We start from the raw sequence: 115,343 nt of genomic DNA on the forward strand, positions 1-115,343 counted from the left end.
CCAGGTCCATCGCGCCGCCCATCCCCTTGATCATCTTGCCGGGGATGGTCCAGTTGGCGATGTCGCCGGCCACGGAGACCTGCATCGCGCCCAGGATCGCCGCGTCGACCTTGCCGCCCCGGATCATCCCGAAGCTCGTGGCGGAGTCGAAGAACGAGGCGCCGGGGCGGACCGTGACGGTCTCCTTGCCGGCGTTGATCAGGTCGGCCTCCTCGGTGCCCTCGACCGGGTAGGCGCCGACGCCCAGGATGCCGTTCTCGGACTGCAGGACCAGCTCCACGTCGTCCGGGACGTAGTTGGGCACCAGGGTCGGCAGGCCGATGCCGAGGTTCACGTAGTCGCCGTCGGACAGTTCCTCGGCGGCGCGGGCCGCCATCTCCTCGCGGGACAGAGCCATCTCAGGCCTCCTCGGTGGTCGGGGCGGGACGCGTGGTCCGCCGTTCGATGCGCTTGGCGCTGACCTGCTCGGGGGTCAACGGCAGCACCCGCTGGACGTAGATGCCGGGCAGGTGGACGCGGTCGGGGTCGATCTCGCCGGGCTCCACCAGCTCCTCCACCTCGGCGACCGTGATCCGGCCGGACATGGCGCACAGCGGGTTGAAGTTGCGGGCGGACTTGTTGAAGACCAGGTTGCCGTGGCGGTCGCCGACCGCGGCCCGGACCAGCCCGAAGTCGGAGACGATCGAGTGCTCCAGCACGTACTCGCGGGTCTGCCCGTTGAACTCGAACTCCTGGGTGTGCTTCGGCGGGGAGGCGATGTCCACGCCGCCCTCGGCGTTGTACCTCCAGGGCATCCCGCCCTCGCTGATCTGGCTGCCGACGCCGGTGGCGGTGTAGAACGCCGGGATCCCCGACCCCCCGGCCCGCAGCTTCTCGGCGAGGGTGCCCTGCGGGGTGAGTTCGACCTCGAGCTCACCGGCGAGGTACTGCCGGGCGAACTCCTTGTTCTCCCCGACGTAGGAGGCGATGATCCGGCGCAGCCGACCGGCATTCAGCAGGATGCCCAGGCCCCAGTCGTCGACACCGCAGTTGTTGCTGACGACCTCCAGGTCCTTGGTGCCGCGGGCGAGTACCTCGGCGATGAGCACCGACGGGACCCCGGAGAGCCCGAAGCCGCCCACGGCCAGCGTCATCCCGTCGCTGATGCCCTCCACTGCCTCGGAGGCTGATGCAACCACTTTGTCCATGCCCGCACACTAGCGGGGGCCGATCACCCGTCGGCAGTCAGGTCCACGCCCTCGCTGCGCATCCGGTCGTCCCCCGCATTGGGCTCCGAGCCACGGACCACGACGACGGACCCACCGGCCGCGAACGCGTGCAGCACGTGGTGCAGGAATGCCTGGGGCGAGGCGGCGGTCACCAGCACCCGGCAGCCGGGGGCCCAGGTGGTTGCCGGCACCACGGACTCGTATGCCGTCCGCTGGCCGTCGTGGATGAGCGCGGCCTCGTCGGGCTCGGGCTCGTCCCACGCGGTGAAGCTGTCGCCGTAGCTGGGCAGCTCCTTGGCCTCGTCCATCACCCCGGAGCGCAGGTCGCCGGCGAACTCGCGGGCCAGCGCTGGCAGGGACACCGCGATGACCTCGTCGGCGTCCTCCGCGGTCGGGGAGTCGGGCTCGGCCGTCACGAGCACGTCGGCCCCCTCGTGCCGGTCCAGCGTCAGCGTGGCACCGACCGACCAGACCGCCAGCGACCAGTAGATCCAGCGCCAGTGCGGCACCGGCAGGTCGAGCAGGACGACCGACCCCGGCTCGACGTCCAGGCCCTCCTGCAGCGCGTTGGCGGCCTTGGCGACCCAGGTGTCCAGCACCTTGCGGGACAGTTCGATGCGTTCCCCCTGGGTGGGTCCGGGGGTGTCGTCGTAGAAGGTGATGGCAGGCCGGGTCGGGTCCTCCGACAGGAGGTCCGCGAGGACCTGGGCGGGCGTGTGCACGACCATGACGCTAACGCAGGTCGGTCACCGGGGCGTGTCAGGCTGTGGACATGTCGTCCGATCAGCCCACCGTGATGCGACGGTCCCGGTGGGTTCCCGGACGTCCGGTGGACCTGACCGCCACCTGGGGCACGCTGCGCCGCGGGGGCGGTGACCCGACCTGGCAACAGCACGGCGACACCGTGTGGCGCGGGGTGCGGACCGCCCTCGGCCCGGTCACCCTGCAGGTCCGCACCGACCGTTCGGCCGGTGCCGTCGAGGGACGGGCGTGGGGGACGCCGGAGGCGACCGGACACGTCCTCGGGGCGCTGCCCGAGATGCTGGGGTCCACGGACGACCCCACGGGGTTCCGGCCGCACCACCCGGTGGTCGCGCAGGCCTGGGCGCAGCGGCAGGGGTGGCGCGTGCCGCGCACCGGGATGGTGCTGGAGGCGCTGGTCCCGGCCGTGATCGAGCAGAAGGTCACCGGGCAGGAGGCGTTCGCCGGGCAGCGTCACCTCGTGCGCCGGTTCGGCGAGCCGGCGCCGGGGCCGGGCCGGGCGATGGGGTTGTGGGTGGCGCCGACCGTGGCGACCCTGCGCAGGATCCCCTCCTGGGAGTGGGCCCGCCTGGGGGTCACGCCGCAGCGGGCGGACACGCTGATGCGGGTGCTCGCGGTCGCGGACCGGCTCGAGGAGGCGGTGCACCTGCCCCCGGCGGCCGCGCAGGAACGCCTCACCGGGGTGACCGGGGTCGGGGTGTGGACGGCGGCCGAGACGGCGCAGCGGGCGCTGGGCGATGCCGACGCGGTCAGCTTCGGGGACTACCACGTGGCGGCCAACATCGGCTGGGCGCTGACCGGCAGCCCGGTCGACGACGAGGAGCTCGCCGAACTGCTGGCGCCCTATGCCGGCCACCGCTACCGGGTGCAGCGGCTGCTCGAGCTGGCCGGGCACCGGCGTCCCCGACGGGGGCCGCGGATGCCGCCGCGGGCACACCTGCCGGTGCGCTAGCCGCCCCGCACCTCCACCCGAACCTGCGGCGGCGCCAGCCGTTCGGCGCGCAGCGCCACCTCGAGCCGGGCGGCGAGCCGCCCCACGGGCACGGGGTCCGGGCCGGAGACCCGCAGCGTCAGGTGGCCGGTGTCGTCCGGGGACTCCTCGACGGTGCTGCCCTCCGGCTCGCCGAACCGGGCCAGGCGCACCGCCCGGTCCAGCCGGGTGCGGGCGTCCTCGGGGAGCACGGAGGGCAGCCCGATCTGCGCGGCCGCCGCCGTCCCGGGCTCGACGCCCAGTGCCGCGCGGACCGCCTCCTGCACGCCGTGGGCGAACCAGTCGTCCGGTCCCGTGCGGACCAGGTACGAGGCGCCCGGGGCACCCGGGTCGGTGACCGTGCCGTCGGGGAGCCCCCGGACCAGCGCCACCGGGATGCCGCCGACCTTGCCCTTGACCAGGTCGGCCGCCGCGGCGACCTCGTCGGCCACCGCGCGGGAGGTGACGGTCAGGTCCCGGCCGTCGGCGTCCTGTCCTCCGCGGAGGTCGTCCAGGACCGCGACCCCGCAGGACCCCAGCGCGAAATCGGTCTGTCCGAGCCGCCAGGGCCGGCCGGCGGTGTCGCTCAGCACAATCCCGATCATGGGGACGGGGGAGGGTGCGTAGGCGGCCAGCAACTCGGCATACAACGACCGCGCGGCGAGGTCGGGGTCGTGCGGCAGCGTCAGGTAGCCACCCTCGTCCCCGACGTTGGAGGCGTCGATCCCGGCGGCGACCATGACGGGTCCGGCCTTGGCGTGGACCACCCGCGTCACGCCGTTCGGGGTCTCGCGCTCGGTCACGATCCGGTGGCTGTGCCGGAGCACCAGGGCCTGCTTGTCGTCGGTCGACTCCCGCATCCCCAGGGCCTTGGAGACGATCTTGCTGGAGACCACCAGCACGTCACCGTCGGCCAGGCGCAGGTCGAGCGCCCGGAGGGCGTCCCGGATCACCGTGCCGAGGTCGGTGCCCCTGCGGATCTCGCCGATCCCGGTGACCGGGACCAGTTCCACCGCCCCCGCCCGGCCGCTCACGCCGCACCGCCGGCGCGCAGGCCGAGGGCCAGGTCGAGGGCCGCCGCGGCGATCTCGGCGGCCGTCTCGACGTCCCGCATCCGCAGGTCCCGGTGGTGCACCACGGCCCGCGCCGGGTAGCGGGCACCGGCCTGGTCCCGGTCGACGGTGTCGACGAGCCACCCGTCGAGGAAGTCCGCGTAGAGACCGGCGACGCCCGCCGCGCTCACCGGGACCCCGAGGGGCGCCAGGCAGGCGTCCGCGTGGCCGCGCACGGGGGCCCCGCCGATGATGGGGCTGACCCCCACCACGGGCGCCCGGGAGCCGCGGAGGGCGTCCCGGAGCCCCGGGATGCCCAGCACGATGCCGATGGAGACGACCGGGTTGCTCGGCGGCAGCAGGATCACGTCGGCCGAGCGCAGCGCCTCCAGGACGCCCGGTGCCGGCGTCGCCGCGGAGAGGCCGGCCACGGTGAACCGCTTGGCGGGAACGGCGGCCTGCTGCTGCACCCACCACTGCTGGAAGTGCACCGCGCGCTCGCCGGGGGAGCCGTCGTCGGCCGGGTGGTCCGGGTCCTCGAGGACCACGTGGGTCTCGATCGGGGTGTCGGTGGCGGGCAGCAGGCGGACCCCCTGGTCGGGGAGCCCCCAGCGGGCGGCCAGCCGCGCGGTGACCTCGCTCAGCGACCGGCCCTGTCCCAACCACTGGCTCCGGGCGATGTGGGTGGCGAAGTCCCGGTCGCCGAGCCCGAACCACCCGGGTTGGGCGCCGAGCGCGGTGAGTTCGGTCATCACCTCGTGGGTGTCGCCGTCGCGCCCCCAGCCCTGGTCATCGTCCACCCCGCCGCCGAGGGTGTAGAGCACCGAGTCGAGGTCCGGGCAGACCCGCAGGCCGAACAGCGTGATGTCGTCGCCGGTGTTGCCGATGACGGTGAGGCGCGGCTCGGCGTCCGTGGCCGGTCCCTCGCGACGGTCCAGGTGGTGCACGAGGCCGCGCAGGAAGCGGGCGCCGCCGACGCCACCGGAGATTGCGGTGATCTGCATGGCCCCATTGTGGGAGGTCAGGGCGCTTTACCAGAGCCGGGGTTGACGTAATGGCATGACACGCGTGTAATTCTCTCAATGTTGTTTGTGCCGGAGGGTCGAGGAGGAGCCGTGCACGAGCTGGACCTGCTGACATTCCTGAACACGACCGAAGAGGACGAGGAGGCCTCGTGGCAGGAGCGCGCACTGTGCGCGCAGACTGACCCGGAGGCGTTCTTCCCCGAGAAGGGTGGATCCACCCGCGAGGCCAAGAAGGTCTGCGTCGGGTGCGAGGTGCGCGCCGAGTGCCTGGAGTATGCCCTCGCCCACGATGAGCGGTTCGGCATCTGGGGCGGGCTCTCCGAGCGAGAGCGGCGCAAGCTGAAGAAGCGCGCCGTCTAGGCGCCCCGACACCCAGTGTCTGCCACGCCCGGGTCACCACGAGGTCTGGCGCGTGATCGTCGTCGCGCGCCGGTGCACGACGTCACCGTCGTGCTGCTGACCCATCCGGGGGGTCCGGTCGTCTCCCACGTGCTCGACGCGCTCGCGTCCCAGACCCGGCGCCCGGAGCGCGTCGTCATCACCGGTCTGGAACGCGACGACCCCGAGGTCGCCCAGGCCCGCGACCACCCCCTCGTCCGCGACGGAGCGCGCCTCCTGGTCCGCGACCCCCTCGACGGTCCGGACGAACCTCCGTTGCAGGCGGTCCTGGCCGATGCCACCGCCGACCTGGATGCCGGGGAGGGCCGGTGGTGGTGGCTGTTGCACGACGACTCGCTCCCGGACCCCGAGGCGCTCGCCGAGTTGATCGATGCGACCACCCGGTCGACCGGTGTCGGCATCGTCGGCCCCAAACTGGTCCAGGCCCAGAACCCCCGCCACCTCGTCGCGGTCGGCCAGGCGGTCACCCGCAACGGCCGCCCCGGTGACTCGGTCGCCGGACAGCTCGACCAGGGACAGTTCGACCAGCGCAGCGACGTGCTGGGCGTCCCGGTGGCCGGCATGCTCGTCCGCGCCGACCTGTTCGGCGAACTCGGGGGACTGGACCCGGCCTTCGGCGACGGGGTGGAGGGGCTCGACCTGTCCTGGCGCAGCCACCTGGCGGGTCACCGGGTGCTCGTGGCGCCCGGCGCCGTGGTCCGCCAGGGCGGCGCGGGCCTGGGGGTGGTCAACCCGACCCGGACGCGCACCCGCACCCGACAGATGGCGCTCGCGCGCGGCTCTTGGTGGAGCATGCCCTTCCGGGCGGTCGGCGTCGTGCTCTCCTCCCTGCTGGCCGCGCTGGGGCTGTTGCTGGTCAAGCGCCCGTCCGCCTCGGCCGGAGAGCTGGCCGACGTCCGGGGCGCCCTGACCCCCTGGCGCGGACTGGGTGCCCGCTGGCGCTTCCGGGGTCGCACGTCGGTGCGCCGCCGGGACCTGGCCACGCTGTTCCCCACCTCGGCCAGCGCCTGGCGCGGCACCTCCGACCTGGTGCAGGACGCCCTCACCCCCCGCGCCGCCGGTGCCCGCCGGGCCGGGGGCGACGGGGAGAGCGGACCGGTCGACGAGGACGCCCAGTCGCTGGCGGCGGCCCGGTTCGGGTACCGGGTCTGGAGCTGGCCGCTGGTGCTGGTGACCCTGCTGGGGGTCGTCCTGGGCCTCACCTGGTGGCGGGGTGTGCTCTCCGGCCTGAGCCTCTCCCGGTCCGGGGTCGCGGCCGGCGACCTGTGGCCGGTGGCCAGCGACGGCGGCGACCTGTGGGAGTCCTGGTGGTTCACCTGGCGCGGCCCGGGCCTGGGCTCCGCGGTCCCGCACGAGCCGTGGCTGCTCCCCATGGCGGGGATGACCCGGCTCGTGGAGTGGCTGCCCTGGGTCGACGGCGACGGCTCCCCGGCCGCGGTGACCGCGACCTGGCTGCTCTTCGCCGCGCTCCCGCTGTCCGTGGTGACGGCCTACCTGGCCACCCGCTCGGTGTTGCGCAGCCGCTGGCAGCGCGCGGTGGCGGGCCTGCTGTGGGCGGGACTGCCGCCGCTGGCCGCCGGGGTGGAGGAGGGCCGGGTCGGCCCGGTCCTGGCGCACGTCCTGCTGCCGCTCGTCGTCGCCGGCTTCCTGGCAGCGGCACGGCGCGGCGAGGGCACCAGGCGCACCGCCGCCACCTTCGGCACCGCCCTGCTGCTCGGCCTCCTCGGCATGTTCGTGCCGGGCCTGCTCGTCCTCGCCACGGTCGCCGGACTGTTCCTGTTCGTGCTGGGTCCGGGGTGGAGCCGGGCGCGCGGGCTGGTGCTCGCCGCCCTGCCGTGGCTGCTGCTCGGCCCCTGGCTGCAGACGGTGTGGAGCGACCCACGGCTGGTCCTGGGCGGCGCCGGGGCCACCACGACCCACCCCGCCAGCGAGCCCTGGCAGACCCTCCTGCTGCATCCCGGGGGAGCCCAGTCGCCGACCCTCTGGTGGACCATCCCGCTGCTCGTGCTGGCCGCGGTGGGGATCTTCCGTCGGGGGGAGCGCGGTCGGCGCGCGGGGGTGCTGCTGGTCGGCGGGGTCCTCTCCCTGGCGGCCGCCCTGGCCGTGCCGCTGCTGGAGCTGGGGACGCTGCCCGAGGGGCACGGCGCAGCCGGGGCCGCCGTCACCGCCTGGCCGGGCACCTACCTCAGCGCGGTCGGTGCCTGCGCCCTGCTCGCCGCGGGCCTCTCGGTGGACCGGGTCAGCCGGATGTCCCGGGCGGGGCGCCCGACCGTGGCGGTCCTCGCCGGCGTCGCCGTGGTCGCCGGGCTGGGCCTGCTCGGCTCGACCGTATGGAGCGGGACCGGCCCCTCGTTGACGGTTGCCTCGCCGCCGCACCCCGCGGTCGTGGCGGAACAGGCCAGCGGCCGCGACGCGCTGCGCATCTTGGAACTCACCCCCGAGGGCCCTTCCGTCACCTACCGGCTCGAGGGGCGCGAGCCCGGGCTGTGGCTCCGCGACCGGGCCCGTGAGGTCAGCGGGCTCACCGTGCCTGCGGCCGGCCCCGGCGAGGAGCACTTGGCCGCCACGGTCAACGCCCTCGTCGGCCAGCCGTCGACCGCATCCACGGACGGCGCGGACGGGGAGGGTGCCGGCACGCTGGCGGACCTGCACGACCTCGGCGTCGGGTTCGTGGGGCTGCGGGCCGACGCCGACCACGCCCTGGTGGAGGTCCTGGACGGCACGCCCGGACTGACCCGGCTGGGTGGCTCCGAGGACCTCGTGCTGTGGCGGGTCGCCGCCATCGGCGAGGGTGAGGACCTCGTCTCCCCGGCCCGTATCTGGGTCCGCGACACGGACGGCGACGCCCTCACCACGGTGCCGGTGAGCGGCGGCCACGCCCGCACCGACGGCGCGGAGCCGGGCACCGCCGTGCCGGCCGGGACCTCCCTGGTGGTGTCCGAGGGTGCCGACTGGCCCGACCACGTCACCGTGACGGCGGACGGTGCCGAACTGGTGGCCGACCCCACGGCCTGGCCCCCCGCCTACGCGCTGCCGCAGGGCGCCGGGGAGATCACGGTGGCGCCGGTCGCCGAGGACTCCACCTGGCACCTGGTCACCCTGGCGATCGCCGTGCTCGCCGCCTTCCTGGCGCTACCGCTGGGTTCCCGTAGCAGGAGCATCCGATGATCCGACGCCGCCGGCACGAACCGGACGAGGACCCGATCCGCACCGAGGAACTGGTGCGTCCCGAACCCGAACCCTGGGAGGGGAACGACGACGGGGACGACGGGATCCAGGATGACCTGCCCGACCCCGACGGCGACGCGGCCCCCGGGGCGGCGTCCGGCGAAGGGCGCCCCACGGCGGACGGGGAGGCACCGGCCGTCCGGCGCCGCGGCCGGGGTGCGGCGGTGAAGGTGCTGGCCTTCCTCGGGTTCGGCGCGGTGGTGACCGGCCTGGTGCTGGGTGCCGGCCGGATCCCCGGTGGGCTGGACCTGTCCGACTACCTGGGACCGGACGTCCCGGAGCCGGTGTCGGTGACCGTCACGGATCCCCGCGTCACCGAGACGGTGCTCAGCTGCCCCGGGCCCGAGCAGGTCGGTCTGGACGACCCCACGGTGCAGGAGCAGCGGATGGTCGTGCGGGTGCTGGCCGGGGTGGCGCCACCGGCAGCGCTGCCCGAGGAACTCGACGCCGGCACCGACGGGCAGCTCACCCTCGACCTGATCCCCGACGGGCCGTCGCAGCGGGAGACCGCGCGGGATGCCGTGCTGCTCCAGGACATCGAGGGCGCCGAGGCCGCCCGGATCACGGCGACCGGGGACCTCGCGGTGGGTGCGACGGGGGCGCAGTGGCACCTGAGCCAGGCCGCCGAACGGCGCGGCCTCACCGCCGCCCCGTGCCTGCCGGCCACGACCGAGTCCTGGCTGCTGGCCGGGGGCGACGAACCGGGCCGGGTGGAACGGATCGTGCTGACCAACCCCGGCGCCAACCCGGTGACCGTGCGGGTCCAGGTGTTCGGTGCGGAGGGAGAGCTGCCCGCCCCCGGCGGACAGGGCGTCGTGGTCCCGCCCGACGGTCGCAGGGTGCTGCTGCTCGACGCGCTGGCCTCCGGGGAGTCCACGCCCGCCATCCGGGTGACGTCCACCGGCGGACCGGTGGCCGCGGTGCTGGGCGACCGCTGGCTGGAGGGGACGCTCGACCGGGGGCTGGAGCTCACCGTGCCGGCCGCGGCCCCGGCGGAGGAACTGCTGGTCCCGGCCGTCCCGATGCCCCATGACCTCGCCGCCGGTTCCGCGCAGCTGCGGGTCGTCGTGCCCGGGGAGAACGACGCCATCGTGCAGGTCCGGGCGCTGACGGGGGACGGGCCGACCCGGGTGGAGCACGACGTGACCGTGGTCGACGCTGGCTCGGTGGCCGACATCGACATCTCCGACCTCCCGGAGGGCACCCAGGCCCTGCAGGTGACCAGCGACGAGCCGGTGACCGCCGCGGCCCGGATGGAGCGCCGGTCCGGGGAGGACCTCCCGTCGGAGATGGCCTGGGTCCCGGCGACGGAGCCGGTCACCGAGCTCGCCGGTGCCCCGGTCTTCCACCACGACACGGTCCCGGTGCGCACCCAACTGGTGCTCGCGGCCATCGAACCCGCACGGGTCGAGGTGGTCACCGTCGACGCCGAGGGCGGGACCACGACCGAGGAGGTCTCCGTCCCCGAGGCGAGCAACGTGACCGTGCGGGTGCCGGAGGAGGCGATGAGTGTCTGGGTGCGCCCGGTCTCCGGTGCGCCGCACGCCGCGCTCGTGGCCTTCGACGTGGAGGCCGAGGGCGGCACGATGCTCGCCGGTCTCCCGCTGCAGGACCTGCCGTTGACCCGTGACCTGCTCGACGTGAGGCCCTGGCTGCCCTGACCCCGTCCGACCACCCCTGGGCGCCGGCCCTCCGGAACCTCTGGGTGCCGGTCCCTCAGGACCTCAGAACAGGTCCTCGGGATCCATCCCGAGCATCGAGGCGACCTGCTCGGCGAGCACCTCGTAGATCATCGCGGCCAGTTCTGCAGGGTCCTGCGCCCTGGTCTCCAGCGGGCGGCGGTACAGCACCACCCGGGTCGGCAGCGAGCCCTGCGCCGGGAACAACCGGCCCAGCGCCACCCGCGTCTCCCAGGGTGAGGGGTCCGAGGGCGGCACGTCCTCGACGGCGACCTCGAGGCCGTCGAGCTGCCGCTCCAGCCGACGCTCGAGGGAGGCCACGGCGTCCAGCACCATCTCGTCGAACACCCGGGCGCGCGAGGTCATCAACGGCACCCGCGGCCAGGCCAACGGCCCCCGCATCCCGTGTCCGTGCCGGTCCCGGCGACGTATCCCGCTCACGGGCACGACCCTACGCCGGGTGACCGGGCGGTCCGGCCCGCTGGGTCCCCCGGCGGCGTGGTTGACCGCCCGCGGCGGCCGGACGACATACAGTGCTCGGGTGACCGTTTCCCGCCACTGCTCGAAGACCGCGTGCGGCAACCGCGCCGTGGCCACGCTCACCTACGTCTACGCCGAGCAGACGGCAGTGCTGGGTCCGTTGGCCACCTACGCGGAGCCGCACTCCTACGACCTGTGCGACCAGCACGCCGCCCGGCTCACCGCCCCCCGCGGGTGGGACGTCGTGCGCCTGGAGCACGGCCAGGACGTGCCCACCGACGACCTGGTGGCCCTGGCCGAGGCGGTCCGCGAGTACCGGTCCGGCGTGGTCGCGGGCAGTGTCCGCCCCGCTGAGGACCAGGACGGGGACGTTGCCACCGGGACGGGGCGGCGCGGTCACCTGCGCGTCCTGCGCGACACCTAGGACCCGCGGGTGAGCACCGTCCGGTTGACCGATTTCATCAAGGCCTATGACGTGCGGGGCCTGGTCCCCGAGCAACTCGACGCGTCCGTCTGCCGGGCGCTGGGTTCCTCCTTCGCCCAGGTCGTCGCCCTCCCCGAGGGGGCGAGCGGGATCGTCGTGGGCTACGACATGCGCCCGTCCTCCCCGGAGCTGTCCCGTGCCTTCGCGGCCGGGGCCGCCGCGGCGGGGGTCGACGTCACCGTCATCGGGCTGTGCTCGACCGACGGTCTCTACTTCGCCAGCGGGCACCTCGGGCTCCCGGGGGCGATGTTCACGGCGAGCCACAACCCGGCGGAGTACAACGGGATCAAGCTGTGCCGGGCCGGGGCGCGGCCGGTGGGACTGGACAGCGGGCTCGCCGAGGTGCGCGACCTGGCGCAGTGGCAGCTGGACCGGGGTCACCTGCACGGCGGCACGGCCGCCGCGACCCCGGGGACGGTCACCGAGACCGACCTCACCACGGCATACGGGGACTTCCTGCACGGGCTGGTCGACCTGCGCGGGGGACGGCCGCTCAAGGTCGTCATCGATGCCGGCAACGGGATGGCCGGCCTCACCGCCCCGGCCGTGCTGCAGCGCGAGGGGCTGCCGCTGGAGGTGGTCCCGCTGTACTTCGAGCTGGACGGCACCTTCCCCAACCACGAGGCCAACCCGCTGGAGCCGGAGAACCTGCGCGACCTGCAGGCGGCCGTGCCGGCGCACGGGGCCGACCTGGGACTTGCCTTCGACGGCGACGCGGACCGGTGCTTCGTCGTGGACGAACGCGGGGAACCGGTGACCCCGAGTGCGATCACCGCGCTGATCGCGTCCCGGGAGGTCGCCCGAGAGGTCGCTGCCGGCCGGTCGCCCGAGGACGTCGCGATCGTCTACAACGTGATCTGCTCGCGGGCCGTCGCCGAGACCGTGGCCGAGCTGGGGGCCACCGGGGTGCGGACCAGGGTGGGGCACTCCTACATCAAGGCGGTCATGGCCGAGCACGAGGCGGTGTTCGGCGGGGAGCACTCGGCGCACTACTACTTCCGCGACTTCTTCTTCGCCGACACCGGGATGCTGGCGGCGCTGCACGTGCTGGCCGCGCTCGGCGGGCAGGACCGGTCGTTGAGCGAGCTGGTCGCCGGCTACGACCCGTACGTCGCGTCCGGGGAGATCAACTCCACCGTCGCCGACGTGGCGGCCGCCACCGAGCGGGTGCTGGCCTGGGGGCGGGAGCAGGGCGCGCGGGTGGACACCCTCGACGGCCTCATCCTGACCGGACCGGGCGAGCCGATGTGGTGGTTGAGCCTGCGCCCGAGCAACACCGAGCCGTTGTTGCGGCTGAATGTCGAGGCGGTGGACACTGAGACCATGACGCGGGTGCGGGACACGGTGCTGGGTATGGTGCGGGCGTGAGCAACGAACTGGAGCCCTGGGTCCGTCAGATCCTGCGCTGCCCCGTGGGCCGGCACGAACTCCTGGACGTCGTCGACGACACCGGTGCCCCGGTGCTGGAGTGCGCGGAGGACTGTGGTGGGCCCGGGCAGCGGAGGCAGTATGCCGTCCGGTCCGGGATTCCCGTCCTGCTGGCCGACGAGGCCGTCCTGGTGACCCGCTGACCGGACCCGTCCCACCGTCCACCTGACCACCACCGCTGGAGATCGAGGCCGCTCGTGGCGCCATACATCGACGAAGCACTGCTGGACGACCCGGACGAACTGCTGCGCAAGGACAGCCGGCAGACCCTGCGGGCGCTGGCCACCGCCGGTGCCCAGGTGCGCGAGAGCGTGACGCTCACCGAGGAGGCGGGGCTCACCCGGCTCGCCGAGCAGGACCGGCCCAGGTCCGTGCTGGTCGCCGCGCTCGGCGGGTCGGCGCTGGTGGCCGACGTGCTGGAGCTGCTGGCCGAGCCGGGGTCCCCGGTGCCGGTGCAGGCGCGCCGCAACCTGCCGCTGCCCGGCTGGGTGGGGCCCCTGGACCTGGTCGTGGCGGTCTCGTTGTCCGGCAGGGCGCCCGGGCCCCTGGCGGTCGCCGCGGAGGCGGCCCGGCGAGGGGCCTCGCTGCTCACCGTCGGTGCCGACGACTCGCCGCTGGCAGAGGTGTGCCACCGGGCGCGAGGAGTCCACGTGGGGATCGGCCGGGGCCGGGAGAACTCGCGCACCTCGTTATGGACACTGCTCACGCCCGCGCTGCTGGGGGCGGACGCCATCGGCCTGATCGACTGCACGCCGGAGACCATGACCGAGGTCGCGCGGCGGCTGGACGAGCGGGCCGAGGCCTACCGACCGACGTCCGAGAGCTTCGTGAACCCGGCCAAGCTCCTGGCGGTCCAGCTCGCCGAGACGGTGCCAATGGTGCTGGGCGACGGGCCGATGGGTGGGGTGGCGGCAGCCCGCGCCTCCTCGATGCTGGCCCGCACCGCGCGCATCCCGGCGGCGTTCGGTGAGCTGCCGGACGCGGCGAGCCAGATCGTGGCCTGCTTCGACGGGCCGTACACCCGGATCGGCGGCCGCCGACCCGGCACCTATGACAACGCGCGGATCCGGCTGGGGGACATCGACACCAGCACCTGGGAACCCCGGCACTTCGACACCCCCGACGGCCCCCTGCTGGAGGAGCCCCGCGGCCCGCAGGGGCACCCCGGCGACGACATCTTCGCCGACCCCTACCTGGACGGGCCCTCCCCGCCGCAGCTGGGGCTGCTCGTGCTGCGGGACGCCCCCGCGACCCCGCCGACCCGCGAGTCGGAGGAGGGACGGGCGCTGACCGACGCCGTGTTCAGCACCGCCCGGGAGGCCGGGGTGCGGGTGATGGAGGCCCAGGCCGAGGCGGGCCAGCCGATCACCCGGCTCGCCGACCACGTCGCCACGGTCGACTTCACCGCCACCTACCTGGCCCTGGGCCTCGGCCTCGACCCCTCGGTCTCCCCGCACGTCGCGGACCTGCGCGACCGCACCCGTTAGGGGGCTCGGAGCGGCTGCAGGATTATCGGGTCACCCGGTAATCCTGCGCTTCGTAGGAGAAACTTCCCGGTCGATAGCGCCAGGTTTCGGGGTAACCCGATAATCCTGCAGGGCCGGCCGAGCGTCAGTCGGCGGTGCGGACGGTCGAGCCGGTGACGCGGGTCAGCAGCGGGGCGGTGGCCAGGAGGGACAGCCAGACGATGCCGATGCCGGCGGCGAGCGCGGCGGCGATGACCAGCCCGGAGAGCGGGTCGGTGAGGAGCGCGATGCCCGACAGGGGCGCGATCAGCAGGGCGGCCACCAGGGCCGAGCCCAGCGAGACGACCCGCAGCGGGGAGAGTACGGCGCGACGACGGGCGGTGTCGACCCGGCTGCGGGGCATCCCCATCCGGTCCAGGCTCACGTAGAGGTCGCGCCGGTCCAGGATGTCCGCGGACTGGTTCACCGCGACCGAGGCGGCGACGGTGACGAACGAGATCACCAGGGTCAACAGGATCCCGGTGCGCAGGTCGACCAGCATGATGGCGTCCTCGCGGGCCATCGGGCCGGTCCCCGCCATCCCGTTGCTGAGCGCCAGACCGACCCCGGCGAAGACGGCGACGAAGGAAGTCAGGGAGACGCCGCTGACCTGGCGCCAGGCCGCCTTGGGGGAGTCCAGCACGGTGCGGGCGGCGAGCAGCCGCTCGGCCGACTTCGGTCCGGAGGCGGTGCGGGCCTGGCGGCGGGCGATGGTGCGCAGCACCCAGGGCCCGAGGGTGTTGAGGACCGCCATGGTCACCCCGAAGGTCGCGACGAGGCCGATCACCAGGCCGACGATGTCCTGGGCGTCTCCCAGTTGGTCGCCGGCCACCAGCCCCAGCCCGACGGCCAGCAGGATCGCCACCACCCGCACGAGGCTCATCCGCGGGGCGTCCTGCCGGGTCCGGACCCCGAGGGGTGAGACGACCACGGTCCGCAGGCCGACCAGCGAGCTGACGGCGGCCATGACGACCAGCGCCACGACGCAGAGCACGGTGCCGGGGACGCCCAGCAGGACGTTGCCGGCGCCGAGCCGGCTGTCATGGAAGGAGACCAGGCCGACCAACGGTGCGAGCAGCAGGTGGCCGAGGACCCCGGCGAGGGTGCCGGCGGCGGCCAGCAGGGTGGACTCCAGGACGGTCATCGAGGTGACCGTGCTCGTGGGGGCCCCGAGCAGGCGCAGCGTCGACAGGTGCTCGTCCCGGCGCCGGGCCGACAGCCGGGCCGCCGACCCGCACAGGGTGAGCAGCGGGATCACCAACAGGATCACCGCGAGCGCGGCCAGGCTCTGGTAGGTCTCGGCCATCGGGCCCCGGATCGTGAAGAAGAACCGGGCGCCGCCCAGCACCGTGAGCATGAGCGCGGTGACCACCCCGAAGGCGGCCACGGGGAGCAGGAGCGCACCGCGGTCGGTGTCACCGCCGCGACGCAGGAGCAACAGCGTCAACCGGGCGGCGGGCCTCATGCGACCACCTCCGCGGGACGGGCGCCACCGGCGTGCTCCTGGACGACCAGGCCGTCGCGCAGCCGGACCACCCGGTGGCACCCGGCGGCGACCTGCTCGTCGTGGGTGACCACGACGAGGCTGCGACCCGCCCCGACGGTGGTGTCCAGCAGGGCCTGCATGACCTGGGCCGAGGTGCGGGAGTCCAGGGCACCGGTCGGCTCGTCGGCGAAGACCACCGCGGGGCCGGTCACCTGGGCACGGGCCACGGCGACCCGCTGGGCCTGGCCGCCGGACAGCTGCCCGGGGCGACGGTCCTCCATGCCGGCGAGCCCCAGGTGGTGCAGCCACCGGGCCGCCTCCGCCTCGGCGGCGCGGCGCTCGGTGCCGCCCAGCAGCAGCGGAAGGGCGACGTTCTCCACCGCGGTGAGCTCGGGCAGCAGGAGCCCCTGCTGGAAGACGAAGCCGTAGTGGTCGCGACGCAGCCTGGCACGTCCCTCCGGAGGGAGTTGGTGCACCTGCTGGGGCCCTTGCGGGGCGTGCAGGGTGACGGTGCCGTTGTCCGGCGTGATGATCCCGGCCAGGCAGTGCAGCAGGGTGGTCTTGCCCGACCCGGAGGCCCCCATCACGGCGACCGCCTCGGCCACGCCGATCTGGAGGGACACCCCGGCCAGGGCCACGGTGCTGCCGTAGGTCTTGGTGAGGGACTGCGCGGTGAGTACTGGTGTGAACATGTCATCCAGGGTGCGCCGCGCGGGGGGCCCGGCGCGTCGGACCGGGGGACCGACCTGGCGGGGCGGGCCTGCGACCGCGGTCGGGGCACCGGCCCCACGGCATACGACCCAGGGGTGAGCCGCGCTCAGCCCCGGGAGAGCAGCGCGACCTTCTGGAAGATCTTGGCCGACATGTGCGTGGTGAGGGTCTCCACGTTGCTCACCGTGTCCAGCACCCGCCCGTCGGAGGTGTCCTCGGCGCACAGCGCCGCGGTCTTGGCGACCAGCGACAACAGCTCGGTGCAGTAGTCCAGGTAGTGGTGCAACTGGTCCTCGGTGAGGTCGTGCGGCTCGCTCTGCTCCGTGGCGCGGTAGCCGACGCGGAACCGTTCCGGCTCCTTGGTCAGCTGGTGCATGTCGACCACGTGCGCCAGCGAGCGGAGCCGGTAGAGCAGGGCGAGCGTCTCGCCACGCTGGGACCGCTCGGGCGCTCCCACAGGAAGAGCACGGCGATCGCCACGAAGACCACGTTGTTGATGCCGCTCTCGACCAGCGGCACCCAGTCCACGGCGTGCCCGGGGCTGGTCGCGACGACGTCCACCACGGCCAGGGCCGCGGCGCGGCGGTGCAGGCGGAGGACGGTCTCCCGGACCCGGTCGACCTCCAGGTGCTGGTACACCGGGTCGTTGTCAGCTGGCTGCCTCAGCACCGGCACAGCGTATGCCGTGCCGTCGCCCGACCCGCTCACCCGCCCGACCCGGCCGTCCCGCCCCGGAGGGCCGGGTCGATACTGGGGGCACCGCAACACGAGGAGGTGGAGGCGCCGTGAGCAGCGACCAGGCGAGCGACAACCGGAGCACCCGGGAGCTCGAGTCGGGCATCGAGCGCGACTTCAGCAAGAACCTGTCCTACGGGGAGTACCTCGACCTGGAGCGGGTGCTCTCCGCCCAGCACCCGCGCGCCGTCCCGCCGCGGCACGACGAGCTGCTCTTCATCATCCAGCACCAGACCTCCGAGCTGTGGCTGAAGCTGATGCTGCACGAGCTGCGCTCGGCCCGGGAGCTGATCCGCGCGGACGAGACCAAGCCGGCGCTGAAGCGGTTGGCCCGGGTCAAGCACATCCAGGTCACGCTGACCGAGCAGTGGTCGGTGCTGGCCACCCTCACCCCCAGCGAGTACGCCGAGTTCCGCTCCTTCCTGGCCACCGGGTCGGGCTTCCAATCCTGGCAGTACCGCTCGGTGGAGTTCATCCTCGGCAACAAGAACCCCGACATGCTCAGCGTGTTCAAGCACAACCCGACGGTGCAGCAGGAGCTGGCCGACCTGCTCCACGAGCGCAGCCTCTACGACGAGTTCCTGGCCTACCTGGCCCGGGAGGGCTTCGCGGTGCCCGCGGAGGTGCTGGAGCGGGACTGGCAGCAGCCGTACACCTCCCAGGAGGGGGTGGTGGACGTGTTCCGCACGATCTACAACGACACGCACCGCTACTGGGCCGCCTACGAGATGGCCGAGGCGCTGGTGGACGTCGAGGACAACTTCCAGTTCTGGCGGTTCCGGCACCTGAAGACGGTCGAGCGGATCATCGGGTCCAAGCGCGGCACCGGCGGCTCCTCCGGGGTCCCCTTCCTGCGCAAGGCCCTCGAGCTCACCTTCTTCCCCGAGCTGTATGCCGTGCGCTCGCGGATCCAGGACGTGGAAGCACCCGGCTACCACCACCACTAGGTGAGCAGCCCCCTGCCCGCGCGGTCCCGGGTCGTCGTCATCGGCGCCGGCCAGGCCGGGCTATCGGCCGCCTGGTTCCTGCGCCGCGCCGGGCTGGCGCCGGGCGAGGGCTACGTCGTGCTGGACCACAACGACGCCCCGGGCGGGGCCTGGCAGCACCGGTGGCCCTCGCTGACGCTGAGCACCGTCAACCGCGTGCACGACCTGCCCGGAATGGCCCTGGCGGACGCCGTCGACGACACGGGCGGCCGGGTGCGCGCCGCCGACGCCGTCCCCCGGTACTTCGCCGCGTACGAGTCCCGCTTCGACCTGCCCGTCCACCGGCCGGTCGGGGTCCGCCTGGTCCGGTATGCCGACGGCCGGGGAGGTCCGCCGGACTTCGTGGTCGAGACGGACGCGGGGGAGGTCCGGGCGCACGGGATCATCAACGCCACCGGCACCTGGGAACGACCGTTCCGGCCGTACTACCCGGGCCGGGACGACTTCTCCGGTGAGCAGCTGCACACCGCGGACTACCGCACGCCGGAGGCCTTCGCGGGACGTCACGTCGTCGTGGTCGGCGGCGGCATCTCCGCGGTGCAGCTGCTCGTCGAGATCGCCGCCGTGACGACCACCACGTGGGTTACCCGCCGGGAGCCGGTGTGGACGGAGGAGGAGTTCACCCCCGAGCGGGGCAGGGCGGCCGTCGCGCTGGTGGAGGAACGGGTCCGCCAGGGGTTGCCGCCCGGGTCGGTGGTCTCCGTGACCGGGCTGCCGCTGACCGAGCCGATGCGGCAGGCCCGGCGGGCCGGGATCCTGCATCGGCGCCCGATGTTCGAGCGGATCGTGCCCGACGGCGTGCAGTGGTCGGACGGCACGCTGCAACGGGCCGAGGTCATCCTGTGGTGCACCGGGTTCCGCACCGCGCTGGACCACCTCGCACCGCTGCGCCTGCGCGGGCCCGGGGGCGGGATCGTCCTCGACGGGGCCATCCCCACGCGCGTCGCCGGGCACCGTCGCCTGCACCTGCTCGGCTACGGCCCCTCGGCCAGCACGATCGGTGCCAACCGGGGCGGTCGGGTGGCGGTCCGGGAACTGCTGGCGACCCTCGGCATACATTGAGGGCATGAGCGCCACCGACGAACCCACGGCCTGGGACTGGGCCGACGCAGCAGCCCGGCTCGACCGGGAGGATCCGCTCGGGTCGTATGCCGAGCAGTTCGAGACCGCGGAGGGCGTGGTCGCCTACTTCGACGGCAACTCCCTGGGCCGACCGGTGCGCGGGGTGGCCGACCGGATGGCCGCCTTCGTCCGGGAGGACTGGGGCACCCGGCTGATCCGCAACTGGGACGAGGCGTGGATGCGCTGGCCGGAGGAGACCGGGGACCTGGTCGCCGCCGCGGCCCTCGGGGCCGCACCCGGGCAGACAGTCGTGGCCGACTCCACGACGGTGCTGCTCTACAAGATGCTGCGGGCGCTGGCCGACGCCCAGGTCGCGGCGGACCCGCAGCGCACCGAGATCGTGGTCGACACCGACAACTTCCCGACCGACCGCTACGTCGCCGAGGGGATCGCCGCCGAGCGGGGGATGCGCCTGGTCTGGATCGAGGCGGACCCGGCGACCGGGGTCACGCAGGAGCAGGTGGCGCAGGTGGTGGGCGGGCGCACCGCCGTGGTGCTGCTCAGCCACGTCGCCTACCGCTCCGGCTACCTCGCCGACGCACCCGCGATCACCACGGCGGTGCACGCGGCCGGCGGGTTGGTGCTGTGGGACCTGTGCCACTCCGCCGGCTCGGTCCCGGTCGAACTGGATGCCTGGCAGGTCGACGCCGCGGTGGGCTGCACCTACAAGTACCTCAACGGCGGGCCGGGGTCCCCGGCCTTCGCCTACCTGGCGCAGCGGCACCAGGCGACGGTGCGCCAGCCGGTGCAGGGCTGGATGGGGCGGCGCGACCCGTTCCTGATGGGGCCTGGCTACGAGCCCGCCCCCGGGGTCCGTTCCCTGGTGAGCGGCACCCCACCGGTGGTCGCCATGGTGCCGGTCCGGGCGGGGGTGCAGATGCTGGCCGAGGCCGGCATCGGGGCCGTCCGCGAGAAGTCCCTGGCGCTGACCGACTTCGCCTGGGACATCGTGGCGTCCTGGCCCGCCGAGCTCGGCGTCAGCATCGCCTCGCCGCGGGAGCACGAGTGCCGCGGCGGCCACATCACCATCCGCCGGCACGACTTCGCGGAGGTCAACCGCGAGCTCTGGCAGCGCGGGGTGATCCCGGACTTCCGGGAGCCCGACGGGCTGCGCCTGGGCCTGGCGCCGCTGTCCACCACGTTCGCGGAGGTGGCCGCCGGGCTCGCGGTGGTCCGGGGGCTGATCGGTCCCTGAGCGGGACGTAGGGTGCTGCCGTGACGGACTTCGACCTCGTGATCATCGGCAGCGGCTCGGGCAACTCTCTGGTCACGCCCGACTTCGACGGGTCGCGGGTGGCCGTGGTGGAACGGGGCACCTTCGGCGGCACCTGCCTCAACGTGGGCTGCATCCCGACCAAGATGTTCGTGTATGCCGCGGACGTCGCCACCACCATCCGGGAGGCCTCCCGCTACGGCGTCGACGCCACCCTGGACGGGGTGCGCTGGCAGGACATCCGGGACCGGGTCTTCGGCCGGATCGACCCGATCTCGGCCGGGGGCCGGGACTACCGGGTCGACGGACCCAACACCACGGCATACCTCGGGCAGGCCACGTTCACCGGCCCCGGACAGCTCGAGGTCGAGATCACCCAGCCCGGTGGGGAGCACGCGGTCGGCCAGCGGGTCCCGATCACCGGGAAGCAGATCGTGCTCGCCGCCGGCAGCCGCGCGGTCGTGCCGGACGTGTTCACCGACTCCGGTGTGCCGTTCCACACCTCGGACACCATCATGCGGATCGAGGAGCTGCCCGGCAGCCTGGCGATCGTCGGCGGTGGGTTCATCGCGGCCGAGTTCGCGCACGTGTTCTCGGCGCTCGGGGTCCGGGTCCACCAGATCGCCCGCGGTGACGCGCTGCTGCGACACCTGGACACCGAGATCAGCCAGCGGTTCACCGAGCAGGCCCGGCAGCAGTGGGACGTCCGCCTGAACACCCAGGTCACGGGGCTGAGCGAGCAGGACGGTGGGACCGTGCTCGCGCTGTCGGACGGCACCGAACTCGCGGTCGACCAGCTGCTGGTGGCCGTCGGGCGGGTGCCGAACAGCGACGGGATGGGCCTGGACCTGGCCGGGGTCGAGGTCCATGACGACGGGCGGATCAAGGTCGACGAGTTCGGGCGCACCGCGGCGCAGGGCGTCTGGTCGTTGGGCGACGCGAGCTCGCCCTACCAGCTCAAGCACGTGGCCAACCACGAGGCGCGGGCGGTCGCGCACAACCTGGTCCACCCCGAGGACCTGCGTGCCTTCGACCACCGGTACGTGCCCTCGGCCGTCTTCACCCACCCGCAGATCGCCACCGTCGGGCTCACCGAGGACGAGGCCCGCGCGGCCGGGTACCGGGTGAGCGTGAAGGTGCAGAACTACGGCGACACGGCATACGGCTGGGCGATGGAGGACACCACCGGGATCGCCAAGCTGGTCGGGGACGCGGACACCGGCCGGATCCTGGGCGCGCACCTGATGGGGCCGCACGCATCCAGCCTGATCCAGCCGCTGATCCAGGCGATGAGCTTCGACCAGCCGGCGCAGGCCGTGGCCCGCGGGCAGTACTGGATCCACCCCGCGCTCGCCGAGGTGGTGGAGAACGCCCTGCTCGGCCTGCAGTCCTCCTGACCGTTCTCCGCAGGTCGGGACCGTACGATAGGGCCGGACCCGACTGAACCCGAGGACTACGGAGCACGCAGCGATGACGTTTGACTATCAGGTCAAGGACCTGGCGCTGGCCCCCGCCGGCCGGCACCAGATCCGACTGGCCGAGCACGAGATGCCCGGCCTGATGGCCCTGCGCGAGCGGTATGCCGGGAGCCAGCCCCTGGCCGGCGCCCGGATCGCCGGCTCGCTGCACATGACCGTGCAGACCGCGGTGCTCATCGAGACGCTGGTCGCCCTGGGCGCGCAGGTCCGCTGGGCGTCCTGCAATATCTTCTCCACCCAGGACGAGGCGGCCGCCGCGGTCGTCGTCGGTCCGGGCGGCACGGCCGAGGACCCGCAGGGTGTCCCGGTCTTCGCCTGGAAGGGCGAGACGCTGCCGGAGTACTGGTGGTGCACCACCCAGATCCTGGACTGGCCCGGTGACGAGGGCCCCAACATGATCCTGGACGACGGCGGCGACGCCACCCTCCTGGTCCACAAGGGCAAGGAGTGGGAGGCCGCCGGGGCGGTCCCGACCGCCACCGAGGAGGACCCGGAGGAGTACCAGGTCATCCTGCAGACGGTGCGCGAGACCCTCGAGTCCCAGCCGCAGCGGTGGACCACCATCGCCGAGGGGATCAAGGGCGTCACCGAGGAGACGACCACCGGTGTGCACCGGCTCTACCAGCTGCACGAGGCCGGCGAGCTGCTGTTCCCGGCGATCAACGTCAACGACGCGGTCACCAAGTCCAAGTTCGACAACAAGTACGGCTGCCGGCACAGCCTGCTCGACGGCATCAACCGGGCCACCGACGTGCTCATCGGTGGCAAGGTCGCCGTGGTCTGCGGCTACGGGGACGTCGGCAAGGGGTGCGCGGAGGCGCTGGCCGGCCAGGGTGCCCGGGTCATCGTCACCGAGGTCGACCCGATCTGCGCGCTGCAGGCCGCGATGGAGGGCTACCAGGTCGCCCGGCTCGAGGACGTCGTCGACAAGGCCGACTTCTTCGTCACCACGACCGGGTGCAAGGACGTCATCACCGCCGAGCACATGCTGGCCATGAAGGACAAGGCCATCGTGGGCAACATCGGCCACTTCGACAACGAGATCGACATGGCCGGCCTGGCCCGGGTGCCGGGCGTGCAGCGCACCGAGATCAAGCCCCAGGTCCACGAGTGGACCCTCCCGGCACAGGGCGCGGACGCGCCGTCCGGCGAGCGGGACGAGCGCTCGATCATCGTGCTGTCCGAGGGCCGGCTGCTCAACCTGGGCAACGCCACCGGTCACCCCAGCTTCGTGATGTCGAACTCGTTCGCCAACCAGACGCTGGCCCAGATCGAACTGTTCACCCGGCCCGAGGAGTACCCGCTGGGGGTGCACGTGCTGCCCAAGCAGCTCGACGAGGAGGTGGCCCGGCTGCACCTGGAGGCACTGGGCGCCGAGCTCACCGAGCTGACCAAGGAGCAGGCCGAGTACCTCGGCGTGGACGTGGCCGGACCGTACAAGCCGGACCACTACCGGTACTGACCCGGAGCGACCTGCGATGAATCCCAAAGTGCTTGTCGTCGACGATGACCAGGCCCTGGCCGAGATGCTCGGCATCGTGCTGCGCAAGGAGGGTCTGGACGTGGCGCACTGTGCCGACGGCGGTCGTGCCGTGGCCATGTTCCGCGAGTTCCGCCCCGACCTGGTGCTGCTCGACGTGATGCTTCCCTCGATGTCGGGCGTGGAGGTGTGCCGGCACCTGCGGGCCGAGTCCGGCGTGCCGATCGTGATGCTCACCGCCCGCACCGACACCCGAGACGTGGTGGCGGGGCTGGAGGCCGGGGCCGACGACTACGTCGTCAAGCCGTTCAAGCCGCAGGAGCTGCTGGCCCGGATCCGGGCCAGGCTGCGCCGGACGGAGAGCAACCAGACGGAGCAGCTGCGGGTCGGCGACATCGTGATCGACGTGGCCGGGCACACCGTGAAGCGGGACGGGGAGACCCTGCCGCTCACGCCGCTGGAGTTCGACCTGCTGGTGGCCTTGGCGAGCCGGCCCAACCAGGTGTTCGACCGGGAGTCCCTGCTGGAGAAGGTCTGGGGCTACCGCCACGCCGGTGACACCCGGCTGGTCAACGTGCACGTTCAGCGCCTGCGCTCCAAGATCGAGAAGGACCCGGAGAACCCGACGATCGTGCTCACCGTGCGCGGCGTCGGGTACAAGGCCGGAGGGTCCTGAGCCCGATGCCCGCACCCGGGCCGACCGGCGGGGGCCTGCCCACGTGGTGGCGGTCCTCCCTACGGGTGCGGGTCATCACCTCCACGATGGCGCTGGGCATCGTCCTGGTGCTGCTGCTGTTCAACCTGCTCTTCGCCCAGATCGCCCAGGGGCTGGTGGGACAGGCCGTGGACACGGCGAGCCGGGACGCGGCGCAACGGGTGCGGCAGGCGCAGGAACAGTTCGACGCGATCGACCGCCGGGACAACTCCAGCCTGAACAACACCGCCTTCGACGTGGTCGGCGCCGTGGCACCCGCCGACCAGCAGACCCGGGCGGTGCTGGCCCGGTCCATCGGCAACGACCGGGAGGCGATCATCAGCACCAACACCTCCTCCGACATCGGCCTCGGGGACGTCCCGATGCAACTGCGGGAGGCGCTGGAGGCGGAGGAGGGCACCCAGCAGCTGATGGTGACCGAGGTCGAGCTGGGGGAGGGCCAGCCGATGCCCTCGGTGCTGATCGGGTCGCGGGTGGACATCCCGCGCGCCGGGGCCTACGACCTGTACCTCGTCTACCCGATGGCCCGGGAGCAGGAGACGCTCGACCTGGTCCGCCGCTGGTTCGTGGTGGGTGGCCTGGGCTTCCTGGTCCTCGTGGGGGGCGTGGCCTGGCTGGCCTCCCAGATGGTGACCGCGCCCGTCGGCCGGGCCGCCCGGGTCAGTCAGGAGCTGGCCACCGGGCGGCTCGACGAACGGCTCCCGGTCACCGGCTCGGAGGACGAGCTGGACCGGCTGGCGCTGTCGTTCAACACGATGGCCGACAGCCTGCAGAACCAGATCCGCCAGCTGGAGACGCTGTCCCAGCTGCAGCAGCGGTTCGTCTCCGACGTGTCCCACGAGCTGCGCACCCCGCTGACCACGATCCGGATGGCGGGCGAGGTGCTGCACGCGTCCCGCGACGAGTTCTCCGGTCCGGTCGCCCGGTCGGCGGAGCTGCTGTACGGCGAGCTCGGCCGGTTCGAGGAACTGCTCACCGAGCTGCTCGAGATCAGCCGCTACGACTCCGGGGCGGCCGACCTGGAGATGGACCGGGTCGACATGGTCGGCGTGGTCAACAGCGCGGTCGCCGGCGTCGCCACCCTGGCCCGGCACAGCGGGAGCACGATGACGGTGCACAGCAGCCGGCCCTCGCTCCCGGTCGACATGGACCAGCGGCGGATCTCCCGGATCCTGCGCAACCTGCTCGGCAACGCCATCGAGCACGGGGAGGGTCGGCCCATCGAGGTCGCCGTCGGTCGGGACGACCTGGCGGTGTCGGTGTCCGTCCGGGACCACGGCATCGGCCTGGACGCCGAGCAGCTGAGCCACGTCTTCGAGCGGTTCTGGCGGGCGGACTCGGCCCGGACCCGCACCACCGGCGGCACCGGGCTGGGGCTGGCCATCTCGATGGAGGACGCCAAACTGCACGGGGGGTGGCTGCAGGTGACCAGCCGGCCCGGCGAGGGCGCGCTGTTCCGGCTGACCCTGCCGCAGGCGGCGGGCAGCGTCGTGCCCGAGCCCCCGCCCCCGGTCCTGCCGCCGGCGCCGCGTCCGGCGACCGAGGCCCCGGAGCCGGACCGGACACCGGTCCGGCAGGTCACCACCCCGAGCAGGACGGAGGAGTCCCGATGAGGAAGCACCGCGCGCGGCCCCGCACCCGGCGCCGGGTCCTGGTCTCCGCGCTGGCCGCCTCGGCGGTCTTCCTGGCCGGGTGCGCCGGGTTGCCGATCGACAACACGGTCGAGCCCGGCCTCCCGGTGCTCGGGCAGGCGCAACAGGGCGTCCAGGTGATCACCGACGGCCCGGAGGACGGCATGGACCCCGGCCAGATCGTGCGGGGTTTCCTGCGGGCCAACCAGGGCTTCACCGACGACCACGACACGGCCCGGGACTACCTGACCGACGAGATGGCCGGGCAGTGGCAACCCACCTCCCAGGTCCTCGTCTACGGCGGGGACATCCAGGTGTCCACGGACGGTGACCGGGTGATGGCGCGGGTGTCGGTCGTGGGCACCGTGGACGAGGACGGCCGGCTCACCGAGACCCCCAGCGGGACGGTGCTGAACGAGTACTTCGAGATGACCCGGGTCGGCGGGCAGTGGCGGATCCAGGACCTGCCGACCAGCTTCGGGCTGTGGCTGACCCGGCCCGACTTCGAGCGGCTCTACCGGGCCCTGACCGTCAACTATGCCTCGTCCACCTCCGACGAGTTCGTGGCCGACGTGCGGTGGTTCCCCCGCTACCCCCAGGCGGCCGGGCTACCGACGGCGCTGGCCCGGGCCCAGCTGGAACCGACCCCGGAGCACCTGCGCGGTGCGGTGCGCAACGGCATACCGACCGGCCTCGACCTGGTGGCCGGCGGGGTGCCGGTCGACCCCGCGACGGGGGTGGCCACGGTCGACCTGAGCGGCCTGGGGTCCGGGAGCTCCACGGAGCAGCAGCAACTCATCTGGGCCCAGTTCGCCCGCACCCTCCGGCAGGCGCCGGGCGTCAGCGGGGTGCGGATCCAGGCCAACGGTCGGACCCTGCCGGTCGACGCCCCCGAGGAGGACTCCGTCGGGGACCCCGCCGATATCGGGTTCACCGACCCCCGGCCGGCGGTCGACTTCGCGCTGCGGCGGGTGCGTAACGAACTGACCATCGTCGACCCGGCCAACTACCGGCTGGCGGAGTACTCACCCACCGGCGGGGAGGAACTGCCCGAGCTGCCCAGCGTCCCGATCCGGTGGGTCAACCTGGCCACCGACCCGGAGGTGACCGACTTCGCCGCGGTGTCCATCGACCGGGAGACCGTCTGGCGGTGGCGGGCCGGCAACGAGCAGGAGATGCGGCAGATCGGCACCGAGCTGACCGGCCCGAGCTTCGACGGGGCCGGGCACTTCTGGATCGCCGGGGCGTCGGGGGAGCGGCCGCGGGTCTGGGTGGTGGACCTCTCGGTCTCGCTGAACCAGGCGGTGGCCCGGCCGGTCGAGGCGGAGTGGCTCACCGAGCGCTGGCAGGTGCTGGACTTCGAGGTGGCGCCCGGCGGGCAGCAGGCGCTGATCCACCTGCGGGACCGGGTGTCGGGGCGGGAGGAGCTCGGGCTGACCGGGATCGTGCGCACCGGCGACGGCGACCCCGACGACGCGGGCGACCCGGTCTCGCTGACCGAGCCGGAGCCGCTGGCCCCCACCCTGCAGACGGTGACCAGTGTCGGGTGGCTCAACCCGTTGACGCTGGTGGCGCTCGGGCAGCGGCGGGAGGACACGGTCGTCACGCCGTTCCTGGTGCCCGTCGGTGGTTTCCTCGAGCCGTTCGCGCCGATCCCCGGGGACACCCCGACCGCGATCCGCGGCGTGCCCGGTGACGAGGAGGTCGTCCTGGTGCTCACCGAGCAGGGGCGGATCTACCTGCCGGAGGCCAGCACCTGGGAGACCTACCGGCCCGGCGACGACCTGGTGATCCCGGGCCACTGACCCGGGCGGGCCGCTCGTCCACAGCGGGCGGGGAGGACCGGAGCGTCCACAGGCAGGTTCGGCGGTCGGCGCGCCGGGGCGCGCGCGACCGACGATTCGGTATGCCGTCAGCCGCGCCCTTCGCCTCCCTCACCGACCTGGTCGACCTCGTCCTGCCGCGGGAGTGTGGCGGGTGCGGGACCGTGGGGGAGCGGTGCTGCCCGGCCTGTCGGGCGGTGCTCGCGGGGGCCTCTCCGCGGCCGTGGCGGCCGGACCCGTGCCCGGACGGTTTCCCCCGGGCCTGGGCGGGGCTGCCCTACGAGGGACCCGTCCGGCAGTTGGTGGTGACCTGGAAGGACGGGGGGCGTCGCGACCTCACCCCGGTGCTGGGCCACGTCCTGGCCCGCTGCCTGGCGGCCGCGGTCGCCGAGCTGCTCGACGTCGGTCTCCTGACGGCCGGGGCGGGCCGGGTGCCCGGGGCACCCGCGTTGCTCGTCGTGCCGGCACCCTCCTCGAGGGCGACGACCCGGCAGCGCGGGGACCGGCCGCTCGTGCAGCTGTGCCGTGTCGCCGCACGTGCCCTGCCGCCCGGTCTCACGCGGCTCCTGCCGGCCCTGCGGCAGGGCCGGGCGGTGGCCGACCAGGCGGGTCTGGACCAGCGCGCCCGGGCCGTCAACCTCGCCGGATCCATGGTCCTGGTCCCCCGGACGGAGCGCCGCGTGGCCGGGGCGCACTGCCTGCTGGTCGACGACGTCGTGACCACCGGCGCCACCCTGGCCGAGGCGACACGGGTGCTGCGCGGCGCGGGTGCGCGCACGGTGGTGGCGGTCACCGTGGCCGCGACACGGCGCTGGTCAGCGTCCTGACCACCGGGGCTGTCCTCACCCCAGGCGGGGGGCTAGTGTGTCTCCATGGAGCAGGTTCTCGGCCCTCGGACCGCACGGCGGCCGGGGCCGGGCCGGGTCCGCAACGATCTCCCGGAGGGGGTGGTGGCGAGACGATCGAGGGCATCCTGAATGCTCGTTGCACCACATCCCATCCTGCCTTGCCTCGCTGAGGAGGACACATGGAAATCACCGTGACCGGCCGCAAGAAGACCGTCACCGACCGCTTCCGCCGACACCTGGAGGAGAAGCTCGAAAAGATCCCGCAGCTGGCCCCGAGGACCAGCCGGGTCGACGTGGTTCTCACCCATGAGAGCAACCCGCGGCTGACCAAGACCAGTGAGCGGGTGGAGATCACCTGCTACGTCAAGCGCACCGTCGTCCGGGCGGAGGGCGCCGCGGACGAGGAGTACGCCGCACTCGACCTGGTCATGACCAAGCTCACCGAACGGCTGCGCCGGCTGGGGGACAAGAAGCGGATCAGCCATACCGGCAAGCACCGGCTCCCCTCCGTGGCCGAGGCCACCTTCGGTCTGACCACCGAGCCGCTGATCAGCGAGGAGCCGAGTGCCAACGGGGCCGGACGGACCGCGGAGGAGGCGGTGGACGAGGCCCTCGGGACCGAGGGGAACTCGCCGATCGAGCTGCGCGAGAAGGTCCATGCGTCCGAGCCGATGACGGTGGGCCAGGCGCTGAACGAGATGGAGCTCGTCGGGCACGACTTCTACCTGTTCGAGGACGTCGACAGCGGGCACCCGAGCGTGGTGTACCGGCGGCGCGGTTGGTCCTACGGCGTGCTGCGGTTGGACACCGGGGAGCGGAACACCCAGGACGAGGAGGGCGCGGCGGAACGGGTCGGCTGACCCGGCACCACCGGCGCCCCGGGGGCCACCGACACAGCGGGTGTCGGTGGCCCCCGTTACGTTGGGTGGGTGCCCCCCACCCTGACCCTGCCCCAGGCCCGGCGGATCGCGCTGGCGGCCCAGGGCTTCGCCGACGGACGGCCCGCTCCCTGGTCGGCCTCGATGCGGCAGGTCCAGCGCGTGATCGACCGGCTGCAGGTCGTCCAGATCGACAGCGTCAACGTGGTCACCCGCAGCCAGTACCTCCCGTTCTTCGCCCGGCTCGGCCCCTACGACACGGCCCTGCTGGACCGGGCCCGCGACGGTGCCGGCCCGCGGTCCCAGGCCCCTCGGCGCCTGGTCGAGGCCTGGGCGCACGAGGCGAGCCTGATCCCGCCGGAGACCTGGCCCTACCTGGGGTTCCGGATGCAGCGGGCCTCGGTGGACTCCTGGTCCCGCCGGGTCGAGTCAGAGCACCCGGGTGTGCTCGGCGCCGTCCTGGACACGGTGACCCGGCACGGACCGATCACCGCGCGGGAGGTCGACCGGTGGGTCGAGCACGACGTGCCACGCACCCGGGAGCACTGGGGCTGGAACTGGTCGCTGGTCAAGCAGTGCCTGGAGCACCTGTTCTGGGCCGGCCGGATCGTCAGCGCCGGGCGCAACAGCCAGTTCGAGCGGCGGTATGCGCTGCCCTCCTACCTGTTGCCGGCCGACATCGTGGCCAGGGGGCCGGGGGAGCCCGGGGCCCCCGACCAGGAGGAGTCCGGCCTGGCCCTGATGCGGCGCGCCGTCCGGGCCCACGGCATCGGCACCGAGGCGGACCTGCGGGACTACTTCCGGCTCCGGCAGCAGATGGCCGCCCCGGCCCTGGCCGAGCTGGTCCGGCGGGGAGAGGTCGAGCAGGTGCAGGTGCGCGGCTGGGACCGACCCGCCTACCTGGACCCGTCCGCCCGGCGTCCCCGCGCGGTCCGCGCCAGCGCGCTGCTCAGCCCGTTCGACTCCCTGGTCTGGGAGCGGGCCCGCACCGAACGGCTCTTCGGCTTCCGCTACCGGATCGAGATCTACGTCCCCGCGCCCAAGCGGGTGCACGGCTACTACGTGCTGCCGTTCCTGTGGAACGAGCAGTTGGTCGCCCGGGTGGACCTCAAGGCCGACCGCGCCGCCGACCGGTTGTGGGTGCGGGCCGTGCACCTGGAGCCGGACGCGCCCCGGGGCTCGCGGGAGGCCCTGGCCGAGGAGCTGGCGCTGCTGGCGGACTGGCTGCAACTGGGCCGGGTCGAGGTCACCTGACCGGCACATTCCGTTCATGTAACGATCCCCGCAGGGCGACCCCGCGGGCTACCCGTTGCCCCTAGGCTCAGCGGACGTCCGGCTCCCGGACCATCCCTGTCCAGCTCACGAAGGTGTATGCCATGACACGACGTGCCGCCACCCGGCGCACGGCGGTCCTCGGCGCCTCGTCCCTGGTCCTCACCGGACTCCTCGGGACGGCGCTGCCCGCGACCGCCACACCCACCCCGTCAGCCCCGGTGGCCCCCCAGGCCGAGGGGCTGATCATCAGCGAGTACATCGAGGGGTCCGGCTTCAACAAGGCCCTGGAGATCTACAACGGCAGCGCCGCGGAGGTGGACCTGGCCGACTACGTCATCCAGGGTTACCAGAACGGGAGTGCCCAGGTCAGCTACACGCGCTACCCCGAGGGGACGCTGCAGCCGGGCGAGGTGCACGTGGTCGCGCACGCCGATTGGGCACTCGGCGACGACCTCGTGGACCAGACGCTGGACCTGCAGTTCAACGGGGACGACGCGGTCGTGCTGGCCACGGCGGGTGAGGACGGCGTGGTCGTCGACTCCATCGGGCAGGTGGGGGTGGATCCCGGGACCCGCTGGGGCACCCCACCGGAGACGACGATGGACGCGACCCTGGTGCGCAACCCCGACGTCTGCGCCGGTGACGTGGTCCCGGACGACGCCTTCGACCCGGCGACCGAGTGGACCGGCCTGCCGACGAACGACGTCAGCGACCTGGGGCACCACACCGCCGAGTGTGGTCCGGCGGGTCCGGTCGACGTCGTGCTCAACGAGTTCTCCGTCAGCACCGTCGGGGCAGACCTGGAGTTCCTCGAGGTGTACGGCGAGGCCGACACCGACTACTCCGACCTGACCATCCTCGAGGTCGAGGGCGATGCCGACTCCTCCTCGCGCGGGACCGTGGTGAGCCAGCACGCCGTCGGCAGTACCGACGCGGACGGGTTCTGGTCCGAGGACCTGCCGGTCAACACGATCCAGAACGGCACGCTGACCCTCTTGCTGGTCTCCGGCTACACCGGCGAGGCCGTGCTGGACGCGGACCAGGACGGGGAGATCGACGCCCCCGCCTGGGACGAGCTGCTCGACTCCGTGGCGGTCAACGGCAGCGCCACCGGCGACCTCGTCTACTCCGAGACGGTCCTGGCCGTGGAGTACGACGGCGCGGACTTCGCCCCCGGGGGTGCCTCGCGGATCCCGGACGGCACGGACACCGACACCACCGCCGACTGGGTGCGCAACGACTACGACCTGGCCGGCTTCCCCGGCTTCGACGGTCCGCCGGTCGACGGGCAGGCCTGGAACACCCCCGGTGCGCCCAACGAGGTCTACCACGCCGAGGAGCCGCCCCCCGGCGGCGCCTGCGGTGAACCCGCGACGGCGGTCGGCGCCGTCCAGGGTGAGGACGACTCGACCCCGCTGGACGGCCAACAGGTCGACATCGAGGGCACCGTCGTCGGTGACTTCCAGACCGGCGGCTTCCAGGGCTTCTACGTGCAGGACGGCGGCGACGACAACCCCGCCACCTCCGACGGCATCTTCGTGTACGCCCCCGGCGGCACGGACGTGGCGATGGGCGACTCCGTCCGGGTGTCCGGCACCGCGGGCGAGAACTTCGGGATGACCCAGGTCAGCGCGGGCACCATCACGGTGTGCGCGACCGGTGGCGAGCTGCCCGAGCCGACCGTGCTCGAGCTGCCGATCGAGGACCACGAGCCCTACGAGGGGATGTACGTCACGTTCCCCCAGGACCTGGCCATCCTGGAGTACTTCAACTACGGACGGTTCGGTGAGATCGCGATCGGCACCGACCGGCAGTACCAGCCGACCGCCACCTACGAGCCGGGTTCGCCGGAGGCCGTGGCGCTCGCGGAGGCCAACCTGGCCAACCGGATCACCCTGGACGACGGCCGCAGCACGCAGAACCCGGACCCGGCCATCCACCCGAACGGCGAGGAGTTCACCCTCGACAACCTGTTCCGTGGCGGGGACCTGGTCACCGGTGCCACCGGCGTCCTGGACTACCGGTTCGACCTGTGGCGGATCCAGCCCACCCAGGGCGCGGAGTTCACCGTGGCCAACCCGCGGCCGACCCTGCCGGACGTCGGGGGCGACCTCACCGTGGCCTCGTTCAACGTGCTGAACTACTTCACCACGTTGAACGACCGTGGGGCGAACACCCCGGAGGAGTTCGAGCGCCAGGAGGCCAAGATCGTGGCCGCCCTGGCGGAGATGGACGCCGACGTGGTCGGTCTCATCGAGATCGAGAACAACGACGACGTGGCGCTGGAGACGCTCACCCAGGCGCTGAACGACGAGGTGGGAGCGGGCACCTACGAGTTCGTGGCGACCGGCAAGGTCGGCACCGACGCGATCACCACGGCGTTCATCTACCAGCCCGATTCGGTGACCCCCGTCGGGGACTTCGCGACGCTGACCACCGAGGACGACCCGCGCTTCCTGGACGACTTCAACCGTCCCACGCTGGCGCAGACCTTCCAGGACAACGCGACCGGTGAGTCCGTCGTGGTCGCCGTGAACCACCTGAAGTCCAAGGGCTCGGACTGCCTGGCGGTCGGGGACCCGGAGGACCCGGACGGTCAGGGCAACTGCAACGGGGTGCGCACCGACGCGGCCGAGGCGATGGCGGACTGGCTGGCCGGGGACCCGACCGGGACCGGTGTCGCCGAGACGCTGATCATCGGTGACCTGAACTCCTACGACAAGGAGGACCCGATCGTGGCCCTCGAGTCGGCCGGGTTCACCGACCTGCTGCTCGAGCACTCGGGTGAGGACGCCTACTCCTACGTCTTCGACGGCCAGCTGGGCTACCTGGACCACGCGTTGGCCAACGAGGCGCTGGCCGGCAAGGTCGCCGACACCACGGTGTGGACGATCAACGCCGACGAGGCCAGCCTCATCGACTACGACATGACGTTCAAGCTGCCCCCGCAGCAGGAACTGTTCGCCCCGGACCCGTTCCGGTCCAGCGACCACGACCCGGTCCTGATCGGGCTGTCCCTGGCGCAGGACCCGGAGCCGGTCGTCGTGGACCGGATCCGCGGCGCCGACCGCTACGAGACCTCGGCCGAGATCGTCGGGAGCTACGGCGACGTGGACACCCTGGTCCTGGCCAGCGGCCAGGCGTTCCCGGACGCGCTGTCCGGTGGTGCCCCGGCCATCCGCGACGACCAGCCGGTCCTGCTCACCCGGACCGACTGGCTGGAGCAGTCGACCGCCGACGCGCTGACCGCGGCGGCGCCGGAGCGGATCATCGTGCTGGGCGGCGGCAGTGCCGTGTCGGACACCGTGGTGGAGGAGGTCGAGGCGCTGACCGGCGCGCAGATCACCCGGGTCAGCGGCCCGGACCGCTACGCCACGGCGGCGGAGGTGGCCGCGCAGCTGTTCGACGCGGCCGACGTCGACACCGTCTACGTCGCCTCGGGCCAGGACTACGCCGATGCGCTTGCCGGTGCCCCGCTGGCGGGACGGGACGGTTACCCGATCCTGCTGGTGCGGGAGACCGAGGCGCCGGACTCCACGCAGGAGGCGCTGGAGGGCCTGTCCCCGGAGCGGATCGTGGTGCTCGGCGGGACGAACCGGATCTCGGACACGGTCCTGGAGCAGCTGGCACCCTACGCCAACAGCGTCGAGCGCCTGTCCGGACCGACCCGGTACGAAACCGCCGCCCTGATCGCCGCGGAGTTCGAGCCCACCGGCGCCGAGTTCGTCGCCTCGGGCCTGGCCTTCCCGGACGCGCTGTCCGGTGCGGCCCTGGTGGGTCACCTGGGCGGGCCGCTGCTGCTCACCAACCCGGCTGAGCTGCCGGGCGCGACGGCGGACGCCCTGGTCGAGCGGGAGCCCGGCTCGGTCACCCTCTTCGGTGGGACCGCAGCCATCTCGACCGCGGTCGAGGAGGCGATCGCCGCGCTCTTCGAGTAGGCACGCGGCACACGAACACGGCTGCCGGGTCACCCCTCGCGGGGAGACCCGGCAGCCGTGTCTGGTGGCTCGGACGAGCGGTGCCGCGACGGGTCAGTCGCCGGTGCGCACGTCCTCGGCCGGGCTGTCGGCCGCGGCGGCGGCCCGGGAGTTCCGGCGCCACTGGAGCAGCGGGGGCACCACCACGCCCAGCACGATCAGCACCAGGATGGTCAGCGAGATCGGTCGGGTGAAGAAGACCGTCCAGTCACCGTTGGCGATCAGCAGGGAGCGGCGCAGGTTCAGCTCCAACAGGGGGAGCAGCACCGCCGCCAGGATGGCCGGCGTCAGCGGGAAGTCGTGCTCCTGCATGACGAACCCGATCAGACCGATCACGACCAGCGTGAGCAGCGAGAACAGGCTGAAGGTCAGCGCGTAGGCGCCCAGCATGACGAACGCCACGACCCCGCCGTACAACAGCGGCGGCGGCACCTTGAGCAGCTTCACGAAGACCCGGACCATCGGCAGGTTCAGCACCAGCAGCATGGCGTTGCCGACCAACATCGAGGCGATGATGGTCCACACCAGGTCGCCGTCGTTCTGGAACAGCTGCGGACCCGGCTGCAGGCCGTACATCTGGAAGACGAACAGCAGCAGCGCCGTGGTGGCCGACCCGGGGATGGCCAGCGCCAGCATCGGCACCATCGCGCCACCGACGCCCGCGTTGTTCGCGGTCTCCGGTCCGGCGACGCCCTCGATGGCGCCCCGGCCGAACACCTTGCGGCGCTCCGGCTTGGCGACCCGCCGCTCCAGGGCATACGAGGCGAACGAGCCCAGGGTCGGGCCGAGCCCCGGCATCACGCCGGCGATAAAGCCGACGACGGTGCCCCGGGCATACGGCGCCGAGGACCGCCTGAGGTCCTCCTTGTCCATCCAGGCCCGCTGCACGTTGAGGGCGGAGGGCGCCCTGCGCTCCCCGACCGACAGGTGCCGCAGCGCCTCCGGGATCGCGAACAGGGCCATCGCCAGCAGCGCGATGTCGATGCCGTCGGAGAGCTCGATCTGGCCGAAGGTCCAGCGCTGCACCGAGTCCTGGGGGTCCAAGCCGATGATGCCCACGCACATCCCGAAGAGCACCGAGATCAGCGCCTTGATCCGGGACCCGGTCATCAGCGAGGTGGTGAGCGCGAGCGCACCCACCAGCAGCACGGCATACTCCGCCGCGCCGAACGAGGTCGACACGTCGACCAGGACCGGGGACAGGAAGACCAGCCCCAGCACGGCCAGCGACCCACCGATGAAGGACCCGACCGCGGCGGTGGCCAGGGCGGGCCCCGCCTTGCCCCGTTTGGCCATCTCGTAGCCCTCGAGGGCGGTCACCGCGGAGGCGACCTCGCCGGGGGTCCGGATCAGGATCGAGGTGATCGACCCGCCGTACATCGCGCCGTAGTAGACGCCGCACAGCATGATCAGGCCCGCGGTGGGCGGGAGCTGGAAGGAGAACGGGATGAGCAGCGCGATCGAGGTGATCGGGCCCAGCCCCGGCAGCACCCCGACGACGGTGCCGATCAGCACGCCGATGAAGACGTACATGAGGTGCTCCGGGGTGAGGGCACCGGCCAGTCCGGACAACAGGGAGTTCAGTGCGTCCATGGCTGCCTCCTCAGCCGAGCACGCCGGCGGGAAGCCGGACGCTCAGCAGCTCGGTGAACCCGAAGTAGACGATGACCCCGAACAGGACCGCGTAGATCAGGTTGCGCTTCCAGCGGGCCGGGTCGATGAGGGTCACCGCGGTCGTCAGGTAGAGCGCGGTGGACAGGATGTAACCCAGCGGGATGAAGACGAGGGCGTAGCCGATGAACAGGGCCACGTGCACCGCCAGCTTGCCCCACGGGATCGGTGGCTCCTCGGGGAAGACCAGGTCCTCGAACAGCTCGGCGTCGTCGGTGTCCAACACCTCCGCCTCGATGCCCTGCACCGGCCGCTTGCGCAGGCCGACGATGCTAAGCGCGAGGCCGGAGAGCACCAGGGCGGCGGCCAGGAAGGTGGGCAGGGTGCCGGGCCCGATGCCGGGGGCCGGCCGGACCGCGTCCCCGATGTTCAGGGCGGCCACCAGCAGGACCGCCCCGGCCGCCGCCACGACGAGACCGGCGATGACGTCGCTCCGGCCGGATCGTGGCGGGCCGACCGGGGCGTCCTGCTCGGGGTGGGCGGAGGTCACTGGGAGCCGATCTCTTCGAAGGCCTGGGTGACCTGGTCGTTGGTGTCCTTCAGGTAGGTGTCGAGCTCGTCGCCGGTCATGAAGGTGGTCACCCACTGGTTCTTCTCCGCGGCGTCCGCCCAGGACGGGGTCTCGACGGCCTCGGCCAGGACACCCTCCCAGTACTCCACGGCGTAGTCGGGCATGTCCGGCGGGCCGTAGATGCCGCGCCAGTTGGAGATGGTCACGTCGTACCCCTCCTCCTGGGCGGTGGGCACGTCCGGGAGCCCTTCGAGCCGGTCGTCACCGATCACGGTCAGCGCGCGGAGCTCGCCGGACTCGATGAGCGGGAGGAACTCGCTGGTGCCGGCGATGGCGACCTGGATGTCACCGGAGAGCAGGGCGTTGCTCTGCTCCCCGCCGCCCTCGTAGGCGACGAAGTTGATCTGCGAGGCGTCCCCGCCGGCCTCGTTGACCAGGAGGGCGAAGGGCAGCTGGTCGTCGGAGGCCGCGCCGACCGGGACGGCGCCCGGGTCCTCGACGATGGCGTTGAGGACCGACTCCAGGTCCTGGTAGTCGGTGTCGGCACTGACGACGACCACGAAGTACTCCGACAGCAGCCGGGCGATCATCGTGACGTCCTCGTAGTTGTAGTCGGACTGGCCCCGGGCGTTGTTGGTCATCAGCACCAACGAGGTGACCGACACCTGGTCGTCCGCGCCGGCGTGCTGTTCCACCATCTGGGCGGTCCAGACCGCGGAGGCGGCACCGGGGCGGTTCTCGATCGGCATCGGGACCTCGACCAGCTCCTCCTTCTGGAGGACCTCCACCAGGGTGCGCATGGTGAGGTCGAACCCGCTGCCGGGGTCGGCGCCGACGGACATGTTGACCGGACCGCTGGGGTAGTCCGCGCCGTCGCCCTCGCCGCCACCTCCGCCGCCGTCGTCGGAGCAGGCGGTCAGGGTCAGGCCGAGGGCGAGTGCACCGGCAAGGAAAGGCGTCTTCTTCATTGAATGGTCTTCTTCCGTGAGGGGTGGTGGTGTGCTGCCGGCGGGACGGGGCGGTCGGGCCGGCACGGGGTGGGCGGACGGGGTCTCAGTACCGACCACCCCCCGAGTTCTCGTGGGCGACGAGCGCTTCGGCGGTGGCCAGGACCTCCCCGGCCCGGTCCCGCGGCACGACGACGGTCCCCGAGCCGTCGGCGAGGACGAGGTCGCCGGGCGCGACGGGGACCCCCGCCAGCGAGACGGGGACGTCGGTGGCCACGCTGCGCAGACGGTGCAGCGCCGAGCGCGGGGTGCGTCCGCGGCTCCACACCGGGATCCCGGTGCCGCCGAGCTCGTCCAGGTCCCGGACCGAACCGTCCACCAGGACGCCCGCGACACCGGCGGCGTGCAGGGCGGACCCGGAGCGGCCCCCGATCACGGCCAGGTCGTGGGTGCCCCCGCAGTCGATGACCACGACGTCACCGGGGCGGCAGGCCGCCCGCAGCTCGGCGTGTCCCATCCGGGGCGCGGTGCCCGCCGCGCGCAGCGACTCGGCCGGTTCGTCCTCGCGCTCGTAGCGCAGCGTCCGCGCGGGGCCGCACACCCGCATACCGTGGGCGAGGGGCGCGAGCACGTGGGCGGGCACCACCGGAGCGGGCAGACCGTTCGCCTCCAGCGCGTCGGCAGCGGCGGCCGTGAGGTCCTCGAGGGCCAGGAAGCGCGTGACGACCTCGGTGAGTCGCTCGTCGGTCATCGCACCGCCCCTTCGCCCGGGCGGCGGGTGGTCGGCAGGGCGGGCCGGCGGCGCTGCTCGTATGCCGTGATGTCGGCCGCGTGCGCCAGCGTCAGCGCGATGTTGTCCAGCCCCTGGAGCAACCGGGTGCGGTCGTCGGGATCCACCTCGAAGGGCTGGTGGATCCCCTGCGCCCGGACCTCGCACTGTTCCAGGTCGACGGTGACCGGGGTGTCCGGCTGCGCGTCGACCAGGTCCCACAGGGCCTCGACGCACGCCTGCGGCGCGATGACCGGCAGCAGCCCGTTCTCGATGGCGTTGCCGCGGAAGATGTCGCCGTAGCGCGGGGCGATGACCGCCCGGAAGCCCCACCCGGTGAGCGCCCACACGGCGGACTCGCGGGAGGAACCGGTGCCGAAGTCGGTGCCGGCCACCAGGATGGTCGCCGCGGAGTGGCGCGGGTCGTTGAGCACGAAGTCGGGGTCGTCGCGCCAGTCGTTGAACAGGTTCTCGCCGTAGCCGGCGATCGTGCTGCGGGTCAGGAAGCGCACCGGGATGATCTGGTCGGTGTCGACGTTGCTGCGCCGCAACGGGGCGGCGGTGCCGGTGTGCACGGTGAACGGACGCATCGGGTCAGCCCTCCAGGTCCGCGGGAGCGGCCAACCGGCCGGCGACGGCGGTGGCGGCGGCGACGGCGGGGGAGACGATGTGGGTCCGCGACCCCTTGCCCTGCCGCCCCTCATAGTTGCGGTTGTTGGTGGAGGCGGCGCGCTGCCCCGCCCGCAGCCGGTCCTCGTTCACGGCCGCGCACATCGAGCAGCCTGCGTGCCGCAGCTGCATCCCGGCCTCCTCGAAGACCCGGTCCAAACCCTCCTCGATCGCCTGGTTGCGGACCGTCTCGGAGCCGGGCACCAGGACGGCCTCGACCCCGTCCTTGACCCGGCGCCCGCGCAGCACCTCGGCCGCCGCGCGCAGGTCCTCGATCCGGCTGTTGGTGCAGGACCCGATGAAGACGGCGTCGACCGGGATGTCGCGCAGCGCCGTCCCGGGGGTGAGGTCCATGTAGGCCAGCGCGCGGCGGGCCGCGACCCGCTCCTCCTCGGTCGCGAAGCAGTCGGGGTCCGGGACCGTGCCGTCCAGGCCGGTGCTCTGCGCGGGGTTGGTGCCCCAGGACACGAACGGGGTCAGCGCGCTGCCGTCGAACCGGACCTCCTTGTCGAACAACGCATCCGGGTCCGAGCGCAGCGTCCTCCAGTACGCCACCTCGGTGTCCCAGTCGGCTCCGGTGGGGGCGTGCGGGCGCCCGCGGAGGTAGTCGAAGGTGGTCTCGTCCGGGGCGATCATCCCGGCCCGGGAGCCCGCCTCGACGGTCATGTTGCACACCGTCATCCGGGCCTCCATCGACAGGGCCTCGATGGCCGGGCCGGTGTACTCGATGATGTGGCCCTGACCGCCGGCGGTGCCGATCCGGGAGATCAGCGCCAGGATCAGGTCCTTCGCGCTGACCCCGGCGGGGAGCACGCCGTCGACGTGCACGCGCATGTTCTTCAACGGGTGCAGCGGCAGCGTCTGGGTAGCCAGGACGTGCTCGACCTGGGAGGTCCCGATGCCGAACGCCAGCGCGCCGAAGGCGCCCTGGGTCGTGGTGTGGCTGTCGCAGCACACGATGGTCATCCCGGGCTGGGCCAGCCCCAGCTCCGGCCCGATGATGTGCACGATGCCCTGCTGGTCCTCGCCCAGCCGGTAGTGCTCGATCCCGAACTCGGCGCAGTTGGCCCGCATCAGGTCGACCTGGTGCCGGGCCGCGTGGTCCTCGATCCGCTTGCGGATGTCCTGGGTCGGGGTGTTGTGGTCCTCGGTGCCCAGGGTCAGGTCCGGGCGCCGCACGGTGCGTCCGCTGGCCCGCAGCTGGTCGAAGGCCACGGGCGTGTTCAGCTCGTGCAGCATGTGGAGGTCGATGTAGAGCAGGTCGGGTTCGCCCTGTGCCGCACGCACCACGTGCGACTCCCACACCTTGGTGGCCAGTGTCTTGCCCATGTGCTGTTATGCCCCTGCCAGTTCCTGCCGCTGGGGCGGGGTGTGCAGGACCCAGGAGGGGTCGGCCTTCTCGAAGGAGGACTCCAGCTTGTGCCGGACGGCGGTGGCCACGGGTCCGCGCGCGATCGTGGTGAGCGCGTCCAGGTCGACCCCGGTGTGCACGCCGAGCAGGTCCAGCAGGTGGACCAGTTCCTCGGTGGCGATGTTGCCGGTGGCGCCGGGGGCGTACGGGCAGCCGCCGAGGCCGCCGACCGAGGTGTCGAAGTCGGTGATGCCCGCCGCCATGCCCGCGAGCGCGTTGGCGATGCCCAGGCCGCGGGTGTTGTGCAGGTGCAGCGTGAACCGCAGGTCCGGGTACTCCTGGCGCAGCTTGGCGGAGATCTCGTAGACGTGTGCCGGGTCGGCCAGGCCGGCGGTGTCGGCGACGGTCACGTGCGAGACCCCGGCCTCGGCATACAGTCCGACGACCCAGGCGACCCGCTCGAACGGCGTCCGTCCCTCGAAGGGGCAACCCAGCGAGGTGGCCATCCCGCCCACCAGGTGCTTGCCCTGCGCCAGGCCGAGCTCGATGACCGGGCGGAGCCGCTCGAAGGCCTCGGCGGTGGGGCGATTCGCGTTGGCGATGCTGTGCGCGTCGGTGCTGGACAGCATCAGCTCCCAGCAGTCGGCGCTGGTCTCCAGGGCGCGCTCGGCGCCCTTGAGGTTGGGCACCAGGACGGAGTACTCGACGCCCGATGCGGGGGTGTAGCCGGCCATCACCTCGGCCGCGTCGGACAGTTGCGGCACCGCGTCGGGGCGGACGAACGAGGTCACCTGGACCCGGGGGACGCCGGTGGCCGACAGCGCGTCGATGATCGCGATCTTGTCGGGGGTGCTGATGACGCCGGGCTCCAGCTGGAACCCGTCCCGGGGGCCGACCTCCTGGATGGTGACCTGCTCGGGGATCGGGAAGGGCAGCGGGGCGGTGCCGGCGGCGTAGGCGCGGGCCCGGTCGAAACTGGTGGTCATCAGATGACTCCCTTGTCCTGGAGGTCGGTGATCTGGTCGGGGGTGTAGCCCAGCTCGGTCAGGACCGAGGAGGTGTGCTCGCCCATCTCCGGGCCGGCGTTGCGGATGGAGCCGGGGTTCACGCTGAACTTGGGCACCACGCCGGGCAGCGTGATCGAGCCGAGCGAGGGGTGGCTGACCTCGACCAGCATGTCCCGGGCCCGATAGTGCTCGTCGGCGAAGATGTCGGCGGCGCTGTAGACGGGGGAGTGCGGCACGGAGAACTCGTCGAGCCGCTCGTGCAGTTCCTCGCGGGTCAACGCGCCGACCCAGTCGGTGAGGATCTGGTTCATCTCGGTGCGGCGGGCGAGGCGTTCCCGGTTGGTGGAGTAGCGCGGGTCGCTGAGCATGTCCTCGCGGTCCATCGCGGCAGCCAGCCGGGCGAAGGTGCGCTCGGTGCTGGTCACGATGACGATCCAGTGCCCGTCGCGGGACTGGTAGATCCCGGCGGGGGAGGACGCGGCGAGCTCGTTGCCGGTGCGTTCCCGGACGGTGCCGAGCACGTCGTACTCGGCCACGACGACCTCCAGCATCCGGAAGATCGACTCGTAGAGGGCGACGTCGACCTCCTCGGCCGGGCCGCCGGACACCTTGAGCTGGTAGACCGCGGCCAGGGCGCCCATCGCGGCATACATCCCGGTCAGGTAGTCCACCAGGGAGACCGAGGGCAGCACCGGGGGGCGGTCGGGGTAACCGTTGATGTGCGCGTAGCCGCTGTAGGCCGTGGCGGGCGTGCCGAAGCCCGCCTTGCCGGCGTTGGGGCCGGTCTGGCCGTAGCCCGAGACGTGCACCACGATGAGGTCCGGGTTCGCCGAGCGCAGCCGCTCCAGGCTCAACCCCCACCGTTCCAGAGTGCCGGGGCGGAAGTTCTCGATCAGGACGTCCCGGTCGGCCACCAGCTTCAGTAGGACCTCCTGTCCGGCCTCGGAGCGCAGGTCCAGGGTGATGCTGCGCTTGTTGCGGGCCGAGGCCGCCCAGGTCAGCGAGGTATCGCCCTTGAACGGGCCGAGCGCGCGCAGCGGGTCGCCCACGCCGGGCATCTCCACCTTGATCACGTCGGCGCCCATGTCGCCGAGCAGGGCCGCGGCGAACGGCCCGGCGAAGACGGTAGCGATGTCCAGGACCTTCAGGTCCGAAAGCGGGCCGTTCATCCGAGGGTCTCCTGCTCCTGCTCGTGCGGGGTGGGGTAGCCCAGCTCGCCGGAGACGGCACGGGCGGTCCTGCGAAGTTCGTGGATGACCTCTGCGCGGTGGGTGTCGTCGGCCAGCCGGGTCATCGTGGAGGAGACGACGAGGGCCGCCACGACGTAGCCCTCCGCGTCGTGGACCGGCGCGGAGACGGCGGACGTCTCGGGGTCGCGCTCACCGTCGCTGTACTCCCAGCCCTGGTCGCGGACCTGGCGCAGCCGGGACCGGTAGGTGTCGGCGTCCCAGGCTCGTCCGGGCCACTCGGCGGCGCTCTCCGCGGCCAGCTCCATCGCCCGCTCCTCGTTCAGCCAGGCGATGAGGACCCGGCTGCTGGCGCCCATGTGGATCGGCAGCGGCACTCCGATCTGGCCCGTGGTGCGCACGGTCCGGCGACCTACGGCCATCTCGATCGGCACCCGGCGGTGACCGGTGCGGATCTGCAGCTCGACGGTCTCGCCCAGCGCGTCGCGCAGCGCCCTCATGTGGGGGAGGGCGACGGTGCGGACGTGGACCCCGGTGCGGGCACGGGAGCCCAGCTCGAGCAGTCGGCTGCCGAGTCGGTAGTCCCGCTCCTCCAGGTCCAGCAACCGGTGCTGGCTCATCGCCTTCATTAGCCGGTAGGTGGTCGGCGTGCTGAACCCGACGCGGCTCGCGACGGCGGCAGGGTCGAGGCGGGTGGCGCCGTCCTCGAAGGCATCGAGGATCGCCATCACCTTGTCGAGCACGCCGACCGCGGTCATCATCGACTCCAATATATGGACGATCAGTTCATGATGTGGACAAGGTAGTGCATCCCCGCGGTTCTGTCACGCACCCGGTCGGCCTCCACCCCTCGTCCGGACGTCTCATCTGGCGCTCCGCCCACCCCACCGAACGTGTCGTCGGTCGGTCCCACCAGCCCACCGAGCGCGTCATCGGTCGCTCTCCGACCCCGTCCGGACGTCTCGTCTGTCGGTCGTCGGTGGGTAGGAGGGTCCGTCGCTGGTCGCTGCGGTGGATGGAAGCGCCCGGTCGAGCGTTCGGTCAGGTTGTAGGGCCGCCAGGTCAGGCGTCCGGTGGGGGGTGGAGACCGCCCGGTCAGACGTCTGGTGGGGGGGAGACCGTCAGGTCAGGCGTTCGGTCAGGTGGTGGGGCCGCCAGGTCAGGCGTCCGGTGGGGTGGTGGGGCCGCCCGGTCGGACGTCCGGTCGGGTTGTGGGGGCGTCCGGTGGGGGCCACTCGCTGCGGAGCAGGTCGAAGCGGACGAGGTCCTCGACGGTGCCGTCGCGGAGCCGCTCGGCAGCCCGGTCGCGGCCGGTCTCGGTGAAGCCGGCGCGCAGCACCACCCGCTGGGACGCCGCGTTGCCGGCCGCCGCGGTGATCGCCAGCCGGGCCAGGCCGAGTCCGCCGTCCGCCACGTCGATAAAGGCGTGGCGCACCGCGCGGCGCACCGCCTCGGTCATGACGCCGCGGCCGCGCGCACGGGGGTGCGACCAGTAGCCGATGAGTCCGCCCACCGCACGGTCGGCGGGTCCCCGGTGCCGGTCCAGCTCCATGATCGCCAGCGAGCCCAGGCACTCGTCCGAGACGGGATCGGCCAGGCACCAGGGCAGCATGCTGCCGGCCAGCGCGGCGGTCCGACAGCTGGCCAGGAAGGTCGCGGCCTCCGCCTCGGTGTACGGCGACGGCAGGTCGGTAAGGAACCGCTGGGCGAGCGGGTCGTTGCACGCCTCCACGAGCAGCGGGACGTCGGAGTCGCGCCACGGCCGCAGCCGCACGCTCTGGCCCTCGATGACCGGGACCTCCAGGGTGGCGGCGACGCCCAGCGCCGCCTGCGCGACCCGGTCGACGCCCTCGGGGACCGCCAGGTCCAGCCGCACCCTCCCGTCCGGCAGGGGTTCCCGCCCCCAGACCCGGAAGCCGCTGTGCCGCAGGATCGTCTGGGAGGCCAGGTTGTCCAGGGTGGTGTCCGCCCGCAGGGTGCTCAGCCCGGCCCCACCGTCCTCCGCGGCGCCCGTCAGGTGGTCCAGGACCGTGTCCAGCGCCTCCAGCGCCAGCCCGTGCCCCCGGTGGGCGGGGTCCAACCAGTACCCGACGTGGGCCGTGCCACCGGTGTCCCCGCGCCGTATGCCGTAGGCGCGCACGACCCCCAGGGGGTCCCCGGCCGCCGCCGCGATCCCGGGCTCCGGCGTGCGCAGGCAGATCGCCCACGTCCACTGGGTGCCCTCCCACTGCAGGTGCCGCAGGGCGGCCCACCACCGTTCGGCCTCGGCGGTCCCGGCCCGCGGGTGGTGGCCGGGACCGATGTCCGGGTGCCGCAGCAGGTCGGCCACGACCGGCAGGTCCCGCTCCGTGAACGGCCGCAGGGAGAGCCGCTCGGTCGTCAGCGTGGCCGGCGCGCCCAGGGTGGGACGCAGCCCGGCCCGCCCGGCCGGCTCGGCGACCAGCTCGAAGGAGGCCGTGTCGTGGCGCTCGCCGCCCGGCTCGTAGACGCAGGAGTCCTGCTCGGTGCCGGTGTACCGCCAGCCCGCGCGGACCAGCGCGGCCTGGGAGGCGGCGTTGCGCACGTCGGTGTTGGCGGCGAGCCGGTGCAGGCCCAGTCCCGACCTGCCGTCGGCCGGGTCGCCCGGGGCCGGGGCGAAGGCGTGGGCGGCGGCCAGTCGCAGCGCCTCGGTCAGCACCCCGCGCCCCCGGGCGGCGGGCACCGTCCAGTAGCCGAGCGTGGCGTTCCCGTAGGCGAAGCGCTGGTCGATGGCGAAGATGCCGAGCCAGCCCAGCGGGGAGTCCGTATGGGGATGCGCCAGGCACCAGTCGAGCTCCGCCCCGCTGGCCGCGGACTCCCGCATCCGGAGCAGGTATGCCGTGAACCCCTCGGGGGTCAGGGGCGGCAGCGCGGCCCCGACATAGCGGTGCGCGAGGTCGTCCAGCTGCAGCCCGGCACGGTCCTCCTCGCGCCAGGGCCGCAGGACGACCCGGTCACCCGCCAGCACCGGCGGGACCAGCCAGCGGGAGGCGGGCACCCGCGGCTGGTCGGACCGCAGGGTGCCGACCCAGCCGGTCCGCACCACACCCCGCCGGTCCACCCGCCAGCCCGGCACGGTGCTGATCCGGAAGCCGAAGCCCCAGGCGATCCGCCGCGATCCCCAGTTGCCCTGGTAGGCCGCCCACTGCATGGTCCGGACCCCGCCCTCCCCGAAGGCGTGGTCGAGCACCAGGGCGACCGCCTGCGTCATCACGCCCTGGCCGCGTGCCCACGGGGCGGTGGCGAAGTCGAGCGAGGCCACCTCCTCGCCGCGGTACCGGTAACCGATCGTCCCGGCATACCGGCGTTCCCCCCGGTCATCGATCTCGATGGCCCAGCGCCGGTGCGCCTGCTCCCCGTCCGCCGCCCACCCGGCGCGCACCCGGTCCAGGAACGCGCGGGCCTGCCCCTCGTCATACGGCTCCGGGGTGCTGGTGAACAGCAGGGTCTGCGGGTCCCGGGCCTGCTCGATCAGGCCCGGGAGATCCCCTTCGGTGTGCCCGCGCAGCAGGAGGTCCCCGCCCCGCAGCGCGGGGACGGCGGCGGGAGGACGTGCGCCGGACATGGCGCCCAACGTAGCCCGAACGCCTGCGGCCTGAGCATACGGTTTCCGCTCTGCACAGCCTGAGCGTTTAGCCTAGGGGAGTTCACCACGACGTGTCAGGAGACCTGGGTGCCCAAGCTGTTCGAGAAGATGTTGCGTGCCGGCGAGGGGCGGACGCTGCGCAAGCTGGAGACCACCGCCCGGTTGGTCCGAGCGCTGGAGGACGACTTCAAGGGGCTGACCGACGCCGAGCTGCGGGAGGAGACCGACAAGTTCCGCGCCCGGATCGCCGACGGCGAGACGCTGGACCAGCTGCTGCCGGAGGCGTTCGCCGCGGTGCGGGAGGCCGCCGCGCGGACCATCGGCAAGCGGCCCTTCGACGTGCAGATCATGGGTGGGGCGGCCCTGCACCAGGGCAACGTCGCCGAGATGAAGACCGGTGAGGGCAAGACCCTGGTGGCGACCCTGCCCTCCTACCTCAACGCGCTCGAGGGCAAGGGCGTGCACGTGGTCACGGTCAACGACTACCTGGCCGAGTACCAGGCCGAGCTGATGGGGCGCGTGCACCGCGCGCTGGGGCTGGAGACCGGGGTCATCCTGTCCAAGATGACGCCGGCGGAGCGCCGGGAGCAGTACGCCAAGGACATCACCTACGGCACGAACAACGAGTTCGGCTTCGACTACCTGCGCGACAACATGGGCTGGTCCACCGCCGACCTGGTGCAGCGCGGCCACAACTTCGCCATCGTGGACGAGGTCGACTCGATCCTGATCGACGAGGCACGGACCCCGCTGATCATCTCCGGGCCCGCCGACCAGCCGACCAAGTGGTATGCCGAGTTCGCCAAGCTCGCGCAGCTGCTGACCCGCGGCGAGGACGGCGAGGGCGACTACGAGGTCGACGAGAAGAAGCGCACTGTCGGCGTGCTGGAGTCCGGGATCGAAAAGGTCGAGGACTACCTGGGCATCGACAACCTCTACGAGAGCGCCAACACCCCGCTGATCGGCTACCTGAACAACTCCATCAAGGCCAAGGAGCTGTACAAGCGGGACAAGGACTACGTGAACATGGACGGTCAGATCATGATCGTCGACGAGCACACCGGCCGGATGCTCGCCGGCCGGCGCTACAACGAGGGGATGCACCAGGCGATCGAGGCCAAGGAGGGGGTCGAGATCAAGAACGAGAACCAGACCCTGGCCACGGTGACCCTGCAGAACTACTTCCGGATGTACGACAAGCTCGCCGGGATGACCGGTACCGCCCAGACCGAGGCGGCCGAGCTGCACCAGATCTACAAGGTGGGCGTCATCTCGATCCCGACGAACCGGCCGATGATCCGCAAGGACCAGCCGGACCTCGTCTACCGCACCGAGCAGGCCAAGTTCAACGCGGTCGTGCAGGACATCGCCGACCGCCACGAGCAGGGGCAGCCCATCCTGGTCGGCACGACCAGCGTGGAGAAGTCCGAGCGGTTGTCCGAGCAGCTGCGCCGGCAGGGCATCCCGCACGAGGTGCTCAACGCCAAGCACCACGCCCGGGAGGCCGCGATCGTCGCCGAGGCGGGACGCAAGGGCGCCGTCACGGTGGCGACCAACATGGCCGGGCGAGGCACCGACATCATGCTCGGCGGTAACCCCGAGTTCCGGGCGGTCGCGGCGCTGAAGCAGGCCGGGCTGGACCCGGTGGAGACTCCGGAGGAGTACGAGGCCGCCTGGGACAAGGCACTCGCGGAGGCCGAGGAGTCGGTGAAGGTCGAGCACGACGAGGTCACCCAGCTCGGTGGGCTGTATGTGCTAGGCACCGAGCGTCACGAGTCCCGACGCATCGACAACCAATTGCGCGGTCGCGCCGGCCGTCAGGGTGACCCGGGGGAGAGCCGGTTCTACCTGTCCCTCGAGGACGACCTGATGCGGATGTTCAACGCCGGGATCGTCGACCGTGTGATGGCCTCCTCCGGCATGGACGAGACCCCTATCGAGTCCAAGGTGGTCAGCCGGTCCATCGCCGGTGCGCAGTCGCAGGTCGAGGCGCAGCACTTCGAGACCCGCAAGAACGTGCTCAAGTACGACGACGTGATGAACCGCCAGCGCGAGGTCATCTACGAAGAGCGCCGTCGGGTGCTCAACGGGGAGGAGATGGAAGAGCAGGTCCGGCACTTCATCAACGACGTCATCGAGGAGTATGTCCGCACGGGCAGCATCCCAGGCGAGGACGGGGTCGATCTTGAGGGCATGGTCAACGAACTCCGCACCGTCTATCCGGTGACCCTCGAGGCCGATCAGCTCCTGCAGTTCGACCCCGCCGAGCTCGAGCAGCAATTGCTCTCCGACGCCCAGCACGCCTACGACGCGCGGGAGGAGGCGGTCGGCCCGGACATCATGCGCGACGTCGAGCGCCGCGTCCTGCTGCAGGTGCTGGACCGCAAGTGGCGCGAGCACCTCTACGAGATGGACTACCTCAAGGAGGGAATCGGCCTGCGGGCGATGGCCCAGCGCGAGCCGCTCGTGGAGTACCAGCGCGAGGGCTACCAGCTGTTCGCCGCGATGATGGAGTCCATCAAGGAGGAGGCGGTCCGCTTCCTGTTCAACGCCGAGATCAAGACCCGGCAGGCCTCCGGCGACGGCGCCGCGGGGCAGCAGGGCAACGGCGCCGGTGCCGACGTGGCGGACGTGGCCAGCCGGCTGCAGCGGGCCGGGGCCAGCGTGGCCGGGCTGAGCGAGGCGGTGGCGGCGGCCTCCCGACGGCAGCAGTCCCTGACCTACACCGCACCCAACGAGGACGGCTCGGCCGTGCAGCGCGCCGAGGGCGAGGACAGCGACCAGGCGCGGGTCAGCAGCCCCGCCGAAGGCGGCGGCAACCGCGCCGAGCGCCGCGCCCGCAAGCGCAAGGGCTGAGCGCCGCCGGGGTCCTCGAGGGACGTCAGCCCGGCTCGGGCGACGTCAGCCCAGCTCGAGGACCGTCATCAGCCACCGGCCGTCGACCCCGCACAACCGGGCGGCGACGGCCCGGATCCGGCCCCCGTGGTCGACCACTGCGGCGACCTCGGCGACGCCGTCGGCCGGCTGGCAGACCCGCAGGGCCCGCACCCGGACGGGGCGCTGGCGCTGCAGCCGACGTCGCGCCAGCACCCCGCGCCGGGTGAACCGGCCCAGGATGTCCTCGGTGACCCACCGGCTCAGCTGTCCGGCCGGGCGGGTGCCGTCGCCGACCTCCAGGAGGACGCGCAGCAGCCGGCCCGCCCAGTCGGCGGGATCCGGGAGGTCCTGCGCCGTGGTCGCCTGCGGCCCGAAGTAGGAGTCCTCGAAGCCCCGGCGGAAGTCCACCGCGAGCACCCCCTGCACGAAGTCGTCATCCGGCGGTGGGATGACGAAGTCGCCCGGGGCCGGCTCGGTGGCCGGGATCGGGAGCACCCGTAGCTCGGCCTGGACCGGGTGCGCCGGGGTGCTGGCCCAGGCCGCCGGCTGGGGCTGGGCGCTCATGACGCCGCCCCGTGGGGGACGTGCGCCGACGGCGCCACGAGCACCTGTCCCGGCCGGATCAGGTCGGGGTCCGGGCCGATCACGTCCCGGTTGGCCGCGTGCCAGCGGGGCCACTCCGCTGCGACGTCCTCGGGCGTGGCCTCCGGCCCCAGGTGTCGCGCGGCGATCGACCAGAGGGTGTCCCCGGACCGGACCACGACCCGCTCCGAGACGTCCGGGGTGCCCGACCCGGTGGTGCGCGGCCCGCCGCCGACCAGGAGCCTGACGTCGGCCCGGTGCGCCGGCTCCGGCGGCTGCCATCCCGGCTGCGGGGCCGGCCTCCCGTCGGTGTCACCGCCGCGGCCGAGCGAGGTGTCCGCGGGCCCAGTGCGCCAGTCCGGGACCGGAGCGGGTGCGGGCGCGGGTGCCGTGGCCGTCGCGGTGACGGCCGGTGACTCCAGCGCCGTCGAGGCGTGGGCCGCGGTGGGGCCCGCGACCGCCACGGCCAGCAGGAGGGCCGCGACCCGGGCTGCCGAGCGCGGCGCGACCAGACGGCCCAGCCGCCGGACCGGGCGCAGGGCGCGACCGCGGGTCACCAGCGCCGCACCGAGCAGGAGCAGGACGGCCAACCAGCCGAGCAGGAGTGCTCCGGCGGTGCCGGCCAGGTGCTCGATCCCGGTCGCCACCGGTTGCGGGGGTGCGGACCCGGTCACCAGGTCCAGCCACCACCCGACCTGCGCCCGCCCCACGGCCAGGGCGCCGGCCGCGGCGAGCAACCCGGCAGCGCCGCCCAGCAGGCCTGCCCGCCGTGAGGTGGGGACCGGGATGGGGGCCGAGGCGGTGACTTTCATGGGACGCTCCTGGCTCAATGCGTGCGTTTGCATTCGATTGCGAACAGTTAAACGCACATGCGGCTCGACGGCAAGGGTGGGTCCGTGGCTGTGGACAACCTGCGGCCGCCCCCGGGCCGGGGCAGGATGGGCCGTATGCGGTGGAGCCGGTTGTTCGACGACCTCGAGGCGCAGCTGCGGGCCGAGGAGCGCGCCGAGTTGCTCGCCGACGTCGCCGAGCACACCCGGGCCAGGCGGGGGCAGCAGGGACTGACCGACCGGATGGCCGCCGACCTGGGGCGCCCGCTGCGTCTCCGGGTAGCGGCGGCCGGCGTGCTCGAGGGGACGTTGGCCGAGTTGGGGGCCGACTGGCTGGTGCTGCGGGTGGAGCTACCCGGGGCGCGGGCCCGGTCCGTGCTGGTCCCGGTGGCGGCGGTCCGGGCGGTCTGGGGGCTCAGCGGCCGGGCCGACCCGCACGAGGGGGTGGCCCAGCGCCGCCTGGGGCTGCGCCATGCGCTGCGGGCGATCAGCCGGGACCGGGCCCAGGTGCGGCTCACTGACCTCGAGGGCGGTCAGCTGTCCGGGACCATCGACCGGGTGGGCAGGGACCACGTCGACCTGCGGGAGGTGCCCGAGGACGGCACGGGACGCGGCCGGGGGCACACCGTCGTCATGCCGCTGGCGGCACTGGCGCTGGTGGCGTCCGCTCCCTCCGCCGGTTCGCCCGGCGCCGGCGGGGCCTGACCCCGGATACCGGGCCGGCGCCGGCGGACCTCAATCCGCCTCGGAGTCGGAGTCCGGCTCCGACTCGGCCAGTTCCTCCCCGCGCGCGATGGATTCCCGGGTCTCGGCATACATCCGCTGGATGTAGTCCTCCAGCGCGGAGTCCTCCACCCGCCAGACCCCGCGGCCCCCCACCTTGATGCCGGCCAGGGCCCCGCTGCGGACCAGCGCCTTGGCCTGGGCCAACGTGACGTTCAACGTCTCGGCGACGTCGGTCAGGGTCAGGAAGCGTGGCACCGGCCACCTCTTTCGTCACGGCTACGGGGTCGCGGGGGAGATCGACTTGTGCCAGATTTTAACCGTCCCGGGGTTCCCGCCGGAGGGACCTGTGGACAAGATGGGTGCGCCGGCGGGGTGCAGGGTTAGCGTGCCTCGTGGCGGTGACCTCGATGGCGAGGGGACAGGAGGCTGGAGGATGGCCGCAGAGGAGCAGGCCCGGAAGGCACGCAGGCTCCAGGTGCCGGGGTGGCGCGACGCCCGGCTGCTCGTGGGGGCCCTGCTGGTGCTCCTCTCGGTGGCCGGTGGCGCACGCCTGGTGGCCGCGCTGGACGACACGACACCGGTGTATGCCGCGGCCCGGGTCCTGCTCCCCGGTGAGCAGGTGGCTGCCGAGGACCTGACGGCCGTCCCGGTCCGGATCGGGGAGCCGTTGGAGCACTACTTGGACGGGAGCCAGGCGGTGCAGCCGGGCACCTACGTGCTGCGGCAGGTCGCCGCCGGTGAACTCGTCCCGCGTGCCTCCTTGGGCACCTCGCGGGAGGTGGACGACAAGACGGTGACCGTGCCGGTGGACCCGACCGCAGCCGGCACCCTCGCGCTCGGTGACGTCGTGGACCTGTGGGTGAGCCGGCGCGACCCGGAGTCACCGGGTGCCACCTACCTGGCCCCGGAGCTGCTCCTCGAGCAGGCCGTCGTCGCCGGGGTGCCGACCGGTGGCCGCGCGCTGGGCGTCGGCGTCGGACGCGCCGCGGTCCAGGTGGTCGTCCCGGCCGATGCGGTGGGCTCGGTCATCGCCAGCGTGGACCAGGAGGCCCGGGTCACCCTGGTGCCCGCCCCGCGCAGCGCGCCCACCGGGGACTGAGCGTGCCCGGCAGCAGTCAGCCGTTGTTGACGGCCATCACGCACCGGTGGGAGTCCGGGCTGGCCGAGCGACTCGGACGGTCGGATGTCGTGCACGTCGTGCACCGCTGCGCCGACCTCGCCGAACTGCTCGGAACCGTCGAGGCCGGGCTGGGTCGGGTCGTCGTCGTGTCCAGCGACCTGCGGGGGCTGGACCGCGCCGTGGTCAGCGACCTCGGCGGGCACGGGCTGCAGGTGCTCGGTGTCCACCCACCCGACGACGAGGACGGGGCACGGGCACTGCGCCGCTGGGGCGTCACGGAGGTGCTGCCGGCGGACGCGGACCTGGCGACCCTGGAGACCGCGCTGGAGCGGCTGCTGGGGGAGCGTGCCGGCCCCGCGTCGGACTGGGACCGGGCGGTCGAGGACGAGCTGGAGCAGGAGCCCGCCGCCGACCCGGGCGAGGCCCGCGCGGCCGGTGCCGAGGACGCCGACGGGGCCCCCGCGGCCGGGGACGTCGCTGCCGACCGCGACGGGCCCGGGGCCCAGGAGCCCCGGGAGCCCCACGAGCCCGAGGACGGGGTACCGGGCCGGGGCCGGGTCGTCGTGGTCTGGGGTCCTGCGGGGTCGCCGGGGCGGACCACCGTGGCGGTGAACCTCGCGGCGGAGATCGCCTCACCGGTCTGCGGGGTGCTGTTGATCGACGCGGACACGTATGCCGCGTCGGTGGCCCAGGTGCTCTCCGTGCTCGACGAGGCACCCGGTGTCGCCGCCGCGGCCCGGGCCGCCGACCAGGGGACGCTGGACCGGGAGGCGCTGGCCGCGCTCGCCCCCGAGGTCCTGCCCGGGTTGCGGGTCCTCACCGGGTTGCCCCGGGCCGACCGGTGGCCGGAGCTGCGCGAGCACGCGTTCGCCGACATCCTGGAGATCTCCCGGCAGCTGGCGGACTGGGTCGTGGTGGACGTCGGCTTCGGCCTCGAGCAGGACGAGGAGCTCAGCTTCGACACCCGCGCGCTCCGGCGCAACGGCCCCACCCTCGCCGCGCTGGAGGTCGCCGACCAGGTGGTCGTGGCCGGCGCGGGGGACCCGGTCGGGCTGCAGCGACTGGTCCGGGGGCTCGACGCGCTCGACGAGGTGAACCGGGCACCGCGCACGGTGGTGGTGACCAGGGTCAGGGCCAGCGCGGTCGGCAGCGACCCGCACCGCCGGGTGAGGGACGCACTGGCCCGGTTCGCCGGGCTCCGCGACGTGCACCTGGTGCCGGACGACCGCGCGGCACTGGACGGCGCGCTCCTCGCGGGCCGGGTGCTGCGGGAACACGCCCCGCGGTCCCTGGCGCGCCAGGCGCTCCGCGACCTGGCCGAGCGCCTCACCGGCGGGGCGGGGGCGGCCGTGCCGGCCGGTCGACAGCCCCGTCGCTGGCGTCTCCGGTCGTCGGGGTGAGACCGGAGACCTTCGGGGTGGGGCCTGGGACTGTGGAACCGGCGGTCGGATCTGCGACGATGGCCCGGTGTTGGACCGCCTGAGCCCCCTGGACTCCTCCTTCCTCTACCTGGAGGAGTCCGTCACCGCCATGCACGTGGGGTCCGTGCTGATCTTCGAGACCCCCGAGCAGGGCTTCGACTACGAGGAGCTGCTGGCCCTGGTGGCCAACCGGATCGCCTACGTCCACCGCTACCGGCAGCGGGTCCGTCAGGTCCCCGCGGGGCTGGGCGGCCCGGTGTGGGTGGACGACGCCGACTTCGACCTGACCTACCACGTCCGGCGGTCGGCACTGCCCCGGCCGGGGACCGTCGAGCAGCTCGGGGAGTTCGTCGCCCGGGTCCAGTCCCGGCTGCTGGACCGGAGCCGGCCGCTGTGGGAGGTCTACCTGGTCGAGGGCCTGGAGGGCAACCGGTTCGCGCTGGTGACCAAGACCCACCAGGCCATGGTCGACGGCGTCACCGGCATCGACATCGGCCAGGTGATCCTGGACGACGCACCCAATGACGTCGTGCCCATCGCGCAGACGTGGTCGCCCAAGGAGGAGCCGAGCGACCTGGAGCTGCTGGCGCGCGCCGGGCTCGGGACCGCCACCAGCCCCCGGCGCCTGCTGTCCGGCCTGCGCGGGGGACTGGAAGACCTCCGGCATACCGGTGCCCGCGTCGTTGAGGCCGCCGGGCAGGCCGCCACCGCCCTGGTGCGCACCGCCGCGAGCCCCGCCCCGTCCACCCCGCTGAACACCACGATCGGCAACGCCCGCCGGGTCGAGCTGGTCGAGCTGGACCTCAAGGACTTCCGGACGGTGCGCAGCCGCCGCTTCGGCGCCACCGCCGACCACGGGCACGTGACGGTCAACGACGTGGTGCTGGCCACGCTCACCGGGGCGCTGCGGGAGTGGCTTATGAACCGCGGCGAACCGGTGAGCGCCTCGACCACGCTGCGGGCGATGGTGCCGTTGTCGGTCACCGACACCGCGGTCGACTCCCACGTCGGGGGCCCCGTGGTGGCCGCCTTCATCGACCTGCCCGTGGGTGAGCCGAGCACCGGGATGCGGTTGCGCCAGGTGAGCTACCGGATGAGCCAGCAGCTGCAGCACGGCCAGGCGGTCGGGGCGGCGGGGCTGGCGGGCCTGGCCGGGTTCGCCCCCTCGACGCTGCACTCGATGGCGGCCCGGTTGGCCAGCGCCATGTCCCGCCGGATGTTCAACCTGGTGATCAGCAACGTCCCCGGGCCCCAGGCCTCCCGGTATGCCGGGCACGCCCGGATGGTCGCCTCCTACCCGGTGATCCCGCTGGCGCGGGGGCAGGCGCTCGCGGTCGGGTTGACCTCCTACGACGGCCGGGTCTTCCTCGGCCTGAACGGTGACCGGGATGCGATGGTGGACCTCGACGTGCTGGCCGAGGCCGTCCACAGCGCCCTGGCCGAACTGGTCGAGTACGCCTGAGATGAGGAGCCGCCCGTGAGCCGCCACGCCCGGATCTACCTGCCGCTCTCCCCGGACCAGTGCCGGCAGCTGAGCACGGCACGCTCGGTGCCCGGACCGTTGGAGGGGTATGCCGTGACGCAGGCGGTCCGCACCTCCGACCCGCAGGGCGACGAGGAGTCGTGGGAGTTCGCGGCACTCCAGGACGCCGCGCTGTCCTGCGCCGTCCGGTCCGCGCCGGTCCTCGTGGCGGCCGCGGACCTGGACGTCGCGGACCTCGACGACTCCGCCCCGGCCGGGTCGCGGGTGCGGGTCACCGGGGCGTTGCCGCTGCAGCGGGTCGCCGCCTTCCACGTAGGTGACGACGTCCTCACGCGGCAGCCGCCGGCCCCGGCCGACCCCGGGTCGGAGATCGAGTTGTCCTGGTACGACACGACCGAACTGGACCACCTGGTTAGCCTGGTCTGAGAGACCGAACCGGGCAGACCCCATACCGCCGGAACACGGTGGATCGGGCCGCCCCGCCGACAGCACGGAAGGAAGTCATCGTGGATGCATTTGCCCAGGTACCGGACCCGGTGAACGAGCCGGTGGGGGATTACGCGCCGGGGAGTCCGGAGCGGGCCGAGTTGGAGGTGGCGCTGGCGGAGATGGCGGCGTCGCCGGTGGAGTTGCCGCACGTGATCGGTGGGGAGCCGGTGGCGGGTGAGGGCAAGGTCGTGGAGGTGGTGCAGCCGCACGCGCACGGTGAGGTGTTGGGGACCTTGCGCGACGGGACGGCGGCGGAGGCGACGGCGGCGATCGAGGCGGCGCGGGCGGCGGCGCCGGGGTGGCGGGCGTTGTCGTTCGAGGACCGGGCGGGGGTGTTGTTGAAGGCGGCGGAGTTGTTGGCTGGTCCGTGGCGGGCCCGGTTGAACGCGGCGACGATGTTGGGGCAGTCGAAGACGGCGTACCAGGCGGAGATCGACTCGGCGTGTGAGTTGATCGATTTCTGGCGGTTCAACGTGCACTATGCCCGGCAGATCCTGGCCGAGCAGCCGACGGCGAATGCGCGGGGGGTGTGGAACCGGTTGGACCACCGGCCGTTGGAGGGGTTCGTGTATGCGGTGACGCCGTTCAACTTCACCGCGATCTCTGGGAACCTGCCGACGGCGCCGGCGTTGATGGGCAACACGGTGGTGTGGAAGCCGGCGACGACGCAGCAGCGGGCGGCGTCGGTGGTGATGGACATCCTCATCGAGGCGGGGATGCCGCCGGGGGTGATCAACATGGTCACCGGGTCCGGGGTGGAGGTCTCGGACGTGGTGTTGGAGCACCCGGATCTGGCGGGGATCCACTTCACGGGGTCGACGCGGGTGTTCCAGATGTTGTGGGGCAAGGTCGGGGCGAACCTGGCCGGGTACCGGTCCTACCCGCGGATCGTGGGGGAGACCGGTGGGAAGGACTTCGTGGTGGCCCACCCCTCGGCCGATCCGGCGGTGTTGCGGACGGCGTTGGTGCGGGGTGCGTTCGAGTACCAGGGTCAGAAGTGTTCGGCGGCCTCGCGGGCGTATGTGCCGAAGTCGTTGTGGGCCTCGTTGCGCGACGAAGTGGCGCAGGTGACCGAGTCGATCCCGATGGGGGACGTGCGGGACCTGTCCAACTTCATGGGCGCGGTGATCGACAAGCGGGCCTTCGACAAGCACGCGAAGGTGCTGGAGCAGGCGGGTTCGGACGACGCGGTGACCGTATTGGCCGGTGGCACGTGTGATGACTCGGTGGGGTACTTCGTGCGGCCGACGGTGCTGGAGGTGACGCAGCCCTCGCACGACTTCCTGACCACGGAGTTCTTCGGGCCGATCCTGTCGGTGCACGTGTATGAGGACAAGGACTACGAGGCGATGCTGTCCCAGATGGAGTCGGTCGCGCCCTATGCGTTGACCGGGGCGGTGATCGCCCAGGACCGGGCGGCGATCGCCCACGCCAGCGAGGCGTTGCGGTTCGCGGCCGGCAACTTCTACATCAACGACAAGCCGACCGGGGCGGTCGTGGGGCAGCAGCCGTTCGGTGGTGCCCGGGCCTCGGGCACCAACGACAAGGCCGGTTCGGCCGCCAACCTGATGCGCTGGACCAGCACCCGGGCCATCAAGGAGACCTTCGTCCCGGCGACCGACTGGCGCTACCCCCACATGGGCTGAGGGCCCCCGGTCGCTGGCCGGCGAGGGCGCTTCACCCCGGAACCTGGCGCTATCGACCGGGAAGGTTCTGCTACGAAGCGCAGGATTATCGGGTGACCCGATAATCCTGCAGCCTGCCCACGCCCCCGGTCAGGAGTCCTGACCGAGGGACTCGGCGACGACCCGGCCCTCCAGGCGCACGGCGCGGACCAGGATCGGGGCGACGGCCTTCTCGATCTTGCCGCCGAGGAGCGGGACGTGGGCCTTGAGCTCGCCGTCGACCCGCTGGGTCGAGCCGCCGTCGGACGGTTCCAGGTCGATGCCGCCCACGAACTGCACGGGGGTGCCGGGGATCTCCACCTCCAGCGCCGCCTCGCGGGCGCCGTCCTCGCCGGCGGCGCCCCACCGCTGGGTCTCCACCACCTCGATGGTCTTGCCCACGAAGCTCTTGGCGAAGTCGGGCAGGCCGTCGCTGGGCAGGGAGCGCCGGGTCACGACGGTGACGGCGTCACCCTCGACCTCGATGGCGACGTCGTGGTCGGTCGCGCCGCTGCGGGTGCACTTCAGCTCCTGGTACTCCGTGGAGCAGAACAGGGCGAATACCTGGTCAGGTGAGGCCTGGTGCTCGATCGTCTCGGTGATCCTCGTCGTCATGGGGCAAAGGTAGTGGTCCCGGGGCCGGGTCGTCGCCCCCAGGGCCCTCCGGACCCGCCCGCAGCAGGTCGTATGCCGTGCCGAGACCGCGCAGCACCGCCCGGTCGCACTCGGCCCGGCCGGCCGCGGTGGTGGCGGTCACCAGCGCGACGGCGTGGTCCTGCAGGCAGTCCGCCAGGACCCCGGCGGCCTGCCGCACCCGGTCCAGGAGCGGACCGGTCGGGGCAGGGTCGGGCCACGGGCCGTCCAGCACGGCCGCCACCCGGCGCAACCGGGCCGCGAGGGCGCTGCAGGAGGCCCGGTCGTCGACGCCCGAGCGCACGCCGTCGACGACCACCCCGCGGCGCAGCCCCTCGGACCGTGGCGGCCACCGCAGTGACTGGGTCGGGGCGGTGCGGCCGTCGGCCAGGTCCACCAGGGCGTGGGCGAGGGCGTCCACCACGACGGTGAGACGTTGCTGGGCGAGCGGGTCCCCCAGGTCGGCGTCCTCACCCGCGACGTCCTGCGCCAGCCGGAGCAGACGGACACGGGTGGGCGTCGGCATACCGCCAACCCTACGGTGACCGGGCCACCGCACCCCGTCATCCCCAGGGACCCGATCAGCGCTAGGCTCGGCTCCGGGCCACACAGTCGTGTCCCGACAGACCTCGTCAGCTCAGGAGCGATAACCAAGATGACGTCCGACGACGCACTGTTGCAACGGTTCTACCAGCACGTGGCCACCCAGGACCTGTTGGGCAAGGAACCCGAGGTCAGAGCGGCGATCGTCGAGGGGGTGCGGAACCTGTCCGCCGGGCGGCCCGAGGGGGAGGCCGCGGTCCGGGTGTTCAACCCCGCCGACGCGACGGACGGCTGGACCAGCCGCTACACCGTCGTCCAGGCCTGCACCGACGACATGCCGTTCCTGGTCGACTCGGTGCTCGCCGAGCTGCAGCAGCGCGGGCTGGACGTGCACCTGCTCATCCACCCGCAGGTCGTCGTCCGCGCCGACGGGTCCGGTGCCGTCCTGGAGCAGGACGCCGCTCCCGACGACGGGGAGCGGCTGGAGTCCTGGATGCACCTGGAGATCGACCGGGTCCCGGAGGAGGAGGTCCGCGCCGAGCTCACCGAGCGCCTGACCGGGGTGCTGCGCGACGTGCGCCGGGCCTGCCAGGACTGGCAGGCGATGCGCGCCCAGGTCCGCACCGTGATCGAGGACATCGAGGAGTGGGTCCCCAGCGTCGTCGACCCGGACACGGTGGAGCCGACCCTGGAGTTCCTGCGCTGGCTGGAGGACAACCACTTCACCTTCCTGGGCTACCGCGAGTACACCCTGGAGACCCTCGACGGCGAGGAGGTCCTCGTCTCGGTGCCCGGCAGCGGGCTGGGGATCCTGCAGGACGAGGGCGCCGAGGAGGGGACGGTGAGCCGGCTCGGTCCGGAGGCCCAGGCGACCGCCCGCGAGGGCCGGCTGCTGACCATCACCAAGGCCAACTCCCGGGCGACGGTGCACCGGCCCGTCTACCTGGACTACGTGGGGGTCCGCAAGTTCGACGCCGACGAGAATGTGGTCGGCGAGCGCCGCTTCCTCGGGCTGTTCACGCAGAGCGCGTATGCCGACTCGGTCACCCGGTTGCCGGTGATCGGCGGCAAGGTGCGCAGCATCCTGGAGAGCAGCGGCTTCGCCCCGGACAGCCACTCCGGCAAGGACCTGATGGGGGTCATGGAGAACTTCCCCCGGGACGAGCTGTTCCAGGTGGACACCGACCTGTTGGCCCGGACCGCCCACGAGGTGCTCCACCTGCAGGAGCGGGCCGGCACCCGGTTGTTCGTCCGCAAGGACGAGTTCGGGCGGTTCGCCACGGCGCTGGTCTACCTGCCGCGGGACCGGTTCAACACCACGGTCCGGCTGGCCATCGAGGAGCTGTTGCGCGAGGCATACGGCCCCGAGTCGGTGGACTACAACACCAAGGTGGGGGAGTCCGCCCTGGCCCAGATCCACTACATCCTCCGGATGCCGCGGGGCAGCTCGATCCCCGACGTCGACCTGGACTCCCTCCAGGACAAGGTGCAGGAGGCCACCCGGACCTGGACGGAGCGGCTGGCCGGCGCCGTCGACGAGCACTTCGGGGACGCCGAGACCACCGGTGAGGTGCTGGCCCGCTACGCCGGGGGGATCCCGGAGGCCTACAAGGAGGACTTCGACGCCCAGACCGGCTTCGAGGACCTCAAGTTCGTGTCCACCCTCGAGTCCGGCGAGGTCCGGCTGCCGCTGCACGTGTATGCCGAGGCGGACCACGAGCCCGGCGCCCGGCGGCTCAAGGTCTACCGCAACGCCGAGACCTCGCTGACCGACGTCCTGCCGATCTTCAGCCACCTCGGGGTCCACGTCACCGACGAGCGGCCCTACAGCCTGGAGGCCCGCGACGGGACGACGACCTACATCTACGACTTCGGCATGGTCGCCGCCAGCGAGGAGGTGTGGGAGCCCGCGGACCGGGACGCCGGTGAGGTCGCCTCCGCCTTCGAGGAGGTCTTCGCCGCGGTCTGGAACAACCGGGCCGAGAGCGACTCGCTGAACGCGCTGGTGCTCACCGCCGGGCTGACCTGGCGCGAGGTCGTGATCCTGCGCACCCTGGTCCGCTACCTGCGTCAGGTCGGGGCCAACTCCCTGGACTACCTGGAGGAGGCGCTGGTCGCGAACCCGGAGATCGCCGCCCGCGTGGTGGACCTGTTCGCGGCCAAGTTCGACCCGGCCCGCGAGGGCGACCGGGAGCAGGCCTGCGAGGAGATCACCGGGGACATCACCGGCCTGCTCGACCAGGTCGCCAGCCTGGACCAGGACCGGACCATCCGGGGGGTGCTCGCGGTGCTGCAGGGCACGCTCCGGACCAACTACTACCAGGTGCTGCCCGACGGCAGCCCCAAGCCGCACGTCTCCCTCAAACTGTCGCCGCAGCAGATCGACCTGCTGCCCGAGCCGCGGCCCGCCTTCGAGATCTGGGTCTACGCCCCGCGCGTGGAGGGCGTCCACCTCCGGTTCGGCGCCGTGGCCCGCGGCGGCCTCCGGTGGAGCGACCGGCGGGAGGACTTCCGCACCGAGATCCTGGGCCTGGTCAAGGCGCAGATGGTCAAGAACGCGGTGATCGTCCCGACCGGCTCCAAGGGTGGCTTCTTCGCCAAGCAGCTGCCCGACCCGGCCCAGGACCGGGAGGCCTGGCAGGCCGAGGGGGTCGCGGCATACCAGATCTTCATCAAGGGCCTGCTCGACGTGACGGACAACCGGGTCGACGGTGCGATCGTGCCGCCCGAGCAGGTCGTGCGGCACGACGGCGACGACTCCTACCTGGTGGTCGCGGCCGACAAGGGCACCGCCAAGTTCAGCGACATCGCCAACGGCGTGGCCCGCGAGTACGGCTTCTGGCTGGACGACGCGTTCGCCTCCGGCGGGTCCGCCGGCTACGACCACAAGGGCATGGGCATCACCGCCCGCGGCGCGTGGGAGTCGGTGAAGCGGCACTTCCGCGAGCTGGGCCTGGACACCCAGTCCGAGGAGTTCACGGCCGTCGGCATCGGCGACATGAGCGGCGACGTCTTCGGCAACGGAATGCTGTTGTCCGAGCACATCCGTCTGGTCGCCGCCTTCGACCACCGGCACGTCTTCCTGGACCCCTCCCCGGACGCCGCGACCTCGTATGCCGAGCGTCGCCGGCTCTTCGACCTGCCCCGCTCGAGCTGGGAGGACTACGACGCCTCGCTGATCAGCGAGGGCGGCGGTGTGTACGCGCGCAGCGCCAAGTCCGTGCCGGTCAGCCCGCAGGTCCGGGAGGTCCTCGGGCTGGAGGAAGGCGTCACCTCGGCCACACCGGCCGAGCTGCTCAGGGCGATCCTGAAGGCCCCGGTCGACCTGCTGTGGAACGGTGGGATCGGCACCTACGTGAAGGCGTCGGAGGAGAGCGACGCGCAGATCGGCGACCGCAGCAACGACGCGATCCGGGTCAACGGCAAGGACCTGCGGGTCAGGGTCGTCGGCGAGGGCGGCAACCTCGGGTTCAGCCAGCGCGGCCGGATCGAGGCGGCGCGCGCCGGGGTGCAGCTCAACACCGACGCCATCGACAACTCCGCCGGGGTGGACACCTCCGACCACGAGGTGAACATCAAGATCGCGCTCAGCCCGCTGGTGCGGGAGGGCCTGCTGGACATGCCCGCGCGGGACGAGCTGCTGGCCTCGATGACCGACGAGGTCGCCGACCGGGTGCTGCGGCACAACTACGAGCAGAACGTGCTGATCGGCAACGCCCGGTTCCAGGGTGGTGTGATGGCCCCGGTCCACGAGCGGTTGATGACCGCCCTGGCCGACTCGGCGGGCCTGGACCGGGAGCTGGAGTTCCTGCCCGACACCGCGGCCCTGGAGGAGCGGGAGCAGGCCGGCGAGGGCCTGACCAGCCCGGAGTTCTCGGTGCTGGTGGCCTACTCCAAGCTGGCCCTGAAGAGCGCCCTGCTGGACTCGGAGTTCCCCGACGACCCCTACTTCAACGACACGCTGACCCACTACTTCCCGCAGGCCCTGCAGGACCGGTTCGGGGACCGGCTGGCCGAGCACCCGCTGCGGCGGGAGATCATCGTCAACGACCTGGCCAACGCGATGGTCAACCGGGGCGGGGTCACCTTCGCGTTCCGGGCGGCAGAGGAGACCGGCGCCACCCTGGTGCAGGTGGCCCGGGCGTTCGTGGTGTGCCGCGAGGTGTTCGGCCTGGCCGACTTCGTCGCGGCCGTCGAGGCGCTGGACAACAAGGTGTCGACCGCCACCCAGACCGAGCTCTACCTGGAGTTCCGCCGGCTGCTGGACCGCAGCGTCCGGTGGTTCCTGAACAACCAGTCCCTGTCCGGCGGCATGCCGGCCGAGATCGAGCGGTTCGCCGGTCCGGTCGCCACGCTGACCCCGCAGTTCAGCACCCTCCTGCAGGGCGTCGAGCGGGACCGGTGGACGGCCCAGCGCGACGAGGCGGTCGGTGCCGGGGTCCCCGAGGAGCTGGCCAACCGCTACGCCTCGCTGCTGGACTCGTTCTCGCTGCTGGACATCGTGGAGACGGCCGAGGACACCGACCGCCCGGTCGAGGAGGTCGCCGCCATGTACTTCGCGGTCTCCGAACGGTTCCGGATCGACGTCCTGCTCACCCACATCTCGCACCTGGAGCGGGAGGACCGCTGGGACTCGCTGGCCCGCGGGGCGGTGCGCGACGACATGTACGGCGTGCTGCGCGCCCTGGCCCGCACCCTCGTCCAGAGCACCGACGGGGCCGAGGGGCAGGACGCCCCGTCCCGGATCGACCGGTGGGCGGAGAGCAACCGGGAGGCGCTGGACAGGACCTCCCAGGTGCTGACCACGGTCGGTGGTCTGGACCAGCCCGGGCTGGCGCCCCTGTCGGTGGCGCTGCGCACGCTGCGCGGACTGGTCCGGCAGGGCACGTCGAACTGAGCGGGGGGCACGCGGGTACCCTGCCCGCATGCCCACGCTCCGTGACGTGCTCTCCGAGGTGGCCGCCCTGCCCCAGGCCGATGCGGAGTGGCTGCACCGGCTGGTCGGCGACTGGCAGATGGTGGCCGACCTGTCCTTCTCCGACCTGACCCTCTGGGTACCCGCGGGCAGGTCGGCGGACCCGGACTGGGTGCTGGCCTCGCACGCCCGGCCGTCGACCGGACCCAACTTCTACCCCGACGACGTCGTGGGGACCATCGCCGACGACCGGCGCCGACCCCGCCTCGAACAGGCCAGGGAGTCCGACTCGATCTCGCTGCCGGACGAGGTCGGCTACGTCCGGGAGCAGTACGTGCCGGTGGTCCGGGCCGGCCGGTCGATCGCGGTCCTGGTGCGGCATACCGACCTGCAGGCGATGCGCGCCCAGGGGGGACTCGAGGTCAACTACCTGCAGACCGCCCAGGCGCTGCTGCGGATGGTCAGCCAGGGTTCGTTCCCCGCGGAGAGTTCCCCGACCGGCGTCGGCCGCGGGACCCCGCGGGTCGGGGACGGCGTGGTGCGGCTCGACGCGGAGGGGCAGATCGAGTACGCCAGCCCCAACGCGGTGTCGGCGCTGCGCCGGCTGGGACACACCGACCAGGTGCACGGGGCGGACCTGTCCGAGATCGTCACCCGGCGGCTGCCGTCGGGGGTGACCGTCGACGAGACGATGCCGCTGGTGCTCACCGGACGGGCCCCGTGGGGCACCGAGATCGAGACCCGTGGGCTGAACCTCACGCTCCGCGCGGTGCCGCTGTATGCCGACGGTTCCCGGGTCGGGGCGCTGATCCTGATGCGCGACGTCAGCGAGATCCGCCGGCGCGAGCGGGAACTGCTCACCAAGGACGCCACGATCCGGGAGATCCACCACCGGGTGAAGAACAACCTGCAGACGGTCGCCGCGCTGTTGCGGTTGCAGTCCCGGCGGATGGAGGACCCGGCGGCGAAGGCCGCGCTGCAGGAGGCCGGTCGCCGGCTCACCACGGTGGCGCTGGTGCACGACACGTTGAGCCAGGGGTTCGACGAGACCCTCGTCTTCGACGAGATCGCGGTCCGGGTCGCCCGGGCCACCGTCGAGGTCGCGGCCCGGGGGACCCGGGTCACGGCGCTGCACTCCGGTTCCTTCGGCCGGTTGCGCGCCGAGGACGCGACACCGCTGGCCACCGTCCTGGCCGAGCTGGTGCACAACGCGGTCGAGCACGGCTTCAGCACCGAGCCGGGGGCGTTCGACTCCGGGACGGTGGAGGTGACCGCGCACCGGACGAGTTCCACCGAGCTGGGGGACCTGCTCGAGGTGACCGTGGCGGACAACGGGAAGGGTCTACCGGAGGGCCACCAGCCGGGGCGGACCGGGCTGGGGATGCAGATCGTCGACGCGCTCATCGCCGACCTGCGCGGCGAGATCCGCTGGGAACCGGCGAAGCCGCACGGGACCGTCGCGCGGTTCGTCGTGCGGCTTCGACCTGTGCCTGCGCCGGGCGGGGCCCGCGCCGGTTAGGCGGGCCGATCGGGCCCGGTCCTGCGGGGTCGGGGGCCCTGCCGGTCGCCCGCGGTCAGGTGTGGGGCAGCGTCAGCCGGCGCGGCGGGCGCGGGCCTTGCGGCGCTTCAGGGCGCGCCGCTCGTCCTCGGAGAGGCCTCCCCAGACCCCGGCGTCCTGCCCGGTCTCCAGCGCCCACTTCAGGCAGGTGTCCATGACCGGGCACCGGCGGCACACGGCTTTGGCGTCCTCGATCTGCTGCAGGGCCGGCCCGGTGTTGCCGATCGGGAAGAACAGCTCGGGATCCTCGTCCAAGCAAGCAGCGCGACTGCGCCAATCCATCTGGGTTGCTCCTTGTGTGTCACCCGGCGGGCGGACTGGTGTCCGTCCCGTCCGGGACTCGTGTTCGGTGGGGTCAAGTCTGTGGGCCGGCGGTCGGTACCGCGGCGGTCCTGCTGCGGTGCGGCTGTTGCGTGGCGGGCACTGCGTCCTGTCCAGGGTGGTCCCACCATTCCTCAGGGCGGGCACCGCATTGTGTCCGTGGGTCGTTCCATGCCGTCCAACGTCGTGGAGCAGCATGCTGTTCCCTCATACTCACAGGTCACTTCAGGGGGACACAAGGGTTTCGAGAGTATTTATTGGGTATAGAGATGAGGTTTCAATCACATCACGGATCGGTGACGGTGGGCAGCAAAGCGCGAGGTCAGCCGGTGGCCCACGGTGGGGCTCCCTCGGGCCGGCCACGCGCGGCCCGTAGGGTGGGTGGGCCGCGCAACCCCACGGCATACCCACACCGTCTGCGGGAGGACCCCATGACCCTGGCCATCAGCAACGCGCACGTGGTGCCCATCGAGGGCGAGCCGTTCACCGGGACGGTGGTGCTCGCGGAGGGCAAGATCGCCGCGCTGGGCCCGGACGTGGCGGTGCCGGACGGCGCCGAGGTGGTCGACGCCGGCGGCCGGTGGGTCCTCCCCGGGCTGATCGACGCCCACGTGCACCTGGGGGTGCACGAGGAGGGCGAGGGCTGGGCTGGCCAGGACACCAACGAGATGACCGACCCGGTCATGGCCGCGGCCCGGGCGCTGGACGCCATCAACCCGCGGGAGCTCGGCTTCGACGACGCGCTGGCCGGGGGCATCACCGCCGTCAACGTCAACCCGGGGTCGGGCAACCCGATCGGTGGGCTGACCGTGGCGCTGAAGACCTACGGCCGGTACGTGGACGAGATGGTGCTCCTCAGCCCGTCCGGTCTGAAGGCCGCGCTGGGGGAGAACCCGAAGCGGGTCTACGGGGACCAGAAGAAGACGCCGTCCACCCGGCTCGGGGTCGCCCTGGTGCTGCGCAGGGCGTTCACCGAGGCCCGCAACTACCAGGCCAAGGTGGAGAAGGCCGGCAAGGACGGGGAGGCGGCCGAGGGCCACCTGGTGTACCAGGCGCTCGTGCAGGTGCTCAACCGGGAGATCCCGTGGCGCCAGCACTGCCACCGGGCCGACGACATCGCCACGGCCATCCGGATCTCCGAGGAGTTCGGCTACCAGTTGGTGCTGGACCACGGCACCGAGAGCTACCTGCTGGCCGACCTGGTGGCCGAGAAGGGCGTGCCGGTGCTCTACGGCCCGCTCATCGTCAGCCGGTCCAAGGTCGAGGTCCGGGAGCGCTCGCTCGCCGCTCCCGGCATCCTGGACCGCGCCGGCGTGAAGGTCTCGATCATCACCGACCACCCGGTCGTGCCGATCGACCACCTGATCACCCAGGTGGCGCTGGCCGTCAAGGAGGGCCTGGACCCCGAGGCCGGGTTGCGCGCCGTGACGATCAACCCCGCCGAGGTCATGGGCGTCGCCGACCGCGTCGGCTCGCTGGCCCCCGGCAAGGACGCCGACGTCGTCCTCTGGTCCGGCGACCCGCTCGACCTGCGGTCCCGCGCCCTGCGCGTCTGGGTCGGCGGCGAGGAGGTCTACAGCTACGACGAGGAGCAGCGCACCGGCACCGTCCGCCCGCGGTAGGTGGAAGACCTGCAGGATTATCGGGACGCTCCTATGGACCGTCAAGGCCTGATCGGGCCTGCTTCGAGCAGGCGGTAGAGATCGCGAGCGATGTAGCGCTTGAGGCAGCGTGTGATTTCGCGGTTGGTCTTGCCCTCGGCGGTGCGACGGGTGACGTATTCGCGGGTGGTTTGGTCGTAGTGGATGCGGGAGAGCGCGATGGTGTGCAGTGCCCGGTTGAGCTGTCGGTCGCCGTACTGGTTGAGGCGGTGTCGGGTGGTGACCTGGCCGCTGTTGGCCGGGATCGGGGCTACGCCGGCGAGCATCGCGAAGGCGGCCTCGGAGTGGATCCGGCCTGGGTGGGACCAGGCGCACAGCACGGTCGCGGCCACGATCGGCCCGACACCGGGCTGGGCCAGGACGTCGGGGCGCCAGGCCAGCACGATCGCCCGGATGGCGTTCTCGTGCTCGGCGGCCTCCTTCGACAGGGCACGTGCCCGCCGGGCCAGGGCGCGCAAGGTCCTGACGGTCGTAGTGGTCTCCAGGTCCCACGTTGAGTTCAGACGCATTTTCGCCGCGGTCCTGATCATCGCCGGGACCTTCTGGCCGCGGAACCGCTCGCGGATCGGCTCGGGCGCGGCGATGAGGAGGCTGAACAGCTGGCGTTGGGCGTCGGTGGAGGCGTTGACTGCGGACCGGCGCGCGGCCAGCAGCACCGAGAGCGCCTGGCGGTCCCCGCCACTGCGCGGGGTGCCGAGCTTCGCGCGGGACAGTGCTTCGCGGGCGGCGCGGATCGCGTCGAGCGGGTCGGACTTGGCGCCGTTACGTCGCTTAGCGCGTTCGGGACGGTCGAGCTCGACCACGACCTCCTGGTTGCGCTCGAGGTGCCGGGTCAGGCCGGCGCCGTGCCCGCCGGTGCCTTCGATCGCCCACGCCCGCAGTGCTGCGTGCTCGTTAGCGAACTCCACCAGTCGGGCATAGCCGTCGGTCGTGGCTTCGACGGTGATCTCCTCAAGCACACCGCCGGTCCGCGCGTCGACCACGGCCGCTGAGTGAGTCTGGACGTGGGTGTCGACGCCGATGACGGTATCGACGACGTCACGTAGATCGGTCACACTGGTCATGCGTTCTCTCCTTGCCTGGGAGCGGATGTGGTTCCGGTCCGGGGCGGAGACTCGGCAGGACTGTGATGAGACACGACCGGTGCGTGAACACCGGACGGTCAAGCTCCTGATCAGGCCAACTGCTCCGACCGGGCCGGGGCCGGCAACCCCAAGCGGACAAGTCCCGAGAAAGGCACAAAGCCAGTCACCCGAAGGGTCACACTCACGGTCACCGACCAACAGCCCAGCACCATCAGGCTGCAAAGGGAATCCTCACAGTCACCCGATAATCCTGCACTTCGTGGGGAACCTTCCCGGTCGATAGCGCCAGGTTCCGGGGTGAAGCGAGGCGGAGAAGGGTCTCAGGGTCCTTCGGGCGCCTAACTGGCCAGCGGTGCCCGGGCGGCCTTCGCACCGGGCTGGTCGCCGCTGTCCACCTGCTCGCCGGCTGCCGGCTCCTCCACGGCACGCGACTCCCGGGCCCGCGCCTCCAACGCCCTGGCTTCCCGGGCCCGCGCCTCCCGCTTGCGCTTCTTGTCCTTCTTCCGCTTCTTCTTCGAGCGCTTCGGGTCCTCCAGGGGCAGGCCGTCGATCCGGACCAACCTGCGGTGCTTGACGTCGTAGCCCGCCGGGAGGGTGCCCTCGTTCAGCATGCGCAGCGGACAGCGCCGACACTTCGGCTTGCTGTCGCAGCACTTCTTCTTCGGCGGCTTCACCTTGGCCTTCGCGGCGTCCTTGCCTTTGCCCTTGGCCTTGGCCTTCTTCGACACGCGAGCATCGTAGGGCACCGGGGTCGCCCGCCCTGGGGCGACCGGTGCGTCCCGGACGGGGAGCCGGGCCCCGGCGCGTCGGGGTGGAGTCGGCCGCGGTCAGTGGTGCTCGTCAGCGGGCCGTCCCGGACCGACGAGGACGCAGTCGGGGCACAGCCCGTGACCGGGGAGCCGGTAGTACAGGCAGCAGCCCCGCCGGCGGAACTGGGACCCCCCGTCGGGGAACGACCCGCCCCCGGCCAGCCGCCGGTCCGCGAGCAGACCCCGGACGACCGCGTCGACCTGCGCCTCGAGGTCGGGGCGGCGGCGCACCAGCATCCGCCCGGAGTTCACCAGGGCCGAGGCCGTATTGCTGACCATCACCCGGGCCGAAGTGCGCCCCAGCCGGGCGCAGGCCCGGTCGACATCATGGACGGAGCCGGCCAGGATGAGGTCGCGCAGGGCGCCGACCGTCTCGACGGGACCGGACACGGAACGACCGGCGAGCGGGTCGGCGGACGCGAGCGGCACCGGGCTGCGGTGTCCGGCGGACACGTGCAGCAGCGACGTGGACAGGTCGGGCACCCACCCGTGCAGGAGGGCGGACGCCAGCCCGACCGACCAGAGGCGTGAGACCAGGCCGACCTGCACCGCGGACACCGCGACCCGTGGGTCGACCACGGGGTCTGCCCCGGGAGCGTCCCCCGACGCACCGTCGGACGCCCGGCCGACGTTGGCCAGCGCCTCCCGGACCGCATCGAAGCGCGCCGGGAGGAGGGGCTCGGCCAGGGCCCGACCCAGCGGGACCAGCCCGTCGGTGGAGACCTGCCAGCCGAAGAACCCCTGGAGCGCGTCGAGGGACCTGGCCAGCCCTACCGGGTCGGGAGCCGTCAGCCGACGGTCCCGTCGAGCACCGCGCGGGCCGCGGAGAAGCGGGCGATCGGCACCCGGTAGGGGGAGCACGACACGTAGTCCAACCCGATCGACTCGAACAGCGCGATCGAGGCGGGGTCGCCGCCGTGCTCACCGCAGACGCCGACCTTGAGGTCGCCCTTGGTCTGCCGGCCGCGGTCGGTCCCGATCCGGACCAGGCCGCCCACGCCGTCGGCGTCGATGGAGGCGAACGGGTTGTTCGGCACGACGTCGTCGTCCACGTAGGCCGCCAGGAAGCTGCCCTCGGCATCGTCCCGGGAGATCCCGATGCCGGTCTGGGTCAGGTCGTTGGTGCCGAAGCTGAAGAAGTCGGCGTGCTCGGCGATCTGGTCGGCCACCACGGCGGCCCGCGGGAGTTCGATCATGGTGCCCACCGTGTAGGGGAACTCCTTGCCGGCGGACTCGAACTCCTCCGCCAGCGTCTCGTCGATCAGCTCGCGCATCCGGCGCAACTCCTCGGCATACGCCACGAGCGGGACCATGATCTCCACGAGCGGCTCCCCGCCCCGCTCGGCGACGGCGAACGCCGCCCGGGCGATGGCCCGGACCTGCATCTGCGGGATCTCCGGGTAGAGCAGCGCCAGCCGGACGCCGCGGGTGCCCAGCATGGGGTTCATCTCGGTGAGCTTCTTGACCTGGGCCAGCAGCACGCGGGCCTCGCGCAGCTCGGTCTCGTCGCCGCCCTGGAGCTCCAGGCGCTGCACCAGCAGGGCCTGCTCCACCAGGTCGGGCAGGAACTCGTGCAGCGGCGGGTCGAGCAGCCGGATGGTGACCGGTAGGCCGGACATCGCCTCGAAGATCGCCTCGAAGTCCTCCTGCTGCATCGGCAGGATGGTCTCCAGCGCGGCGGCCCGCTCCTCCTCGTCGCCGGCCAGGATCATCTTGCGCACGGCGGGCAGCCGGTCCTCGGCCATGAACATGTGCTCGGTGCGGCAGAGGCCGATCCCCTGGGCACCGAACTCGCGGGCCCGGGCGGCGTCCTCACCGGTGTCGGCATTGGCCCGCACCTGGAGGCGGCGGACCTCGTCGGCCCAGCCGACGACCGCCTGGAAGTCCTCGTTGATCTGCGGCGGGACCAGCTCCAACGCGCCGAGGAAGACCTCGCCGGTGGACCCGTCCAGGGTGATCGTGTCGCCCTCCCGCAGCACCGTGTCACCGATCGTGACCTTCTTGCCGGTGGCATCGATCTTCAGCGCCGAGGCCCCCGCGACGCACGGCTTGCCCATGCCGCGGGCGACGACCGCCGCGTGCGAGGTCATGCCGCCGTGGGCGGTGAGCACGCCCTGGGCCATGATCGTGCCGCCGATGTCGTCCGGGGTGGTCTCCCAGCGGACCAGGATCACGGCGTCACCGGCCTTGCCCCGCTGCTCGGCGGTGTCGGAGTCGAAGACGATCTCGCCGACGGCCGCACCGGGGGAGGCGTTCAGCCCCTTGGTCACCGGGGACTGCCCGTGGTCGGGGTCGATCGCCGGGTGCAGCAGCTGGTCCAGCTGGGCGGGTTCGATCCGGTGCAGCGCCTGCTCCTGGGTGATCACGCCCTCGTCGACCAGGTCGCGGGCCACCTTGAAGGCGGCCGGGGCGGTGCGCTTGCCGTTGCGGGTCTGCAGCAGGTAGAGCGAGCCCTCCTCGACCGTGAACTCGATGTCCTGCATGTCCCCGTAGTGGCCCTCGAGCCGGTTCATCGTCTCCAGCAGCTGGCCGTAGGCCTCGGGCAGCACCGACTCCATCTCCGCCAGCGGGCGGGGGGTCCGGATCCCGGCGACCACGTCCTCACCCTGGGCGTTGACCAGGAACTCGCCGTAGAGCTCCTTGGCGCCGGTGGAGGGGTTGCGGGTGAAGCAGACCCCGGTGGCGGAGGTGTCGCCGCGGTTGCCGAAGACCATCTGCATCACGTTGACGGCGGTCCCCAGGTCATCCGGTATGCCGTTCGCCCGGCGGTAGATGCCCGCCCGGGGGTTCTGCCAGCTGCGGAACACCGCGTCGATCGAGCGGTGCAGCTGGTCGCGCGGGTCGGTCGGGAACTCGGCCCCCATGTGCTCCCGCGAGACCTCCTTGAACTGCTCGACCAGCTCCTTGAGGTCGTCCACGGACAGGTCGGTGTCCTGCTCGACGCCGCGCACCCGCTTCATCCGGGTCAGGGCGTCCTCGTAGGCGTGGGCCGGGACACCCTCCACGACCTCGCCGTACATCTGGATGAACCGCCGGTAGGAGTCCCACGCGAACCGGGGGTTCTCCGCCTCGGCACCCAGGGCCTCCACCGAGTCGTCCCCGATCCCGAGGTTGAGGATGGTGTCCATCATCCCGGGCATGGAGACGACGGCGCCGGAGCGCACCGAGACCAGCAGCGGCTTGTCGCCGGAGCCCAGGCGCCGCCCGGTCCGCTCCTCGAGCCGCTCCAGGGCCTCCAGCGTGTCCTCCCAGAGGTTCTCGGGCCAGTCCCCGCCCCGGTTCATCGCCTCGATGCAGGCGGCCGTGGTGACCGTGAACCCGTCGGGGACCGGGACCCCCAGCCGCAGCATCTCGGCGACGTTGGCGCCCTTGCCGCCGAGCAGCGCCTTCATCGACGCGTCCCCCTCGGACAGGTCGTACAGGTAACGGGTGGAGGTGTTCTCGCTGCCGCTCATCGCGTCTCCTCGCTGGTCACGTCCTCGTGGCCGGCGTGCCGGTTCGACACGTCGGATCTGGAGAGCGAGCCTACTGCCCCGGGAGCGCCCGGCGCCCGGCGGGACCCCTTGCCCACCGTGGCCGCCGACGCGCTCGACGGATCCCTCAGCCGGTCGATCCCAGCGCGGCGTCCCGCCGGCGTTCGAGCACCTCCAGCACCCGGCCCGCAGCCTCCTCCAGGGCCAGTTCGGTGGTGTCGATGACGGGGCAGCCGAGCCGGCGCTGGATGTCGTTCACCTCGTCCAGCTCCTCGTAGATGCGGACCAGCTCGGTGTAGCCGTCGGCGCCGTGCCGCCGGCTGCCCAGTGCCCGCACCCGCTTCTCGCGGATGGCCTGGAGCCGTTGCGGGTCGATGGTCAGCCCCACGATCTTCCAGCGGTCCACCTCGAACAGCTGCTCCGGCGGCGCGATGCCGGCCACCAACGGGATGTTCGCGGTCTTGTAGCCCAGGTAGCCCAGGTACATCGACAGCGGGGTCTTGCCCGTCCGGGAGACACCGATCAGCACGATGTCGGCCTGCTGGATCGGGTTGGTGAGCCGTCCGTCGTCGTTGGCGAGGGCGAACTCCATCGCCTGGATCCGCTTGAAGTAGTCCTCGCCCACCCCGACCGGTCGGGCCGGGACGCGCTCGGGCGCGGCCCCGGTGACCTGTTGCAGCGCGGTCAGTGCAGAGTCGAGCAGGTCGGCGTGCGGGATCTGCCGCGACTCGCACAACTCGGCCACCCGGCGGCGCAGCGCCTCGTCGACGATGGTGGAGAAGACGGCCACGCGGGTCCGCGCCGAGTCCAGGTGCCCGATGACGTGCTCCAGCCCCGCCGCGGAGGCGATCCGCGGGTGCCGCACGATCCGCACGTCGTAGGAGGCGTACTGCGCGGCGGAGGCCCGCGCCACGCGCGCGGCCGTGTCCCCGGTCGAGTCGGCGACGACGTGGACTTCGATGGGCTCGCGGGGCATGGGCTCAGTATGTCGTGGGCGGGATCGCCTGTCAGGGCGCGGGGCGGAACCCCCCGGTAGCGCCGCCCGGCGGGCTGAGGAAGGTGCGGTGCACGTCGTCCGACATCCGGACCACGGCGAAGTAGACCTCCAGGGTCATCCGCAGGAAGGCCAGCCACACGAGTGCCACGATCCAGCCGAGGAGGAGGGCGATCACGCCGAGGAGGGGAAAGTCGCTGCTGAATCCGAGGACGATCCAGGACACCCAGCTGAAGGCGGCCAGGATCATGCAAGCCAGGTAGATCCAGCTGACGATCTTCGGGGTGATCAGGGTGTGGAAGCGCCAGTCGAGCAGCGCCGCCACGAAGGACTTGGCCTGGTCGGCCGACACGTTCACCGAGACGGGGCCGCTCCCGCCCGACTCACCGGGATGACCTGGGTTCGGCGGCTGCTGGTTCGGGGGCTGGTTCGGGTCGGATGGGACAGACATGGGGGCTCCTGGGCTCACGGGCTCACGAGGCACTCGGGCCAGGGCCCGGGCCCTCACGACGGCAGGGGACCGACGCTGGGCTGATTCTCCCGAGCCTTTCGGTGCCTGTCCAGGGTCGCGCGACGAACCGCTGCGGTCCTGGCGCCCCGCGGGTCCTGGCAGACTCGGGACGTGCTTCCCGCGACTCCTGCCGCCGCCCGCCCCGGCGCGCAGCACACCGTGGCGCCGGTGATCGCGGTCGTCGGTCCGACGGCCACCGGGAAGTCAGACCTGGGCCTTGCCCTGGCCGAGCGGCTGGGTGGGGAGGTCGTCAATGCCGATGCGTCCCAGCTCTACCGGGGGATGGACATCGGCACGGCCAAGCTGCCGGTGGACGGCCGCCGCGGCATCCCCCACCACCAGCTCGACGTCCTGGAGGTGACCGACGAGGCCAGCGTCGCCGCCTACCAGCGGCACGCCCGCTCCGACCTGGCGGCCATCCGGTCCCGCGGGCGGCGACCGGTCGTGGTCGGCGGGTCGGGCCTCTACGTCCGCGCGCTGGTGGACCAGCTCGACATCCCCCCGACCGACCCGCAGGTGCGGGCCCGGTGGGAGGCGGCGCTCGCCGACCGGGGGGTCGGGGCGATGTATGCCGAGCTGACCGACCGCGACCCGGCCGCCGCCGCGCGGATCGAGCCGCGCAACGGGCGGCGGATCGTGCGGGCGCTGGAGGTCATCGAGCTCACCGGCCGCCCCTTCAGCGCGTCGCTGCCGCGCCGCGAGTTCGTCGAACCGACCGTGCTGATCGGGTTGCGGGCCGACCGGGCGGTGCTCGACGCGCGGATCGCCGACCGGGTCGACCGGATGTGGCGCGACGGGATGCTGGAGGAGGTCGCCGCCCTGGAGCGGGCGGGGTTGCGCGAGGGGCGCACGGCGTCCCGGGCGCTGGGCTACGCCCAGGCGCTGCGGCAGCTGGACGGCGAGCTGACCGGGGAGGAGGCGCGGGCAGACACGGTGCGGATGACGCGACGGTTCGCCCGGCGGCAGGAGTCGTGGTTCGGCCCCGACCCGCGCACCGTCTGGCTGGAGCACGACGCACCGGACCTACTCGACCGGGCACTGGCGGCCGTGCGGGACCGCGCCTGACCCCCCGCCGGGAGCAGCCCGCTCAGCCCTGGTCCGACCCAGCCCAGGGGGCGCCCGTGACCGCGGGCTCCTTCCCCTGGAACACCTCGCGGTCCAGGGCCCACACCTGCAGCTGCACCGGGGACCAGTAGCAGTCGATCGACTCGTCGCCGACCGTCACGGCGAACCAGACCCGGCCGGTGCCGTCGGTGAACAGCGAGCCCGACTCCGTGCACCGGTGGAAGGCGGCCGCGACCAGGACGTGGGTGTCCAGGTCGACCGCCTCGAGGGCGGTGGTGTCCAGCCCGTCGCCCAGGCCGTCCAGGAACCGCTCCCGCCCGGCCTCGGTCTCGATGAGCAGCGGGGCGTAGGGGAGCTCCCCGAGGTCGGATCGGTCGGTCCGGTCCTCCCCCCACCCGGCGGCCAGGGACCCGACGGTCCACGCCGGCGGCGGCGACAGCGGAGGCTCCGGCCCCGTGTCGGTCCCGCCGAACAACCCGGTCAGCAGCGCGACCAGCAGCGCGATGAGCCACGTCATGTCCCACACCCCTTTGTCTCCCGGAACCCGTCCGCGTCCTGGGGGTGTGACGGGGTGGCGTGGCGGGTCGTTCCCTCAGCCGCCGGGGGCGAGGACCCGCAGCAGCCGGAAGCCCTTGGAGCTGCCCGCGCGGCCGACCACGAAACCGTCGGGGAGCGCTCCGCCGAGCCAGGTCTGCAGGGAGTCCGCGCCGAGGTTCTTCTGCACGACCAGCCAGGCCTCGCCGCCGGGAGCCAGTCGGGGCAGCCAGCCCAGCAGCATCTCGTGCAGCACCGCCTTGCCCACCCGGATCGGCGGGTTGGACCAGATCAGGTCGAAGGTGACCTCCGCCGGGACCTCCTCGGGCGTCACCGCGCGCACCCCGGGAAGGTCCAGGGCGGCGGCGTTGCGGCGGGCCAGGTCCAGCGCGCGCCGGTTGACGTCCACGGCATACACCGTCGCGTCCGGTGCCTCCAGCGCCAGGGTGAGCGCCATCGGGCCCCACCCGCAGCCGAGGTCGAGGAGGGTGCCCGTATGCGGGGGCGCGGGGGCGTCCTTGAGCAGCACGGCGGTGCCCTTGTCGACACCGTCGGGGGAGAAGATCCCGCCCGCGGTGTGCACGGTGACCTCCCGTCCGGCGAGGGTGACGGTGCGGTCGCGCAGCTCGCCGGGGGAGGCCGGCTCGGCGGTGAAGTAGTGGTCGGTGCCCATCGCGTCCCGAGTGTAGGGACGAAATGACTGGTTCGCGGTGTTCACCAGTGACATCCTGAGGAGAACATGACGAACACGCAGAACAAGACCTCCCGCCGTTCCCTGCTCGCCGAGCGCGCCGCCGCCCTCGGCGAAGAGACCACGCTGCCCGGTCCGGACGGACCGGTCGTCGGGTGGGACACCGACGGTGACCAGTTCGACCGCGAGGAGCGCGAGGCGCTGCGCCGCGTCGCCGGCCTGTCGACGGAGCTGGAGGACGTCACCGAGGTCGAGTACCGGCAGCTGCGCCTGGAGCGCGTCGTGCTGGCCGGGCTGTGGACGGAGGGCACCTCGCTGGACGCCGAGAACTCGCTGCGCGAGCTCGCGGCGCTGGCCGAGACCGCCGGGTCCCAGGTCCTCGACGGGCTGATCCAGCGGCGCGACAAGCCGGATCCCGCCACCTACGTCGGCTCGGGCAAGGCCCAGGAACTGCGCGACATCGTGATCGCCGAGGGGGCGGACACCGTCATCTGCGACGGTGAGCTGGGCCCCTCGCAGCGGCGCGCCCTGGAGGACGTCGTCAAGGTCAAGGTGATCGACCGGACCGCGCTGATCCTGGACATCTTCGCCCAGCACGCCAAGTCGCGAGAGGGCCGCGCCCAGGTCGAGCTGGCCCAGCTGCAGTACCTGTTGCCGCGGCTGCGCGGGTGGGGTGACTCGATGTCCAGGCAGGCCGGTGGCCGGGTGGCCGGCGGTGAGGGCATCGGCTCCCGTGGCCCCGGTGAGACCAAGATCGAGCTGGACCGGCGGCGGATCAACACCCGGATCGCCAAGCTGCGCCGCGACATCCGGGGGATGAAGTCGGCCCGCGACACCAAGCGGTCCTCGCGCCGCGCGGGCAACGTGCCCTCCGTCGCGATCGTGGGCTACACCAACGCCGGCAAGTCCTCGTTGTTGAACCGGCTCACCGGGGCGGGCGTGCTGGTCCAGAACCAGCTGTTCGCGACGCTGGACCCGACCGTCCGCCGGGCCGAGACCTCCGACGGGCGGACCTACACGCTGGCCGACACCGTCGGGTTCGTCCGCGCGCTGCCGCACCAGTTGGTCGAGGCGTTCCGCTCGACCCTGGAGGAGGCCGCGGAGGCGGACGTCCTGCTGCACGTCGTCGACGGGTCCCACCCGGACCCGGAGGGTCAGATCAGCGCGGTGCGCGAGGTCCTGGCCGACGTCGACGCCACGGACATCCCCGAGGTGATCGCGGTCAACAAGGCCGACCTGGCCGACCCCGAGACGCTGGCCCAGCTCCGGCGCAACCACCCGCACTCGGTGGTCGTGTCCGCCCGCACGGGGCTCGGCATACCGGAGCTGCTGCAGGCCCTGGAGGATGAGTTGCCCCGGCCCGACCTGCGGGTCGAGGTGCTCCTGCCCTACGAGCGCGGGGACCTGGTCAGCCGGATCCACTCCGAGGGCGAGGTGCTGGCCGAGCAGCACACCGCCGAGGGCACCCGGGTGCACGCGAAGGTGTCGCAGGACCTGCACGGCGTGCTGGGCGAGTTCGCGGTCTGACCGGCCCGTCGCGCAGGGGGGCGCCCGAGGTCTAACGCGAGGTGATGGTTACAGTAACTTCGTGAGCGAAACCCTGAGCGAAGACCTGCACCCCCAGCCGAGCAGCGACCCCGACGCCGCCGTGCTCACCACGGACAGCCTGCCCGTGCTGGACCTGCGGGCGGCCGCCGACCCGGCCACCGCGCAGGAGTTCCGGGACATGCTGCGGGAGGCCACCCACGACTACGGCTTCTTCTACCTGGTGGGGCACGGGATCGACCCGGCGCTGACCGAGCGGATCATCGCCGTCTCCCGGGAGTTCTTCGCGCTGCCCGAGGCGGACAAGCTGGAGATCGAGAACGTCACCAGCCCGCACTTCCGCGGCTACACCCGTGTGGGCGGGGAGCGGACGCAGGGCCAGGTGGACTGGCGCGAGCAGATCGACATCGGCCCCGAGCGGCCGGCTGTGCCCGCGGGGCCGGACGTGCCGGACTACTGGATCCTGCAGGGCCCCAACCTGTGGCCGACCGCGCTGCCCGAGGTGCGCGAGACGCTGGAGGAGTGGAACGCCACGCTCGCCGAGCTGTCGACCCGCCTGCTCGCCGAGTGGGCCGAGTCGCTGGGTCAGCCGCGGGACGTCTTCGACGCCACCTTCGCCGACGCCCCGGCCACGCTGACCAAGATCGTGCGCTACCCCGGCCGCGTCGAGGGCGGCACAGCCCAGGGCGTCGGCTGGCACAACGACTCCGGCGTGCTGACCCTGCTGCTCGTGGAGCCGGGCAAGCGCGGGCTCCAGGTGGAGCGGCACGGGCAGCCGATGGACGCCCCGCCGCTGGAGGGCGCCCTGATCGTCAACATCGGCGAGATGCTCGAGTGGGCGACCGACGGCTACCTCAAGGCCACCAATCACCGGGTGCTCGCGCCCGAGCCGGGCACCGACCGGATCTCCGTGCCGTACTTCCACAACCCCGCGCTGGACGCCGTCTTCCCGCGGCTCACCCTGCCCGCGGAGCTCGCGGCGCAGGCGCCGGGGGTCACCCTGGACGAGGCCAACCCGATCCTGGGGGTCTACGGCGAGAACGCGCTGAAGAGCCGGCTGCGGGCCCACCCCGACGTCGTCGCGGCCCACCACCCCCACCTGGCGTAGGTCGCACCGGTCAGTCGGCGATCTCCGCGCAGGCGTCGTTCGCGCGGGCCAGGGACTCGGCGAACTCGGGGGTGTCGGCGGCGAACATGGCGACGCTGACCTGGCGCGGCTCGGCAATCGCGGTGTACAGCCCCGCGTACTGGTCGTCCTGGTCCTTGGCCAGGTACGCGAGGGCCTCCGCAGCCGCCAGTCGGTCGACCTCGGGGAAGTTGTTCTCCGCCGACATGTCGAAGCCGTCCTCCGGCACCTGTGCGATGAGGGTGCACGCCGCCCGGGCACTGCTCTCCGCAGTCTCACCGAGCACGTCCGAGGACCCGGTGTCGCGCTGGCTGAAGAACAGGTAGGCCAGCACCCCGGCGGCAATCAGGAGCACCACGGTGGCGATCTGCCACCCAAGAGCGCGTCCGGATCGTCCTGTCCCTCCGGCCGTCGGCTCCGTCGGCTGTCCCGCGCCCGCTGCCGTCATCGTTCCTTCTTCCCGTGATCTCGACCCTGTGGTGTGCCCCTGTGACGGAGCCGGGTGGTTGGTGGTTCCCAGCACCCTGACTTCCTGCCCATCACTTCCTGCCCGCGACCCGTTCCGGTGTCCGGCATGACACGCTAGCGTGCGTGAACGCCGAGCAGCAGCGACTGGCCGAGTCCGACGACCCGCAGGCTCCCTGGCGGCGGTGGGGACCCTATGTCTCGGCCCGCCAGTGGGGCACCGTCCGGGAGGACTACTCCGCCGCTGGCGACGCCTGGGGGTACTTCCCGTTCGGCCACGCCCACCGGCGCGTCTACCGCTGGGGGGAGGACGGGCTGGCCGGGCTGTGCGACCTGGACGGCTACCTCAACCTGGGCCTGGCGGTCTGGAACGGGCAGGACGACCGGCTCAAGGAGCGGCTGTTCGGGCTGACCAACCCGCAGGGCAACCACGGGGAGGACGTCAAGGAGTACTGGTGGGCGCTGGAGGGGACCCCGACGCACAGCTACGCCCGCTGGCTGTACCGCTACCCCCAGTCCGCCTTCCCCTACGCCGACCTGGTCGCGACCAACGCCGCCCGCGGCTTCGCCGACGAGGAGTACGAGCTCGCCGACACCGGCGTCCTGGAGGACGACCGGTTCTTCGACGTCGAGGTGACCCACGCCAAGGCTACGCCGGACGACCTCCTGGTCGAGATCACCGCGACCAACCACGGACCCGACCCCGCGCCCCTGCACCTCGTGCCGCAGCTGTGGTTCCGCAATACCTGGTGCTGGGGAGAGGACGTCACCCGACCGGTCATCCGGGTCGGACCGCACCGGGAGGGGTATGCCGTGCTGCTGGCCGAGCACCCGGAGCTCGGCACCGTGCGTCTCACCGCGGAGGGCAACCCCGACCTGCTGTTCTGCGAGAACGAGACCAACTTCGCCGCCCTCTACGGTGCCGATGCCGTGCCCGCTGGTCACACGGCATACCCGAAGGACTCGGTGGACCGGGCGATCGTGCACGGCCAGGCCGACGCCTGCAATCCGGAGCGGACCGGCAGCAAGGTCGGGCTGTGGTGGCAGTTCGCCCAGGTCGCCCCCGGGGCGTCGGTCACGGTGCGGCTGCGGTTGACCGTCGGCGGCACCCACACCGAGGAGGAACAGACCTTCGCCGAGGTGCTGGAGCAGCGGCGCGCCGAGACCGAGGAGTTCTATGCCGCGGTGCTGCCGGAGGCGACCGCCCCGGAGGACGCGCTGATCGCCCGCCGGGCGTTCGCCGGCCTGCAGTGGGGCAAACAGCTCTACCGCTACGACGTGCCCCGCTGGCTGGCTGGTGACCCGGGACAGCCGCCGCCCCCGCCCGAGCGGGCGGATCGGCATACCGGCCGCAACGTGCACTGGCGGCACCTGAACCTGGCCGAGGTCATCTCGATGCCCGACGAGTGGGAGTACCCCTGGTTCGCCACCTGGGACCTGGCCTTCCACTGTGTCGCCCTGGCCCACGTCGACCCGGCCTTCGCCAAGTCCCAGCTGCTGCTGATGTGCCGGGAGTGGGCGATGCACCCCAACGGGCAGCTGCCCGCCTACGAGTGGAACTTCGGCGACGTGAACCCGCCGGTCCACCCGTGGGCAGCCTGGCAGGTCTACGCGATCGACGGCTGCCGGGACCAGGCCTTCCTGGAGCGGATCGTGCTCAAGATGCTGCTCAACTTCCCGTGGTGGGTGAACCGGAAGGACGCGGACGGGTCGAACCTGTTCGAGGGAGGCTTCCTCGGGATGGACAATGTGGGGCTGTTCGACCGCTCCGACCAGTTGCCCAGCGGGCAGCGGCTGGAGCAGGCCGACGCCACCGCCTGGATGGGCAGCTTCTGCCTCCGGATGCTGCGGATGGCCAGCGAACTGGCCCGGCACAACCCCGCCTGGGACGAGGTGGCCACGAAGTTCCTCGTCCACTTCCTGGCGATCGCGGAGACGATGGAGGACTTTGGGGCCGGCCACGACACCCTCTGGGATCCCGAGGACGAGTTCTTCCACGACGTATTGGCCACCGAGGACGGGCGGGCCTACCGGATGCCGGTGCGTTCGATGGTGGGGTTGCTGCCGCTGACCGGTGTGGCCATCGTGCCGGACTGGGTGGCCGCCGAGCTGCCGGACCTGACCGACTTCTTCCAGGGGTGGACGCAGCGCCGCCCCGAGCTCGCGGACGCCCTGCTGCACACGACCACCCAAGGACACAGCGTCCGGACCCTGTCGATGGTGTCCCGCGAGCAGCTCGCGGCGCTGGTGCGCCGACTCCTCGACGAGCAGGAGTTCCTGTCGCCGCACGGCATCAGGTCATTGTCGGCCGCGCATCGGGACGGCCTCACCGTGGAGTTCCAGGGCCAGGAGTTGTCCCTGCGGTATGTGCCCGCGGAGTCGGACTCGGGGATGTTCGGCGGCAACTCGAACTGGCGCGGACCGGTCTGGATGCCGGTCAACGCGCTGCTCACCGACGCGCTGCGCAGCTACGGCCGGGGTGCCGGTGCGGGGATGGACGTCCCGTTCCCGACCGGCGCGACCGCGCGGGTCGACCTGGTCGAGGCCGCCCGCCGGATCGAGCAGCGCCTGGTCGGGCTGTTCCGGCCGGGGCCGGACGGTCGCCGACCGGGCACCCCACGCCACCACCCCGCGGGGGCGTTGTGGGATGCGCACCCGACCTTCAGCGAGTACTTCGACGGGGACACCGGGGCGGGGCTGGGTGCCTCGCACCAGACGGGCTGGACCGCCCTGGTGGCGCACTTCGTCTGCGCGCCGGACGGGATCTCGAACCGGTGAGCTCAGCCGTCGGCCTGCCGGGGCTCCAGCTCCTTGCCCAGCAGCCGGCCCACCCGCGCGACTTCCTCCTCCACCCGTGAGGGGCTGGCTCCGCCGCCGTCCGCCCAGGTGACGGTGAAGTGGGAGCCGGTGACCTTCCAGGTCCCGGACACCACCCCGCCCACGGTCACCAGGTTGGCCCCCCGGGTAACAGCCGCCCGGATGGTCGGCGGGACGACCGCGGTGTCCGCAGTGCCGGGGCCGAGCGCCCACTGGTCATGGCCAGTAAGTAGGCGGACCTCGTCGGTCGGCTCGGCGGCTGCGAGGTCCTCGGCCAGGTGTGTCGGGACCAGCGCGGGCTCACCGTCGACCTCCACCTCCGTCAGCCGGTCCGCCAGGTCCGCGAGCCACCCCCGGATCCGCTTGCGGCCCGCGCCGAGCCCTTCGCCCAGCCAGTAGTGGACCCGGTCGGGGGTCGCCGGGCCGTATGCCGACAGGTAGCCGGTCACCGCCTCCCGTCCCGCGTCGTCCAGGTCGGGCAGGCCGGGCCACCGCGAGTTGTCCGCCAGGGCCTGGACGGTGGGTTGGCCGTCCAGGGAGGGACCGAAGCAGAGGTCGCCCTGCCAGAAGAACGGCTTGAGGAAGGTGCCGGCCTCGGAGAGGTGCTCGCGCAGATGCGCGTAGCGCCGGTCCGCGGTCACGGTGTCGGCCAGGCCCGGGAGGGTGAGCGGCCCGTCGGCCACGGCCTCCCGCACCGCGGTGCGCAGCTCCGGCCAGTCCCCGGGGGCGAGGTGGTAGAAGTCCTGCCAGCTCTGCCGCTCCCACATCCGCCCGGCGGCCCGGAGCGGGAGATGGACGGCGGCGCTGTCCGGGGTCATCAGGTGGGTCGCTCCCCGGAAGGCGAACACCCGGACCAGCGTCCCGTCGCGCAACGACCGGTCCACCGTGCCCGCCGCACCCTCGCCCTGCCGGATCCGCACGGCATACTCCGGGTCGCCTGACCAGGCCGGGAGGGCGCCCAACCGCCCCACGACCTCCCCGACGGTGGCCGGGGAGCCGGTCGAGCCTCCGTCCGACGCCAGGAACTGTCGCCGCAACCGCCAGCTCAGGGCCTGTGCCCAGGTGATCCGCATGTCCTCAAGGCTAGGGCGGGACGCCCGCCCGCGCCGGGTGTGGCGGGCGTCCGCCCTCGGGAGCACGGTCCGTCACGGCGGTCCGTAGCCGGTCAGTCCGGTCCGGTCGGCGACGACCCGCACGCCGGTGTCCTCCAGGGTGACCGCGACCGTCGGGGGCAGCGGCCAGGGCACCTGCTCCGCGCGCTGGCCCGCCGCGTCCCGCGGGACGAACCGGCCGGTCCCCGTGACCGTCGACGTCGGCTCCCCGGAGCCGGGGACGGTGACCCCGTGATACGGGTCCTCCTCCACCCAGGTGACGTCACCGGGACCGCCCGGCCGGGTCGCGCCGCTGTCCACGTCCACCACGACCGGGCCAGCGGTGGTGTCCACCGACAGGTGCTGTCCGTCCACGGGGCGCAGCACCGGGGGGACCTGCCCCTCGGCCCAGACGGGCTCGTCGAGCGGCACGGTCCACAGGGGCTCGCCGGTGACCGGGTCGAGGCGGACCAGGTCGACGTCCAGGTCGGAGAAGGTGGACCCCCGCTGCACGGTCACCCGTTGCCCGGAATGCCAGAGGCAGGCGAGCAGCGGGTCCTCGTCCTCGCCCGTGACGTCCACGTCGCAGAACGCCGAGGTGTGCTCGGCGAGCCAGCGGCGCTCGCCGGTGGCGGCGTCGATCCCCACGGTCCGGTAGGCCGGCAGGTCCCACACGGTCCGGTATGACGGGGCGCTGGTCCTGGTGCCGACGGAGCCGACCAGGAGGGTGTCGTCGGCGAACGCCTGGAAGTTCCACCCGCTGTTGGTGGAAGAACCCTCGGCGAACAGCTCCTCGGTGTCCGCCTGCCACAGCACCTCGCCGCCCACGACCCGGGCCAGGGAGGTGCCCTCCCGGCCGGAGCGGCTCAACCCGAGCGGGGCGATCGGGCTCCACCCGGTGGCCGCGCTCTCCGGCACCTGGCGGAAGGTGCCGTCGTCGGCCAGCCCCAGCTCGGTCCAGACCCCGTCCACCCGGATCCGGGCGCAGACGCGGTCGGGGTCGTGCTCGCACGGGCCGGGCAGGCTCCCGTGGCTGAGCGGGTCCTCGGTGGCCCTGAGTTCCTCACCCGTCACCGGGTCGCGCAGCACCACCACGGCGGGCGCCTCGCCTCGGAAGTCGCCCTCGACCGGAGCCAGGTGCACCACGGCGCCGTCCACCTCGTGGAGCGTGAGCGACACGCCACCCACCGACTGGGACGGCGTGGCCGGGTGCGACCACAGCAGCGCACCGTCGGCCGGGTCGATCCCGTTGATCGACAGGTCCTTCCCGTCCTTGCCGGTGACGGAATAGAGCACCAGGACGCCGCCGATGAGCGCCGGCGCAGTGACGGGCTGCACCTCCTCGGTGTGCCAGGCCTCCCTGGCGACCGGTCCCTCGGGGGCCACGACGTCAGGTGCGGGGCTGGCCGGCGATCGGCTGGCCGGTGCCTCGTGCGTCGGTGGAGCCGTCTCGCGCACGGGTGGCGCCGTGGAACGGGCCGACCGATCCTCGACCGGGTGAGCGGTGCCGTCCGGGGCGGTGTCCTCCTCCACGGCCTGGCAGCCGGCCGTGGCGAGCACGGCCAGCACGGTGAGCGGGGCAAGGACCGTCATCCGGCGCATCCCCCGAGTCCAGCAGATTTCCGAGCCGCTCCGGGGAGTTGTCCACAGGCACCCTCGGCGGTCGGTCCCCGCCGGGCGGGGATCCGCGGGGGCTACGGTTCGGGTATGCGGTGTGCTGCGTGGTGCACGCCCGGACGGGAGTTGTGATGGCGCGGGTGACCCGGCGCTGGCGGGTGCGACGGTTGGGCGCTGACGGTTCGGTGTCTGAGCGTGCCGACGTGCTGGCGGGGGAGGAGCCGCTGGAGATCCGGCTCGGAGGTCGGCCGTTCACGGTGACGATGCGTACCCCCGGCGACGACTTCGACCTGGTCGCCGGCTTCCTGCTGTCCGAGGGGGTGGTCCACGAGCACGGCCAGATCGCGCGGATGGACTACCGCTCCGGGATCGCCGCGACGGGGGAGCGGGACTACAACGTGGTCGACGTGCGGCTGGCCGAGGGGGTGCCACTGCCCGACACCTCGATGGAGCGGCACGTCTACACCTCCAGCAGCTGCGGGGTGTGCGGCACCGCCTCCATCGAGGCGGTGCGCAAGGCCTCCCGGCACACCCCGGCAGGGGACGACGCCACGGTGGCACTGGGCGATCTGCTCGCCATGCCGGACCGGCTCCGCGAGGGGCAGGAGCTGTTCGGCCGCACCGGGGGCGTGCACGCCGCGGCGCTCTTCCTGCCGGCCCGGCCACACGGCATACCGTCTGGTCGACCGGCGGGCGCCCCGGACCTGGTGTGCCTGCGCGAGGACGTTGGACGGCACAACGCGGTCGACAAGGTGGTCGGCTGGGCGTTGCGGGAGGGTCTGCTGCCCGCCCGTGGAGGGGTGCTGCAGGTCAGCGGCCGTGCCTCGTTCGAGCTGGTCCAGAAGGCGGCCATGGCCGGCATCCCCGTGCTCTCGGCCGTCTCCGCCCCGTCCGCCCTCGCGGTCGAGCTGGGCGAGGAGGAGGGGGTCACCGTCATCGGCTTCAACCGGGGGGACCGGCTCAACGTCTACAGCCGCGGCGACCGGGTGCTCGCTCCCTGAGCCGGTGCCCGCGCCGACTGGACGAGTTGTGCGCGGGTTTCGCGAGTCCCGGTGGCAACAGCCCGTGCAGTCGGCGCGCGAGGGGCCTCAGCCGCCGCCCGGGCCGCTGCGGTAGGGAGGTCCGTCGGGCAACGGCCTGGTGGCCCAGTCGGCCGGGAGCTCCGCGGGCGGGGAGCAGAGCAGGCCCGCCCCGGGGGTGTCGTGCCGGATGACCGGTGCGGCCGGGTCCAGGTCGTCGGGGACCGGGGCCAGTTGCAGGCAGAACTCCCACTCCGTGGCGTCCTCCGGGAGGCCGTGCGGCTCGGGCACCAGGAAGATCTCCGGGCTCGGGTAGGAGGCGCGGGCCGGGAGCATCGCCAATGCGTGGCCGCCGAGCCCGCTGCCGGGCTCCAGGATCTGGGCCGGGACGGCGAAGTCCGCGGGTGGCTGTCCCTCGAGCATCGGGAACACCTGCTGGCTCACCCGGAGCCGACCCGCCGGCCCGGAGGTCACCCAGGTCATCCGGTCCGGCTCGTCGGGGGAGACCATCTCCTCCGGGCGCGGCCCCTGCACCGGCAGGCCCATCGGCACGCCACTGGCCACCAGCACCGGTACGTCGCCTTCGTTGGTGAGCGTCCAGTTCGCGGACAGCCATTCCAGGCCGAAGAGGTAGCCGACCCCGGACTCCGCCACAGTCGTGCCGGGGTCGAAGACCAAGGACTCCGAGAAGTGCGCGCCGGTAGGGTCCGGCCCCGCCGCGGTGGTGGCGGTGGCGTCGGATCCGGGCTCCGTCTCCGTGGAGGTGTCCGCGGCGTCGGACCCTGGCCCCGTCTCCGCGGCGTCGGAGGTCAGGCCCGCCGTGTCGGTGGCCGGGGCCGCCGTCTCCGGGGACTGGGCGGCGGTGTCCGCCGCCACGTGCGTGGTGGCGCCCGGTGTCTCGGGGGCGGTGCCGCATCCCGCGAGGGTGAGGCCGACGGCAACCACCAGGCCGGCCGCGACCCCACCGCGCCCCGGGCGGGTCAGGGCTCCTCGCAGATCTTCTTCAGCTCCTCGCGGCTGGTGATCTCGCCGCGTTCGAGCCTGGCCTGGACGTCCGCGGCCTTGTCCTCGTCGACCACGGGGACCTCCCGGCCGTCGGCGTCCACGATCTTGCCGCCGACCACGGAGTCACCCTCCTGCAGGGCGTCCAGGTGCGCCTTGCGCAGCCACCGCACGGAGGTGCCGGCCACGAAGACCGATGCCTGGTCGGGGTTGCCGGCCGTGATGTGGTTGAACAGGATGTTGAGCAGCACCGCCATGATCGCGGCCGAGCTGATGCCGGAGTGGAAGATGATGGTGAACCACTCGGGGAAGTCGTTGTAGAAGGCCGGCTGGACCACCGGGATGAGCCCGAAGCCGAGCGAGACCGCCACGATGATCAGGTTCATGTTGTTCTCGTACTCGACCTTGGCCAGGGTCCGGATCCCGGCAGCGGCCACGGTGCCGAACAGCACCACGCCGGCGCCGCCCAGCACGGGGGTCGGGATGGCGGCGACCACCCGGCCGACGAGCGGGAACAGGCCGAGCACGACCAGGATCACACCGCCGGCCGACACCACGAAGCGGCTCTTCACCCCGGTGATGGCGACCAGTCCGACGTTCTGGGCGAACGCGGTCTGCGGGAAGGAGTTGAAGACCGGGGCGACGGCCGAGGAGAGCATGTCCGCCCGCAGGCCGTCGGCGATACGCCGCCGGTCGACCTTGGTCTTGACGACCTCGCCGACGGCCAGGATATCGGCCGTGGTCTCGGTCATCGTGACGATGATGACGATGAGCATCGAGATGATCGCCGCCATGTTAAAGGTCGGCATCCCGAAGGCGAACGGGGTCGGGAAGGCCACGATGGAGCCGCTGCCCACGGTGGAGAAGTCGGCGGCGCCGGTGAACACGGCCACGACCGTGCCGGCGACGATCGCCAACAGGATCGACAGCCGGGAGATGGTGGCGTTGTTGACCTTGGAGAGCACCAGCACGATGAGCAGGGTGAGCCCGGCCAGCCCGATGTTGCCGACGCTGCCGTAGTCCTCCGCCGAGGCGTTGCCGCCCATCGCCCAGTTGCCGGCGACCGGCATCAGGGTCAGGCCGATCGTGGTGATCACCACGCCGGTCACCACGGGTGGGAAGAACCGGATGATCTGGGCGAAGAACGGCGCCAGGACCAGTCCGATCAGGGAGGAGACGAGCACCGCGCCCAGCACGTCGGGGAGACCGCCGCCGCCGTCCAGGATGGCGAGCATGGTGGCGACCCCGGCGAACGAGACGCCCTGCACCAGCGGCAGCTGCGAGCCGAAGAACGGGATGCCGAAGGACTGCAGGATGGTCGCCAGGCCGCCGATGAACAGGCACGATGCGATCAGGAGCGCGACGTCGGTCGACTCCAGACCTGCGGCGCCACCGATGATGAGCGGTACCGCGATGATGCCGCCGTACATCGTGAGCACGTGCTGGAGGCCGTAGGCGAAGGAGCTGCCGATGGGCAGCCGTTCGTCCTCGGGCCTGAGTGGGGGTGTGGACGTCGTTGTCTCCGCCGCCATGGCAGGTCTCCTTCAGGGGTGAAGCATTGACTGAATGTTCACGATGCGAAATCTAAGTTTTGCAGGACAGAAACTACGGGAGTGCTCGTCGGGCTGTCAAGGGGTTGACCCGGACGCCCGCCCTGGTGCTAGCCTGCGCTGACCCGACCGCAACGGCAACCCCTGCCGTCGGGTTCCTGGATCAGCAGACAGGACCACACTGAGCTGGCGGCACCTGCCGCCGTCCCGGCCCAGGTCCCGCTCCGAGCCGAGCGAGAGGCGATCCATGTCCACCCTGTGGTTACAGCACCCCCAGGCGATCTACACCGGCACTCCCGACGATGCCGCGGGCGGCCTGGTGGTCGAGACCGACACCGGGACCGTGGCCGAACTGGTGCCCGCCGGCGGCACCCCGCACACCCCGGCGGACGCCGTCTACGACGCCTCCGGCCACGTGCTGGTGCCCGGGCTGATCAACACCCACCACCACTTCTACCAGACGCTCACCAGGGCCTGGGCGCCCGTGGTGAACGTCCCGCTGTTCCCCTGGCTGGTCAACCTGTACCCGGTGTGGGCCCGGCTGCGGCCGCGCGACCTGGAGCTGGCGACCACCGTCGCGATGGCCGAGCTGCTGCTGTCTGGGTGCACGACCGCGGCCGACCACCACTACCTCTTCCCCGACGGAATGGAGGACTCGATCGACATCCAGGTGTCCGCGGTGCGAGCGCTGGGGATGCGCGCCACCCTCACCCGTGGCTCCATGACGCTGGGGGAGGAGGACGGGGGACTCCCGCCGCAGACCACGGTGCAGGACACGGACGTCATCCTGGCCGACTCCGAGCGCCTCATCCAGACCTACCACGAACGGGGCCCGGGGGCGATGGTCCAGATCGCGCTGGCCCCGTGCTCGCCGTTCTCGGTGACCACCTCGATCATGGCCGACAGTGCCGACCTCGCCGCACGCCACGACGTCCGCCTGCACACCCACCTGGCCGAGACGATCGACGAGGAGGAGTTCTGCCTCGAACGGTTCGGGATGCGGACCGTCGACTACCTGGACTCGGTGGGCTGGCTCACGGACCGGGTCTGGCTGGGGCACGGGATCCACTTCGACGACGACGAGGTCGCCCGGCTCGGCGCTGCCGGGACCGCGGTGACGCACTGCCCCAGCTCGAACATGCGCCTGGCCTCCGGCATCTGCCGGGCCGTGGAGCTGGAGGAGGCCGGGTCGCCGGTCGGCGTCGGGGTGGATGGGTCGGCCTCCAACGACGGCTCCAACATGATCCTGGAGGTGAAGCAGGCGATGTACCTGCAGCGGCTGCGGTACGGCGCCGAGCAGGTCACCCCCGAGCGCGCGCTCTCCTGGGGGACGCGGGGATCCGCCCGGGCCCTGGGACGGGACGACCTGGGCACCCTGGCCGTGGGCCAACAGGCCGACCTGGCGATGTTCCGGTTGGAGGGGCTGCGCTTCTCCGGCAGCCACGACCCGTTGTCGGCCCTCTTGCTGTGCGGTGCCGACGCGGCCGACCGGGTGATGGTGGGCGGCAGCTGGCGGGTCACCGACGGGGCGATCGAGGGGCTGGACGTCCCGGCCCTGATCGCCGAGCACTCGGCCGCGGCGCGCAGGCTCGTCGCTGGCTGACCGAGCCGGCTGACCGCGCGACCAGCGCCCCGCGGAGGACCTGGGGACGACGGGCCGGGTCCGTCGGCGCGAGCACCTACCCTGGGGGGATGCCCTCGGACCTGGACACGTTGCTGCACGCCGCCGTCACCGCTGTGGGCGGGACGGAACGTCCCGGCCAGGTGCAGATGGCGAACGCCGTGCGGGACGCCGTGGAGGACGAGCGCCACCTGCTGGTGCAGGCGGGCACCGGGACCGGCAAGTCGTTGGCCTACCTGGTGCCCGCGATCGCGCACGCCTTCGCGACCGGCAAGCCCGCGGTCGTGGCGACCGCGACCCTCGCCCTCCAGGCCCAGATCGTGGACCGGGACCTGCCCCGGATCGCCGACGCGCTGCGTCCGGTCCTCGGCCGCCGCCCGACCTTCGCGCTGGTGAAGGGTCGGTCCAACTACCTGTGCCAGCACAAGCTGGTCGGCGGCTTCCCCGAGGAGGAGGACGAGGGGCTGCTCTCGGTCGGCGCCGTAGACCGGGAGGCCTCCCGGCTCGGCAAGGAGGTCACCAGGCTGCGGGAGTGGGCCGAGATCACCGAGTCCGGCGACCGCGACGAACTGGTGCCGGGCGTCAGCGCCCGTGCCTGGCGACAGGTATCCGTGTCGGCCCGGGAGTGCCTCGGCGCGACCAAGTGTCCCGTGGCCTCCGAGTGCTTCGTCGAGCTCTCCCGCGCCGCCGCGCGCGACGTCGACGTCGTGGTGACCAACCACAGCTTCATGGCCATCGACGCCTTCGAGGGCCGGCAGATGCTGCCGGACCACGACCTGCTGGTGATCGACGAGGCGCACGAGCTCACCGACCGGGTGACCTCGACGATCACCGACGAGCTGACCGCGGCCACCGTGGCCATCGCCGCCAAGCGCGCGGGCAAACTTGCCGACACCACCGCGCTGACCGAGGCCGCGGACACCGTGCAGGCGGTGCTCGACGAACTGCCCGAGGGACGGCTGCACGGTGTCCCGGACCGGCTGTCCATGGTCCTGGCTGGTGTCCGGGACGCGGCCCGCGGCCTGCAGACCGAGCTGAAACCGGAGTCGGGGGCGGACGGGGATGCGGGACGCCAGCTGGCCCGCGCCGCGATCGGTGAGGTGTTCGACACCGCCGAGCGGCTGCTGGAGGAGCGCGAGCTCGACGTGGCCTGGATCAGCAAGGACCCGCGCCGCGGCTCGGTGCTGCGGGTCGCGCCGATGAGCGTGGCGATGCTGCTGCGGGACAAGATCTTCGGCGAGCGCACCGTGGTGATGACCTCGGCCACCCTGGAGCTCGGCGGCACCTTCGACGCGGTCGCCGGCACCCTCGGGTTGCGTGGGGAGGGTGCCCCGGCCTGGCAGGGCCTGGACGTCGGTAGCCCGTTCGACTATCCGCAGCAGGCGATCGCGTATGTCGCCTCGCACCTGCCCCCGCCCGGGCGGGACGGGACCTCGGAGCAGGTGTTCGACGAGATCGAGGGCCTCGTCCGGGCCGCCGGCGGGCGAACCCTCGGCCTGTTCAGTTCGCGCCGGGCCGCCGAGGCGGCCGCGGAGCAGTTGCGCGACCGGCTCTCCGACACCGGCATCCGGGTGCTCTGCCAGGGGGATGACCAGATGCCCACGCTGGTGCGCGAGTTCGCCTCCGACGCCAGCACCTGCCTGTTCGGCACCATGTCGTTGTGGCAGGGCGTGGACGTGCCCGGGTCCGCCTGCCAGTTGGTGATCATCGACCGGATCCCGTTCCCGCGACCGGACGACCCGCTGTCCTCCGCGCGCTCCGAGGCGATCGGACGGATGGGCGGCAACGGGTTCATGGCGGTGTCCGCCACGCACGCCGCGCTCAAGCTCGCCCAGGGGGCCGGCCGACTGGTCCGGCGGGGTGACGACCGCGGGGTGGTCGCCTTCCTGGACTCGCGGATGATGAGTGCCCGCTACGCCGGGTTCCTCCAGCGCTCGCTGCCGCCGTTCTGGCCCACGGCCGACCGCGCGCTGGTCCTCGCGGCGCTGGCCCGGCTGGACGAGACCGCGGCCGACCCGCTCCCGGTGCAGCAGTCCGGACTGCGCGGCGTCGGGGGCGCCCCGAGCGCCGGGACGGGGACCACCGGGGACGCGGTGGACCACGTGCCCGGGCGGGCCGCGGCCGACGCGCGACCGGTCGCCGACCCGCCCCCGGTGGCCCGGTCCCCGCGCACCGCCGTCACGGGGGGCCACGCCTGGACCGCCGAGCAGGACGACGAGCTGCGGGACGGGGTCGAGGCGGGCCTCACCCTCGAGGAGTTGGCGGACCATCTGGAGCTGGCGCCCGACGTGGTCACCGCCCGGCTCAACCTGCTCGAGCTGGAGCTGGCCGACCCGGAGGACGATCCGACCCTGCTGCCCACCGACCCGGCGGCCGGGCCGACGGGGGGCTGAGGACCACCGGCGACACCGAGGGCCCGACCGTCATCCGGGTGACAGGTCCGGCACCGCTCAGAAGCGGGAGGAGCTCCCGGAGCCGCTGAAGCTGCCGCCGCTGCTGCTGAACCCCGAGGTCGAACCACCGGAGGAGGACGACGAGGCCGCCGAACGGGCCCGGTCCACCTCGTCCCTGCCGTTGGAGTAGCCGGTCCGGAAGGACTCGACCGAGTACCAGCGCCAGCCGGGGTCCACGGTGGTCAGGATGGTGACCGGCCCCCTGCGGTCCCGGCGCGCTTCGCGCATCGACCGGCCCATCATGTTCTGCTCGGAGGCCTCGTCGCTGTAGGACCTGGCCACAGCAGCGGCCAAGGTGTCCAGGTACCCACTGAGTTCGTCGCGGGTGGCCCGCAACCGGTCCAGGGCGTCGTCTGCGGTGATGGTCCGCTGGTCCAGCTGGCCACGCACCTCGTCCAACCCGGCGAGGGCCTCGGACGCGTACTCGCGCAGCTGCTGCCCCTCCGGGAGGCCGCGGGCGGAGTCCGGGAGGGTGCTGGAGAGTAGGCCCTCCACGCCCTCCAGGTCGCTGCGCAGCGGGTCGACCTGGCGGCTCCAGGCCTCGGGCCAGCTATTGTCCATGTTGAGCAGGACCGCGGTGTCGGCGATGACGTCGTCGAGTTCGTCCAAGGACACGGCCCGGTCCCGGTAGTCGGTGAGGGTCTGCACCGCGGCCGAGGAGTCGTACCTGCTCTCCGGGATGGCCTTGGCCTCGTTGCCGAGGTCGGTCAGCGCCCGGAACCCGGTCATGTAGGTGTCGAACCGCTTGAGCATCGCCCCGCCGTAACGCGACTCCTGCGGGATCAGCTTGGCGTTCATCTCGGTGGCCTCGTAGTCGCGCACCACGTTGGCCATGCTGTGGTCGCCGGCCGCCCGGGCGGCCCGGCTCTTGCTGTGCCGCCGCTGCCCGACCCCGACGTACACGCCGGCCCCCAGGAGGGTGGCCAGGGAGGCGATCAGGGCCATGACGCCACCACCGACGGTGCGGATCCACGGGGCGTTCATCTTCTGCGCGGCGGCCTCCACCCCGGTGATCGACCCCTCCGTCCACTGGCCGAGCCGGAACTCGTCCTTGGCGGCGTCCTGGATGTCCAGCTGGGTGCCCTCGCCGACCTTGCGGTCCTCACCGAAGTAGGTGCCGACCAGACGGCCCTCGGGGTCCACCCCGAAGATGAACAGGTTGTCCGCCCACTTCTGCTCGTCCTCGCTGAGCCAGTCCGGCCGGGTCTCCCGGGCATACGCCAGGACGGCGTCGTTGAGCGCATAGTCGTCGGTCAGCGCCTCCTGCCCACCCCGGTTGGTGAACACCGCGACCGTCGTCGGCTCGTAGAACCGGATGTCCTCGACGGCGGCCCGCAGGTCCGGCTCGTAGAGGATCCCGGCGGTGTCCTCCACCTGGATCTCGGTCGGCGCGTTGTCCGGCCCCGACACGGCGTAGAGACCGACGCTGCCGCCCACCACGCCCAGGCAGGCGAGGCCGCCCACCGCGAATCGCTGTCGCATCGACATACCCGTCCTGCCTTCCCGCGTCCGGCGGACGCGTCAACCGTTCGGTGTTCCGGGCCTGGGACGGCCCCGGGTCGGATGTGGTTCCCCCCGGCCCACCGACCATCCTCCCAGATGTCCGCCGGGTGGCGGTCGCGGCATGGGAGGCTGGCCCGGTGACTGAGCACGTGGCCCGGGTGGGACGGACCAGGCCCGCCCGCTATGCGGTCGGCATGTTCGGCACCTCGATCCCGATCAACCTGATCAAGGGATCGATGATCCTGTTCTACGTCGACCTGCTCGGGCTGGACGTCCGGCTGTACGGCATGGTGATGGTCGGCTACGCAGTCATCGACGCGGTCGACAACCCGGTCCTGGGGTTCCTGTCCGACCGGACCCGGACCCGGTGGGGACGGCGCCGACCCTGGTTGCTCGCGGGGGCGCCGCTGCTGGCGGTCAGCATGGTCGCGTTCTTCGCCCCACCGGCCACCCTGGACGGTGCCGGGCTGGTGATCTGGTTCACCGTCTTCGCGGTCCTGTGCGAGGCCTTCGACTCCCTCCTCAACGCCAACTACGGCGCCCTGCTGCCCGAGCTGTTCCCGCGGGAACGGGAACGCGCGGTCGCCAACTCGCTGCGCCAGGGGTTCCAGCTGATCGCCCTGGTGATCTCGCTGGCCGTCACCCCGGTGCTGACCACCCGGGTGTTCGGCACCGAGCACACCACCGAGGGCTTCACCACCACTGCGATCCTGTATGCAGTGCTCGCCTGCACCGTGATCGTCTACATGGCGGTGGGTGTCCGGGAGGACCCGCACCCGGTCGCGGAGGTGCGGCCCCGGCTGCTGGAGACCGCGCGGGTCATCGTGACCAACCCACGGTTCTGGCAGATCGGCCTCACCAGCGCCTGCTACCTCAGCGCGATGGGACTGGTGCTGACCGGGGTCCAGCTCTACGTGCGCTACTCGCTCGGCCTCCCGGTCGCCCACGCGCTGTACCTGCAGGGGGTCGTCATCCTGGCCTCGGTCGGCTTCCTCGCCGTGTGGACCCGCGTGGTCCGTGCCAAGGGCGCCCCCTACGTCTGGCGCGCGTCCTTCGTGGTGCTGGCGGTGAGCTTCGTCCCGCTGTTCGCCGCCGGCGGGCTGGTGACGGCCGCGCTGGCCGGCCTCGTGGTGGGCATCGGCTACGCCGGCATGCTGGCCAGCAACGACCTGGTGATCGCCCGGGTCCTGGACGAGGACGCCGCGGTCCACGGTCAGCACCGGGAGGGGATCTTCCTGGCCGCCTTCGGCTTCTTCGGCAGGCTGGGCGGCATCGTCACGGGGGCGGCGCTGGCCTCGCTGGCGATCTTCTTCGGCTACCAGTCCGGCGACGTCCCGGGGAGCCAACCCGACCTGGCGTGGCGGGTCTACGTCTGCGCCTACCCCTGCCTGCTCGCCACGGTCGGCGCGCTGGCCGCCTTCGCCATCGACGTCCCGGAGAACCGGCGCACCGCCGACCCCACGGCGGGGGACCCCACTCCCGGCGACTCCGCTCCCGGCGACGCGGCGCGGGGCTCCCTCGCGTGAGCCGGCGCCTGGTCCTCACCGCCGACGACCTGGGGCGGGAGGCCGCCGGCGTCGGGCCGGTGCTGGAACTGCTGGCGGGCGGACCGCTCACCGCGACCACGCTCATCCCGGTGGCGCCGGCCTCGGGGCAGGCGGCGCTCGCCTGCCGGGCGGCGGGCGTGCAGCCGCGCCTGCACGTGACGCTGACCAGCGAGGTCGGCCTCGCCGGGTGGCGGCCGCTGGGCGCCGACCACGGTTCGTTGACCGACCCGGCCGGCCTGCTGCATACCGACCCCCGGGTGCTGGAGGAGCGGGGCGAGGCTGCCGAGGTGCTCGCCGAGGTCGCCGCCCAGTGGGACTGGATGAGGGCACAGGGGCTGCGCCCGACCGGCCTCGACTCGCACGCCGGGACGCTCTACGGGCTGCACGGCAGCTCCTGGCTGGCGGGGGCGCTGCGGTTCTGCGCCGAGCAGGGGCTGGCCTTCCGGTTGCCGCGCGACCCCACCCTGTTCCTGGGGGAGGGGGCGGACGGGGCGCTCCTGGCGCGGCACGCGCAGGCCGTCCGGTATGCCGACACGTGGGGTGTGCGACTGCCCGCGGCGATCGTCTCGCGACGGGCGGAGGAGGCCAGGCGCGGCGGCTACCGGGCCCTGCGCGAGGACTACCTGAGACTGTTGGGCCGGTTGCCGGAGGGCACCAGCGAGCTGTTCCTCCACCCGGCCCCACCGGGCGCGGTCGCCGGCGCGGACGGGGAGGTGCGCGGCTGGGAGCTGCGCCTGCTGCGCGACCCGGTCTTCCACCGGGCGCTGGACACCGAGGCGCTGGAGTTGGTCGCCGGGTGGTAGGCGGCCGTCGTGCTCCTGCCCTCCGAGTGCCCGGCCGGCTCGACCGTCACCCGTCGGTGGGGTGGGGTTGCTCCGGCGGGGGCACCGGGCCCAGCAGCGCGTTGGCCCAGGCGCCGTGCACCGACTCGTCGTCGCTGGGGTGGAAGATGCCGGCCAGGACGTCGCGGTAGAGGCGGGACAGCTCGTGGGAGCTGAAGTAGGAGGAACCGCCGGAGGCGCGGATCGCCTTGGTCACCACCGACAGCGCCGTCTCGCTGGCCCGGGACTTCACGGCGGACAGCTGCGGCATCCAGATCGGTCCGCGGTCGACGCCCTCGTCGACGTCCCGGGCGAGCGCGGCGATCTGCGGGTGGATCGCGTCGAGCTCGATCGCCGCGTCGGCCAGGCGCCACCGGATGTCGGGGTCGTGCGCGTAGGGGGTGCCACCGTTCTTCATCGAGGTGCGCCGCTGCACCACGTCGACCGCCACGTCGAGCGCGCGCTGGGCGATCCCGGTGTAGACCGAGGCGAGCAGGAGCTCGAAGTTGGCGAAGATGCCGAACACGAACGGGTCGGCGGTCGGGCCCGGCGGGATCCGCCGGATGACCCGGTCCGCGGGGGCGTGCGCGCCGTCCAGCACGGTCGTGCGGGACTGGCTGCCCCGCATACCCATGGTGTCCCAGTCGTCCTTGACCTCGAACCCGCCGCCGTCGCGGGTGACGAAGCCGAAGACCGACATCGGCTCGGCTCCGGTGCTGTCGGTGCCGAAGGTGCCCAACCGGGTCCAGGCGGGCGCGAGCGAGGTGAAGATCTTGGTCCCGTGGAAGGAGAAGCCGCCCGCGCCGTCCGGCCGGGCCTCGGTGCGCGAGCCGAAGAGCACCAGGTCGTTGCCGGCCTCGGAGATCCCGAAGCCGAACACCTCACCGGCGACGGCGTCCGCGAACGCCCAGTCCATCGAGTTGTCACCGGTCGCCTGCACGGTCCGGGCCACGCCCATCCACACCTGGTGCATGTTGACCGACAGCGCGGTGGCCGGTGCGGCCCCGGCCAGGCGTTGCTGCTCCCGGGTCATCTCCTCCAGGGTCAGCCCCAGCCCGCCGAACTCGGTCGGCACCATGGCGCGCAGGTAGCCGGCCTCGGCGAGCTCGGCCAGGTCCTCGTCGGGAAAGCCGTTGTCCCGGTCGATCTGGGCGGCCCGGCCTCGGATCCGCTCGAGCAGGTCTACGGTGAGCACGGTGCGGGGGGCGGGCATCGGCATACTCCTCGTCGTCGGGGGAACGGTCGGTGGGACGTGTCGTGGGGAGGTCGGCACCGTCCAGGTCAGGGCACCCGGTAGGTCCACTCGGGGGTCAGGAACTTGGTCTCGGTCAGCTCGCGCGCGGCCGCGAGCTCGGCCTCGGTGTAGTCGCTGTCGGTGGTGTCGTAGCGGCCCCGGAAGTGGTCCAGGAAGGCCGCGATCACCTGGTCCCGGGCCATCCCGGTCTGGGACCGCATCGGGTCGACCCGTTTGTTGGCGCTCTTGGTGCCCTTGTCCGACAGCTTCTCCCGGCCGGTGCGCAACACCTCGAGCATCTTGTCGGCGTCGATGTCGTAGGCCATCGTCACGTGGTGCAGGACCGTGCCGGAGGCGAACCGCTTCTGTGCCGCGCCGGCGATCTTGCCCTTGTCGGAGGCGATGTCGTTGAGCGGGACGTAGCGTGCGGTCACCCCCACGTCGGCGAGCGCACCGAGCACCCAGTCGTCCAGGAAGGCGTAGGACTGCTCGAAGGTCAGCCCCTCGACCAGGGACGCCGGCACCACCAGGGAGTAGGTGATGCAGTTGCCGGGCTCCATGAACATCGCGCCGCCGCCGGAGATCCGTCGGGCGACCCGGATGCCGTGGCGCCGGGCCCCGTCCTCGTCCACCTCGTTGCGCACCGACTGGAACGAGCCGATGACCACGAGCGAGGAGTCCCAGTCCCAGATCCGCAGCACCGGTGGCCGCCGCCCGGCCGCGACCTCCTGGGGGAGCACCTCGTCCAGCGCCATGTGCATGACGGGGTCCATCGCGACGGGGCCGATGACGTCGAGGGTGTGGTCCCCCCACCCGGTGGCCTTGCCCAGCGCCCGGCGCACCGCGATGCCCACCGCCGTGGCGGAGAAGCCGATCAGCGCCACGGAGTCGTCGAGCGCCCCCTCGATGGCGGCGGCCAGCCCGTCGGCCTTGGTGTCGGCCGGCATCCCGGTCAGTGCCGAGTCGATGTCCTCCAGGGCGGTGTCGGGTTCGAGGAAGAAGTCGCCCGAGACGTGGACGTCGGCCAGCCGGTCGTCCACCACCTCGAGCTCGACGACGACGAGCTTGCCTCCGGGAACCTTGTACTCACCGCGCATCCGCCCAACCTACTCACCGGCCACGGGCCGGGGTCGTGGGGGACCGGGGAGGACGGTGGTGGCCAGGATCACCGTCGCCGGACTGGAACCCGCCGGCGCGTCCCGGGATACTGCAGGGAGGGCCCTGACGGGGGCTCCCGGACGAGGCACGCCGTACCCGGAACGCGACAAGACGGTGTCCGAGGAGATGTCATGGCGTGGATCGTGTTGGTCGTGTCGGGGATGTTCGAGGCCGTGTGGGCGGTCGCGCTGAGCGCCTCGGACGGGTTCACCAGGCTGGTGCCCTCGCTGGTGTTCGCTGGCGCGCTGGTCGTGAGTATGGGAGGGCTGGCCTATGCGATGAAGACGCTGCCGGTCGGCACCTCGTATGCCGTGTGGGTGGGGATCGGGGCCACGCTGGCGGTGGCCTACGGCATGGCGACGGGGGCCGAGACGGTGTCGGTGCTCAAGGTCGTGCTGCTGCTCGGCATCGTCGGCTGCGTGGTAGGACTGAAGCTCGTCCACTGACCGCTGGGGTGTCCCGCCGGTGGACGGGGGACGCGGGTGTCGGGAGGCCGTGGCAGGCTGGCCCCGTGAGACAGACGGAGCTCGTGGGTCGGACGGAGTCGGCGCGGTGACGGGGGCCGGTGCCCCGCTGGTGCTGGTGCAGGGGCCGGAGGAGATCCTGGCCGAGCGGGCGGTCGACGGTGTGCTGCGGACGCTGCGCGAGCGCGAGCCCGAGGTGGACGTGGTGCGCCTGCACGCGTCCTCCTACGAGCCCGGGTCGTTGGCGGTGCACGCCAGCCCGTCCCTGTTCGGCGGGTGGACCGCGATCGTGGTGCACGACATGGACGAGGGCGACGACGACTTGGTCGAGGACCTGTTCGCGATGGTCTCGGCGCCCGAGGACGGCGTGACCCTGGTCGTGCGGCACAAGAGCGGCACCCGCGGCAAGAAGGTGCTGGACCTGATGAAGAAGTCCGGTGCCCGGGTGATCGAGGCCAAGGCGCTGAAGACGGAGAAGGACAAGATCGGCTTCGTCCGGCAGGAGTTCCGGGACGCCAAGCGGAGCATCGGGGACGCGGCCGTCCAGACGCTGGTGCACGCCGTGGGCAAGGACGTGCGGGAGCTGGCCGTGGCCTCGGCGCAGCTGATCCGGGACACCACCGGCACGGTCGACGAGGAGACCGTGCACCTCTACTACGGCGACAAGGTCGAGACCACCGGCTTCAAGGTGGCCGAGGCGGCGCTGGCCGGCGACCAGGCCGAGGCGCTGCGCCTGTTGCGGCACGCCCTCGCCGGCGGGCTGGACCCGGTGCCGTTGATCGCGGTGCTCGCGATGCAGCTGCGCCAGGTGGGCCGGGTGGCCGCGGCCGGACGGGGCAACCCCGGCGCCCTCGCCCGGGACCTGGGGATGGCCCCCTGGCAGGTCGAGCAGGCGCAGCGCACCGCGCGCGGCTGGGACGGCCAACGGCTGGGACGGGCGATCCAGGCGGTGGCCGCCGCCGACGTGGAGGTCAAGGGCGGGGTGCGCACCGGCACGGCGGTCGCCCGCGACCCGGAGTATGCCGTGGAGCGGGCCGTCCTCACCGTCTGCCGGGAGCGGGCAGCCGGCTGACCGGCGCGGGTTTGGGGGCCGGCCTCCCCGGCTGGTAGATTTGTGCCTTGCGTGCGCGCTATTGGTCGTGCGCGCATGCAGCACCACCTCACGTGACTCTCTCAAGGGTGTCCCCACGCCCGGTCCCGAGTCACGTGTGTCGCCCTCAACGACACAACACACCTCGACCGAGCAGGAAGACATTCGTGGCAAACATCAAGTCCCAGATCAAGCGGATCAAGACGAACAACAAGCGCACCGAGCGCAACCGGGCCCACAAGGCCGAGCTGCGCACCTGGATCCGCAAGTTCCGTGAGGCCGCCGAGACCGGCGACGCCGACAAGGCGCAGGAGGCCCTGAAGGTCGCCTCCAAGAAGCTGGACAAGGCCGTCTCCAAGGGCGTCATCCACCAGAACCAGGCCGCCAACAAGAAGTCGGCGATGGCCAAGAAGGCCGCCTCTCTCTGAGGTAGCCCCACAGCAGTCGAGGGCGTCCACCCGGTCGGGTGGACGCCCTCGCTGCGTCTGCCGGGCCCGTGCCGCCTCAGGCTCCGGGTGCGGTCAGGCTCCGGGGTCCGGGTATGTGTCGGGGGACTCGTCGGGGTCGACGGCGTAGGGACCCTCCGTCACCTCCGAGTGGCTGCGCAGGTAGAGGATGCTCGTGATCAGACCGCCCCACAGGATCGTGATGGCGACGATGAACATGACGATGGCGGAGCCACTCATCGGCTGGCCTCCTCATCTGCGACGGGACGACGGGTGCCGGGCGGGTACGGCGGCCACGGGCGGAAGGGTTCCTGCCCGAGCCTGCCCCAGGGGGTGGCGGTCATCAGGAACGCGCCGACGACGACGAAGGCGATGGTGCCCCACCCGAAGGTGATCAGGTACCAGGTCGGTAGCCCCTCGTAGCCGTCGGTGAGCAGCGACACCACCTTCTGGATCAGCATGTAGGCCAGGAACACCGGGCCGACGACGCCGATCAGGAAGTTCCACCAGCGCCCGATCTGGAAGGTGGAGACCGCGTTGAGGTGGAACCGGAGCTCCTCACCGCGGCGGAGCACCCACACGAGCAGGAGGGTCATCAGGATCGCCGAGGTCACCACGCCGATGTTGTTGGCCCACTGGTCGACGGTGTCGAGCGCTAGGAGGCCGCTGGTGGTGGAGAACAGCGCGATCGAGATCACCGCGCAGATCGCTGAGACGGTCACGGCGCTCTGCCGGATGCCCAGGCCGAACTTCTCCTGCACGGACCCGGAGACTCCCTGCAGGATGGAGATGATGGAGGTGAAGCCGGCGACCACCAGGCAGCCGAAGAAGAGTGCGCCGAACAGGCTTCCACCGGGCATCTGCGAGATGACCGCGGGGAAGGTGACGAAGGACAGGATCGGGCCGGTCAGACCCTCGATGTCGGCGATGCCCACGCCTTGCTGGTGGGCCAGGAAGCCCAGGGCCGAGAACACCCCGATGCCGGCGAGCACCTCGAAGGAGGAGTTGGCGAAGGCCACCACCAGGCCGGGGCTGGTCATGTTGGACTTGCGCTTGCGGTAGGAGGAGTAGGTGACCATGATCCCGAACGCGATGGACAGGGAGAAGAAGATCTGGGCGTAGGCGGCGATCCAGACCTCCGGGTCGGTCAACGCGCCCCAGTTCGGGGTGAACAACGCGTCCAGGCCGTCGGTGGCGCCGGGTAGCGTGATCGCGCGCACCACCAGCGCCAGGAAGGCCAGCACCAGCAGCGGGAGCCCGATGAAGTTGGCCTTCTCCACGCCCTTGGCGACGCCGAGGGCGAGCACGATCAGGATGACCGCCCAGGTCAGCACCAACGGCAGGGCCACGGCGCTGACCAGGGTCGTCGAGATCGTCGGCTCGCCGACCTGCAGGTACTCACCCAGGAAGAAGCCCTGCGGGTCGTCGCCCCACTGCAGGCCGAAGGAGAAGACGAAGTAGCTCCCGGCCCAGGCGATCACCGCGGCGTAGTAGACCGCGATCACGAAGGAGAGCAGGATCTGGAACCAGCCGAGCAGCTCGGCGCGGGGGTGGATCCGGCGGTAGGCCAGCGGGGCCGTGCCGCGGAACCGGTGGCCCACCGAGTAGTCCAGGAACAGGATCGGGATACCGGCCGTGAGCAGCGCGATCAGGTAGGGGATCAGGAAGGCGCCGCCACCGTTCTCGTAGGCCACGCCGGGGAACCGCCAGATGTTGCCCAACCCGACGGCCGAACCGATGGCCGCGAGGATGAAGCCGGTCTGTCCGGTCCACTGCTCGCGTTCGGCCGGGGCCGTGTTCGCTGCACTCCTAGCCACAGGTGCCGCCTTCCGTCGGTGGTGAACGAGGGAGACTCTACTCACGTATCGGGTGCCTGGGCAGGGGTCGGCGTGCGCTACCCTGAGGACGTGGCCTGCGTGCGACTTCTCCTTACGCAGCCGCGTTGACGACCGTCTTCGACGCCGACGCGGCTGACCCCTCCTGCGCGAGGGGCTTTTTTGTGTCACGGACCGGCACCGCGCAGACCACACGGCATACCAGCGAAGGACAGTGATGACGACGCAGCACGAGGCGACGGACGAGACGCCGCACCGGTACACCGCGGCCCTGGCGGGGGAGATCGAGACCCGTTGGCAGCAGCGCTGGGCGCAGGAGGGCGCCTTCGACTCGGCCAACCCGGCCGGACCCTGGGGGACCCCCGACGACCCGCGGTTGCAGGCCGACCGGGGCCACCTGTTCATCATGGACATGTTCCCCTACCCCTCCGGCAAGGGGCTGCACGTCGGCCACCCTCTGGGGTACATCGCCACCGACGTCTTCGCCCGGTTCCAGCGGACGACGGGCCGGAACGTGCTGCACACCATGGGCTTCGACGCCTTTGGCCTGCCGGCCGAGCAGTATGCCGTGCAGACCGGTCAGCACCCCCGGATCACCACCGAGCAGAACATGGAGACCTCGCTGGGCCAGCTGCGTCGGCTGGGGCTGGGGCACGAGGAGCGTCGCCGGCTGGCGACCATCGACCCGGAGTTCTACCGGTGGACCCAGTGGATCTTCCGGACCATCTTCGAGTCATGGTACGACCCGGAGGCGACCCGCCCCGACGGGCAGCGCGGCGCGGCGCGGCCGATCGAGCAGCTGGTGCGGCAGTTCGAGACCGCCCAGCGACCCACCCCGGACGGTCGCCCGTGGGCGGAGCTGACCGGCGCCGAGCGGTCCGCCGTGCTGGACGAGTACCGGCTGGCCTACGTCTCCTCCGCGCCGGTGAACTGGTGCCCGGGGTTGGGAACGGTGCTGTCCAACGAGGAGGTCACCAACGAGGGCAAGTCTGAGCGCGGCGACTTCCCGGTCTTCAAGCGCAACCTGAGCCAGTGGATGATGCGGATCACCGCGTATGCCGACCGGCTGGCCGACGACCTGGACCGGGTCCAGTGGCCCGAGCAGATCAAGATCCAGCAGCGCAACTGGATCGGCCGGTCCGAGGGCGCCAACGTGCACTTCCCGGTGGTCGGCAGCGACGCCGCCATCGAGGTCTTCACCACCCGGCCGGACACGATCTTCGGGGCCACCTTCATGGTGCTGGCCCCGGAGCACCCGCTGATCGAGCAGATCGTCTCGGCAGACCAGCGCGAGGCGGTCGAGGCCTACCAGGTCGCCGCCTCCCGCAAGAGCGACGTGGAGCGGCAGACCGAGGGCAAGGACAAGTCCGGTGCCTTCTCCGGCGGATACGCCCTCAACCCGGTGACCGGGGACCGGATCCCGGTCTACGTGGCCGACTACGTCCTGATGGGCTACGGCACGGGCGCGATCATGGGCGTCCCCGGACAGGACGAGCGGGACTGGGCCTTCGCCACGGCATACGACCTGCCGATCGTGCGCACCGTCCAGCCGCCGGCGGACCACCCCGAGGACCAGGCGTTCACCGGGCAGGGCCCGGCGATCAACTCGGCCAACGAGGAGATCAGCCTGGACGGGTTGGAGATCGAGGAGGCCAAGGCGGCGATCATCGACTGGCTGGAGGCCACGGGCCGCGGCCGGCGGACCACCACCTACCGGCTGCGGGACTGGCTGTTCAGCCGCCAGCGCTACTGGGGTGAGCCGTTCCCGATCGTCTGGGACGAGGACGGCGTGCCGCACCCGCTGCCCGACGACCAGCTGCCGCTGACCCTGCCGGACGTGCCGGACTACGCGCCCCGCACCTTCGATCCCGAGGACGCCACCTCCAACCCGGAGGCGCCGCTGGCCCGCGCGACCGACTGGGTCAACGTCACGCTGGACCTGGGCGACGGGCCGAGGAGCTACCGGCGGGAGACCAACACGATGCCCAACTGGGCCGGGTCGTGCTGGTACCACCTGCGCTACCTGGACCCGGAGAACCAGCAGGCCCCGGTTGATCCCGAGGTCGAGAAGTACTGGATCGGGGCCCGCCCCGAGCCGGTGCCCGGCGCCCCGGAGGGCACCCGGGACCCCGGCGGTGTCGACCTGTATGTCGGGGGTGCCGAGCACGCCGTGCTGCACCTGCTGTACGCCCGGTTCTGGCACAAGGTGCTGCACGACCTGGGGTACGTGCACAGCGAGGAGCCGTTCCGCCGACTGATCAACCAGGGCATGATCGAGGCCTACGTCTACCGCGACGGCCGCGGGCAGCCCGTGCCCGCCCAGGAGGTCGAGGAGGTCCCGGACCCGGAGGGCGGTGAGCCGACCTACCGCTGGAACGGCACGCCGGTCACCCGTGAGCACGGCAAGATGGGCAAGTCCCTGAAGAACGTGGTCACCCCCGACGAGATGTTCGCGGCCTACGGCGCCGACACCTTCCGGGTCTACGAGATGTCGATGGGCCCGCTGGAGCAGTACCGACCCTGGGAGACCCGCGCCGTGGTCGGCTCCCAGCGTTTCCTGCAGCGGCTGTGGCGCAACGTGGTCGACGAGCAGACCGGCGAGGTGACCGTGGCGGACGTCCCGATGGACCCCGCCACCGAGAAGGCCGTCCACAAGACGATCGCCGGCGTGCGCGCGGACTACGAGGCCCTGCGGTTCAACACCGCGATCGCCAAGCTGATCGAGCTGAACAACCACCTGACCAAGCTGGTGGCGGTGCCCCGCGACGCGGTCGAGCCGGTGATCAAGATGGTTGCCCCGGTCGCGCCGCACGTCGCCGAGGAGCTGTGGTCCCGGCTGGGGCACGGCCAGTCGCTGGCCCGTGAACCGTTCCCGGAGTTCGACCCGCAGCTGGTCGCGGACGACACCGTCACCGCGGTGATCCAGGTCAAGGGCAAGGTCCGGGACCGGATCGAGGTGCCGGCCGACATCAGCGAGGACGCACTGCGGGAGCAGGCGCTGGGGACCGACCGGATCCGCGAGATCCTTGGCGACGCCGAGCCCCGCAAGGTCATCGTCCGGGCACCCAAGCTGGTCAACATCGTCCCGGCCTGAGCGCAGCCCATGAGCACCGTCGTCCTGACCGACTCCACCGCCTGCCTGCCGGCCGCCATGGCCCGGGCGGCGGGGGTCCACGTGCTGCCGCTGCACGTGGTCGTCGGCCGGGAGACGTATGCCGAGGGGGTGGACATCGACGCCGCACGCGTCGCGACCCTGCTGCGCCAGGGGCAGGAGAAGGTGAGCACGTCCCGACCGGCGCCGGGTGAGTTCGTGCAGGTCTACCGCGACCTCGCCGAACGCACCGGGTGCACCGCCATCCTGTCGCTGCACCTGTCGCACAAGGTCTCCGGCACGGTCGACTCCGCCCGGCTGGCCGCCGAGGCGGTCGCCGGGGAGGTCCGTGTCGAGGTGGTCGACAGCGGGGTCCTCGGGATGGCCATGGGGTATGCCGCGTGCTCGGCCGCCGAGGCCGCCGCCGGCGGGGCGGCGTTGGAGGAGGTGGCGGCGCTCGCGCGCGAGCGGGCCGCGGGGTCCAGCACCTACTTCTACCTGGACAGCCTGGAGCACCTGCGGCGCGGCGGCCGGGTCGGCACCGCGGCCGCCATCGTCGGGTCCGCCCTGGCGATCAAGCCGCTGCTCACCCTCGCCGACGGCGAGGTGCAGCTCTCGGAGCGGGTCCGGACCCGGGCCAAGGCGCTGGCACGTCTGGAGCAGCGGTGCATCGCCGACGTCAAGGCGGCCGGTGCGTCGGGGGCGGATGTGGCGGTCCACCATCTCGGCTGGCCCGACCAGGCGGCGGACATGGGTGACCGGCTGCGCCTGGAAGTCGGCGCCACGGCGCACGTCGACTTGGTCGAGCTCGGAGCCGTCACCGGGGTGCACACCGGGCCGGGCACGCTGGCGGTGGTCGTGTCACCGCGTCCCGCCGGCTGAGCCGGGGCCGGTCCGCGACGCGGTGCCTCGCGCGGCATCCACAGCCGCGGCCACGGGGGACCTCCGTCCACAGGCCCAGCGCTGGCAGTCCCGGCTTCGTCCGCCGCGTGCCTAGCGTGCGGTCATGCCGTTCGCCCGTCGAGAGCCCGCACCGGAGGAGGCGCTCGTCCGGCAGCGACTCGAGCAACTGCTGGGCGGCGGCTCCGGGCATGGCTGGACGGACGACGGGGCACGGGCCTCCGCGTCAGGTCGGCAAAGGCTGGAGCCGGACGAACCCACCGAGGTGACGGGCGGCCGGTGGCGACCGCACCGGGCGACTCTGGAGGCTCGGACCGACCCGGAGGAGTTGCTCGGCGCACCGTCCACGGACCTGCCGGACACGGGACGGCACCGGACATCGGGGCGACCGCCGCTGTTCAGCCTCCCGGAATCGCTGCGGGGTGCCCAGGTGGCGGTCAATCCCGCCGCGGTGCTGGGGATGCTCCTCGTCGTGCTGCTGGTCGCCGTGGTCCTGGGCTGGCGGGTCTGGTCCTCGGGGCGGGCGGCGGTCCCGAGGCCGGTGAGCCCGGTGGTGGCGACCGGCGACGGCGGGCAGGTGACCGCGGCGCCGATGGCGTCCGGACCCGCCTCCGGGGATGGGGCGGTGGTGGATAGCACGGGCACGGGCGCCGAGGGGGCGGGGGCGGCGGGTGATCCGGGTGGCGCGGCGCCCACGGTGCTCGTCGTCCACGTGGCCGGCGCGGTGCTCGAGCCGGGGGTGGTCGAGTTGGCGCCCGGGTCCCGCGTGCGGGAGGCCGTCGCGGCGGCCGGTGGACTGGGTCCCGACGCGGACACCGGCCGGATCAACCTGGCCCGCCCCGTCACCGACGGGGAACGGATCTGGGTGCCGGTCCCGGGGGAGGAGGAGCCGGAGCTGCCCGGAGGCGGACCGCAGGCGGGTTCCGGGGGGACGGGCGGCGCGGACGGGGGAGCGGACACCGGCACCGTCGTCGACCTCAACACCGCCGACCAGGCCGCGCTGGAGACACTGCCCGGAGTCGGGCCGGTGACGGCGCAGCGGATCCTGGCCTGGCGGGAGGAGAACGGCAGGTTCAGCAGCGCCGAGGAACTGCTCGAGGTCAGCGGGATCGGTGAGCGGACGCTGGAACAGCTCCGGCCCCATCTCGCCTGGTGATGCCGGCGGACCGGACCGGGCCCGAACCCGGGCGCAGGAAGTGGTCCGAACCCGAGCGCGCGGAGCAGTCCGCGGACTCTCCGAGCCGCCTCCCGCTGGATCTCCGCCTGCTGCTGCCGGCACTGGTCGCCTGGGCCGTGCTGGTGGCGTTGCTTCCCGGCCCGCCCCGGCGGCTGCTGGCGGTTGCCGCGGGGTGTCTCGTGGTCGCGGGGACCTTCGAGGTGCTGCGCCGCCGGAGAAGGCGCGGGCAGCACGGCATACGACGGGGCCTGGTCGTCCTACCGCTCACCCTGGCAACCACGGCCCTCGTCGCGCTGGCCGGGTGGGCGCACCTGACGGTCGACCGGGCCGGCCCGGTCGAGGAACTAGCACGGGCACGGGCCGTGGTGTGGGTCGAGGGCACCACGCTCACCGAGCCGCGCCTGATTAGTCGCGGTGACGAGCGGGCGGACATGGTCGTGCTCACCCTCCGGGTCGACCGGCTCTCGGGCCGCGGGTCGGAGAGCGCCACGAGCACCCCCGTCGTCGTCTTCGGCGACGCGGACTGGTTGGGGCTGTCCTGGCACCAGCGCGTGCGCGCGCAGGGTCGGCTGGGACCGGCCGACCCGGGTCAGGAGGTCCTCGCGGCGTTCACCCCGCTGGGACCGCCCGGACGGCTGGGCGAGCGCGGTGCGGTGCTGTCCGCCTCCGACGTGGCGCGCGACCGGCTCCGGCAGGCGGTGGGGCCGTTGCCCGAGGACGCCCGGGGACTGATCCCCGGACTCGTGATCGGTGACACCTCGCTGACGCCTGACACGCTGACCGAGGCCATGCGTGCCACCGGGATGACGCACCTGAGCGCCGTCTCGGGGAGCAACGTCGCGATCGTCCTGGGTGCGGTGGTGCTGGTGTGCGGCTGGCTCGGGGTGCCGAGGCGCTGGCGGCCGCCGGTCGCCGTCCTGGCGCTGGGCGGGTTCATCGTGTTGTGCCGCCCGGAGCCGAGCGTGCTGCGGGCCGGTGCGATGGGGCTGGTGGGACTGCTCGCGCTGAGCACCCACCGGCGCCGGTCCAGTCTGCCCGCGCTGGCCGCGGCCATCGTGGTGCTGCTGTGCGTCGACCCCTGGTTGGCCCGCTCCCACGGGTTCGCGCTGTCCACGTTGGCCACGCTCGGCCTCGTGGTGTTCGCCCGACCCTGGGGTGACGCGATCGCGCGGCGGCTCCCGGCCCGTTGCGCGCTCCTCGGCGACGCCATCGCGATCCCGCTGGCCGCGCAGGTCGTGTGTGGCCCGGTGATCGTGTTACTCCAGGGCACGGTCAGCACCGTCGCGGTGCTGGCCAACCTGCTCGCGGCACCGTTCGTCGCGCCCACCACGGTGGCCGGCATCGTCGCGTCGCTGCTGTCGATGGTGTGGGTGCCGCTCGGCGTCGCCGTCGCCTGGGTGGGTGCGCTGCCGGCCTGGCTGATCGGTCGCGTCGCCCGGTGGTGCGCCCTGCTCCCCTGGGGTCAGTTGCCGTGGGTGGACGGTGCGGCCGGCGCGTCGTTGCTCGCCGTCCTGACGGTGCTTCTGCTGACCTGCGGGCCCTGGCTGCGGGCGCACGCTCGCTCCCACCCGTGGGTGTGGGTGGTGTCCGGGGCGCTGGCCCTCGCCACCGTGTGGCCGGTCCCGCGTGGTCCGTGGCCACCCCCGGGGTGGGTGGTCGCCGGGTGCGACGTTGGCCAGGGGGACGCCTTCGTGGTCGCGGCGGGGCCTGGCCGGGTCGTGCTGGTGGACACCGGTCCCGACTCGGGGGAGGTGGTCGGCTGTCTGGAAGCACTCGGGACCCGACAGGTGGATGCCGTGGTGCTGAGCCACTTCCACGCCGACCACGTCGGCGGGCTCGGACAGGTCCTCGACCACTTCCCGGTGGGGGCCGCCTATGTGACGCCCGTGCGGGATCCGCCCGGCGAGGCGGCGCGGACCCTGGACCTCCTGGCCGGGGCGGGGGTCACGACATACGAGGTGGTGGCCGGCGACCACCTCGTCTGGGGGTCGGTCGCCGCGGACGTCGTGTGGCCTCCTCCCGACCCCTCACCGGTGCTCGGCGCGAACGACGCCAGCGTCGTGCTGGACCTGGTCGCCGGCGGTGCGGGGCCGCGGATGCTGTTCACCGGTGACCTGGAGCCGTCCTCGGCACGGGCAGTCCGGGAGGCTGTGGGCGACGAGCGGTTCGACGTGCTCAAGGTCCCGCACCACGGGTCGGCCGCGCAGGACCCGGACCTGCTCCTGGGGTCGGGCGCCCGGGTGGCGCTGATCGGGGTGGGGCGTGACAACACCTTCGGGCATCCGACGCCGCGGGCCCTGGGGCTGTTGCGGGACCTGGGCGCCGTGGTCCTGCGCACGGACCTGCACGGCGACTACGTGGTGATCGGCGACGGCCCTGGACTTGAGGTGCTGACGAGGGACGGCTAGCCGCCGTCAAGCTCCTGGCCGTCACCGGCGTGCTCTCTGGCATCGCTCCTGCAGTCGTTCGGTCCCCCGGGGACCGGGATCGGGCTCCCGTACGTGATGCTGCCCGAGGGAGTCCCGCCGTCATGTTCACCATCGCCGGGAGCTCGGCCTGCCGGTCGCGTCCGGTGCCGTGCTGATGACCGCTGTGTGCTCCCTCGTGACGCGCCCCGCCTTCACCGCGTTGCTCCGCTCCTTCCCACCTGCGATCGATCGGCTCGATGATCGTGGTCATCGGGCGACCGGAGCCGAATCAATGGGCACCTGGTGACGGGCCAGCCCGGGTCCGGGGACATCGAGTCGCCGGTGGGTAGGCTGCACCCTGTCGCAACCGAGTACTCGCGACACCGGTCCCGAACTCACCCCCCGGCAGGTCCCCGCAGATGACGCTGGCGTATGCCCTTCTGGTCGCCACCGTCCTGGTGGCCGCCTTCATCCAGGGATCCACCGGTATGGGGTTCGCGCTCATCTCGGTCCCGGTGTTCAGCCTGATCGAGCCCAGCCTGATCCCGGTGGTGGTGCTGTTCCTGATGCTGCCGCTCAACGCCTACGTTGCCTACCGGGAACGGGCGGCGATCCACTGGTTCGGCGCCCGGTGGATCACCCTCGGCCGCTTTCTCGGGACCTTCGCCGGGCTGTGGATCCTCACCGTGATCTCCGGCCGGTCGTTGGAGTTCTTCATCGGGGTCTCGACGGTGGCCGCCGCGCTCCTGGCCCTGGCCGCACCCGAGTTCACCCCGGGGCGCAACATGCTCGGGGTGGTGGGCCTGGTGACGGGGGTGACCGAGACGTCGACCGGCATCGGCGGACCGCCGCTAGCCCTGGCATACCAACACGCCAGCGGTCCGACGCTGCGGGCGACCGTCGCGCTGTGCTTCCTGGTCGGTGAGGTCATCTCCCTGGTGGGCCTTGGGGTGAGTGAGGTGATCAGCGAACAGATGTTGCGGGACACGGCGACCCTGGTCGTTCCGCTGCTCCTGGGGGCGTGGCTGAGCCGCTTCGTGCACCACCGGCTGGACGGTCCCATCGTGCGGATCCTGGTGCTCGTCTTCTCGGTCGTCTCGGGCTTGGCGGTCATCCTGCGGGCCCTGTGACAAGGTGCCGAGCACCATGTCCGCACGTCTGACGATTGCCGATGGCGCCCGCGAGGCAGGGTGTTTCGCGGACGACGGTCTCGCACGCGTTGCGGGGGATGGGCCAAGTCCAGGACGCGACCCGGGCGGGGTCGTCGGAGACCGAGCGACTGCTGCGCGAGGTGCCGGACGTGATGGGATCTGCGTCCTGGTCGACGCCTTCGCGGCGGGCACCCTGACCGCCCTGCGCGACGCTTGGCGCTCGGTCCCCGACGACGTCCCCGTCGCCACCCGGTGTGGCGGGCGCCGGGCGGAGCTCGCGGACCCGCCGCTCACGGCCCTGGACCTGCACCTCCCCCAGGTGGCGGAGCGGGCGGTCGACCTGCTCCTGCGAGTCCTGGCCGGTGAGACGCCCTCGGAGACCCCGGTCGGCCCCGCCCCCAGCCTGGTCACCCGACGCTCCACCGGCGCCTGATTCGGCAGCCCGGGAGAGTCAGGGCCCCGCTTCACCCCGGAACCTGGCGCTTCGTCCCGGGAAGGTTCTGGGACGAAGCACAGGATTATCGGGTGACTGTGAGGATTCCCTTTGCAGCCTGATGGTGCTGGGCTGTTGGTCGGTGACCGTGAGTGTGACCCTTCGGGTGACTGGCTTTGTGCCTTTCTCGGGACTTGTCCGCTTGGGGTTGCCGGCCCCGGCCCGGTCGGAGCAGTTGGCCTGATCAGGAGCTTGACCGTCCGGTGTTCACGCACCGGTCGTGTCTCATCACAGTCCTGCCGAGTCTCCGCCCCGGACCGGAACCACATCCGCTCCCAGGCAAGGAGAGAACGCATGACCAGTGTGACCGATCTACGTGACGTCGTCGATACCGTCATCGGCGTCGACACCCACGTCCAGACTCACTCAGCGGCCGTGGTCGACGCGCGGACCGGCGGTGTGCTTGAGGAGATCACCGTCGAAGCCACGACCGACGGCTATGCCCGACTGGTGGAGTTCGCTAACGAGCACGCAGCACTGCGGGCGTGGGCGATCGAAGGCACCGGCGGGCACGGCGCCGGCCTGACCCGGCACCTCGAGCGCAACCAGGAGGTCGTGGTCGAGCTCGACCGTCCCGAACGCGCTAAGCGACGTAACGGCGCCAAGTCCGACCCGCTCGACGCGATCCGCGCCGCCCGCGAAGCACTGTCCCGCGCGAAGCTCGGCACCCCGCGCAGTGGCGGGGACCGCCAGGCGCTCTCGGTGCTGCTGGCCGCGCGCCGGTCCGCAGTCAACGCCTCCACCGACGCCCAACGCCAGCTGTTCAGCCTCCTCATCGCCGCGCCCGAGCCGATCCGCGAGCGGTTCCGCGGCCAGAAGGTCCCGGCGATGATCAGGACCGCGGCGAAAATGCGTCTGAACTCAACGTGGGACCTGGAGACCACTACGACCGTCAGGACCTTGCGCGCCCTGGCCCGGCGGGCACGTGCCCTGTCGAAGGAGGCCGCCGAGCACGAGAACGCCATCCGGGCGATCGTGCTGGCCTGGCGCCCCGACGTCCTGGCCCAGCCCGGTGTCGGGCCGATCGTGGCCGCGACCGTGCTGTGCGCCTGGTCCCACCCAGGCCGGATCCACTCCGAGGCCGCCTTCGCGATGCTCGCCGGCGTAGCCCCGATCCCGGCCAACAGCGGCCAGGTCACCACCCGACACCGCCTCAACCGGTACGGCGACCGACAGCTCAACCGGGCACTGCACACCATCGCGCTCTCCCGCATCCACTACGACCAAACCACCCGCGAATACGTCACCCGTCGCACCGCCGAGGGCAAGACCAACCGCGAAATCACACGCTGCCTCAAGCGCTACATCGCTCGCGATCTCTACCGCCTGCTCGAAGCAGGCCCGATCAGGCCTTGACGGTCCATAGGAGCGTCCCGATAATCCTGCAGGGGGTGCGGGGGTATGACGAAGCCGCCGGGTCGGGGAGTGGTTCCCCGGCCCGGCGGCCTCGGTGTGAGTCAGCGTGTGCTGCTCAGGTGGTGACTACCTCAGTCGTCAGCGCCGTCGGCGATGTCGTCCTCGATGCCCTGGGACACCGCGGAGGTACCGCCGAGGATGACGACCTTGCTGGCGCCGAGGCGAGCGATCTCTTCCTCGATGCCGGCACCGAACTTGCCGGACAGGTTGTCGTCGCTACCGCGGACCAGCAGGACCGGGACGTCCTCGGAGCCGGCGAGAGCACCGCCGGCGAGGGCGTCGGCGTACTGCTGGCCGGTGGCCACGTAGACCACGTCGGCGGCCTCGTACCCGGCGGACACGGCCAGGCCGGTCTGGTAGCGGTTGTCACCGGAGAGGCGCTCGGAGGCGCCGACCTCGGCGTAGACCGCGTCGGACACGGCGGCGGTGCCACCCAGGACCACGACGGTGGCGTCCGGGTTGTCGGCGAGGACCTCGGCAGTGGCCGGGGGAACCTCGGTGTCCTTCACCAGCAGGACCGGGGCGTTGTCCCGGCCGGCCGCGGCCGACCCGGCCAGGGCGTCGGCGAAGGCCTTGTCCCCGTTGCCGCGGGCCACGTAGATGGTGTCGGGGGAGTCGAACTCGGCAGCCAGCAGCGCGGCCGTCTCGTACCGGTCCTCGCCACCGATGCGGCGCACGTTGGCCGCGTAGTCACCGAGCTCGGCCTCGATGCCCTCGGAGACCACGCCGGTGCCACCCAGGACCACGACGTTGTCCGGGGAGAGGGCCTCCAGCTGGGCCTTGACCTCGGAGTGGAACTTCTCGGAGGACAGGTCGTCCTCGAGGCCACGGACCAGGAGAACCGGAGCGGCGTCGCCCTCCGGGGTCTCCAGGGTGCCGAACTGGCCGTTGGCCGCGGCGGAGCCGCCAGCCAGCGCGTCGGCGAAGCCCTGACCGGTGGTCACGTAGACCGTGCTCACGTCGTCACCGTAGGTGGCCGAGATGTTGGCAGCGGTCGCGTAGCGGTGCTGACCCTCGATCCGCTCGACCTCCAGGGCCGGGGGCTCCGGCTCCTCGCCGGCGCCGGCCTCGACCAGGGCCAGGGCGTCGAGACGACCCTCACCGTAGACCGGGTTGTCCTCGGCGGTGCCGCCACACTGGTCGTCCGCGGTGTCGATCGCGGTGGTGTTCAGCAGCTCGGTCGTGGCCTCGATGTCACCGACCAGGTCGGGGTTGGAGGACCACAGCAGCGCGATGGCGCCCGAAACGTGCGGGGCGGCCATCGAGGTGCCGTTGAAGTTGGCGTAACCGTCACCCGGCACGGAGGACCGGACGTTCACGCCGGGAGCGGAGATGTTCGGCTTGATCTCGCCGTCCTGACCCGGACCGCGCGAGGAGAAGTCGCCGATCGTGTTGTTCACGTCGTAGGCGCCGACCGAGTAGTTGATCGTACGGCTGCCCGGGGAGCCGGAGGTGTTGCACTCCGGGCCGTTGTTGCCGTTGGACCACACGCCGAAGATGCCCTCGGCGGCCCAGGCCTCCTGGATCTCCTCACCGAACGGGTCGTTCGAGGGGGCGGTGGTGCCCCAGGAGTTGTTCACGATGTGCGGACGCATGTCCGTGTCGCCCTCGCCGCCACCGACCGGGGTCGGGGCCAGCATCCACTCCATGGAGGAGATCAGGGCCTCGTCGTCGGGGCAGCAGCCCGCGGCGGCGATCCACTTGGCGCCGGGAGCGACACCGATCTGGTTGCCGGAGCCGTCGTCGCCGACCATCGTGCCGGTCACGTGGGTGCCGTGCTCGTCGTAGTCGGTCGGGCTGTCGGCGCCGCCCTGCGGGTCGAACCAGTTGTAGTCGTCGCTGCCGGTCTCGGCACCGCGGTAGTGGTCCGCCAGGGCCGGGTGCTCACCGGCCACACCGGTGTCGACCGTGGCGACCACGATGCCCTCACCGGTGTACCCCAGGTCCCACACAGCGGGGGCGTTGATGTTGTCCAGGCCCCACTCCGTGGCCTGCGGAGCAGTCCCGCTGGCGGTCTTGGACAC

Annotated in this window: 94 protein-coding genes and 1 riboswitch (2 of these 95 only partly in view); of the genes, 49 read left to right on the top strand and 45 right to left on the bottom strand. The window is 72.4% G+C overall.

Annotation, left to right across the window (positions count from 1 at the left end; all coding sequences use genetic code 11):
• The 3 genes in view from FB467_RS06980 to FB467_RS06990 are tightly spaced (at most 23 nt apart) and all read right to left on the bottom strand, a layout consistent with a single transcriptional unit that may run on beyond the window.
• Positions 1-397, bottom strand: the 5' portion of a protein-coding gene (locus FB467_RS06980; RefSeq protein ID WP_141784454.1) for a 3-oxoacid CoA-transferase subunit B. It extends 248 nt beyond the left edge of the window; 397 of the gene's 645 nt are visible here — the first part of the coding sequence; its start codon is at positions 395-397; its stop codon lies off the left edge, out of view.
• Position 398: 1 nt separating this feature from the next.
• A complete protein-coding gene (locus FB467_RS06985) occupies positions 399-1,187 on the bottom strand; it encodes a CoA transferase subunit A (RefSeq protein ID WP_141784455.1) in 789 nt (262 codons plus the stop codon).
• Between the two features lie 23 nt (positions 1,188-1,210).
• A complete protein-coding gene (locus tag FB467_RS06990) occupies positions 1,211-1,930 on the bottom strand; it encodes a TIGR03089 family protein (protein WP_170230612.1) in 720 nt (239 codons plus the stop codon).
• Positions 1,931-1,980: 50 nt separating this feature from the next.
• Between FB467_RS06990 and FB467_RS06995 the strand changes: the two genes are divergently transcribed.
• A complete protein-coding gene (locus tag FB467_RS06995; protein ID WP_228393503.1) occupies positions 1,981-2,922 on the top strand; it encodes a DNA-3-methyladenine glycosylase family protein in 942 nt (313 codons plus the stop codon).
• On the opposite strand, the gene FB467_RS07000 is transcribed toward FB467_RS06995, so the two are convergent.
• Positions 2,919-3,974 carry a coenzyme F420-0:L-glutamate ligase gene (locus FB467_RS07000; protein ID WP_141784457.1) on the bottom strand — a complete coding sequence of 352 codons (1,056 nt, stop codon included), beginning with the start codon at positions 3,972-3,974 and terminating at the stop codon, positions 2,919-2,921. The two genes, FB467_RS06995 and FB467_RS07000, sit on opposite strands and share 4 nt — an antisense overlap.
• A complete protein-coding gene (gene cofD, locus FB467_RS07005; protein WP_141784458.1) occupies positions 3,971-4,996 on the bottom strand; it encodes a 2-phospho-L-lactate transferase in 1,026 nt (341 codons plus the stop codon). Before cofD ends, FB467_RS07000 begins: the two co-directional genes overlap by 4 nt.
• A 78-nt stretch (positions 4,997-5,074) precedes the next feature.
• On the opposite strand from cofD, the gene FB467_RS07010 reads away from it, so the two are divergent.
• The 3 genes from FB467_RS07010 (at position 5,075) to FB467_RS07020 (ending at position 10,305) form a co-directional block, all read left to right on the top strand.
• Positions 5,075-5,377: a WhiB family transcriptional regulator gene (locus FB467_RS07010; protein ID WP_425325826.1), complete on the top strand. Its 303-nt coding sequence runs from the start codon at positions 5,075-5,077 to the stop codon at positions 5,375-5,377.
• 72 nt (positions 5,378-5,449) lie between these two features.
• A complete protein-coding gene (locus FB467_RS07015) occupies positions 5,450-8,584 on the top strand; it encodes a glycosyltransferase (RefSeq protein WP_170230614.1) in 3,135 nt (1,044 codons plus the stop codon).
• Entirely contained in the window at positions 8,581-10,305 is a 1,725-nt protein-coding gene (locus FB467_RS07020; RefSeq protein WP_141784461.1) for a DUF5719 family protein, read from the top strand. The genes FB467_RS07015 and FB467_RS07020 overlap by 4 nt, the downstream gene beginning before the upstream one ends.
• A gap of 63 nt (positions 10,306-10,368) precedes the next feature.
• On the opposite strand, the gene FB467_RS07025 is transcribed toward FB467_RS07020, so the two are convergent.
• Positions 10,369-10,764, bottom strand: coding sequence for a metallopeptidase family protein (locus FB467_RS07025; protein ID WP_342354707.1), 396 nt, complete (start codon positions 10,762-10,764; stop codon positions 10,369-10,371).
• A 100-nt stretch (positions 10,765-10,864) separates the two neighbouring features.
• Between FB467_RS07025 and FB467_RS07030 the strand changes: the two genes are divergently transcribed.
• Genes FB467_RS07030 through FB467_RS07045 form a run of 4 tightly spaced genes read left to right on the top strand, consistent with a single transcriptional unit; the run spans position 10,865 to position 14,202 of the window.
• Positions 10,865-11,227 (top strand): DUF3499 domain-containing protein, encoded by a 363-nt coding sequence (locus FB467_RS07030; protein WP_141784462.1) that lies wholly within the window; start codon positions 10,865-10,867, stop codon positions 11,225-11,227.
• A gap of 9 nt (positions 11,228-11,236) precedes the next feature.
• Positions 11,237-12,655: a phosphomannomutase/phosphoglucomutase gene (locus tag FB467_RS07035; protein WP_141784463.1), complete on the top strand. Its 1,419-nt coding sequence runs from the start codon at positions 11,237-11,239 to the stop codon at positions 12,653-12,655.
• Positions 12,652-12,858 carry a Trm112 family protein gene (locus tag FB467_RS07040; RefSeq protein WP_141784464.1) on the top strand — a complete coding sequence of 69 codons (207 nt, stop codon included), beginning with the start codon at positions 12,652-12,654 and terminating at the stop codon, positions 12,856-12,858. Before FB467_RS07035 ends, FB467_RS07040 begins: the two co-directional genes overlap by 4 nt.
• A 54-nt stretch (positions 12,859-12,912) precedes the next feature.
• Complete coding sequence (locus tag FB467_RS07045; protein ID WP_141784465.1) at positions 12,913-14,202, top strand: SIS domain-containing protein; 1,290 nt, start codon at positions 12,913-12,915, stop codon at positions 14,200-14,202.
• A gap of 124 nt (positions 14,203-14,326) precedes the next feature.
• Here the strand turns inward: FB467_RS07045 and FB467_RS07050 are convergent, their stop codons facing one another.
• The 4 genes from FB467_RS07050 to FB467_RS07065 all read right to left on the bottom strand — a co-directional run bounded on the left by FB467_RS07050 (position 14,327) and on the right by FB467_RS07065 (position 17,086).
• Positions 14,327-15,685 (bottom strand): FtsX-like permease family protein, encoded by a 1,359-nt coding sequence (locus FB467_RS07050; protein ID WP_141784466.1) that lies wholly within the window; start codon positions 15,683-15,685, stop codon positions 14,327-14,329.
• Positions 15,682-16,398 (bottom strand): ABC transporter ATP-binding protein, encoded by a 717-nt coding sequence (locus tag FB467_RS07055; protein WP_141784467.1) that lies wholly within the window; start codon positions 16,396-16,398, stop codon positions 15,682-15,684. The genes FB467_RS07050 and FB467_RS07055 overlap by 4 nt, the downstream gene beginning before the upstream one ends.
• Before the next feature lie 125 nt (positions 16,399-16,523).
• Entirely contained in the window at positions 16,524-16,793 is a 270-nt protein-coding gene (locus tag FB467_RS07060) for a hypothetical protein (protein ID WP_141784468.1), read from the bottom strand.
• Positions 16,781-17,086, bottom strand: a complete 306-nt coding sequence (locus FB467_RS07065) for a hypothetical protein (RefSeq protein WP_141784469.1) — start codon at positions 17,084-17,086, stop codon at positions 16,781-16,783. The genes FB467_RS07060 and FB467_RS07065 overlap by 13 nt, the downstream gene beginning before the upstream one ends.
• A gap of 116 nt (positions 17,087-17,202) precedes the next feature.
• Here FB467_RS07065 and kynA point away from each other — a divergent pair, with 116 nt between their 5' ends.
• The 12 genes from kynA to FB467_RS07125 all read left to right on the top strand — a co-directional run bounded on the left by kynA (position 17,203) and on the right by FB467_RS07125 (position 34,539).
• The gene (kynA, locus tag FB467_RS07070; RefSeq protein WP_228393403.1) at positions 17,203-18,099 is read left to right on the top strand and encodes a tryptophan 2,3-dioxygenase; all 897 of its coding nucleotides are present in this window, start codon (positions 17,203-17,205) and stop codon (positions 18,097-18,099) included.
• Positions 18,100-19,200 (top strand): NAD(P)-binding domain-containing protein, encoded by a 1,101-nt coding sequence (locus FB467_RS07075; protein WP_141784471.1) that lies wholly within the window; start codon positions 18,100-18,102, stop codon positions 19,198-19,200.
• Between the two features lie 4 nt (positions 19,201-19,204).
• Positions 19,205-20,455 carry a kynureninase gene (locus FB467_RS07080; RefSeq protein ID WP_141784472.1) on the top strand — a complete coding sequence of 417 codons (1,251 nt, stop codon included), beginning with the start codon at positions 19,205-19,207 and terminating at the stop codon, positions 20,453-20,455.
• Between the two features lie 20 nt (positions 20,456-20,475).
• Complete coding sequence (locus tag FB467_RS07085; protein ID WP_141784473.1) at positions 20,476-21,870, top strand: mycothione reductase; 1,395 nt, start codon at positions 20,476-20,478, stop codon at positions 21,868-21,870.
• A gap of 73 nt (positions 21,871-21,943) precedes the next feature.
• Positions 21,944-23,413 carry an adenosylhomocysteinase gene (gene ahcY, locus FB467_RS07090; protein ID WP_141784474.1) on the top strand — a complete coding sequence of 490 codons (1,470 nt, stop codon included), beginning with the start codon at positions 21,944-21,946 and terminating at the stop codon, positions 23,411-23,413.
• A gap of 16 nt (positions 23,414-23,429) precedes the next feature.
• Complete coding sequence (gene mtrA, locus FB467_RS07095) at positions 23,430-24,107, top strand: MtrAB system response regulator MtrA (protein ID WP_141784475.1); 678 nt, start codon at positions 23,430-23,432, stop codon at positions 24,105-24,107.
• Positions 24,108-24,112: 5 nt separating this feature from the next.
• Positions 24,113-25,759 carry an MtrAB system histidine kinase MtrB gene (gene mtrB / locus FB467_RS07100; RefSeq protein ID WP_141784476.1) on the top strand — a complete coding sequence of 549 codons (1,647 nt, stop codon included), beginning with the start codon at positions 24,113-24,115 and terminating at the stop codon, positions 25,757-25,759.
• Complete coding sequence (locus FB467_RS07105; RefSeq protein WP_141784477.1) at positions 25,756-27,582, top strand: LpqB family beta-propeller domain-containing protein; 1,827 nt, start codon at positions 25,756-25,758, stop codon at positions 27,580-27,582. The genes mtrB and FB467_RS07105 overlap by 4 nt, the downstream gene beginning before the upstream one ends.
• A gap of 101 nt (positions 27,583-27,683) precedes the next feature.
• A complete protein-coding gene (locus tag FB467_RS07110) occupies positions 27,684-28,427 on the top strand; it encodes a ComF family protein (protein WP_141784478.1) in 744 nt (247 codons plus the stop codon).
• 200 nt (positions 28,428-28,627) lie between these two features.
• Positions 28,628-29,308, top strand: a complete 681-nt coding sequence (hpf, locus tag FB467_RS07115; RefSeq protein ID WP_141784479.1) for a ribosome hibernation-promoting factor, HPF/YfiA family — start codon at positions 28,628-28,630, stop codon at positions 29,306-29,308.
• 69 nt (positions 29,309-29,377) lie between these two features.
• Positions 29,378-30,580: a winged helix-turn-helix domain-containing protein gene (locus FB467_RS07120; RefSeq protein WP_228393426.1), complete on the top strand. Its 1,203-nt coding sequence runs from the start codon at positions 29,378-29,380 to the stop codon at positions 30,578-30,580.
• Between the two features lie 122 nt (positions 30,581-30,702).
• On the top strand, positions 30,703-34,539 hold the full coding sequence (locus FB467_RS07125; RefSeq protein ID WP_141784480.1) for an ExeM/NucH family extracellular endonuclease: 3,837 nt from the start codon (positions 30,703-30,705) through the stop codon (positions 34,537-34,539).
• Positions 34,540-34,632: 93 nt separating this feature from the next.
• On the opposite strand, the gene FB467_RS07130 is transcribed toward FB467_RS07125, so the two are convergent.
• From FB467_RS07130 to FB467_RS07175, 10 genes are all read right to left on the bottom strand, one after another.
• Positions 34,633-36,171 carry a tripartite tricarboxylate transporter permease gene (locus FB467_RS07130; RefSeq protein ID WP_141784481.1) on the bottom strand — a complete coding sequence of 513 codons (1,539 nt, stop codon included), beginning with the start codon at positions 36,169-36,171 and terminating at the stop codon, positions 34,633-34,635.
• Between the two features lie 10 nt (positions 36,172-36,181).
• Complete coding sequence (locus FB467_RS07135; protein ID WP_170230616.1) at positions 36,182-36,739, bottom strand: tripartite tricarboxylate transporter TctB family protein; 558 nt, start codon at positions 36,737-36,739, stop codon at positions 36,182-36,184.
• Positions 36,736-37,728: a Bug family tripartite tricarboxylate transporter substrate binding protein gene (locus tag FB467_RS07140; protein ID WP_141784483.1), complete on the bottom strand. Its 993-nt coding sequence runs from the start codon at positions 37,726-37,728 to the stop codon at positions 36,736-36,738. Before FB467_RS07140 ends, FB467_RS07135 begins: the two co-directional genes overlap by 4 nt.
• Before the next feature lie 85 nt (positions 37,729-37,813).
• Complete coding sequence (locus FB467_RS07145; protein ID WP_141784484.1) at positions 37,814-38,458, bottom strand: RraA family protein; 645 nt, start codon at positions 38,456-38,458, stop codon at positions 37,814-37,816.
• Positions 38,455-39,066, bottom strand: a complete 612-nt coding sequence (leuD, locus tag FB467_RS07150) for a 3-isopropylmalate dehydratase small subunit (RefSeq protein WP_141784485.1) — start codon at positions 39,064-39,066, stop codon at positions 38,455-38,457. The genes FB467_RS07145 and leuD overlap by 4 nt, the downstream gene beginning before the upstream one ends.
• A gap of 4 nt (positions 39,067-39,070) precedes the next feature.
• Positions 39,071-40,474, bottom strand: a complete 1,404-nt coding sequence (leuC, locus tag FB467_RS07155) for a 3-isopropylmalate dehydratase large subunit (protein ID WP_141784486.1) — start codon at positions 40,472-40,474, stop codon at positions 39,071-39,073.
• 6 nt (positions 40,475-40,480) lie between these two features.
• Positions 40,481-41,482 carry a hydroxymethylglutaryl-CoA lyase gene (locus tag FB467_RS07160; RefSeq protein WP_141784487.1) on the bottom strand — a complete coding sequence of 334 codons (1,002 nt, stop codon included), beginning with the start codon at positions 41,480-41,482 and terminating at the stop codon, positions 40,481-40,483.
• Positions 41,482-42,672, bottom strand: coding sequence for a CaiB/BaiF CoA transferase family protein (locus FB467_RS07165; RefSeq protein WP_141784488.1), 1,191 nt, complete (start codon positions 42,670-42,672; stop codon positions 41,482-41,484). Before FB467_RS07165 ends, FB467_RS07160 begins: the two co-directional genes overlap by 1 nt.
• Complete coding sequence (locus FB467_RS07170) at positions 42,669-43,451, bottom strand: IclR family transcriptional regulator (protein WP_141784489.1); 783 nt, start codon at positions 43,449-43,451, stop codon at positions 42,669-42,671. Before FB467_RS07170 ends, FB467_RS07165 begins: the two co-directional genes overlap by 4 nt.
• 398 nt (positions 43,452-43,849) lie before the next feature.
• Complete coding sequence (locus FB467_RS07175; RefSeq protein WP_141784490.1) at positions 43,850-46,273, bottom strand: GNAT family N-acetyltransferase; 2,424 nt, start codon at positions 46,271-46,273, stop codon at positions 43,850-43,852.
• Positions 46,274-46,381: 108 nt separating this feature from the next.
• Between FB467_RS07175 and secA the strand changes: the two genes are divergently transcribed.
• Positions 46,382-49,150, top strand: a complete 2,769-nt coding sequence (gene secA / locus FB467_RS07180) for a preprotein translocase subunit SecA (RefSeq protein ID WP_141784491.1) — start codon at positions 46,382-46,384, stop codon at positions 49,148-49,150.
• A 45-nt stretch (positions 49,151-49,195) separates the two neighbouring features.
• On the opposite strand, the gene FB467_RS07185 is transcribed toward secA, so the two are convergent.
• Together FB467_RS07185 and FB467_RS18710 are read right to left on the bottom strand one after the other, a co-directional pair.
• Positions 49,196-49,735 (bottom strand): Rv3235 family protein, encoded by a 540-nt coding sequence (locus FB467_RS07185; protein WP_141784492.1) that lies wholly within the window; start codon positions 49,733-49,735, stop codon positions 49,196-49,198.
• The gene (locus tag FB467_RS18710; protein WP_211350570.1) at positions 49,732-50,565 is read right to left on the bottom strand and encodes a LysM peptidoglycan-binding domain-containing protein; all 834 of its coding nucleotides are present in this window, start codon (positions 50,563-50,565) and stop codon (positions 49,732-49,734) included. The genes FB467_RS07185 and FB467_RS18710 overlap by 4 nt, the downstream gene beginning before the upstream one ends.
• An 84-nt stretch (positions 50,566-50,649) precedes the next feature.
• Between FB467_RS18710 and FB467_RS07195 the strand changes: the two genes are divergently transcribed.
• Positions 50,650-51,288, top strand: coding sequence for a hypothetical protein (locus tag FB467_RS07195; protein WP_141784493.1), 639 nt, complete (start codon positions 50,650-50,652; stop codon positions 51,286-51,288).
• Between the two features lie 30 nt (positions 51,289-51,318).
• Here FB467_RS07195 and FB467_RS07200 read toward each other — a convergent pair whose 3' ends face one another.
• Positions 51,319-51,564, bottom strand: coding sequence for a helix-turn-helix domain-containing protein (locus FB467_RS07200; RefSeq protein ID WP_141784494.1), 246 nt, complete (start codon positions 51,562-51,564; stop codon positions 51,319-51,321).
• Between the two features lie 178 nt (positions 51,565-51,742).
• Between FB467_RS07200 and FB467_RS07205 the strand changes: the two genes are divergently transcribed.
• The 5 genes from FB467_RS07205 (at position 51,743) to pruA (ending at position 57,468) form a co-directional block, all read left to right on the top strand.
• The gene (locus FB467_RS07205; protein WP_141784495.1) at positions 51,743-52,408 is read left to right on the top strand and encodes a CpaB family protein; all 666 of its coding nucleotides are present in this window, start codon (positions 51,743-51,745) and stop codon (positions 52,406-52,408) included.
• A gap of 2 nt (positions 52,409-52,410) precedes the next feature.
• On the top strand, positions 52,411-53,829 hold the full coding sequence (locus FB467_RS07210; protein WP_141784496.1) for a CpaE/TadZ family protein: 1,419 nt from the start codon (positions 52,411-52,413) through the stop codon (positions 53,827-53,829).
• A 67-nt stretch (positions 53,830-53,896) separates the two neighbouring features.
• Positions 53,897-55,312, top strand: a complete 1,416-nt coding sequence (locus tag FB467_RS07215; RefSeq protein ID WP_141784497.1) for a WS/DGAT/MGAT family O-acyltransferase — start codon at positions 53,897-53,899, stop codon at positions 55,310-55,312.
• A gap of 15 nt (positions 55,313-55,327) precedes the next feature.
• Positions 55,328-55,759: a DUF6912 family protein gene (locus FB467_RS07220; RefSeq protein WP_141784498.1), complete on the top strand. Its 432-nt coding sequence runs from the start codon at positions 55,328-55,330 to the stop codon at positions 55,757-55,759.
• Between the two features lie 80 nt (positions 55,760-55,839).
• On the top strand, positions 55,840-57,468 hold the full coding sequence (gene pruA, locus FB467_RS07225; protein ID WP_141784499.1) for an L-glutamate gamma-semialdehyde dehydrogenase: 1,629 nt from the start codon (positions 55,840-55,842) through the stop codon (positions 57,466-57,468).
• Between the two features lie 129 nt (positions 57,469-57,597).
• Here pruA and FB467_RS07230 read toward each other — a convergent pair whose 3' ends face one another.
• Both FB467_RS07230 and FB467_RS07235 read right to left on the bottom strand, forming a co-directional pair.
• The gene (locus FB467_RS07230; RefSeq protein ID WP_141784500.1) at positions 57,598-58,101 is read right to left on the bottom strand and encodes a DUF2505 domain-containing protein; all 504 of its coding nucleotides are present in this window, start codon (positions 58,099-58,101) and stop codon (positions 57,598-57,600) included.
• Positions 58,055-58,645 (bottom strand): hypothetical protein, encoded by a 591-nt coding sequence (locus tag FB467_RS07235; protein WP_141784501.1) that lies wholly within the window; start codon positions 58,643-58,645, stop codon positions 58,055-58,057. Before FB467_RS07235 ends, FB467_RS07230 begins: the two co-directional genes overlap by 47 nt.
• A gap of 129 nt (positions 58,646-58,774) precedes the next feature.
• Between FB467_RS07235 and FB467_RS07240 the strand changes: the two genes are divergently transcribed.
• Both FB467_RS07240 and FB467_RS07245 read left to right on the top strand, forming a co-directional pair.
• Positions 58,775-63,559, top strand: coding sequence for an NAD-glutamate dehydrogenase (locus tag FB467_RS07240; protein WP_141784502.1), 4,785 nt, complete (start codon positions 58,775-58,777; stop codon positions 63,557-63,559).
• A gap of 28 nt (positions 63,560-63,587) precedes the next feature.
• Complete coding sequence (locus tag FB467_RS07245; protein ID WP_141784503.1) at positions 63,588-65,096, top strand: sensor histidine kinase; 1,509 nt, start codon at positions 63,588-63,590, stop codon at positions 65,094-65,096.
• A gap of 72 nt (positions 65,097-65,168) precedes the next feature.
• On the opposite strand, the gene FB467_RS07250 is transcribed toward FB467_RS07245, so the two are convergent.
• A complete protein-coding gene (locus FB467_RS07250; RefSeq protein WP_141784504.1) occupies positions 65,169-65,417 on the bottom strand; it encodes a WhiB family transcriptional regulator in 249 nt (82 codons plus the stop codon).
• Positions 65,418-65,887: 470 nt separating this feature from the next.
• Here FB467_RS07250 and FB467_RS07255 point away from each other — a divergent pair, with 470 nt between their 5' ends.
• A complete protein-coding gene (locus tag FB467_RS07255; protein ID WP_141784505.1) occupies positions 65,888-67,078 on the top strand; it encodes an amidohydrolase in 1,191 nt (396 codons plus the stop codon).
• 41 nt (positions 67,079-67,119) lie between these two features.
• Here FB467_RS07255 and FB467_RS07260 read toward each other — a convergent pair whose 3' ends face one another.
• The 6 genes from FB467_RS07260 to FB467_RS07285 form a co-directional block, all read right to left on the bottom strand.
• Complete coding sequence (locus FB467_RS07260) at positions 67,120-68,181, bottom strand: IS110 family RNA-guided transposase (RefSeq protein ID WP_170230617.1); 1,062 nt, start codon at positions 68,179-68,181, stop codon at positions 67,120-67,122.
• 359 nt (positions 68,182-68,540) lie between these two features.
• Positions 68,541-68,930 carry a hypothetical protein gene (locus FB467_RS07265; protein ID WP_141784506.1) on the bottom strand — a complete coding sequence of 130 codons (390 nt, stop codon included), beginning with the start codon at positions 68,928-68,930 and terminating at the stop codon, positions 68,541-68,543.
• A 99-nt stretch (positions 68,931-69,029) separates the two neighbouring features.
• On the bottom strand, positions 69,030-69,872 hold the full coding sequence (locus FB467_RS07270; RefSeq protein ID WP_141784507.1) for a (2Fe-2S)-binding protein: 843 nt from the start codon (positions 69,870-69,872) through the stop codon (positions 69,030-69,032).
• Complete coding sequence (ppdK, locus tag FB467_RS07275; RefSeq protein WP_141784508.1) at positions 69,800-72,466, bottom strand: pyruvate, phosphate dikinase; 2,667 nt, start codon at positions 72,464-72,466, stop codon at positions 69,800-69,802. Before ppdK ends, FB467_RS07270 begins: the two co-directional genes overlap by 73 nt.
• A gap of 145 nt (positions 72,467-72,611) precedes the next feature.
• On the bottom strand, positions 72,612-73,460 hold the full coding sequence (locus FB467_RS07280) for a pyruvate, water dikinase regulatory protein (RefSeq protein WP_141784509.1): 849 nt from the start codon (positions 73,458-73,460) through the stop codon (positions 72,612-72,614).
• A 31-nt stretch (positions 73,461-73,491) separates the two neighbouring features.
• The gene (locus FB467_RS07285) at positions 73,492-73,929 is read right to left on the bottom strand and encodes a DUF4282 domain-containing protein (RefSeq protein WP_141784510.1); all 438 of its coding nucleotides are present in this window, start codon (positions 73,927-73,929) and stop codon (positions 73,492-73,494) included.
• Between the two features lie 171 nt (positions 73,930-74,100).
• Between FB467_RS07285 and miaA the strand changes: the two genes are divergently transcribed.
• Positions 74,101-75,054 carry a tRNA (adenosine(37)-N6)-dimethylallyltransferase MiaA gene (gene miaA / locus FB467_RS07290; protein WP_228393416.1) on the top strand — a complete coding sequence of 318 codons (954 nt, stop codon included), beginning with the start codon at positions 74,101-74,103 and terminating at the stop codon, positions 75,052-75,054.
• Between the two features lie 22 nt (positions 75,055-75,076).
• Here miaA and FB467_RS07295 read toward each other — a convergent pair whose 3' ends face one another.
• Together FB467_RS07295 and FB467_RS07300 are read right to left on the bottom strand one after the other, a co-directional pair.
• Complete coding sequence (locus FB467_RS07295; RefSeq protein WP_141784511.1) at positions 75,077-75,571, bottom strand: hypothetical protein; 495 nt, start codon at positions 75,569-75,571, stop codon at positions 75,077-75,079.
• Between the two features lie 75 nt (positions 75,572-75,646).
• Complete coding sequence (locus FB467_RS07300; RefSeq protein ID WP_141786528.1) at positions 75,647-76,261, bottom strand: class I SAM-dependent methyltransferase; 615 nt, start codon at positions 76,259-76,261, stop codon at positions 75,647-75,649.
• Positions 76,262-76,327: 66 nt separating this feature from the next.
• Between FB467_RS07300 and hflX the strand changes: the two genes are divergently transcribed.
• Positions 76,328-77,806 (top strand): GTPase HflX, encoded by a 1,479-nt coding sequence (gene hflX / locus FB467_RS07305; protein ID WP_141784512.1) that lies wholly within the window; start codon positions 76,328-76,330, stop codon positions 77,804-77,806.
• Positions 77,807-77,927: 121 nt separating this feature from the next.
• On the top strand, positions 77,928-78,932 hold the full coding sequence (locus FB467_RS07310; protein WP_425325848.1) for an isopenicillin N synthase family dioxygenase: 1,005 nt from the start codon (positions 77,928-77,930) through the stop codon (positions 78,930-78,932).
• 10 nt (positions 78,933-78,942) lie between these two features.
• On the opposite strand, the gene FB467_RS07315 is transcribed toward FB467_RS07310, so the two are convergent.
• Complete coding sequence (locus FB467_RS07315; protein ID WP_141784513.1) at positions 78,943-79,308, bottom strand: hypothetical protein; 366 nt, start codon at positions 79,306-79,308, stop codon at positions 78,943-78,945.
• A 233-nt stretch (positions 79,309-79,541) separates the two neighbouring features.
• Between FB467_RS07315 and FB467_RS07320 the strand changes: the two genes are divergently transcribed.
• Positions 79,542-82,193, top strand: a complete 2,652-nt coding sequence (locus tag FB467_RS07320) for an MGH1-like glycoside hydrolase domain-containing protein (protein ID WP_141784514.1) — start codon at positions 79,542-79,544, stop codon at positions 82,191-82,193.
• A 2-nt stretch (positions 82,194-82,195) separates the two neighbouring features.
• Here the strand turns inward: FB467_RS07320 and FB467_RS07325 are convergent, their stop codons facing one another.
• Complete coding sequence (locus FB467_RS07325) at positions 82,196-83,305, bottom strand: DNA glycosylase AlkZ-like family protein (RefSeq protein ID WP_141784515.1); 1,110 nt, start codon at positions 83,303-83,305, stop codon at positions 82,196-82,198.
• Between the two features lie 72 nt (positions 83,306-83,377).
• On the bottom strand, positions 83,378-84,916 hold the full coding sequence (locus tag FB467_RS07330; protein WP_141784516.1) for a PQQ-binding-like beta-propeller repeat protein: 1,539 nt from the start codon (positions 84,914-84,916) through the stop codon (positions 83,378-83,380).
• A gap of 155 nt (positions 84,917-85,071) precedes the next feature.
• Between FB467_RS07330 and fdhD the strand changes: the two genes are divergently transcribed.
• On the top strand, positions 85,072-85,941 hold the full coding sequence (fdhD, locus tag FB467_RS07335) for a formate dehydrogenase accessory sulfurtransferase FdhD (protein ID WP_141784517.1): 870 nt from the start codon (positions 85,072-85,074) through the stop codon (positions 85,939-85,941).
• An 87-nt stretch (positions 85,942-86,028) separates the two neighbouring features.
• Here fdhD and FB467_RS07340 read toward each other — a convergent pair whose 3' ends face one another.
• Both FB467_RS07340 and FB467_RS07345 read right to left on the bottom strand, forming a co-directional pair.
• Positions 86,029-86,904 (bottom strand): hypothetical protein, encoded by an 876-nt coding sequence (locus tag FB467_RS07340; RefSeq protein ID WP_141784518.1) that lies wholly within the window; start codon positions 86,902-86,904, stop codon positions 86,029-86,031.
• Positions 86,905-86,939: 35 nt separating this feature from the next.
• Positions 86,940-88,493, bottom strand: coding sequence for a nucleobase:cation symporter-2 family protein (locus FB467_RS07345; RefSeq protein ID WP_141784519.1), 1,554 nt, complete (start codon positions 88,491-88,493; stop codon positions 86,940-86,942).
• 265 nt (positions 88,494-88,758) lie between these two features.
• Here FB467_RS07345 and FB467_RS07350 point away from each other — a divergent pair, with 265 nt between their 5' ends.
• Both FB467_RS07350 and FB467_RS07355 read left to right on the top strand, forming a co-directional pair.
• Positions 88,759-90,114 (top strand): 8-oxoguanine deaminase, encoded by a 1,356-nt coding sequence (locus FB467_RS07350; protein WP_141784520.1) that lies wholly within the window; start codon positions 88,759-88,761, stop codon positions 90,112-90,114.
• 89 nt (positions 90,115-90,203) lie between these two features.
• Entirely contained in the window at positions 90,204-92,525 is a 2,322-nt protein-coding gene (locus FB467_RS07355; RefSeq protein WP_141784521.1) for an ATP-dependent DNA helicase, read from the top strand.
• Positions 92,526-92,582: 57 nt separating this feature from the next.
• Here FB467_RS07355 and FB467_RS07360 read toward each other — a convergent pair whose 3' ends face one another.
• Positions 92,583-94,067, bottom strand: coding sequence for a DUF5129 domain-containing protein (locus FB467_RS07360; RefSeq protein ID WP_170230619.1), 1,485 nt, complete (start codon positions 94,065-94,067; stop codon positions 92,583-92,585).
• 158 nt (positions 94,068-94,225) lie between these two features.
• Here FB467_RS07360 and FB467_RS07365 point away from each other — a divergent pair, with 158 nt between their 5' ends.
• Together FB467_RS07365 and FB467_RS07370 are read left to right on the top strand one after the other, a co-directional pair.
• The gene (locus tag FB467_RS07365) at positions 94,226-95,614 is read left to right on the top strand and encodes an MFS transporter (protein WP_228393527.1); all 1,389 of its coding nucleotides are present in this window, start codon (positions 94,226-94,228) and stop codon (positions 95,612-95,614) included.
• Positions 95,611-96,438, top strand: coding sequence for a ChbG/HpnK family deacetylase (locus tag FB467_RS07370; protein ID WP_170230621.1), 828 nt, complete (start codon positions 95,611-95,613; stop codon positions 96,436-96,438). The genes FB467_RS07365 and FB467_RS07370 overlap by 4 nt, the downstream gene beginning before the upstream one ends.
• Before the next feature lie 46 nt (positions 96,439-96,484).
• Here FB467_RS07370 and FB467_RS07375 read toward each other — a convergent pair whose 3' ends face one another.
• The gene (locus FB467_RS07375; RefSeq protein ID WP_194288392.1) at positions 96,485-97,669 is read right to left on the bottom strand and encodes an acyl-CoA dehydrogenase family protein; all 1,185 of its coding nucleotides are present in this window, start codon (positions 97,667-97,669) and stop codon (positions 96,485-96,487) included.
• A gap of 68 nt (positions 97,670-97,737) precedes the next feature.
• Complete coding sequence (gene lplAB, locus FB467_RS07380) at positions 97,738-98,787, bottom strand: lipoate-protein ligase LplAB (protein ID WP_141784525.1); 1,050 nt, start codon at positions 98,785-98,787, stop codon at positions 97,738-97,740.
• A gap of 116 nt (positions 98,788-98,903) precedes the next feature.
• Positions 98,904-98,969, top strand: a riboswitch (guanidine-III (ykkC-III) riboswitch).
• A gap of 10 nt (positions 98,970-98,979) precedes the next feature.
• Here lplAB and FB467_RS07385 point away from each other — a divergent pair.
• The 3 genes from FB467_RS07385 to rpsT all read left to right on the top strand — a co-directional run bounded on the left by FB467_RS07385 (position 98,980) and on the right by rpsT (position 100,830).
• A complete protein-coding gene (locus tag FB467_RS07385; protein ID WP_141784526.1) occupies positions 98,980-99,294 on the top strand; it encodes a DMT family transporter in 315 nt (104 codons plus the stop codon).
• A 106-nt stretch (positions 99,295-99,400) separates the two neighbouring features.
• Positions 99,401-100,384 (top strand): DNA polymerase III subunit delta, encoded by a 984-nt coding sequence (gene holA, locus FB467_RS07390; protein ID WP_228393486.1) that lies wholly within the window; start codon positions 99,401-99,403, stop codon positions 100,382-100,384.
• Between the two features lie 185 nt (positions 100,385-100,569).
• Complete coding sequence (gene rpsT, locus FB467_RS07395) at positions 100,570-100,830, top strand: 30S ribosomal protein S20 (RefSeq protein WP_141784527.1); 261 nt, start codon at positions 100,570-100,572, stop codon at positions 100,828-100,830.
• Between the two features lie 93 nt (positions 100,831-100,923).
• On the opposite strand, the gene FB467_RS07400 is transcribed toward rpsT, so the two are convergent.
• Positions 100,924-101,088 (bottom strand): methionine/alanine import family NSS transporter small subunit, encoded by a 165-nt coding sequence (locus FB467_RS07400; protein ID WP_141784528.1) that lies wholly within the window; start codon positions 101,086-101,088, stop codon positions 100,924-100,926.
• Positions 101,085-102,665 carry a sodium-dependent transporter gene (locus FB467_RS07405; protein ID WP_141784529.1) on the bottom strand — a complete coding sequence of 527 codons (1,581 nt, stop codon included), beginning with the start codon at positions 102,663-102,665 and terminating at the stop codon, positions 101,085-101,087. Before FB467_RS07405 ends, FB467_RS07400 begins: the two co-directional genes overlap by 4 nt.
• A 235-nt stretch (positions 102,666-102,900) precedes the next feature.
• Between FB467_RS07405 and leuS the strand changes: the two genes are divergently transcribed.
• The 7 genes from leuS (at position 102,901) to FB467_RS07440 (ending at position 113,259) form a co-directional block, all read left to right on the top strand.
• Positions 102,901-105,777: a leucine--tRNA ligase gene (gene leuS / locus FB467_RS07410; RefSeq protein WP_141784530.1), complete on the top strand. Its 2,877-nt coding sequence runs from the start codon at positions 102,901-102,903 to the stop codon at positions 105,775-105,777.
• Positions 105,778-105,786: 9 nt separating this feature from the next.
• Positions 105,787-106,656 carry a DegV family protein gene (locus tag FB467_RS07415; protein ID WP_141784531.1) on the top strand — a complete coding sequence of 290 codons (870 nt, stop codon included), beginning with the start codon at positions 105,787-105,789 and terminating at the stop codon, positions 106,654-106,656.
• Between the two features lie 124 nt (positions 106,657-106,780).
• Positions 106,781-107,830 carry a helix-hairpin-helix domain-containing protein gene (locus tag FB467_RS07420; protein WP_244932730.1) on the top strand — a complete coding sequence of 350 codons (1,050 nt, stop codon included), beginning with the start codon at positions 106,781-106,783 and terminating at the stop codon, positions 107,828-107,830.
• The gene (locus tag FB467_RS07425; protein ID WP_141784532.1) at positions 107,830-110,259 is read left to right on the top strand and encodes a ComEC/Rec2 family competence protein; all 2,430 of its coding nucleotides are present in this window, start codon (positions 107,830-107,832) and stop codon (positions 110,257-110,259) included. The genes FB467_RS07420 and FB467_RS07425 overlap by 1 nt, the downstream gene beginning before the upstream one ends.
• 419 nt (positions 110,260-110,678) lie before the next feature.
• Positions 110,679-111,389, top strand: coding sequence for a sulfite exporter TauE/SafE family protein (locus tag FB467_RS07430; protein ID WP_141784533.1), 711 nt, complete (start codon positions 110,679-110,681; stop codon positions 111,387-111,389).
• Positions 111,390-111,405: 16 nt separating this feature from the next.
• Complete coding sequence (locus FB467_RS07435) at positions 111,406-111,843, top strand: substrate-binding domain-containing protein (protein ID WP_141784534.1); 438 nt, start codon at positions 111,406-111,408, stop codon at positions 111,841-111,843.
• A gap of 354 nt (positions 111,844-112,197) precedes the next feature.
• Positions 112,198-113,259, top strand: a complete 1,062-nt coding sequence (locus FB467_RS07440; RefSeq protein ID WP_170230512.1) for an IS110 family RNA-guided transposase — start codon at positions 112,198-112,200, stop codon at positions 113,257-113,259.
• 131 nt (positions 113,260-113,390) lie between these two features.
• Here the strand turns inward: FB467_RS07440 and FB467_RS07445 are convergent, their stop codons facing one another.
• Positions 113,391-115,343 carry the 3' portion of a cell wall-binding repeat-containing protein gene (locus tag FB467_RS07445; protein ID WP_141784535.1) on the bottom strand. Its footprint extends 459 nt past the window's final position, so the window shows 1,953 of its 2,412 coding nt (coding positions 460-2,412); its start codon lies beyond the right edge, outside the window — the gene reads right to left on this strand; it ends in the stop codon at positions 113,391-113,393.

Origin of the sequence: Ornithinicoccus hortensis (genome assembly GCF_006716185.1) — a bacterium.
Lineage (GTDB): Bacteria > Actinomycetota > Actinomycetes > Actinomycetales > Dermatophilaceae > Ornithinicoccus > Ornithinicoccus hortensis.

Bases quoted from the DNA above. Each gene is read 5' to 3' on its own strand.
- FB467_RS06985 (WP_141784455.1), bottom strand. From the start codon at position 1,187: ATGGACAAAGTGGTTGCATCAGCCTCCGAGGCAGTGGAGGGCATCAGC.
- FB467_RS06995 (WP_228393503.1), top strand. From the start codon at position 1,981: ATGTCGTCCGATCAGCCCACCGTGATGCGACGGTCCCGGTGGGTTCCC.
- cofD (WP_141784458.1), bottom strand. From the start codon at position 4,996: ATGCAGATCACCGCAATCTCCGGTGGCGTCGGCGGCGCCCGCTTCCTG.
- FB467_RS07010 (WP_425325826.1), top strand. From the start codon at position 5,075: ATGTTGTTTGTGCCGGAGGGTCGAGGAGGAGCCGTGCACGAGCTGGAC.
- FB467_RS07020 (WP_141784461.1), top strand. From the start codon at position 8,581: ATGATCCGACGCCGCCGGCACGAACCGGACGAGGACCCGATCCGCACC.
- FB467_RS07050 (WP_141784466.1), bottom strand. From the start codon at position 15,685: ATGAGGCCCGCCGCCCGGTTGACGCTGTTGCTCCTGCGTCGCGGCGGT.
- FB467_RS07055 (WP_141784467.1), bottom strand. From the start codon at position 16,398: ATGTTCACACCAGTACTCACCGCGCAGTCCCTCACCAAGACCTACGGC.
- FB467_RS07060 (WP_141784468.1), bottom strand. From the start codon at position 16,793: ATGCACCAGCTGACCAAGGAGCCGGAACGGTTCCGCGTCGGCTACCGC.
- FB467_RS07080 (WP_141784472.1), top strand. From the start codon at position 19,205: ATGAGCGCCACCGACGAACCCACGGCCTGGGACTGGGCCGACGCAGCA.
- ahcY (WP_141784474.1), top strand. From the start codon at position 21,944: ATGACGTTTGACTATCAGGTCAAGGACCTGGCGCTGGCCCCCGCCGGC.
- mtrA (WP_141784475.1), top strand. From the start codon at position 23,430: ATGAATCCCAAAGTGCTTGTCGTCGACGATGACCAGGCCCTGGCCGAG.
- mtrB (WP_141784476.1), top strand. From the start codon at position 24,113: ATGCCCGCACCCGGGCCGACCGGCGGGGGCCTGCCCACGTGGTGGCGG.
- FB467_RS07105 (WP_141784477.1), top strand. From the start codon at position 25,756: ATGAGGAAGCACCGCGCGCGGCCCCGCACCCGGCGCCGGGTCCTGGTC.
- FB467_RS07110 (WP_141784478.1), top strand. From the start codon at position 27,684: ATGCCGTCAGCCGCGCCCTTCGCCTCCCTCACCGACCTGGTCGACCTC.
- hpf (WP_141784479.1), top strand. From the start codon at position 28,628: ATGGAAATCACCGTGACCGGCCGCAAGAAGACCGTCACCGACCGCTTC.
- FB467_RS07125 (WP_141784480.1), top strand. From the start codon at position 30,703: ATGACACGACGTGCCGCCACCCGGCGCACGGCGGTCCTCGGCGCCTCG.
- FB467_RS07130 (WP_141784481.1), bottom strand. From the start codon at position 36,171: ATGGACGCACTGAACTCCCTGTTGTCCGGACTGGCCGGTGCCCTCACC.
- FB467_RS07140 (WP_141784483.1), bottom strand. From the start codon at position 37,728: ATGAAGAAGACGCCTTTCCTTGCCGGTGCACTCGCCCTCGGCCTGACC.
- FB467_RS07145 (WP_141784484.1), bottom strand. From the start codon at position 38,458: ATGACCGACGAGCGACTCACCGAGGTCGTCACGCGCTTCCTGGCCCTC.
- leuD (WP_141784485.1), bottom strand. From the start codon at position 39,066: ATGCGTCCGTTCACCGTGCACACCGGCACCGCCGCCCCGTTGCGGCGC.
- leuC (WP_141784486.1), bottom strand. From the start codon at position 40,474: ATGGGCAAGACACTGGCCACCAAGGTGTGGGAGTCGCACGTGGTGCGT.
- FB467_RS07160 (WP_141784487.1), bottom strand. From the start codon at position 41,482: ATGACCACCAGTTTCGACCGGGCCCGCGCCTACGCCGCCGGCACCGCC.
- FB467_RS07165 (WP_141784488.1), bottom strand. From the start codon at position 42,672: ATGAACGGCCCGCTTTCGGACCTGAAGGTCCTGGACATCGCTACCGTC.
- FB467_RS07170 (WP_141784489.1), bottom strand. From the start codon at position 43,451: ATGATGACCGCGGTCGGCGTGCTCGACAAGGTGATGGCGATCCTCGAT.
- FB467_RS07175 (WP_141784490.1), bottom strand. From the start codon at position 46,273: ATGTCCGGCGCACGTCCTCCCGCCGCCGTCCCCGCGCTGCGGGGCGGG.
- FB467_RS07185 (WP_141784492.1), bottom strand. From the start codon at position 49,735: ATGAGCGCCCAGCCCCAGCCGGCGGCCTGGGCCAGCACCCCGGCGCAC.
- FB467_RS18710 (WP_211350570.1), bottom strand. From the start codon at position 50,565: ATGAAAGTCACCGCCTCGGCCCCCATCCCGGTCCCCACCTCACGGCGG.
- FB467_RS07205 (WP_141784495.1), top strand. From the start codon at position 51,743: ATGGCCGCAGAGGAGCAGGCCCGGAAGGCACGCAGGCTCCAGGTGCCG.
- FB467_RS07230 (WP_141784500.1), bottom strand. From the start codon at position 58,101: ATGACGACGAGGATCACCGAGACGATCGAGCACCAGGCCTCACCTGAC.
- FB467_RS07235 (WP_141784501.1), bottom strand. From the start codon at position 58,645: ATGCCGACGCCCACCCGTGTCCGTCTGCTCCGGCTGGCGCAGGACGTC.
- FB467_RS07240 (WP_141784502.1), top strand. From the start codon at position 58,775: ATGACGTCCGACGACGCACTGTTGCAACGGTTCTACCAGCACGTGGCC.
- FB467_RS07245 (WP_141784503.1), top strand. From the start codon at position 63,588: ATGCCCACGCTCCGTGACGTGCTCTCCGAGGTGGCCGCCCTGCCCCAG.
- FB467_RS07250 (WP_141784504.1), bottom strand. From the start codon at position 65,417: ATGGATTGGCGCAGTCGCGCTGCTTGCTTGGACGAGGATCCCGAGCTG.
- FB467_RS07255 (WP_141784505.1), top strand. From the start codon at position 65,888: ATGACCCTGGCCATCAGCAACGCGCACGTGGTGCCCATCGAGGGCGAG.
- FB467_RS07260 (WP_170230617.1), bottom strand. From the start codon at position 68,181: ATGACCAGTGTGACCGATCTACGTGACGTCGTCGATACCGTCATCGGC.
- ppdK (WP_141784508.1), bottom strand. From the start codon at position 72,466: ATGAGCGGCAGCGAGAACACCTCCACCCGTTACCTGTACGACCTGTCC.
- FB467_RS07280 (WP_141784509.1), bottom strand. From the start codon at position 73,460: ATGCCCCGCGAGCCCATCGAAGTCCACGTCGTCGCCGACTCGACCGGG.
- FB467_RS07285 (WP_141784510.1), bottom strand. From the start codon at position 73,929: ATGTCTGTCCCATCCGACCCGAACCAGCCCCCGAACCAGCAGCCGCCG.
- FB467_RS07295 (WP_141784511.1), bottom strand. From the start codon at position 75,571: ATGACGTGGCTCATCGCGCTGCTGGTCGCGCTGCTGACCGGGTTGTTC.
- FB467_RS07300 (WP_141786528.1), bottom strand. From the start codon at position 76,261: ATGGGCACCGACCACTACTTCACCGCCGAGCCGGCCTCCCCCGGCGAG.
- hflX (WP_141784512.1), top strand. From the start codon at position 76,328: ATGACGAACACGCAGAACAAGACCTCCCGCCGTTCCCTGCTCGCCGAG.
- FB467_RS07325 (WP_141784515.1), bottom strand. From the start codon at position 83,305: ATGCGGATCACCTGGGCACAGGCCCTGAGCTGGCGGTTGCGGCGACAG.
- FB467_RS07330 (WP_141784516.1), bottom strand. From the start codon at position 84,916: ATGACGGTCCTTGCCCCGCTCACCGTGCTGGCCGTGCTCGCCACGGCC.
- fdhD (WP_141784517.1), top strand. From the start codon at position 85,072: ATGGCGCGGGTGACCCGGCGCTGGCGGGTGCGACGGTTGGGCGCTGAC.
- FB467_RS07345 (WP_141784519.1), bottom strand. From the start codon at position 88,493: ATGGCGGCGGAGACAACGACGTCCACACCCCCACTCAGGCCCGAGGAC.
- FB467_RS07350 (WP_141784520.1), top strand. From the start codon at position 88,759: ATGTCCACCCTGTGGTTACAGCACCCCCAGGCGATCTACACCGGCACT.
- FB467_RS07355 (WP_141784521.1), top strand. From the start codon at position 90,204: ATGCCCTCGGACCTGGACACGTTGCTGCACGCCGCCGTCACCGCTGTG.
- FB467_RS07360 (WP_170230619.1), bottom strand. From the start codon at position 94,067: ATGCGACAGCGATTCGCGGTGGGCGGCCTCGCCTGCCTGGGCGTGGTG.
- FB467_RS07375 (WP_194288392.1), bottom strand. From the start codon at position 97,669: ATGCCCGCCCCCCGCACCGTGCTCACCGTAGACCTGCTCGAGCGGATC.
- lplAB (WP_141784525.1), bottom strand. From the start codon at position 98,787: ATGCGCGGTGAGTACAAGGTTCCCGGAGGCAAGCTCGTCGTCGTCGAG.
- FB467_RS07385 (WP_141784526.1), top strand. From the start codon at position 98,980: ATGGCGTGGATCGTGTTGGTCGTGTCGGGGATGTTCGAGGCCGTGTGG.
- FB467_RS07400 (WP_141784528.1), bottom strand. From the start codon at position 101,088: ATGAGTGGCTCCGCCATCGTCATGTTCATCGTCGCCATCACGATCCTG.
- leuS (WP_141784530.1), top strand. From the start codon at position 102,901: ATGACGACGCAGCACGAGGCGACGGACGAGACGCCGCACCGGTACACC.
- FB467_RS07415 (WP_141784531.1), top strand. From the start codon at position 105,787: ATGAGCACCGTCGTCCTGACCGACTCCACCGCCTGCCTGCCGGCCGCC.
- FB467_RS07420 (WP_244932730.1), top strand. From the start codon at position 106,781: ATGCCGTTCGCCCGTCGAGAGCCCGCACCGGAGGAGGCGCTCGTCCGG.
- FB467_RS07425 (WP_141784532.1), top strand. From the start codon at position 107,830: ATGCCGGCGGACCGGACCGGGCCCGAACCCGGGCGCAGGAAGTGGTCC.
- FB467_RS07430 (WP_141784533.1), top strand. From the start codon at position 110,679: ATGACGCTGGCGTATGCCCTTCTGGTCGCCACCGTCCTGGTGGCCGCC.
- FB467_RS07435 (WP_141784534.1), top strand. From the start codon at position 111,406: ATGTCCGCACGTCTGACGATTGCCGATGGCGCCCGCGAGGCAGGGTGT.
- FB467_RS07440 (WP_170230512.1), top strand. From the start codon at position 112,198: ATGACCAGTGTGACCGATCTACGTGACGTCGTCGATACCGTCATCGGC.